This window comes from Microbacterium sp. NPDC060132 (genome assembly GCF_042729675.1).
GTDB lineage: Bacteria > Actinomycetota > Actinomycetes > Actinomycetales > Microbacteriaceae > Microbacterium > Microbacterium sufflavum.
Genome location: NZ_JBHWXU010000001.1, coordinates 54950 through 168421 on the forward strand (window position 1 = coordinate 54950; position 113472 = coordinate 168421).

At 70.9% G+C, this 113472-nt stretch carries 108 protein-coding genes, 4 tRNA genes and 1 other RNA gene (2 of these 113 only partly in view); 31 read left to right on the forward strand and 82 right to left on the reverse strand.

From position 1 onward, the window contains the following. On the reverse strand, positions 1-520 hold the 5' end (the start) of the coding sequence (gene ispD, locus ACFWCH_RS00295) for a 2-C-methyl-D-erythritol 4-phosphate cytidylyltransferase (protein WP_136045552.1). 707 nt of this gene lie to the left of the window's left edge; the window shows 520 of its 1227 coding nt (coding positions 1-520); the start codon lies at positions 518-520; the stop codon falls past the left edge of the window. A gap of 68 nt (positions 521-588) precedes the next feature. Continuing rightward, positions 589-1071: a CarD family transcriptional regulator gene (locus ACFWCH_RS00300; protein WP_136031496.1), complete on the reverse strand. Its 483-nt coding sequence runs from the start codon at positions 1069-1071 to the stop codon at positions 589-591. Between the two features lie 134 nt (positions 1072-1205). Between ACFWCH_RS00300 and ACFWCH_RS00305 the strand changes: the two genes are divergently transcribed. Beyond that, on the forward strand, positions 1206-1679 hold the full coding sequence (locus tag ACFWCH_RS00305) for a DNA modification methylase (protein WP_136031494.1): 474 nt from the start codon (positions 1206-1208) through the stop codon (positions 1677-1679). 60 nt (positions 1680-1739) lie between these two features. Here the strand turns inward: ACFWCH_RS00305 and ACFWCH_RS00310 are convergent, their stop codons facing one another. Both ACFWCH_RS00310 and ACFWCH_RS00315 read right to left on the reverse strand, forming a co-directional pair. Further along, positions 1740-2423: a response regulator transcription factor gene (locus tag ACFWCH_RS00310; protein ID WP_136031492.1), complete on the reverse strand. Its 684-nt coding sequence runs from the start codon at positions 2421-2423 to the stop codon at positions 1740-1742. After that, the gene (locus ACFWCH_RS00315) at positions 2420-3640 is read right to left on the reverse strand and encodes a cell wall metabolism sensor histidine kinase WalK (RefSeq protein WP_136031490.1); all 1221 of its coding nucleotides are present in this window, start codon (positions 3638-3640) and stop codon (positions 2420-2422) included. The genes ACFWCH_RS00310 and ACFWCH_RS00315 overlap by 4 nt, the downstream gene beginning before the upstream one ends. A gap of 211 nt (positions 3641-3851) precedes the next feature. Between ACFWCH_RS00315 and phoU the strand changes: the two genes are divergently transcribed. After that, the gene (gene phoU, locus ACFWCH_RS00320; RefSeq protein WP_136031489.1) at positions 3852-4547 is read left to right on the forward strand and encodes a phosphate signaling complex protein PhoU; all 696 of its coding nucleotides are present in this window, start codon (positions 3852-3854) and stop codon (positions 4545-4547) included. A gap of 75 nt (positions 4548-4622) precedes the next feature. Here the strand turns inward: phoU and ACFWCH_RS00325 are convergent, their stop codons facing one another. Beyond that, a complete protein-coding gene (locus ACFWCH_RS00325) occupies positions 4623-5372 on the reverse strand; it encodes a phosphoglyceromutase (RefSeq protein WP_136045551.1) in 750 nt (249 codons plus the stop codon). Between the two features lie 60 nt (positions 5373-5432). Between ACFWCH_RS00325 and ACFWCH_RS00330 the strand changes: the two genes are divergently transcribed. After that, on the forward strand, positions 5433-6260 hold the full coding sequence (locus ACFWCH_RS00330) for a class I SAM-dependent methyltransferase (protein ID WP_378802656.1): 828 nt from the start codon (positions 5433-5435) through the stop codon (positions 6258-6260). Between the two features lie 15 nt (positions 6261-6275). On the opposite strand, the gene ACFWCH_RS00335 is transcribed toward ACFWCH_RS00330, so the two are convergent. The 3 genes from ACFWCH_RS00335 to ACFWCH_RS00345 all read right to left on the reverse strand — a co-directional run bounded on the left by ACFWCH_RS00335 (position 6276) and on the right by ACFWCH_RS00345 (position 8454). Beyond that, positions 6276-7391 (reverse strand): folate-binding protein YgfZ, encoded by a 1116-nt coding sequence (locus tag ACFWCH_RS00335; RefSeq protein ID WP_136031484.1) that lies wholly within the window; start codon positions 7389-7391, stop codon positions 6276-6278. A 20-nt stretch (positions 7392-7411) separates the two neighbouring features. Beyond that, a complete protein-coding gene (locus ACFWCH_RS00340; protein ID WP_136031483.1) occupies positions 7412-8014 on the reverse strand; it encodes an FABP family protein in 603 nt (200 codons plus the stop codon). A 149-nt stretch (positions 8015-8163) separates the two neighbouring features. Further along, the gene (locus ACFWCH_RS00345) at positions 8164-8454 is read right to left on the reverse strand and encodes a hypothetical protein (RefSeq protein WP_168387152.1); all 291 of its coding nucleotides are present in this window, start codon (positions 8452-8454) and stop codon (positions 8164-8166) included. Positions 8455-8529: 75 nt separating this feature from the next. On the opposite strand from ACFWCH_RS00345, the gene ACFWCH_RS00350 reads away from it, so the two are divergent. The 7 genes from ACFWCH_RS00350 (at position 8530) to pstB (ending at position 16683) form a co-directional block, all read left to right on the forward strand. Continuing rightward, entirely contained in the window at positions 8530-9213 is a 684-nt protein-coding gene (locus tag ACFWCH_RS00350) for a winged-helix domain-containing protein (RefSeq protein WP_378802657.1), read from the forward strand. Positions 9214-9258: 45 nt separating this feature from the next. Further along, positions 9259-11424 (forward strand): RNA degradosome polyphosphate kinase, encoded by a 2166-nt coding sequence (locus ACFWCH_RS00355; protein ID WP_136031477.1) that lies wholly within the window; start codon positions 9259-9261, stop codon positions 11422-11424. Next, entirely contained in the window at positions 11421-12407 is a 987-nt protein-coding gene (locus tag ACFWCH_RS00360; RefSeq protein ID WP_136031474.1) for an NUDIX hydrolase, read from the forward strand. Before ACFWCH_RS00355 ends, ACFWCH_RS00360 begins: the two co-directional genes overlap by 4 nt. Positions 12408-12588: 181 nt before the next feature. Continuing rightward, the gene (locus ACFWCH_RS00365; protein WP_136031472.1) at positions 12589-13692 is read left to right on the forward strand and encodes a phosphate ABC transporter substrate-binding protein PstS; all 1104 of its coding nucleotides are present in this window, start codon (positions 12589-12591) and stop codon (positions 13690-13692) included. Positions 13693-13797: 105 nt separating this feature from the next. Continuing rightward, positions 13798-14781 (forward strand): phosphate ABC transporter permease subunit PstC, encoded by a 984-nt coding sequence (gene pstC, locus ACFWCH_RS00370; RefSeq protein WP_136031470.1) that lies wholly within the window; start codon positions 13798-13800, stop codon positions 14779-14781. 1 nt (position 14782) lies between these two features. Then, a complete protein-coding gene (gene pstA, locus ACFWCH_RS00375) occupies positions 14783-15877 on the forward strand; it encodes a phosphate ABC transporter permease PstA (RefSeq protein ID WP_378802658.1) in 1095 nt (364 codons plus the stop codon). Between the two features lie 26 nt (positions 15878-15903). After that, entirely contained in the window at positions 15904-16683 is a 780-nt protein-coding gene (pstB, locus tag ACFWCH_RS00380) for a phosphate ABC transporter ATP-binding protein PstB (RefSeq protein WP_136031466.1), read from the forward strand. A 60-nt stretch (positions 16684-16743) separates the two neighbouring features. Here the strand turns inward: pstB and ACFWCH_RS00385 are convergent, their stop codons facing one another. The 5 genes from ACFWCH_RS00385 to ACFWCH_RS00405 form a co-directional block, all read right to left on the reverse strand. After that, positions 16744-17628 carry an aminodeoxychorismate lyase gene (locus ACFWCH_RS00385; protein WP_136035811.1) on the reverse strand — a complete coding sequence of 295 codons (885 nt, stop codon included), beginning with the start codon at positions 17626-17628 and terminating at the stop codon, positions 16744-16746. Positions 17629-17794: 166 nt separating this feature from the next. Then, complete coding sequence (locus ACFWCH_RS00390; RefSeq protein ID WP_136031462.1) at positions 17795-18424, reverse strand: DNA-directed RNA polymerase subunit beta; 630 nt, start codon at positions 18422-18424, stop codon at positions 17795-17797. A 28-nt stretch (positions 18425-18452) separates the two neighbouring features. Further along, positions 18453-19256, reverse strand: a complete 804-nt coding sequence (locus ACFWCH_RS00395; RefSeq protein ID WP_378802659.1) for an anti-sigma factor domain-containing protein — start codon at positions 19254-19256, stop codon at positions 18453-18455. Beyond that, positions 19253-19855 (reverse strand): ECF RNA polymerase sigma factor SigK, encoded by a 603-nt coding sequence (gene sigK / locus ACFWCH_RS00400; RefSeq protein ID WP_247982028.1) that lies wholly within the window; start codon positions 19853-19855, stop codon positions 19253-19255. The genes ACFWCH_RS00395 and sigK overlap by 4 nt, the downstream gene beginning before the upstream one ends. A 31-nt stretch (positions 19856-19886) precedes the next feature. Continuing rightward, positions 19887-21599 (reverse strand): cytochrome c biogenesis protein DipZ, encoded by a 1713-nt coding sequence (locus tag ACFWCH_RS00405; protein ID WP_378802661.1) that lies wholly within the window; start codon positions 21597-21599, stop codon positions 19887-19889. A 177-nt stretch (positions 21600-21776) separates the two neighbouring features. Between ACFWCH_RS00405 and ACFWCH_RS00410 the strand changes: the two genes are divergently transcribed. The 3 genes from ACFWCH_RS00410 (at position 21777) to ACFWCH_RS00420 (ending at position 23428) form a co-directional block, all read left to right on the forward strand. Beyond that, a complete protein-coding gene (locus ACFWCH_RS00410; protein WP_136031456.1) occupies positions 21777-22436 on the forward strand; it encodes a fasciclin domain-containing protein in 660 nt (219 codons plus the stop codon). 131 nt (positions 22437-22567) lie between these two features. After that, positions 22568-22640: transfer RNA gene (locus tag ACFWCH_RS00415), tRNA-Lys, on the forward strand. A 242-nt stretch (positions 22641-22882) separates the two neighbouring features. Then, positions 22883-23428, forward strand: coding sequence for a type 1 glutamine amidotransferase domain-containing protein (locus ACFWCH_RS00420; protein WP_136031454.1), 546 nt, complete (start codon positions 22883-22885; stop codon positions 23426-23428). A 3-nt stretch (positions 23429-23431) separates the two neighbouring features. On the opposite strand, the gene ACFWCH_RS00425 is transcribed toward ACFWCH_RS00420, so the two are convergent. Further along, positions 23432-23950 carry a CGNR zinc finger domain-containing protein gene (locus tag ACFWCH_RS00425; RefSeq protein WP_136036245.1) on the reverse strand — a complete coding sequence of 173 codons (519 nt, stop codon included), beginning with the start codon at positions 23948-23950 and terminating at the stop codon, positions 23432-23434. Between the two features lie 25 nt (positions 23951-23975). Between ACFWCH_RS00425 and ACFWCH_RS00430 the strand changes: the two genes are divergently transcribed. Then, positions 23976-24218 carry a hypothetical protein gene (locus ACFWCH_RS00430; protein ID WP_378802662.1) on the forward strand — a complete coding sequence of 81 codons (243 nt, stop codon included), beginning with the start codon at positions 23976-23978 and terminating at the stop codon, positions 24216-24218. 21 nt (positions 24219-24239) lie between these two features. Here ACFWCH_RS00430 and ACFWCH_RS00435 read toward each other — a convergent pair whose 3' ends face one another. Beyond that, on the reverse strand, positions 24240-24773 hold the full coding sequence (locus tag ACFWCH_RS00435) for a DUF1697 domain-containing protein (RefSeq protein WP_136031447.1): 534 nt from the start codon (positions 24771-24773) through the stop codon (positions 24240-24242). Continuing rightward, a complete protein-coding gene (locus ACFWCH_RS00440) occupies positions 24770-25351 on the reverse strand; it encodes an isochorismatase family protein (protein ID WP_136044500.1) in 582 nt (193 codons plus the stop codon). The genes ACFWCH_RS00435 and ACFWCH_RS00440 overlap by 4 nt, the downstream gene beginning before the upstream one ends. Before the next feature lie 91 nt (positions 25352-25442). On the opposite strand from ACFWCH_RS00440, the gene ACFWCH_RS00445 reads away from it, so the two are divergent. Together ACFWCH_RS00445 and ACFWCH_RS00450 are read left to right on the forward strand one after the other, a co-directional pair. Beyond that, positions 25443-26117 (forward strand): HEAT repeat domain-containing protein, encoded by a 675-nt coding sequence (locus ACFWCH_RS00445; protein ID WP_378802663.1) that lies wholly within the window; start codon positions 25443-25445, stop codon positions 26115-26117. 3 nt (positions 26118-26120) lie between these two features. Beyond that, entirely contained in the window at positions 26121-27110 is a 990-nt protein-coding gene (locus ACFWCH_RS00450) for a MerR family DNA-binding transcriptional regulator (protein ID WP_136032183.1), read from the forward strand. 84 nt (positions 27111-27194) lie between these two features. Here ACFWCH_RS00450 and ACFWCH_RS00455 read toward each other — a convergent pair. The 10 genes from ACFWCH_RS00455 to ACFWCH_RS00500 form a co-directional block, all read right to left on the reverse strand. Next, positions 27195-27267 (reverse strand) — tRNA-Thr (locus tag ACFWCH_RS00455). 70 nt (positions 27268-27337) lie between these two features. Next, positions 27338-28891, reverse strand: a complete 1554-nt coding sequence (locus ACFWCH_RS00460; RefSeq protein WP_378802664.1) for an alpha/beta hydrolase — start codon at positions 28889-28891, stop codon at positions 27338-27340. Beyond that, on the reverse strand, positions 28888-30045 hold the full coding sequence (locus tag ACFWCH_RS00465; protein WP_247982038.1) for a DNA polymerase III subunit delta': 1158 nt from the start codon (positions 30043-30045) through the stop codon (positions 28888-28890). The genes ACFWCH_RS00460 and ACFWCH_RS00465 overlap by 4 nt, the downstream gene beginning before the upstream one ends. A gap of 87 nt (positions 30046-30132) precedes the next feature. Further along, complete coding sequence (gene tmk / locus ACFWCH_RS00470; protein ID WP_136032180.1) at positions 30133-30762, reverse strand: dTMP kinase; 630 nt, start codon at positions 30760-30762, stop codon at positions 30133-30135. Then, on the reverse strand, positions 30759-33644 hold the full coding sequence (gene topA / locus ACFWCH_RS00475) for a type I DNA topoisomerase (RefSeq protein ID WP_378802665.1): 2886 nt from the start codon (positions 33642-33644) through the stop codon (positions 30759-30761). Before topA ends, tmk begins: the two co-directional genes overlap by 4 nt. 78 nt (positions 33645-33722) lie before the next feature. Further along, positions 33723-34052 (reverse strand): Rv3654c family TadE-like protein, encoded by a 330-nt coding sequence (locus tag ACFWCH_RS00480; protein WP_136032176.1) that lies wholly within the window; start codon positions 34050-34052, stop codon positions 33723-33725. Beyond that, a complete protein-coding gene (locus ACFWCH_RS00485) occupies positions 34052-34393 on the reverse strand; it encodes a TadE family type IV pilus minor pilin (protein WP_378802666.1) in 342 nt (113 codons plus the stop codon). Before ACFWCH_RS00485 ends, ACFWCH_RS00480 begins: the two co-directional genes overlap by 1 nt. Continuing rightward, positions 34390-34587: a DUF4244 domain-containing protein gene (locus ACFWCH_RS00490; protein WP_136032173.1), complete on the reverse strand. Its 198-nt coding sequence runs from the start codon at positions 34585-34587 to the stop codon at positions 34390-34392. Before ACFWCH_RS00490 ends, ACFWCH_RS00485 begins: the two co-directional genes overlap by 4 nt. A 39-nt stretch (positions 34588-34626) precedes the next feature. Continuing rightward, positions 34627-35502, reverse strand: coding sequence for a type II secretion system F family protein (locus tag ACFWCH_RS00495; RefSeq protein ID WP_378802667.1), 876 nt, complete (start codon positions 35500-35502; stop codon positions 34627-34629). Between the two features lie 17 nt (positions 35503-35519). Continuing rightward, positions 35520-36527 (reverse strand): TadA family conjugal transfer-associated ATPase, encoded by a 1008-nt coding sequence (locus tag ACFWCH_RS00500; protein ID WP_378802668.1) that lies wholly within the window; start codon positions 36525-36527, stop codon positions 35520-35522. 417 nt (positions 36528-36944) lie between these two features. Between ACFWCH_RS00500 and acs the strand changes: the two genes are divergently transcribed. Beyond that, positions 36945-38912, forward strand: a complete 1968-nt coding sequence (gene acs / locus ACFWCH_RS00505; protein WP_136032166.1) for an acetate--CoA ligase — start codon at positions 36945-36947, stop codon at positions 38910-38912. 53 nt (positions 38913-38965) lie between these two features. Here the strand turns inward: acs and ACFWCH_RS00510 are convergent, their stop codons facing one another. Then, positions 38966-39424: a RidA family protein gene (locus tag ACFWCH_RS00510; protein WP_136036890.1), complete on the reverse strand. Its 459-nt coding sequence runs from the start codon at positions 39422-39424 to the stop codon at positions 38966-38968. Continuing rightward, positions 39421-39645, reverse strand: a complete 225-nt coding sequence (locus ACFWCH_RS00515; RefSeq protein ID WP_136032162.1) for a hypothetical protein — start codon at positions 39643-39645, stop codon at positions 39421-39423. The genes ACFWCH_RS00510 and ACFWCH_RS00515 overlap by 4 nt, the downstream gene beginning before the upstream one ends. An 87-nt stretch (positions 39646-39732) precedes the next feature. Here ACFWCH_RS00515 and ACFWCH_RS00520 point away from each other — a divergent pair, with 87 nt between their 5' ends. The 6 genes from ACFWCH_RS00520 (at position 39733) to ACFWCH_RS00545 (ending at position 45573) form a co-directional block, all read left to right on the forward strand. Beyond that, complete coding sequence (locus tag ACFWCH_RS00520; protein ID WP_240744587.1) at positions 39733-42306, forward strand: transglycosylase domain-containing protein; 2574 nt, start codon at positions 39733-39735, stop codon at positions 42304-42306. Then, positions 42297-43238: a metallophosphoesterase gene (locus tag ACFWCH_RS00525; RefSeq protein ID WP_378802669.1), complete on the forward strand. Its 942-nt coding sequence runs from the start codon at positions 42297-42299 to the stop codon at positions 43236-43238. The genes ACFWCH_RS00520 and ACFWCH_RS00525 overlap by 10 nt, the downstream gene beginning before the upstream one ends. 56 nt (positions 43239-43294) lie before the next feature. Beyond that, positions 43295-43371 (forward strand) — tRNA-Pro (locus ACFWCH_RS00530). A gap of 67 nt (positions 43372-43438) precedes the next feature. Then, on the forward strand, positions 43439-43915 hold the full coding sequence (locus ACFWCH_RS00535; protein WP_206252936.1) for a VanZ family protein: 477 nt from the start codon (positions 43439-43441) through the stop codon (positions 43913-43915). Further along, a complete protein-coding gene (locus ACFWCH_RS00540) occupies positions 43912-44679 on the forward strand; it encodes an HAD-IIB family hydrolase (RefSeq protein ID WP_136032156.1) in 768 nt (255 codons plus the stop codon). The genes ACFWCH_RS00535 and ACFWCH_RS00540 overlap by 4 nt, the downstream gene beginning before the upstream one ends. Before the next feature lie 51 nt (positions 44680-44730). Next, entirely contained in the window at positions 44731-45573 is an 843-nt protein-coding gene (locus tag ACFWCH_RS00545; protein WP_206252934.1) for a DUF1295 domain-containing protein, read from the forward strand. Positions 45574-45593: 20 nt separating this feature from the next. Here the strand turns inward: ACFWCH_RS00545 and ACFWCH_RS00550 are convergent, their stop codons facing one another. The 17 genes from ACFWCH_RS00550 to ffs all read right to left on the reverse strand — a co-directional run bounded on the left by ACFWCH_RS00550 (position 45594) and on the right by ffs (position 68081). Next, positions 45594-46853 carry an alpha-hydroxy-acid oxidizing protein gene (locus tag ACFWCH_RS00550; RefSeq protein WP_378802670.1) on the reverse strand — a complete coding sequence of 420 codons (1260 nt, stop codon included), beginning with the start codon at positions 46851-46853 and terminating at the stop codon, positions 45594-45596. A gap of 10 nt (positions 46854-46863) precedes the next feature. Next, positions 46864-47589 (reverse strand): FadR/GntR family transcriptional regulator, encoded by a 726-nt coding sequence (locus ACFWCH_RS00555; protein ID WP_136036894.1) that lies wholly within the window; start codon positions 47587-47589, stop codon positions 46864-46866. Between the two features lie 98 nt (positions 47590-47687). Continuing rightward, positions 47688-48341 carry a thymidine kinase gene (locus tag ACFWCH_RS00560; protein WP_136032149.1) on the reverse strand — a complete coding sequence of 218 codons (654 nt, stop codon included), beginning with the start codon at positions 48339-48341 and terminating at the stop codon, positions 47688-47690. Positions 48342-48350: 9 nt separating this feature from the next. Further along, positions 48351-49781 carry a malate dehydrogenase (quinone) gene (gene mqo, locus ACFWCH_RS00565; protein WP_378803831.1) on the reverse strand — a complete coding sequence of 477 codons (1431 nt, stop codon included), beginning with the start codon at positions 49779-49781 and terminating at the stop codon, positions 48351-48353. A 153-nt stretch (positions 49782-49934) separates the two neighbouring features. Beyond that, positions 49935-52862, reverse strand: coding sequence for a fibrinogen-like YCDxxxxGGGW domain-containing protein (locus ACFWCH_RS00570; protein WP_378802671.1), 2928 nt, complete (start codon positions 52860-52862; stop codon positions 49935-49937). Positions 52863-53181: 319 nt separating this feature from the next. Continuing rightward, positions 53182-54252, reverse strand: coding sequence for an aspartate-semialdehyde dehydrogenase (locus ACFWCH_RS00575; RefSeq protein ID WP_378802672.1), 1071 nt, complete (start codon positions 54250-54252; stop codon positions 53182-53184). Between the two features lie 179 nt (positions 54253-54431). Next, positions 54432-55718 carry an aspartate kinase gene (locus ACFWCH_RS00580; protein WP_136032141.1) on the reverse strand — a complete coding sequence of 429 codons (1287 nt, stop codon included), beginning with the start codon at positions 55716-55718 and terminating at the stop codon, positions 54432-54434. Between the two features lie 126 nt (positions 55719-55844). After that, the gene (locus ACFWCH_RS00585; RefSeq protein ID WP_378802673.1) at positions 55845-56774 is read right to left on the reverse strand and encodes a DMT family transporter; all 930 of its coding nucleotides are present in this window, start codon (positions 56772-56774) and stop codon (positions 55845-55847) included. Further along, positions 56771-57364 carry a recombination mediator RecR gene (recR, locus tag ACFWCH_RS00590; RefSeq protein ID WP_136032137.1) on the reverse strand — a complete coding sequence of 198 codons (594 nt, stop codon included), beginning with the start codon at positions 57362-57364 and terminating at the stop codon, positions 56771-56773. Before recR ends, ACFWCH_RS00585 begins: the two co-directional genes overlap by 4 nt. Continuing rightward, positions 57364-59781 (reverse strand): DNA polymerase III subunit gamma and tau, encoded by a 2418-nt coding sequence (locus ACFWCH_RS00595; protein ID WP_378802674.1) that lies wholly within the window; start codon positions 59779-59781, stop codon positions 57364-57366. Before ACFWCH_RS00595 ends, recR begins: the two co-directional genes overlap by 1 nt. 74 nt (positions 59782-59855) lie before the next feature. Next, positions 59856-62366, reverse strand: a complete 2511-nt coding sequence (locus ACFWCH_RS00600; RefSeq protein ID WP_136034891.1) for a glycoside hydrolase family 65 protein — start codon at positions 62364-62366, stop codon at positions 59856-59858. Further along, positions 62363-63121, reverse strand: coding sequence for a beta-phosphoglucomutase family hydrolase (locus ACFWCH_RS00605; RefSeq protein ID WP_378802675.1), 759 nt, complete (start codon positions 63119-63121; stop codon positions 62363-62365). Before ACFWCH_RS00605 ends, ACFWCH_RS00600 begins: the two co-directional genes overlap by 4 nt. A 100-nt stretch (positions 63122-63221) precedes the next feature. Continuing rightward, a complete protein-coding gene (locus tag ACFWCH_RS00610) occupies positions 63222-64442 on the reverse strand; it encodes an acetate/propionate family kinase (protein ID WP_378802676.1) in 1221 nt (406 codons plus the stop codon). After that, the gene (gene pta / locus ACFWCH_RS00615; protein ID WP_378802677.1) at positions 64439-66565 is read right to left on the reverse strand and encodes a phosphate acetyltransferase; all 2127 of its coding nucleotides are present in this window, start codon (positions 66563-66565) and stop codon (positions 64439-64441) included. Before pta ends, ACFWCH_RS00610 begins: the two co-directional genes overlap by 4 nt. A gap of 61 nt (positions 66566-66626) precedes the next feature. Continuing rightward, entirely contained in the window at positions 66627-67322 is a 696-nt protein-coding gene (locus ACFWCH_RS00620; RefSeq protein ID WP_247982047.1) for a hypothetical protein, read from the reverse strand. After that, positions 67319-67930 (reverse strand): rhomboid family intramembrane serine protease, encoded by a 612-nt coding sequence (locus ACFWCH_RS00625; protein ID WP_378802678.1) that lies wholly within the window; start codon positions 67928-67930, stop codon positions 67319-67321. The genes ACFWCH_RS00620 and ACFWCH_RS00625 overlap by 4 nt, the downstream gene beginning before the upstream one ends. A gap of 54 nt (positions 67931-67984) precedes the next feature. Next, positions 67985-68081, reverse strand: an RNA gene (ffs, locus tag ACFWCH_RS00630) — signal recognition particle sRNA small type. 116 nt (positions 68082-68197) lie between these two features. Here ffs and ACFWCH_RS00635 point away from each other — a divergent pair. Genes ACFWCH_RS00635 through ACFWCH_RS00645 form a run of 3 tightly spaced genes read left to right on the forward strand, consistent with a single transcriptional unit; the run spans position 68198 to position 72642 of the window. Then, entirely contained in the window at positions 68198-69187 is a 990-nt protein-coding gene (locus ACFWCH_RS00635; RefSeq protein ID WP_136028517.1) for a MoxR family ATPase, read from the forward strand. A gap of 10 nt (positions 69188-69197) precedes the next feature. Beyond that, positions 69198-70388, forward strand: coding sequence for a DUF58 domain-containing protein (locus ACFWCH_RS00640; RefSeq protein ID WP_378802679.1), 1191 nt, complete (start codon positions 69198-69200; stop codon positions 70386-70388). Next, on the forward strand, positions 70375-72642 hold the full coding sequence (locus ACFWCH_RS00645; protein WP_378802680.1) for a transglutaminaseTgpA domain-containing protein: 2268 nt from the start codon (positions 70375-70377) through the stop codon (positions 72640-72642). The genes ACFWCH_RS00640 and ACFWCH_RS00645 overlap by 14 nt, the downstream gene beginning before the upstream one ends. Positions 72643-72658: 16 nt before the next feature. Here ACFWCH_RS00645 and ACFWCH_RS00650 read toward each other — a convergent pair whose 3' ends face one another. The 12 genes from ACFWCH_RS00650 to mpaB form a co-directional block, all read right to left on the reverse strand. Beyond that, positions 72659-73564, reverse strand: coding sequence for a rhodanese-related sulfurtransferase (locus tag ACFWCH_RS00650; protein ID WP_136037039.1), 906 nt, complete (start codon positions 73562-73564; stop codon positions 72659-72661). Positions 73565-73612: 48 nt separating this feature from the next. Then, complete coding sequence (locus tag ACFWCH_RS00655) at positions 73613-74347, reverse strand: hypothetical protein (RefSeq protein ID WP_247637621.1); 735 nt, start codon at positions 74345-74347, stop codon at positions 73613-73615. Further along, on the reverse strand, positions 74344-75072 hold the full coding sequence (locus ACFWCH_RS00660) for an ABC transporter permease (protein WP_136037038.1): 729 nt from the start codon (positions 75070-75072) through the stop codon (positions 74344-74346). Before ACFWCH_RS00660 ends, ACFWCH_RS00655 begins: the two co-directional genes overlap by 4 nt. After that, positions 75069-75791: an ATP-binding cassette domain-containing protein gene (locus ACFWCH_RS00665; protein WP_136034221.1), complete on the reverse strand. Its 723-nt coding sequence runs from the start codon at positions 75789-75791 to the stop codon at positions 75069-75071. The genes ACFWCH_RS00660 and ACFWCH_RS00665 overlap by 4 nt, the downstream gene beginning before the upstream one ends. 7 nt (positions 75792-75798) lie before the next feature. Next, positions 75799-77397, reverse strand: coding sequence for a daptide biosynthesis intramembrane metalloprotease (gene mpaP / locus ACFWCH_RS00670; protein WP_378802681.1), 1599 nt, complete (start codon positions 77395-77397; stop codon positions 75799-75801). A 58-nt stretch (positions 77398-77455) separates the two neighbouring features. After that, positions 77456-78283 (reverse strand): daptide-type RiPP biosynthesis methyltransferase, encoded by an 828-nt coding sequence (gene mpaM, locus ACFWCH_RS00675; protein ID WP_136034218.1) that lies wholly within the window; start codon positions 78281-78283, stop codon positions 77456-77458. A 61-nt stretch (positions 78284-78344) separates the two neighbouring features. Next, positions 78345-78464, reverse strand: coding sequence for an MpaA3 family daptide-type RiPP (gene mpaA3 / locus ACFWCH_RS00680; protein ID WP_308194330.1), 120 nt, complete (start codon positions 78462-78464; stop codon positions 78345-78347). Positions 78465-78500: 36 nt separating this feature from the next. Continuing rightward, positions 78501-78626: an MpaA2 family daptide-type RiPP gene (gene mpaA2 / locus ACFWCH_RS00685; RefSeq protein ID WP_275090548.1), complete on the reverse strand. Its 126-nt coding sequence runs from the start codon at positions 78624-78626 to the stop codon at positions 78501-78503. 38 nt (positions 78627-78664) lie between these two features. After that, a complete protein-coding gene (mpaA1, locus tag ACFWCH_RS00690) occupies positions 78665-78799 on the reverse strand; it encodes an MpaA1 family daptide-type RiPP (protein WP_275090549.1) in 135 nt (44 codons plus the stop codon). Beyond that, positions 78783-79985, reverse strand: a complete 1203-nt coding sequence (mpaC, locus tag ACFWCH_RS00695) for a daptide-type RiPP biosynthesis dehydogenase (RefSeq protein WP_378802683.1) — start codon at positions 79983-79985, stop codon at positions 78783-78785. Before mpaC ends, mpaA1 begins: the two co-directional genes overlap by 17 nt. Beyond that, entirely contained in the window at positions 79982-81241 is a 1260-nt protein-coding gene (gene mpaD / locus ACFWCH_RS00700; protein ID WP_136045748.1) for a daptide-type RiPP biosynthesis aminotransferase, read from the reverse strand. Before mpaD ends, mpaC begins: the two co-directional genes overlap by 4 nt. Then, entirely contained in the window at positions 81238-82269 is a 1032-nt protein-coding gene (mpaB, locus tag ACFWCH_RS00705; protein WP_378802684.1) for a daptide biosynthesis RiPP recognition protein, read from the reverse strand. Before mpaB ends, mpaD begins: the two co-directional genes overlap by 4 nt. A gap of 193 nt (positions 82270-82462) precedes the next feature. Between mpaB and ACFWCH_RS00710 the strand changes: the two genes are divergently transcribed. Then, positions 82463-82550, forward strand: a tRNA-Ser gene (locus ACFWCH_RS00710). Positions 82551-82604: 54 nt separating this feature from the next. Here ACFWCH_RS00710 and ACFWCH_RS00715 read toward each other — a convergent pair. From ACFWCH_RS00715 to ACFWCH_RS00735, 5 genes are all read right to left on the reverse strand, one after another. Continuing rightward, positions 82605-83222: a GNAT family N-acetyltransferase gene (locus tag ACFWCH_RS00715; RefSeq protein ID WP_378802685.1), complete on the reverse strand. Its 618-nt coding sequence runs from the start codon at positions 83220-83222 to the stop codon at positions 82605-82607. A 20-nt stretch (positions 83223-83242) separates the two neighbouring features. Then, on the reverse strand, positions 83243-83887 hold the full coding sequence (locus ACFWCH_RS00720; protein WP_206252914.1) for a phosphatase PAP2 family protein: 645 nt from the start codon (positions 83885-83887) through the stop codon (positions 83243-83245). Positions 83888-83917: 30 nt separating this feature from the next. Further along, complete coding sequence (locus tag ACFWCH_RS00725; RefSeq protein WP_378802686.1) at positions 83918-85288, reverse strand: multidrug effflux MFS transporter; 1371 nt, start codon at positions 85286-85288, stop codon at positions 83918-83920. Positions 85289-85444: 156 nt separating this feature from the next. Next, positions 85445-86596 carry a cystathionine gamma-synthase gene (locus ACFWCH_RS00730; RefSeq protein ID WP_206252909.1) on the reverse strand — a complete coding sequence of 384 codons (1152 nt, stop codon included), beginning with the start codon at positions 86594-86596 and terminating at the stop codon, positions 85445-85447. Positions 86597-86650: 54 nt separating this feature from the next. Then, positions 86651-88027, reverse strand: coding sequence for a cystathionine beta-synthase (locus tag ACFWCH_RS00735; RefSeq protein ID WP_378802688.1), 1377 nt, complete (start codon positions 88025-88027; stop codon positions 86651-86653). Between the two features lie 163 nt (positions 88028-88190). On the opposite strand from ACFWCH_RS00735, the gene ACFWCH_RS00740 reads away from it, so the two are divergent. Beyond that, positions 88191-89189, forward strand: a complete 999-nt coding sequence (locus ACFWCH_RS00740) for a glycerophosphodiester phosphodiesterase family protein (RefSeq protein ID WP_378802689.1) — start codon at positions 88191-88193, stop codon at positions 89187-89189. A 127-nt stretch (positions 89190-89316) separates the two neighbouring features. On the opposite strand, the gene ACFWCH_RS00745 is transcribed toward ACFWCH_RS00740, so the two are convergent. The 6 genes from ACFWCH_RS00745 to ACFWCH_RS00770 form a co-directional block, all read right to left on the reverse strand. Then, on the reverse strand, positions 89317-93054 hold the full coding sequence (locus ACFWCH_RS00745) for a fibrinogen-like YCDxxxxGGGW domain-containing protein (protein ID WP_378802690.1): 3738 nt from the start codon (positions 93052-93054) through the stop codon (positions 89317-89319). A 201-nt stretch (positions 93055-93255) separates the two neighbouring features. Continuing rightward, on the reverse strand, positions 93256-93930 hold the full coding sequence (locus tag ACFWCH_RS00750; RefSeq protein ID WP_378802691.1) for a hypothetical protein: 675 nt from the start codon (positions 93928-93930) through the stop codon (positions 93256-93258). Between the two features lie 225 nt (positions 93931-94155). Further along, complete coding sequence (locus ACFWCH_RS00755) at positions 94156-97848, reverse strand: fibrinogen-like YCDxxxxGGGW domain-containing protein (protein WP_378802692.1); 3693 nt, start codon at positions 97846-97848, stop codon at positions 94156-94158. A gap of 345 nt (positions 97849-98193) precedes the next feature. Then, positions 98194-99156 (reverse strand): carbohydrate ABC transporter permease, encoded by a 963-nt coding sequence (locus tag ACFWCH_RS00760; RefSeq protein ID WP_136034362.1) that lies wholly within the window; start codon positions 99154-99156, stop codon positions 98194-98196. After that, the gene (locus ACFWCH_RS00765) at positions 99153-100292 is read right to left on the reverse strand and encodes a carbohydrate ABC transporter permease (RefSeq protein ID WP_136034364.1); all 1140 of its coding nucleotides are present in this window, start codon (positions 100290-100292) and stop codon (positions 99153-99155) included. Before ACFWCH_RS00765 ends, ACFWCH_RS00760 begins: the two co-directional genes overlap by 4 nt. 108 nt (positions 100293-100400) lie before the next feature. Continuing rightward, positions 100401-101717, reverse strand: a complete 1317-nt coding sequence (locus tag ACFWCH_RS00770; protein WP_136036965.1) for an ABC transporter substrate-binding protein — start codon at positions 101715-101717, stop codon at positions 100401-100403. A gap of 286 nt (positions 101718-102003) precedes the next feature. Here ACFWCH_RS00770 and ACFWCH_RS00775 point away from each other — a divergent pair, with 286 nt between their 5' ends. Further along, entirely contained in the window at positions 102004-103008 is a 1005-nt protein-coding gene (locus ACFWCH_RS00775) for a LacI family DNA-binding transcriptional regulator (RefSeq protein WP_136034369.1), read from the forward strand. A gap of 72 nt (positions 103009-103080) precedes the next feature. Here ACFWCH_RS00775 and rplL read toward each other — a convergent pair whose 3' ends face one another. Together rplL and rplJ are read right to left on the reverse strand one after the other, a co-directional pair. Beyond that, positions 103081-103464, reverse strand: a complete 384-nt coding sequence (rplL, locus tag ACFWCH_RS00780; protein ID WP_067194328.1) for a 50S ribosomal protein L7/L12 — start codon at positions 103462-103464, stop codon at positions 103081-103083. Between the two features lie 48 nt (positions 103465-103512). Beyond that, positions 103513-104001 carry a 50S ribosomal protein L10 gene (gene rplJ, locus ACFWCH_RS00785; RefSeq protein WP_136034371.1) on the reverse strand — a complete coding sequence of 163 codons (489 nt, stop codon included), beginning with the start codon at positions 103999-104001 and terminating at the stop codon, positions 103513-103515. A 295-nt stretch (positions 104002-104296) separates the two neighbouring features. Here rplJ and ACFWCH_RS00790 point away from each other — a divergent pair, with 295 nt between their 5' ends. Continuing rightward, positions 104297-104977, forward strand: coding sequence for a YqaJ viral recombinase family protein (locus ACFWCH_RS00790; RefSeq protein ID WP_378802693.1), 681 nt, complete (start codon positions 104297-104299; stop codon positions 104975-104977). A 22-nt stretch (positions 104978-104999) separates the two neighbouring features. Here the strand turns inward: ACFWCH_RS00790 and ACFWCH_RS00795 are convergent, their stop codons facing one another. From ACFWCH_RS00795 to ACFWCH_RS00820, 6 genes are all read right to left on the reverse strand, one after another. Further along, positions 105000-105494, reverse strand: a complete 495-nt coding sequence (locus ACFWCH_RS00795) for a hypothetical protein (protein ID WP_378802694.1) — start codon at positions 105492-105494, stop codon at positions 105000-105002. Continuing rightward, positions 105491-106120 carry a hypothetical protein gene (locus tag ACFWCH_RS00800; RefSeq protein ID WP_378802695.1) on the reverse strand — a complete coding sequence of 210 codons (630 nt, stop codon included), beginning with the start codon at positions 106118-106120 and terminating at the stop codon, positions 105491-105493. The genes ACFWCH_RS00795 and ACFWCH_RS00800 overlap by 4 nt, the downstream gene beginning before the upstream one ends. Continuing rightward, positions 106117-106713: a signal peptidase I gene (locus ACFWCH_RS00805; protein ID WP_378802696.1), complete on the reverse strand. Its 597-nt coding sequence runs from the start codon at positions 106711-106713 to the stop codon at positions 106117-106119. Before ACFWCH_RS00805 ends, ACFWCH_RS00800 begins: the two co-directional genes overlap by 4 nt. 31 nt (positions 106714-106744) lie before the next feature. Beyond that, positions 106745-107362, reverse strand: a complete 618-nt coding sequence (locus tag ACFWCH_RS00810) for a SipW-dependent-type signal peptide-containing protein (RefSeq protein WP_378802697.1) — start codon at positions 107360-107362, stop codon at positions 106745-106747. Between the two features lie 7 nt (positions 107363-107369). Beyond that, positions 107370-107996 (reverse strand): SipW-dependent-type signal peptide-containing protein, encoded by a 627-nt coding sequence (locus ACFWCH_RS00815; protein ID WP_378802698.1) that lies wholly within the window; start codon positions 107994-107996, stop codon positions 107370-107372. A 154-nt stretch (positions 107997-108150) separates the two neighbouring features. Further along, positions 108151-109056, reverse strand: a complete 906-nt coding sequence (locus ACFWCH_RS00820) for a LysR family transcriptional regulator ArgP (protein ID WP_378802699.1) — start codon at positions 109054-109056, stop codon at positions 108151-108153. 70 nt (positions 109057-109126) lie between these two features. On the opposite strand from ACFWCH_RS00820, the gene ACFWCH_RS00825 reads away from it, so the two are divergent. After that, positions 109127-109798: a LysE/ArgO family amino acid transporter gene (locus tag ACFWCH_RS00825; RefSeq protein ID WP_136045145.1), complete on the forward strand. Its 672-nt coding sequence runs from the start codon at positions 109127-109129 to the stop codon at positions 109796-109798. A 6-nt stretch (positions 109799-109804) separates the two neighbouring features. On the opposite strand, the gene ACFWCH_RS00830 is transcribed toward ACFWCH_RS00825, so the two are convergent. From ACFWCH_RS00830 to rplK, 6 genes are all read right to left on the reverse strand, one after another. Next, positions 109805-110161 (reverse strand): iron chaperone, encoded by a 357-nt coding sequence (locus ACFWCH_RS00830; protein ID WP_136034390.1) that lies wholly within the window; start codon positions 110159-110161, stop codon positions 109805-109807. A gap of 45 nt (positions 110162-110206) precedes the next feature. Beyond that, positions 110207-111010: an amino acid ABC transporter ATP-binding protein gene (locus tag ACFWCH_RS00835; protein ID WP_136045146.1), complete on the reverse strand. Its 804-nt coding sequence runs from the start codon at positions 111008-111010 to the stop codon at positions 110207-110209. Next, entirely contained in the window at positions 110997-111662 is a 666-nt protein-coding gene (locus tag ACFWCH_RS00840; RefSeq protein ID WP_136035367.1) for an amino acid ABC transporter permease, read from the reverse strand. Before ACFWCH_RS00840 ends, ACFWCH_RS00835 begins: the two co-directional genes overlap by 14 nt. A 3-nt stretch (positions 111663-111665) precedes the next feature. Then, positions 111666-112484: an amino acid ABC transporter substrate-binding protein gene (locus tag ACFWCH_RS00845; protein ID WP_247637642.1), complete on the reverse strand. Its 819-nt coding sequence runs from the start codon at positions 112482-112484 to the stop codon at positions 111666-111668. Positions 112485-112656: 172 nt separating this feature from the next. After that, on the reverse strand, positions 112657-113346 hold the full coding sequence (gene rplA / locus ACFWCH_RS00850) for a 50S ribosomal protein L1 (RefSeq protein WP_136034399.1): 690 nt from the start codon (positions 113344-113346) through the stop codon (positions 112657-112659). Between the two features lie 11 nt (positions 113347-113357). After that, positions 113358-113472, reverse strand: partial view of a 50S ribosomal protein L11 gene (rplK, locus tag ACFWCH_RS00855; protein WP_025102337.1) — the end only. 317 nt of this gene lie beyond the right edge of the window; 115 of the gene's 432 nt are visible here — the last part of the coding sequence; its start codon lies off the right edge, out of view; its stop codon occupies positions 113358-113360.

The window sequence follows — 113472 nt, forward strand, 5'->3', positions numbered from 1 at the left end:
GCGGGAAGCCCTGCGGCGTCTGCGCCGCGGCGAGCTCGGAGCGGTCGACGGTGCCGGTCACGACGCCACCGTCCACCCGCTTGAGGGTGTCGACGACGGGAAGCACCGGAAGCGCGGCCGCCTGCGCCGTGACGGCCGCGGCGACCGCATCGATGACGGACGGTGGGGTGAGCGCCCGCGCCGCATCGTGGACGAGCACCGTCGTCACGTCTCCCCAGAGGGCCGCCAACCCCGCGGCGACGGATTCCTGTCGGGTGGCGCCTCCCGTGACCACGCGGCCGAGATCGGCGCGGTCGCCCGCGGCGGCGAGAAGCTCGGTCTGCGCATCGCCCTCGTGCCCGGCGGGCGCGACCACGATGACCTGCAGGGGCTGCGCCGCGAACACCCCGTCGAGGGCGTGGCGCAGGATCGTGCGGTTGTCGATGCCGACGAACGCCTTCGGGGCGCGCGCCTCCAGTCGGGTGCCGGAGCCGGCGGCGACGATGATGATCGCGGTGTGCGGGACGGGAACGATGCTCACGCCTTCACGTTACCGGCGGAGACGACGAAAGGCGGGTGCCGCAGCACCCGCCTTTCGTCGTGAAGAAGTCAGGAGGCGAGGACCTCGTCGAGCAGGGTGCCCGCCTTGTCCTCGTCGATCTTCTCTGCCAGCGCCAGCTCCGAGATGAGGATCTGACGAGCCTTCGCCAGCATCCGCTTCTCGCCGGCGGAAAGCCCGCGGTCCTGGTCGCGACGCCACAGGTCGCGCACGACCTCGCTCACCTTGATGACATCGCCGGAGGCGAGCTTCTCCAGGTTCGCCTTGTAGCGACGGGACCAGTTGGTGGGCTCCTCCGTGAAGGGAGCGCGCAGCACCTCGAACACGTGATCGAGGCCCTCCTTGCCGATCACGTCGCGGACGCCGACCAGGTCGACATTCTCGGCCGGGACCTCGATGATGAGATCGCCCTGCGTGACGTTGAGCTTCAGGTACTTCTTCGTCTCGCCCTTGATGACGCGTTCCTTGACCTCGATGATGGTCGCAGCGCCATGGTGCGGATAGACGACGGTCTCGCCAACCTCAAAAAGCATAAAAACATGTCCTTTCGGCAACCTCAAGGATACCACAGGGGATATGCGCTAAGGTTCGCGCTTCCTCGTCCACGCCCCGCTGACACATACCCATAGAATGGGTACGGATATCCCGCCGGACCTCAGGAGGACCCGTGAAATCGCGCCTTGTCGCGTCTGCCGCCATCAGCGCCCTCGTTCTGCTCGGCGCGACCGGGTGCACGTTCATCACGCCGCAGTCGACCAAGATCGAGTACGCGGCCTCCGACGGCGTGAACGTCTCCGACAAGGACGGCCCGATCGACGTGCGGAACGCCCTGGTCATCGCGAACGAAGACGGCTCCGTCGGCAACTTCGTCGGCGCGATCGTCAACCCGACGCAGGACCGCGCCACCCTCACCATCACCCTGGAGGGCGTCGACCCGTTCACGGTCACCGTCTCCGCCGGCCAGACCATCAGCCTCGGCTCCGACGAGGAGCCGCTGCGCATCGTCGGGCTCGACACGAAGCCCGGCGCCACGGTCGACATCCACTTCCAGTCCGGCGACTCGGCCGGCGTCACGACCGCGGTGCCCGTGCTCGACGGCACCCTCCCCTACTACTCGGACCTCGCCCCCGAGGGCGACTGACACCGCACGAACACACGAGGCCGGCACCCACGGGTGCCGGCCTCTTCGCGTCCCCCGTCGTCAGCCCTCGAAGCGGTAGCCGAGACCGCGCACGGTCACGAGCATCACGGGCTCGCTCGGGTTCTCCTCGATGCGGGACCGGATCCGCTTGATGTGCACGTCGAGCGTCTTCGTGTCACCGAAGTAGTCGCTCCCCCACACGCGGTCGATCAGCTGCCCCCGCGTGAGCACGCGCCCGGAGTTGCGCATCAGGACCTCGAGGAGCTCGAACTCCTTCAGCGGCATGTTGATCTGCTCCCCCGCGACCGACACCGTGTGGCGATCGATGTCGAGCGACACGCGTCCGCCCTCGAGCACCCTCTCGTCGAGCTCGCCCTCGGCCTGGACGACCCGACGCAGAACGGCCCGCATCCTGGCCAGCAGCTCCCGCGACGAGTACGGCTTGGTGATGTAGTCGTCGGCGCCCAGTTCGAGCCCCACCACGATGTCGACCTCGGAGTCCTTCGCGGTCAGCATGATGATCGGGATGGCCGACGTCGACCGGATCTGACGACACACCTCGGTGCCGGGCATCCCCGGCAGCATCAGGTCCAGCAGCACGATGTCGGCACCGCGCTCCCGGAACGCCGCCATCGCACCGGGACCGTCCTCGGCGATCTCCACCTCGTACCCCTCGCGGCGCAGCAGATACGCGAGGGGATCGGCGAGGTCGGGCTCGTCTTCGACGAGAAGGATGCGGGTCATGCGGTCTCTCCGTTTCGGACGCGCGAGCCGGCCGACCTGGCCGCTTTCCGCGCACGCTTCTTCTTGTTCTTCTTGTCACGATCGGCGTTCGCCGGCGCGGCGATCTGCGGAAGACGGATCGTGAAGGTGGAGCCACGGCCCGGCCGGGACCACAGGCGCACCTCGCCGCCGTGGCGCTGCGTGGCGTGCTTCACGATCGACAGTCCGAGCCCTGTGCCGCCGGTGCGGCGCGAGCGCGCCTCGTCCGCACGGTAGAAGCGCTCGAAGATCCGCTCCCTGTCGGCCTCCGCGATCCCGATGCCCTGATCGGACACGGCGATCTCGACCACGTCGTCGTCGGCCCGCACCCCTACACCTACGCGCGAGCCGCGCGGGGAGTACACGATCGCGTTGGCGATCAGGTTGCCCACCGCCTCGATGAGGATCTGCGCGTCGCCGCGCACCCACACGCCGCGGTCGCCCCCGCGGGCGAGCTCCACCCCCGCCGAATCGGCCTGCACGACGTGCGCCTCGATGGACGAGGCGATGACCTCATCGATCGAGACGGGTCCGACCTCCGTCAGGCCGTCCTCCGCCTGCAGGCGGGACAGGCTCATGATGCGGCCGGTGAGCTGTCCGAGCCGGTTGGCCTCCGCCGAGATGCGCGACGCGAAGACGCGCACCTGTGCGGGATCGTCGGCGGCGGACTCGATCGCCTCCGCGAGCAGGCTCACCGCCCCCACCGGGGTCTTGAGCTCATGACTCGTGTTCGCCACGAAGTCCCGACGCATCTGGTCCAGGCGCTCCTGCTCGGTGACATCCCGCACGATCAGCAGCACCAGGCGCGCCCCGATCGCACTCGCCCGTGCCGACACCAGGCGCGGATCGAGGCTGAGCCCTCCGCGAGTGATGCGCAGCGACTCCATCGCCGTGTCGCCCGACGCACGGACGCCGCGCACCAGCTGCCGCAGCTCCGGGTTCTCCAGCGTGGAGCCGACCTCGATGCCGAACCGCGCCGCCGCCCGCGAGGTCGCGAGCACGAGTCCCGAGGCGTCGACGACGCAGGCCGCGTCGTCCATGCTGCCGAGCACATCCGTGATCCCCTGCGGGATCGACGTCGACGTCTCCTCCTCCGCACGCGCCCTCGCCCGGTAGGCCCAGACGACCAGAAGCGACATCCCGACGCCGATCACCAGCCCGATGGCAAGGGAGGACAGCGCGAGCTGCGGCAGGGTCATGACTCCAGCGTAGAGCGCGTTCACCGCCCGTCCGGCGGGTTTCCGCGCCGTGACGGGGAGGCGAGACGTACTATTCACTCGCTGGGCACCGTTCGTTAACCTTCGGAGCAGACAATCGCTTCAGGCCTGCGCACAGGCCCGAACTCGTGCGGACGCCCCGCCGCCTCGCGCTGACGACTCAGCAGAGATCCGAACGAAAGGTTGCGCCCCCATGCGCGAAGTCTTCCACCAGTCCCTCGAGGACCTGCAGTCCCGCCTCGTCGAGATCGCCGACCTCGTCACCGTCTCGATCGACAAGGCGACGCGCGCGTTCGCCACCAGCGACGTCGCCCTGGCCGAGGAGGTCATCGCCGACGACGCGAAGATCGACGAGCTGGCCGTCGCGCTCGACGAGCAGGCCATCGAGATCCTCGCCCGCCAGCAGCCGGTCGCGCGCGACCTGCGCATCGTCGTCACCGCGCTGCGCGTGAGCGCCTCCCTGGAGCGCATGGGCGACATGTCCGAGCACATCGCACAGCTCGCCCGGCTGCGCTTCCCCGAGCGCGCCATCCCGAAGGGCCTCAAGGGCACCTTCGTGCGGATGGGCGAGCTCGACGTCGAGATCTCGCGCACGCTCGCCGAGCTGCTGCGCACCCAGGACCTGAAGTTCGCCGACCAGATCCGCAACGCCGACGACGACGTGGACGAGCTGCACGCCAGCGTGTTCGAGAAGGTACTCAGCGACAACTGGAAGGGCGAGGCGGTCGCCACCGTCGACGCCACGCTGGCCAGCCGCTACCACGAGCGCTTCGCCGACCACGCGGTCGCCGTCGCGAAGAAGGTCGTGTACCTGGCGACGGGCGACTGGCACGTCGAGGAGGAGGACATCGCCCTCGCCGTGGAGCAGCAGGAGCTCGGACACGCCTGACGCCCGCTCCGCCGAACGCGAGAGACCCCCTGCGCCGATCGGCGGCAGGGGGTCTCTCGCGTCAGGGCGTGCGCGTTACTTCTTGCCCTGCGCGGCCACGGCGGCGGCACCGGCGGCGGCGGCCTCAGGGTCGAGGTAGCGGCCGGGGCCCGTGGGCGCGTTGTTCTCGTCGAGCTCGTAGACCAGCGGGATGCCGGTGGGGATGTTGAGTCCGGCGATGTCGTCGTCGCTGATGCCCTCGAGGTGCTTCACGAGCCCGCGCAGCGAGTTCCCGTGCGCGGTGACCAGCACCGTCTTGCCAGCCTCGAGGTCGGGCACGATCGCGGTCTCCCAGTACGGCAGCAGACGGTCGATCACGAGCTTGAGTGACTCCGTACGCGGCACCTCACCGTCGATGTGCGCGTACCGGGGGTCGTTCACCTGGCTGAACTCGCTCGCGTCGTCGAGCGGGGGCGGCGGCACGTCGAACGAACGGCGCCACAGCTGGAACTGCTCTGGACCGAACTCCTCCAGCGTCTGCGCCTTGTCCTTGCCCTGCAGCGCGCCGTAGTGCCGCTCGTTGAGTCGCCACGAGCGCGTGACCGGGATCCACAGCCGGTCAGCCGCGTCCAGCGCGATGTCGGCGGTCTGGATCGCTCGGCTCAGCAGCGAGGTGTGCAGCACGTCGGGGAGGATGCCAGACTCGGCGAGCAGCTCACCGCCGCGACGGGCCTCGCCCTTGCCCTGCTCGGTCAGGCGGACGTCCACCCAGCCGGTGAAGAGGTTCAGTTCGTTCCACTCGCTCTGCCCGTGGCGGAGCAGGATCAGGGTGCGCTTCGCAGTCATGCGGCCAGTTTATCCGCGGCCGTGGATCGGACTGCGCCGGGCACGGGAGAGGATGGACGCATGGCGTCATCTCCGCTCGGCCAGCCGACCCGTGGCACGACCGGGACCAACCGGCTGCGCCGCAACGACCGCTGGATCGCCGCGAGCACCGCGTTGCGTCGCGCGGAGGATCCGCTCGTGGTCGACCTCGGCTACGGCGCCAGCGGAGTCACGGCGCTCGAGCTCGCCGCGCGCCTGCGCCGGGTCCGTCCCGACGCGGAGGTGCTCGGCCTGGAGATCGATCCGGCGCGCGTCGCCACGGCCATGCGACAGCTCGCCGAGGTCCGGGCGGGTCGGACGGGATTCCCGCCGGATCTGCGGGTGTCGTTCGCGCGTGGGGGCTTCGAGGTGCCGCTGCCGGGCGACCGCCGCGCCGCCGTGATCCGCGCCATGAACGTGCTCCGGCAGTACGACGAGGCCGAGGTCCCCGCGGCCTGGCGCACGATGGCGGCGCGCCTCGCCCCCGGCGGTCTGCTCGTGGAGGGGACGTGCGACGAGATCGGCCGCATCGCCAGCTGGGTCGACGCGGACCGGGATGGATCGGCGCTGCGCCTCACGATCTCGCTGCGGCTGGAGGGACTCGAGCGTCCGAGCATCGTGGCGGAGCGGCTGCCCAAGGCGCTGATCCATCGCAACGTCCCCGGCGAGCGCATCCACGCGCTTCTCACCGAGCTCGATCGGGAGTGGGACCGCGCGGCTCCCCTGTCGACCTTCGGCGCCACGCAGCGGTTCCTCGCGGCCGTGTCCGCGCTGCGCGACCAGGGGTGGCCCGTGCAGGGCGGCCGCACGCGCTGGCGTCTCGGCGAGCTCACGCTGCCGTGGGACGCGGTCGCCCCGCGCACGACCTGACGCCGGGACGCCCGCTCAGGCGGACGGCGAGGTGCGGCGCGGGTCCGGCGCGGTCGGGCGGCGCGACAGCCGCGTCAGGCGGGGCACCTCCGCCGTGGCGCCCGCGTCTGCGGGGACGATGACCTGCTGCGACGCCGCGATGTCGACGCCCTCGGAGCGCACGACCAGATCCCCGACCGGGGCCCGGCGCGACAGGATCGCGAGCGCGATGGGGCCCTCCTCGTGGTGTCGCGCGACCGAGGTGATGTGCCCCACCTCGTCGTCGCCCGCGAAGACCGGAGCGCCGGGCTCGGGGAGCACTGCGTCGCTGCCGTCGAGGTGCAGCGCGGCGAGCCGCCGAGGCGGATGACCGAGGTTGTGCACCTTCGACACGGTCTCCTGCCCGCGGTAGCAGCCCTTGTCGAGGTGCACCGCGCTGCGCAGCCAGTCGGACTCGTGCGGCAGCGACCGCTCATCGACCTCGGACGCCCACCGCGGTCGCCACGCGGCGATGCGCAGAGCCTCCGCGGCCAGCAGTCCGGCGACCTCGCCGTCGTCGAGGGTCGCGGCGAGCGCGGGCACGCTGCCGCTCGGGACGATGGCGATGCGCCAGGCCAGCTCGGCCCCGGGGTGCTCGGTGGTCGCGGCGTACTGATACCCGCCCGCGCCGACGCGCTGCCAGGGGTCCGCCCACACGAGGGCGCCGTCGACGGCGCGGATCCGCTCGGATGCGGCGCCCCCGTCGACGAAGCCCACCAGCGCCACGTCGTCGCGCACCTCGACCGTGGCCTGGGTGCGGAACTTCATGCGGGTGAGCCAGCCCGCCAGTGCCTCCGCGTCGGCCGCATCGACGATGAGCCAGGTCGCGGAGCCGTCGTCGACGACACCGGCGGCGTGCTCCACCCGCCCCTGGGGATCGAGCACCAGCAGCTCCGTGCTCTCGCCCGGCGCGAGTCGCCCGACGGCCTGCGACGTGATGGAGTCGAGCCAGCCGAGACGCTCGGGGCCCGCCACTTCGATGACGGCGCGGTCGTCCAGCGGGACCAGCGCCTCGCCCGCCGCCAGCCAGCGCTGCTCACGGAAGGGATCGCCGAAGTGCGCCACGCCCCCGTCGCCGAGGACGGCCCCGTTCCGCTCGTCGAACCCGCCCATGCCTGCTCGCCCCTCTCCGTTCACACCCGCGCGAGGCGGGCCGAGGCGTGCGCGCGCAGCGGTGTGCCGAGCGCGGCGATGTCCCAGGCCCACAGCAGGTGGCCGTCGACCAGACCGTACATGCGCGAGGCCGAGCCGTACTCCTTCGTCCCCGCTCCGCGCACGATCGCGTCGGACGCCAGGTCGACGCGCGGGCCGTTGATCTCGCCGAGGTAGAACTCGAGCATGCCGTCGGAGCGGGCGATCGAGACCTCGAGCGGGAACGCGCCGTTCGGTCCGCGGAGCTCCTCCACGTCGTCGACCGTGCGGACGACCGGCGCGACGGTCGGCGGCAGCAGCGCGGGGCCCGCATCGGATGCGGCAGCCGGGCGCGCCAGGCGCCAGAAGCCGGACTCGGCGGTCAGGGGAATCGACGCCGACTGGTCTTCGCCGGTGAAGGTGGCGGTCGCGGCGTAGTTGAGGAAGGGGCCACCGTCATGGCTGAAGCTGACGCGGTGGGTGAACTCGCCCTGCAGACGCTCCTCGCCGACCGGGTACTCGATCACGCCGGTGCCCTCCCAGACCCCGATCAGCCACGAGAGCGGAACGAGATCGGCGGGAAGGTCGGTCGGGAGCTCGATCACGATCTCGTCAGCGCTGACCGCGGAAGAGGTTGCGCAGCACCACGGCCGACACGAAGACGATCGCCAGGCTCGCGAGGCCCAGGAGGCCGATGAAGAAGATTTCGAGCGCCATGATGTCCATGGATCCACCATACCGCGCCGGATCGGCGTCAGGACGGGATGAGCGCCGCCAGCCCGAACCCGACCGAGATGACCCCCATCAGCAGCAGGGCGCCGGTGACGCTGCTCGCCACGCGGAAGATGAACCCCTGCGTGCGGCCGTACCAGAGCTGCACCGCGAAGGAGATCAGGACGACGGCACCGAACCCGACGAGCATCCAGGGGATGCGCCACTCCTCCGCAGCGAAGATGCCGATCAGGATCGTGCCGACGAAGGCCACCGCCCACACCACGATCACGCCGGTGAAGGCGTTGCGCGGAGCGAGGGCGGGTTCTGACATGTCTCCATTCTTGCGCATCCACGGCCGCTATCATGGCGGCACGGCGTCGAACCCCCCCGCCGGTGAGGAGTGCGCGTGGCCCTGGTGCTGGTTCTGACCAACGCTCCCCTCTCGGAGCAGGTGCTTCCCGCGCTGGAGCTGCTCAGCCATCGCACCCGCCAGATCCCGGCCGAAGCGGCGCAGCTCGTGAACGCTCCGGAGTACGACGTGGCGGTGGTCGACGGCCGCCACGACCTGGTCGGAGCGAAGTCGCTGTGCCGGCTGCTGCGCGCCACCGGCCAGCAGGCCCCGCTCCTCCTCGTCGTCACGGAGGGCGGCATGAGCGCGCTCTCCGGCGACTGGGGCATCGACGACGTGCTGCTCGCGACGGCCGGCCCCGCCGAGATCGACGCCCGCGTCCGGCTCGCCATCGCCCGCCGCGACGAGGTGTCCGAGCCCGCGCGCGTGCAGGCCTCCGGCGTCACGATCGACGAGCAGTCGTACTCGGCCAAGCTGCACGGCAAGCCCCTCGACCTCACCTACAAGGAGTTCCAGCTCCTGCACTTCCTGGCCACGCACCCGTCGCGAGTGTTCACGCGCGAGCAGCTGCTCAGCGAGGTATGGGGCTACGACTACTTCGGCGGCACCCGCACGGTCGACGTGCACGTGCGACGGCTCAGGGCGAAGCTCGGCGACCAGGAGCAGATCATCGGCACGGTCCGCAACGTCGGGTACCGCTTCAACGTGTACGACGACGAGAGCCTCGTCGGCACGGGGTGACCGGCGTTCACACGCCCGACACCTCCCGGTGCTTAGATGTACCCCATGATCGATCCCGCACTCGCCGACGCCGGCCTCGGTGACGCCGAAGACGACGACTTCGATGCCGTGGAGTCCCCGGACTCGCAACTGCCCGACCACCGGTACCTGGACCGCGAGCTGAGCTGGCTCGCGTTCAACCAGCGTGTGCTCGAGCTCGCCGAGGATCCGACGCTGCCCGAGCTGGAGCGCGCGAACTTCCTGGCGATCTTCGCGAGCAACCTCGACGAGTTCTTCATGGTGCGCGTCGCCGGCCTCAAGCGCCGCATCATGACCGGCCTCGCGGTGCCGACCAACATCGGCCGCTCCCCCGTCGACGCCCTGGCCGACATCTCGCGCGAAGCACACGCGCTGCAGCTGCGGCACGCGGCCGCGTGGACCAACCTGGTGCGTCCCGCCCTCGCCGACTCCGGCATCGAGATCACCGAGTGGTCCGACCTCACCGACGAGGAGCGCAGCGCGCTGTCCGACTACTTCGGCGCGCAGGTCTTCCCCGTGCTCATGCCGCTGGCGGTCGACCCCGCTCACCCGTTCCCCTACATCTCCGGGCTGTCGCTGAACCTCGCGATCCGCATCCGCAACGCCCGCACGGGCCGTCAGGAGTTCGCCCGTCTCAAGGTGCCGCCGATGCTGCCGCGCTTCGTCGAGGTGCCGTCCACCGGCGAGATCAAGCGCTTCCTGCGCCTGGAAGAGCTGATCGCCAACCACCTCGGTGACCTGTTCCCCGGGATGGAGGTGCTCGACCACCACGCGTTCCGCCTCACCCGCAACGAGGACGTGGAGATCGAGGAGGACGAGAGCGAGAACCTCATCCAGGCGCTGGAGGCGGAGCTGCTGCGCCGCCGGTTCGGCCCGCCCATCCGCCTCGAGATCACCGACGACATGGACGACGTCACGATGGACCTGCTCGTGCGCGAGCTCGACATCACCGATCTGGAGGTCTACCGCCTTCCCGGACCGCTCGACCTGCGGGGCCTGTTCGACCTGTCACGCATCGATCGTCCCGACCTGCGCTACCCGCCGCACCTGCCCACGACCGCGGTGGCGTTCCAGCCGGCGGGATCGAGCAACCGGGCCGACATCTTCAAGGCCATCCGCAAGTCCGACGTGCTCGTGCACCACCCCTACGAGTCGTTCACGACCAGCGTGCAGGCGTTCCTGGAGCAGGCGGCGCGAGACCCGCACGTGCTGGCGATCAAGCAGACGCTGTACCGCACCTCGGGCGACAGCCCCGTCGTGCAGGCACTCATCGACGCCGCCGAGGCCGGCAAGCAGGTGCTCGCCCTGGTCGAGGTGAAGGCACGGTTCGACGAGGCGAACAACATCGTGTGGGCACGCAAGCTGGAGAAGGCCGGCGTGCACGTGGTCTACGGGCTGGTCGGCCTCAAGACGCACTGCAAGCTCGCGCTCGTCATCCGCGAGGAGGACGGCCTGCTGCGGCACTACTCCCACGTCGGCACGGGCAACTACAACCCCAAGACCAGCCGCATCTACGAGGACTTCGGCCTGTTCACCGCCGACGCCCAGGTCGGCAAGGACCTGACCCGGCTGTTCAACGAGCTCAGCGGCTACGCGATCGAGAAGAAGTTCAAGCGCCTCCTGGTCGCACCGCTGCACCTGCGCAAGGGCCTCATCCGCCTGATCGACGCCGAGCGCCGCAACGCCGAGGCGGGCGTGCCCGCACACATCCGCATCAAGGTGAACTCGATGGTGGACGAGGAGATCATCGACGCCCTGTACCGCGCCAGCGCCGCAGGCGTGAAGGTCGACGTGTGGGTGCGGGGCATCTGCAGCCTGCGCACCGACCTCGAGGGCATCAGCGACAACATCACCGTCCGCAGCATCCTCGGCCGCTACCTGGAGCACTCGCGCATCTTCGCGTTCGAGAACGGCGGCGACCCGCAGGTCTACATCGGCAGCGCCGACATGATGCACCGCAACCTCGACCGTCGCGTCGAGGCGCTCGTGCGCGTGACCGACCCCGCGCACCTCAAGGAGCTCACGGCGTTCTTCGACCTCGCGATGGACGATGGCACGTCGTCGTGGCACCTCGGCGCCGACGGCGTCTGGGAGCGCCACGCCGTGAACGCGGACGGCAGGCCGCTGGTCGACCTGCAGGACAAGACTATGGGCATGATCCAGCGGCGCCGGCGGGCGCGGGCGGTCCGATGACGGCGCGGCAGCTCCAGCTCCCCGAGGACATCGCCCGCTCCAAGTGGGCGGACAAGGCCGTGTACGCCGCGGGTGCCGTGGTGTGGCGCCTGGTCGACGGCAAGCTGCGCATCCTGCTGATCCACCGCACGAAGTACCGTGACGTCACGCTCCCCAAGGGCAAGGTCGACCCCGGTGAGATGCTCGCGGAGACGGCCGTGCGCGAGGTGCACGAGGAGACGGGCATCCGCGTCGCCCTCGGCGTCCCCGTGGGGGTGAGCCGCTACCTGCTCGCCTCACGCAAGCAGAAGGTCGTGCACTACTGGGCGGCCGAGGCGACCGACGAGGCCATCCGGGCGTCCACGTTCGTGCCCAACCGGGAGATCGCCGCGCTCGAGTGGGTCAGCGTCAAGAAGGCCCGCGCCGCGCTCAGCTACCCGGTCGACCACGAGATCCTCGACGCGTTCGCGGCCCTCGTCGATGACGGCGTCCTGCGCACCTTCCCGGTGATCGCGCTCCGACACGCGAAGGCCCTCCCCCGCTCGGAGTGGGACGGCGCGGACTCCGCGCGGCCGCTCACCGAACGCGGCCGACGCCAGGCCAAGGCGATCGTGGGTCCGCTCCGCGCGTTCGGCGTGCGCAAGCTCATCACGAGCGACGCGGTGCGCTGCGTGCAGACGGTCGCCCCGCTGGCGAAGGCCCTGGACCGCAAGCCGGTGAAGACGGAGAAGATCAGTCAGGACGCGTGGGAGGACGGCACCGCAGACCTCCGCTCGGTCGTCGGGCGCCGCATCCGCTCCGGCAAGCCCGCCGTGCTGTGCAGCCACGGCCCCGTGCTGCCCGCTCTGCTCGCCGAGATCGCCCTCGCCACCGGCACCGTGCGCGGCTCGTACGTGAGCAGCGCCGCCGATCTGGAGACCGGCGCGTTCTCCGTCGTGCACGTGTCCGCCACGAATCCCGGCTCCGGGATCATCTCGATCGAGACGCACGCTCCGAAGGTCTGACCCGTCGGCGGACCCGCGAACGAGGGGGCTCGAGCCCGCACGGCGCCTGGGATCGCCCCCAGAGCGTCTCCGGTCGTTCACCTGCCGTTCACCTGCGAGGGAGAGTCTCGTTAACCGTCGCCCCTAGCGTCACTGTGTGCCCTGCACCGGGCCCCAACCCTCCACGATCGAAGGATCCACAGTGAAGATCTCCCGAATCGCACGAATCGGCGCCATCGGCGCCGTCGCCGCTCTCGCACTCGCCGGCTGTGCCGCGAACGAAGGCGGCACCGGCGGCTCCACCGACGAGCCCAGCGAGTCCACGCTCTCCGGCACGATCGACGCGACCGGCGCGTCCTCCCAGACCGCCGCCCAGGAGGCCTGGGTCGCCGCGTTCCAGACCGCCAACCCCGACGTGACCGTCAACTACGAGCCCACCGGCTCCGGCACGGGCCGCGAGAACTTCCTCGAGGGTGGCAGCAACTTCATCGGCTCCGACCGCGCGTTCAACGACGAGGAGATCGCCGCCGGCGGCTTCGGCGCCTGCACGACCGACGACATCGTCGAGGTCCCGCTCTACATCTCGCCCGTCGCGGTCGCGTTCAACCTCGAGGGCATCGACACCCTGAACCTCGACGCCGCGACCATCGCGGGCATCTTCGCCGGCACCATCACCAACTGGAACGACGCCGCGATCGCCGCTCTCAACGAGGGCGTCGAGCTGCCCGACCTGGCGATCTCGCCCGTGCACCGCTCCGACCCGTCCGGCACGCAGGAGACCTTCGCGAAGTACCTCAGCGCGACCGCTCCCGACGTGTGGACCTACGAGGTCTCGGACGAGTGGCCGATCCAGGGCGGCGAGGCCGCTCAGGGCACCTCGGGCGTGAAGCAGGCCATCACCGCCGGCAACGGCGCCATCGGCTTCCTCGACGCCTCGCAGGCGGACGGCCTCGGCCAGGTCGCCGTGGGCGTCGGCGAGGAGTTCGTGCCCTACTCGGCCGAGGCCGCGGCGAAGCTCGTCGAGGCCTCGCCGCTCGCCGAGGGCCGCGGCGAGGGCGACCTCGTCTTCGACGTCGACCCGGCCTCCGCCGCGGACGGCGCCTACCCGATCGCCCTGGTCAGCTACCTCATCGGCTGCGAGCAGTACGAGGACAGCAACGTCGCGGAGCTCGTGAAGGCCTACTTCACGTACATCGCGAGCGCCGAGGGCCAGGACGCCGCCGCGGAGAACGCCGGCAGCGCCCCGATCTCGGACGGCCTGCGCGAGCAGGTCCAGGCCGCGATCGACCTGATCCAGGTCGGCTGATCCCGCCGATCCGCTGACACGGTGCCCCCGCGTCCCGACACGGACGCGGGGGCTCCGCCGGGTCAGCACCCGATCCATCTCCACCCGGCCCGAAACAGGGAGATCATGAGCACGACCGCGCAGGAGCCCACCACGGCACCGGCACCGACCCCGGCGCCGCCCGCACCGATCAAGGCCAAGCAGCGACTCGGCGACCGGGTGTTCTCCGGCACCGCACTCGGAGCGGGGATCATCATCCTCGTCGTGCTCGCCCTCGTCGCCGCGTTCCTCATCATCCAGAGCCTCCCGGCCTTCCAGCTCGACACCACCGACAACCACATCCTGCGCGGCGAATCCTTCTGGGCCTATGTCTGGCCGCTCGTCTTCGGCACGCTGTGGGCCTCGTTCATCGCCCTGATCATCGCGGCCCCCATCGCCATCGGCATCGCGCTGTTCATCTCGCACTACGCGCACCGCCGACTCGCGGCCGTACTCGGCTACATCATCGACCTGCTCGCGGCCGTGCCGTCCGTGGTCTTCGGCCTGTGGGGCGGACTCGTGCTCGCCCCGCTGCTCCAGCCGATCTACGTCTGGCTGAACGACAACGCCTCCTGGGTGCCCTTCTTCGGCGGTCAGGTCTCCGCCACGGGCAAGACCATCCTCACCGCGGCCCTCGTCCTCGCCGTGATGTGCATCCCGATCATGACCGCCATCTGCCGCGAGGTCTTCCTGCAGACGCCGAAGCTGCACGAGGAGGCCGCCCTGGCCCTCGGCGCCACCCGCTGGGAGATGGTGCGCATGGCCGTGCTCCCCTTCGCCCGCGGCGGCATGGTCTCCGCCGCGATGCTCGCGCTCGGGCGGGCCCTGGGCGAGACCATGGCCGTGACCATGGTGCTCTCCCCCTCGGCGGTCGTGAGCTTCCTGGTGCTCACCGCCACGAACCCCACGCCGATCCCCGCGAACATCGCCCTCGCCTTCCCCGAGGCGCACGGCACGGGCGTCAACACGCTCATCGCGACCGGCCTCATCCTCTTCGTCGTGACCTTCGCGGTCAACGCCGTGGCGCGCTGGATCGTCGCCCGCCGCGCCGAGTTCTCTGGAGCGAACTGACATGACCGTCCTCACCAGCGCTCCCCCCGCGCCGAGCGCCTCCCTCACCTCCGGCCGCCTCCCGAAGTGGGCGCCGTGGGCCCTGCTCGGCGTCTCGTTCGCGGTCTCCGCGGCCGTGTTCGGCGTCGCCGCGGCGGGGTCGGACACGCCGCTCGCCGACTTCAACATCGCGGGCACCGTGATCGTCGGCATCCTGCTCTACATGGTGATCATCACGGTGATCTCGTCGATCGCCGAGAGCCGCCGCAAGGCCGTGGACCGGCTCATGACGGCCGTCGTCGCCACCGCCTTCCTGATCGCGCTGCTGCCGCTCGTGTCGCTGCTGTGGACCGTGGTGGCGAACGGCATCGAACGCTTCGACGCCGAGTTCTTCAGCTACTCCATGCGCAACGTGGTCGGCGACGGCGGCGGCATCGTGCACGCCATCTGGGGCACCGTGCTGATCACCCTGACGGCCACGATCATCTCGGTCCCGATCGGGCTCATGACCTCGATCTACCTGGTCGAGTACGGGCGCGGGAAGATCGCGAAGGCCATCACGTTCTTCGTCGACGTGATGACGGGCATCCCGTCGATCGTCGCCGGTCTGTTCATCTACGCCGTGTTCGCGCTGCTGCTGCGACCGGGCATCTCGATGGGCTTCATGGGTGCGCTCGCCCTCGCCGTGCTGATGACCCCGGTCGTCGTCCGCGGCAGCGAGGAACTGCTGCGCATCGTCCCGAACGAACTGCGCGAGGCCTCCTACGCGCTGGGCGTGCCGAAGTGGCTGACGATCCTCAAGGTCGTGCTGCCCACCTCCATCGCCGGCATCATGACCTCGGTCATGCTCGCGATCTCCCGCGTGATCGGTGAGACCGCCCCGCTGCTGCTGACCGCCGGCTTCACGCAGAGCCTCAACACGAACATCTTCGACGGTCAGATGATGACCCTGCCGGTGTTCGCCTACAACCAGTACATGAACCAGGGCACCAACCCCGACGCCGCGGTCGCGCGCGCCTGGGCCGCCGCCCTCACCCTCATCCTCATCGTCATGGTGCTGAACCTCCTCGCGCGTCTGATCGCGAAGTGGTTCGCCCCGAAACTCTCCGGCCGCTGAGCCCGAACCTCAGAACAGGAAACCTCGTGTCCAAGAGCATCGAAGTCAACGACCTCAACGTCTACTACGGCAACTTCCTCGCCGTCGAAGGCGTCTCCCTCGACATCCAGCCGCGCAGCGTGACGGCGTTCATCGGCCCCTCCGGCTGTGGCAAGTCCACCTTCCTGCGCACACTCAACCGCATGCACGAGGTCATCCCCGGCGCCCGCGTCGAGGGGGAGGTGCTGCTCGACGGCAAGGACCTGTACGGCGCCGGCGTCGACCCGGTGCTCGTGCGCCGCCAGGTGGGCATGGTGTTCCAGCGCCCCAACCCGTTCCCCACGATGTCGATCAAGGAGAACGTGCTCGCGGGCGTCAAGCTCAACAACAGCCGCATGTCCAAGAGCGACCAGGACGACCTGGTCGAGAAGTCGCTCACCGGCGCGAACCTCTGGAACGAGGTCAAGGACCGGCTCGACCGCCCCGGCTCCGGCCTCTCCGGCGGTCAGCAGCAGCGTCTGTGCATCGCCCGCGCGATCGCGGTGTCGCCCGAGGTGCTGCTGATGGACGAGCCGTGCTCGGCGCTCGACCCCATCTCGACGTACGCGATCGAGGAGCTGATCGGCGAACTCAAGAACGAGTTCACGATCGTGATCGTGACCCACAACATGCAGCAGGCGAGCCGTGTCTCGGACAAGACGGCGTTCTTCAACATCGCCGGCACCGGAAAGCCCGGCAAGCTCATCGAGTACGACGACACGACGTCGATCTTCACCACGCCGTCGGTGCAGGCGACGGAGGACTACGTCTCCGGCCGCTTCGGCTGAACCGCCGGTACGACAAGGGCCCGGGTGCGACGGCACCCGGGCCCTTCCGCGTCTGCGGCCTCAGTCGCGCGGCGAGAGCAGGTACGCGTTGAGCTCGTCCGTGAGCGCGGCATCCACCGGCAGCGGCACACCGTCGACCGCGGTGATGGCCGCCGCGAGACGCACGCTCGACACCAGCCACGCCGCATCGGCCCGGGTGAGGTCGCCCGCGGGGATGCGGTCGTAGCCGACCTCGAACCCGCGCGCGCTCAGGTGGTCGTACACGCTGAGCTGTGTGGTGCCGTGCAGGATCCCGCCGTTCGGCGCCGGGGTCGTGAACCGGTCGCCGAAGCGCAGGAGGAGCGAGGCCGTCGGCGCCTCCAGCACGAAGCCGTCGCTCGAGAGGAACACCGCGTCGTCGGCCCCGCGCCGCTTGGCCTCGCGCAGCGCCGCCATGTTCACCGCGTACGACAGGGTCTTGGCGCCCAGCAGCAGCCACGGCGCCCGCTCGGCGGCACCGAGGTCGTACCCGCGGTCGAGCGTGACCACCTTCACGCCGTCGCGGCGCACAGCGGAGAAGTCCGCGGCGGGAGCGGCCGTGACCCAGGCGGTGGGTGTGGGTCCGTGCTCCACGCCGCGGCTGAGGATCAGCTTGATGACCGACTCCCCCGCGCCGAGCTGCGCCGCGGCCCGCTGCACCGCCTGCCGCCACTGCTCGAGGTTCGGCTCGGGGAGGTCGCACAGTCGCGCGGAGTGTGCCAGTCGCTCCAGGTGCGGCACGACCTCCTGCGCATGACCGTCGACCACGCCGATCGACTCGAACACGCCGTCCCCCCGCTGGGTGCTCAACTCGCCGACGCTCAGGGCCGGAGCCGTGGCGTCGACCTGCGTGAACGTGCCGGTGTAGTCGTCGCGCTGCTCGTCGGCGGCGACGGGGTCGAGCATGAGGGCGAAGCGTCGGGTCATGCCACGAGCCTAGAACGCCGGGAATACCTGTCGCGCGCTCGCGTTACACTGGAGTGGCCGGGCCGCATAACCCCGGGCTCCAATTTTCGCCGCTGCGAGCGGCCTTCCGCCGAGAGGCGTTCTTGCGGCCCGGTCTTTCTCTGTCCGGGCGCCGGCCGCGGCGCTGTCAGGCCAGCGCGCCCATCCGCCACAGCGCCGCCGAGGCCGAGAGGTCCTGCGCGTACGTGCTCAACCGCAGCGCCCGCGTGGTCAGCTCGCTCGCGCGCTCCGGCTCCGTCACCTCGTAGTCGTCCGCGGTGTGCGTCGCGCCCGAGGCCTGCACGCGGCAGAACGCCGCCGCCCGGTCGAGCGCCACCGCGAAGTCGCCCCGGAAGGCGCCGCGCAGGATCGTGTCGATCAGCGCGACTAGCTCGTCCGGGCTCGCCGGCACCGGGGCACCCGCCACCACGGCGTCGGCGGAGGGCAGCTCGACGCGCCCCCGGTCGTACAGGAGCGCGGCGGTGCGCGGGTCGCCGTGGATCGCGAGCTGCAGCACGTACAGGCGCCACAGCGACCCCGGCAGCGTGCGCGACGGCGCGGTGGACCACAGCTCCGCGATCTCGTCGATGCCGTGCTCGCGCGTGAACGCGATCAGCCGTTCCACGCTTGCGCCGGTCTCGTCCTCGCGCACGCGCGTCAGCAGCGCGGAGGCCGTGGCGTGCGCGACCCTGCTCTCCTCCGCGGGGTCGCTCGACCCCACGATGTTGTCGAACGCGTGGGAGGGGCGGCGCACGGGCCGGTGGTGCTGCTCGGGCATCCCTCCAGGGTACGCCCGCCGCCGCGACTCAGGCCGTGGGGATGACGATGACCGGATCCGTGGTGGGCTGCCCGGACGGCGAGCCGCCCTCCTGCTCCACGGTCACCGCGATCGCGTCACCCGCCCGCATCTCGCCCTCGAGCAGCGCGGTCGCCGCACCGTCCTCCGGGTCGAACACACCGGCCGCGATCGGCTCCTCGCCGCGCACGAACCACAGCTCGTACGTCTTGCCGGCGTCGGTCTCGGGCAGACCGTCCGTCACGAGCACGGCCTTGCCGACCGAGCCCGACCAGTGGGCGGTGGCCGTGGCCCCGCCGTCGAGCTCGACCGTGGCCTGCTGCGCATCGCCCGCGGCCTCGATCTCCTGCAGCGCCACGACGCTGGCGGGACGGGTGAGCTGTGCGTTGAGCGCCACCGCTCCGATGCCGACGCCGACCAGCAGCGCCAGGCACGCGGCGAGCGCGAAGGCCAGGCGGGTCCAGCGGCGCGGCCTGCGGACGGCGGGCTCCTCGGGGCCACCGGCGGACGCGACCCCGGGGGTGCTCCCCGCGGTGTCGTGCGCGTCGGTGTCGTGCGCGTCGGTGTCGTGTGGGTCGGTGTCGCCCTGCGGCGTCTGGGCGATCTGGGCGAGCAGAGCCGCACGAACGCCGGGCGGCGGGGCGATCGGCGTCACGCCCTCACCCAGCAGCGCGACGCTGTCCGCGTCGACGTCTGCCACGGCCGCCCACTCCGGATGCTCCACGAGTGCCCGGCGGTACCGGTTCTCGTCGTCGGCGGACAGCGCGTGGAGCGCGGCACCCGCCGCGAGTTCCGCGAAGTCCTTCTCGTTCATGCCGTCACCCCCATCGCCGTGCGGAGACGGGTCAGCCCGTCTCTCATCCGTGTCTTGATCGTCCCCAGCGGCGCCCCCACGAGCGCCGAAATCTCGTTCTGACTGTAACCGCCGTAGTAGGCCAGGACGAGCGCCTCCCGCTGCGCGTCAGGAAGCCCTGACAGCGCCGCGACGACCCGCTCTCCCTCGATGCCCAGCTCCACCCGCTCCGCGACACTGTCGTGCGCGACACCGAGGTCTTTGAAGCCGGCTCGCACATCGCGGTCGGCGCTCGACTGCGATGCCCGCACCCGGTCGACGGCCCGTCGATGGGCGATGGTCATCACCCAGGTTCGTCCCTGTCCTCTGTTCGGAGCGAACCGCGAAGCGGATTGCCAGATCTCCAGGAACACCTCCTGGAGCACCTCCTCGCTCTGCGCGCGGTTGACCAGCACGCGGAGGATGAGGCCGAAGACCCGCGGGGACAGGGAGTCGTACAGCTCGGCGAAGGCAGCCTGATCACCGGACGCGACGCGGACGAGGAGGTCGGCGACGGCATCCTGCGGCGCTGCCCCGTCCTCCGGGACGTCCATCCCGTCGATGACCATCTCCATAAGCATGCCGTATCTCCTCCCCGTTCCCGTGCAGACGTCACCCGAATGTGAAGGAATAGACCTCGACACCGGCCGGGACCTCGAGCGTGAGCGTTCCCTTCGCGATGTCGCCCTGCTCGACCAGGCCGTACGAGCGCGGCGTCCCGTCGATCGCGATGGTCTGCTCCTCACCGTCCTGATCGCGCACCACGACCTCACCCGAGCCCGCCACGACCATCCGCACCTCGCCCGCGCGATACTCCAGGCGGATGCGTCCGTCGTCGCTCGCCGGGGTCACGTACTGCGTCTCGACCGTCCAGTCGCCGTCCAGCGCGAAGCTGTCGTCGGGCTGGTCCTTCGGGAACGAGAAGCTGCCCTCACCGCGGCGGTACTCGTCCCCGCCGCCGTAGTTCACGTCCTTCGACGAGCCGAGGAAGGTCTCCCGTGTCGTCGAGCCGAGCTCCGGCGTCTCGTCCTTCACGTCCGTCGCCGGCGGCAGCTGCACGTCCGGATCCGCGTCCTGCAGCAGCTCCCGGATCATCGACTCGGTCGCCGCGTAGTTGCCCTCGCCGAAGGAGATGTGGCGCACGGTGCCGTCCGCGTCAATCAGGTAGTGCGCCGGCCAGTAACGGTTGCGGTAGTTCGTCCAGGTCGACAGGGTGTTGTCGAGCGCGACGGGATACGCGATGCCGAAGTCGCGCACGCCCGCGGCGACGTTGCCCGGATCCTTCTCGAACGCATACTCCGGCGAGTGGATCCCGATGACCTGCAGTCCGGCGTCGCGGTACGCCTCGTCCCAGGCCACCACGTGCGGGATCGACCGCTGGCAGTTGATGCACGAGTACGCCCAGAAGTCGATCAGCACGACCTGCCCCCGCAGATCCTTCAGGTCGATCGCCTCGCCGTCGGGCGTGTTCAGCCACTGCTGGATGCCCTTGATCGACGGGGCAGTGCCGCACGACTCGAGCTCGGTCGCACCGTTCGTGCACTGGTCGAGGTCCTTGTTCTCGCCGTTGACCAGGCCACCGAGGTCCAGCGCGTCCTGCACCTGCTCGGAGTCGGCGATCTGCTCCTGCAGCGGAGCCGTGTAGTCGGGAAGGAGCCGCTGCAGCGCCTGCGGCACGTTGAACACGAGCCCCACGGCGAGTGCGATCATCGCGATGCCGGCGGCGATGCGCAGTGCGCGCTCCTTCGACCGGAAGGCGCGGATGCGCTCCACCACGCTGCGACCCGCGAGCGCGAACACCAGCAGCGGGACGGCCACGCCGATCGCGAACGACACCGTGAGGAGCACCGTGCCCACGCCGATCTGGCCGGTCGAGCCCGCCACGATGATCGCCGCGAGGACCGGTCCGGCGCACGGCACGAACACCGCGCCGAGGGCCAGTCCGACACCGAAGCCGTTGCCCCGGTTCTTCACCTCGCGCTGCCCGAAGCGCTGGAACGGCCGCTCCAGGAGGTGCTGGAACCGCGGCACGATCAGGCCGACGCCGATCACGACCAGCACCGCGATGCCCACCCAGCGGATGATGTCCTGCGGCAGGTTCAGCAGACCCAGGATCAGCGAACCCACGAGCGTCACCAGCGTGAAGCTGAGCACGAGGCCCGCGATCACGAAGTAAGGGCGGCTTCGCCGGGCGGGCACCGCCTCTCCGTCGTAGGCCGCCGACTGCGCGCCGCCGGTGAGGAAGATCACCGGGAGCACGGGCAGGATGCACGGCGAGATGCCGGTGATGAGCCCGCCGAGCAGGCCGATGATGATCAGGTCCATGAGGTCCTCGCTTCTGTCAGGCTCTGTTCGCTCCGGGCCGCCCAATGGATTGGATCGGACCCCGCGAGGGAGGATTCGCGAACTTTTTCCGAATTCGTCCCATCCGATCCCGAGACGGTTCCGAACACCGGTCAACGCCACGGAGAGGCCGTGGCCGGAGTTTCGAAGGAGCTCGACATGTTCAGCACCAAGAAGAAGGTCACCGCAGCAGTCACCCTGGGTCTGGCGAGCGCATTCCTGCTCTCCGCGTGTTCCATGGGCAGCGGCAGCACGACGGAGGAGTCGTCGGAGCCGAAGGCCCCCGAGACGTCGGAGTCGACGCCGATGGAGATGGACCCCGCCGCGAACCTCGTGGGCCCGGGCTGCGCGGCCTACGCCGAAGAGGTCCCGGACGGCGCCGGTTCCATCCAGGGCATGTCGCAGGACCCGGTCGCGGTCGCCGCGTCGAACAACCCGATGCTGACCACGCTGGTGGCCGCGGTGAGCGGCCAGCTCAACCCCGACGTGAACCTGGTCGACACGCTCAACGGTGACGAGTTCACCGTGTTCGCGCCGGTCGACGACGCGTTCGCGAAGATCGACCCCGCCACGATCGAGGCCCTGAAGACCGACAGCGCGACGCTGACGTCGATCCTCACCTACCACGTGGTGCCCGGCCAGATCGAGCCGGCCGACATCGCCGGCATGCACACGACCGTGCAGGGCGCCGACCTCGAGGTGACCGGCAGCGGTGACCAGTGGATGGTCAACGACGCCAACGTCATCTGCGGCGGCGTGCAGACCGCGAACGCGACCGTGTACCTGATCGACTCGGTCCTGATGCCCCCGGCGCAGTAAGCGCGGGGAGGTGCCGGGCGACCCGACCGGCACACGGCCTTCTCTGATCGGGAGGAGTCAGGGAAGGTGAAGGGGCCGTCGGCGAATTGTGCGCCGACGGCCCTTCGTCGTGCGCCCTAGACTGGGAGCACGGGCCTCTAGCTCAGTTGGCAGAGCATCGGACTTTTAATCCGCGGGTCGTGGGTTCGAGCCCCACGGGGCCCACCGTCATTCCTCCGTCGCCACCCTGCGGGTGCGTGCGGCGTCACGACCGTGGCCGGGTCGATGCGGCGTGCACCGGGGTGGTCGCCATCGCCTGCTCATCCCCCTCCAGCGCGACCTCGCGTGAGCCCGCCCTCGTATCATCCGCGCGGCCTCCTGGCCACCCCCTGTCCGCGCTTCTGGCCGACGAGAGAGGGTGATGGTGCGCCCGGATCCGGGCGACTCCCCCAGCGAAAGGACAGACGATGACTCTCAGCGGAAACCGCGTGGCGTTCCTGGCGACCGACGGCTTCGAGGACAGCGAGCTGACCAGCCCGTGGGAGGCCGTGACCGCGGAGGGCGCGAGTGCGACCATGATCGCCCCCGACGGCGCCGCCATCACGGGCAAGAACGGACACGAGCAGGCGGTCGACCTGACCGCGGCCGATGCCTCCGCCGACCAGTTCGACGCGCTCGTCCTCCCGGGCGGCGTGGTGAACGCCGACCACCTGCGCATGGACGAGGCGTCCATCGCACTCGCCCGCTCCTTCTTCGAGCAGCACAAGCCGGTCGGGGTGATCTGCCACGGCGCCTGGATCCTGATCGAGGCGGGCGTGGTCGACGGCCGCACCCTCACGAGCTACCCCAGCCTGAAGACCGACCTGCGCAACGCGGGCGCGAGCTGGGTAGACGAGGAGGTCGTGGTCGACGAGGGCCTGGTCTCCAGCCGCACCCCCGACGACCTCCCCGCCTTCAACGCGAAGCTGGTCGAGGAGATCGGCGAGGGCAAGCACGCGGGACAGACCGCCTGACCCTCACCCGACGCGCGCCCGATGGCGCCGCACGGCCGCCCGGTTCGCGCACCTCACGGAGCAGAACCGCTGGCGGCCGTTGCGCGTCACATCGGCGACCACGTTGCGGCAAGGTGCGGCCTCGCAGCGTCCGAGCCGGTTCATGCCGCGCGTGACCAGGTGCAGCGCGGTGCCGAGGTTGATGGTCGCGCGCAGCACGAACGGCAGGGACCGCACGTCGTCGCGGTAGTGCAGGTGCCACCCCTCGTCATCGTGGTCGACGAGTCGCGGATAGGCGCCGGCGGCGGCGAGCTGCGCGTTGAGCAGGGCGGCGCGCTCGTCGGGGTCGGGCGCATCGACGATGGCGAGCCAGTCGTCGATCACCGCCCGCACCGCGGCGTGGTCGCCGTCGGCGGGCGGGAAGGTCTGCGTCATCCCGAGGGCGAGCGTGCGCTCCTCGATGCCCTGCCGGTCGGCCGGCCAGTCGTTGGCCAGCGACGCGGCCAGCAGCACGGCATACTCGCCGTAAGGGTTGAGATGCATAAGACCATTACATCACGCTGGTCCCATGACCGCCGCCGACACCCTTCCCGTCCCTCTCCTCCCGCCCGTCGACCGCCACGAGCACGCCTGGCTCGTGGAGTCGCGGCACCCCACCAGCGAGGGCGTCGTGCTCTACGTGCGCTGCCTCGACTGCGGCACGCGCCGGGTCGACGTCGCCGCGCATCCGCACCTCCCGCCGCGCGCGCTGAGCCGCCCCCTCGCCGCAGCTCCCGACGGCTCCGACGCCGCCGACGCCGACCAGCGATGAGGCCCCCGCGCCCCGCCCCGCTCAGGCCGTGAGGTCGATGAGCTTCTGCGTGGTGCGCAGGTTGCGGGCGGTTCCGGCCACCCCCAGGGCACGGTTGAGCACGCTCGTGGTGAGCTTCGTGGAGTGCACGCCGCCCTCGGCGTAATCGATCCACAGGTCCTGACCCACCAGCGCGATCCGCTCCCCTGGCACGAGTCGCTGCTCGAGCGCCGCGACCGCACCCGGCGCGGGCGGCCCCTCCAGGAACATCGCGTGCACGTACCTCGCCTCGCCGTCGGGGAACGGCTGCGCGGCCTCCGTCGCCACGAGCTCCGCGTGCGTGCGGTGGATGACGGGCGTGTCGACGCCGAACTCCTCCGCGATCAGGCGGCGCACCGTCGCGCGGGCCGCCTCGGGGTCGTCGGGCGTCGCGCAGAGGATGTTGCCGCTGGCGATGTAGGTCGACACGGCGGCGAGCTCCGTCCGCTCCTCCAGCACCTCGCGCAGTCGCGCCATCGGCACGCTGTTGCGCCCGCTCACGTTGACCGCGCGCAGCAGCAGGACGCTGCGACTCACGCGTCGCCGCTCTCGGCCAGCACCGCGCCGGCGTGCACGAGCTCGGCCAGCGCAGCCTCGCTCGAGGGCGCGGCCACCCCGGCGATCAGGTCGGTGAGGACGCGGACCCGCACGCCGTGCGCGATGGCATCCAGCGCGGAGGCGCGCACGCAGTGGTCCGTCGCGATGCCGACGACATCGGCCGACACGACTCCGGCGGCCGAGAGCACGGCCCCGGCGGTGTCGCCGTCGTCGGTGATGCCCTCGAACAGCGAATACGCGGGCACACCCTGCCCCTTGCGGACGTGGTGGGTGACCGCGGTCGTGTCGAGCAGCGGGTCGTAGTCCGCGCCCGCCGTGCCCGCGACGCAATGGGCCGGCCACGTGTCGACGAAGTCGGGCGAGCCGGAGAAGTGTCCGCCGTTGTCGCCGTCCGCATCGTGCCAGTCGCGGGAGGCGAGGATCACGTCGTAGTCGGCCGCGTGCACGGCGAGAAAGGCGGAGACGGCCTCGGCGACCGCGTCTCCCCCCTCCACCGCGAGCGCCCCACCCTCCGTGAAGTCGTTCTGGACGTCGACGATGAGGAGTGCTCTGCTCATGCCTCGAGGGTACGCCGTGCGGGCGCCGTCGACCGGGCAGCGCTTGACCCTGTCATCGTGACAAGGTGTGGAATGGACGGCGGAGGCAACCATGACCGAACAGCATCCCCTCGACCCGGCGTCGCGACTGCGCGCTGCCCTGCAGGCGACCGCGTCCTCGGCGCGCCTGCAGGCCGCTCTCACGGCCGGCACCATGCCGAACCCCTGCTACATCGACGTGCTCGTCGAGCAGAGCGCGGTGGAGCCCGACTTCTTCGTGCGCGACATGCTCACGTGGGCACTCACCCGACACGACGCCGAGCCGACCGTGGACCGTCTCCTGCCGGAGCTGCGGTCACCCGTGGCGCAGGCCAGGAGCCAGGCCCTGCACACGCTGTCGAAGATCGGCGACCGTCGTGCCTGGCTCGCGGTGTCGCCCGAGCTGCTGCGCGACGACGACCCCGAGGTCGCACGCGCGGCGTGGCGCGCCGCGGCGGGGCTCGTGCCGGACGAGGAGCGGCCGGCGCTCGCGCGGGAGCTGGCGACCCAGCTCGGGCGCGGCGACCGGGAGCTGCAGCGCAGCCTCAGTCGCGCCATCGCGATGCTCGACGACGCGGGGGCCGCCGTGGCCGCCGCCGCCGCACACGATGCCGACCCCGCCGTGCGCGCGCATGCCCTGGCGACCGCGCGGCTGATCGACGACCCCGACGACGACTTCGGCGCGGCGATCCGAGAGGCGCAGCGGATCGTGGCGCTGCAGGCGTCTCCCGCTCCCGCGGAGGGCTGAGGCGTGCTGATCGGCGAGGTCGCGGCGCGCTCGGGCATCAGCGCGCGCATGCTGCGGCACTACGACCGCATCGGCCTGCTGTCGCCCAGCGAACGCACCGCGGGCGGGTACCGGGACTACTCGGACGCGGATCTTCGCCGGCTGTTCCACATCGAGAACCTGCGCTCGCTCGGCCTCCCGCTCGCGGACATCCCCGCGGCTCTCGCGGACGACGCCCGCGCGCCGTCCGACACGATCGAGCGGCTCCTGCATCGCACGCGCGCGCGGCTCGCGGTGCTCACCGAGCTGGCGGAGCGCCTCGAACAGGTGCGGTCGGGCGAGCCGCGGGACTGGTCCGACGCCCTGCGCATGGTGGAGCTCCTGCGGGGCCTGGAGGCGCCGGACGCGTCCGCGCGGCAGACGCTCGCCCTCACCGCGGACGCCGACCACGCGTCCACGGCCGTCCTCGTCGCGGCGCTGCTACGGGAGGATGACCTCAACACCGCCGGGGCCCTGCTGTGGGCGGTCGCGCGGGCCGGGGACGACGCCGTGCCGACGCTGGAGCGAGGACTGCACGACGCCGAGGCCGCGCGTCGTCACCGCGCGATGCGCGCGCTGGAGAAGCTCGACACACCACGGGCGCGGGCCGCCCTCGGCGCGCCGATCGAGCACCCCGACCGGGAGATCGCGGCCGCGGCCGCCCGAGCGCGGGGCCGCGACGGGGACACGGCTGTGATTCCCCGGCTGGTGGCGGACGTGGCAGCCGGGGTCGACGACGTCGCCGCCGCGGAGGTGCTCGAACGACTCGCGGAGGACCCCGCAGCCGCGCGGACCGTGGCCGAGCACGTGCAGCGTGCCGCCGACGGCGCCTCGGTCGTCGCGCGTCGCCGGCTCGCCGCCGCACTGGCGGGGGTTCGTGGCCTGAGCGCGGACGAGGCCCTGGGCGGATTCGCACGGGATGAGGATCGCGGGGTGGCGCTCACGGCGTCGGCACTCCTGGCACGGCGCACCTAGGCGTCGGTGCCGCGCCACGCCCGATGGCGCAGCTCCGCACACGCAGAAACCCCCGGGATCTCGAGGATCCCGGGGGTTTCACTGAGCCGCTTGTCAGAATCGAACTGACGACCTTTTCATTACGAGTGAAATGCTCTGCCGACTGAGCTAAAGCGGCGTGCGACGCGTGAGCGGCGCGATCACCGATATTACCCTGTCTCGGCCTCGCTCGCGAATCGAGCCCGCCCTCACTCGCAGCGCAGGCCGTCCTCGGGCACCACGTCGTCGAGCAGGAATCCCTCGACCGCGTCGTCGACGCAGGTGTTGCCCTTGTTGTAGCCGGTGTGCCCTTCGCCCACACGGGTGATCAGCACGCCCTCCTCCAGCTGGTCCGCGAGCGACTCGGACCACTCGTACGGCGTCGCCGGGTCATTGGTGGTACCGACGACGACGATGGGACCGGCGCCCTCCGCCGCGATCTCCCCGCGTGTCCCCGTCGGCGGATAGGGCCACACCTCGCAGGGGTCCGGGCCGGTCCAGTAGGGCGCGATCGTGGGTGCCCCCTCCGCGATCTTCGCGGTGATCGCCGCCTCGGCCGCCGGGTCGTCCTCCACCGGATAGTCCATGCAGTTGTACGCGCGGAAGGCCTCGCTGGAGTTGTCGATGTAGGTGCCGTTCTCCCGACCGTTGTAGAAGTCGGCGAGCACGAACGCGGTCGTGGGGTCGCCCTGCAGCGCCTCCTCCAGGGCCTGGGTGAGGTAGTCCCAGCTGTCCTGCGAGTACAGCGCGGCGATGATCGCGGTCATCAGCGCATCGGCGCCCATCAGCCGTCCGTCCCCGTTCTCGAGGGGCGTGCGGTCGGCGCTGGCCAGGAGCGCTCCGAGGTCGGCCATCGCCTCGTCGACCGAGCCGCTGAACGGGCAGTTGCCCGAATCGAGGCAGTTCTGCATGTACGCCCGCAGCGCCGACTCGAATCCCAGCGCCTGCGTGGCCCCGACCTCGAGTCCCGGGACGGCGGGGTCGATCGCCCCGTCGAGCACGAGGCGTCCGGCCTTCTCGGGGTAGAGCTGGGCGTAGGTGGCACCGAGGAACGTGCCGTACGAGTAGCCGAGGTAGTTGAGCTGCTTGTCTCCCAGCACCGCGCGGATCAGGTCCATGTCGCGGGCCGCGTTGACCGTGGTGATGTACGGCAGGATGCCGTCGCTGTTGGCGTCGCACGCCTCAGCGAAGGCGCGATGCCCGTCGAGCAGCTCCTGCTCCCACTCGGCACTCCCCCGCTGGGCCTCGGGGATGCCGTAGAGGTAGTCGTCCATCTCGGCGTCGTCGTAGCAGGTGACGGCCGTCGACCCGCCCACCCCGCGAGGGTCGAAGCCGATCACGTCGTAGTTCTCGACCAGTGCGGGGCCGACCGCATAGCCGAGGCTGCTGAGTACCAGGTCGACCCCGCTCGCGCCGGGCCCGCCGGGGTTCGTGAGGAGCGAGCCGACCGCGGTGCCCTCCGCGCGATGCCGCACCACCGCGAGCTGGATCTCGCCGGAGCCGGGGTTCTCCCAGTCGAGAGGCGCCGTGACGTCGGTGCACTCGAAGCCGGTGCCGCACTCCGTCCAGTCCAGCTTCTGGGAGTAGTAGGGCAGCAGGTCGGCCGCGACACCCTCGGTGTCCGGCTCCTTCTCGCCCGCCGGGCGTGCCGACTGCTCGGGGATCATCGCGTAGAGGCAGCCCGAGAGGGCGACCGAGGCGACGGCCAGTCCGGCGATGAGCGCGGCCGCGCGACGCAGGCGCGACAGGGGGCGAGTGTTCACGGTTTCCTCCCGCTCGTGACCGTCACGAGCAAGCTCTCCAGGGCGAGCAGCGGAGCGACGTTGCGCTCCAGCGACTGCCGGGTCTCGGCAAGGTGGTCGAGGACGACCAGGGTCCGGGCGACGGGCCATGCCGCCGCGAGATCGACGAGTTCGGGGCGCAGTTCGCTGTTGATGAGGTCGTCACTGCGCCCGAACTGGAGCATCACCACATCACGGAACAGCGACTGCATGTCCGTGAGCACGCGGTCGATGCCGTCGCGCAGACTCCGCGTGGCCCGCTTCTTCTGCTCGTCCTCCAGGGCGGACACCTGCGGGCGGAGCGCCGGCGGCACGGCCTGCCCCTCCGCCACGCCCACGGTGCGCAACAGCGCGGCCCGTTCGTTCGCGTCGCGCTCGGACGTGAGCGCCTTGGCGTCTTCGGTCGCCGCCTGGATGATGCGCCCGGCGACATCGACCGCGTCGTTCACACCGCGGACACCGATGACGGCGCGCAGCGTCTCTTCACGACGACGTCGTGCGGCATCATCGGTGGCGAGCCGCTGGGCCATCCCGATGTGCCGCTGCGCGTGACGCGCCGCCTGCTCGGCGACCGCCTCATCGACCCCCGTGCGGAGGCTGATGAGTCGTGCCACGTCGGCGACGTCGGGTTCCCGCAGCCGCAGCGACCGCACGCGCGAACGGATGGTGGGAAGCAGATCCGCCTCACTCGGCGCGCAGAGGATCCAGACCGTCTGCTCCGGGGGCTCCTCCAGAGCCTTGAGCAGAACGTTGGACGTGCGCTCCACCATGCGATCGGCGTCTTCGACGACGATGACGCGGTAGCGCCCGGCGGACGGGGCGAAGTACGAGCGTTCGACCAGGGATCGCGCCTCCGCGATAGTGATGATGACCTTGTCGGTGCGCAGCGCCGTGACGTCGGGATGGGTGCCGGCGAGGACCTGGCGCATGGTGGCCTCGTCATCGGGACCCTCGGCGATCAGCGCCGCGGCGAACGCGTACGCGAGCGTCGACCGCCCCGACCCCGGCGGGCCGGTGATCAGCCAGGCGTGGGACAGGGCCGACGGATCGGCTGCCGCCGCGCGCAGCGTGTCGACCGCCGCGTCCTGGCCCCAGACGTCCGCCCAGGGGAATGCGGGGGCGAGAGTCGGGGGCATGTCCTCAGCCTAATCGGGACCGCCGACGCCGCGGGGACGTCTCCCGTCATCCGTGGTCGCAGCCGTCCTTGTTCGGCCTGTGGAGGATCAGTCCAGGAGCTCAGCGACGCGAGCTCGGATCCGTTCCGCGATCGCCTCGGGCTGCTGTGCGGCATCGAGCACGAGGAAGCGCTCCGGCTCCGCGGCGGCCAGGTCGAGGTAGGCCTCGCGCACCCGCTCGTGGAACTCGGCCTGCTCGGCCTCGAGGCGGTCGAAGGGCTTGTCGGCCGAGTCGAGTCGGGTGCGCGCCGCGGCGGGATCGAGGTCGAGCAGCACCGTGAGATCGGGAAGTGCGCCCTCGGCCGCCCACAGCGACAGGTCCCGCACCTCGGCCGGGTCGAGCACCCGACCGGCACCCTGGTAGGCGACGGACGAGTCGAGGTAGCGGTCCTGCAGCACGACCTCACCGCGCGCGAGCGCCGGGCGCACGACCGTCGCGACGTGATGCGCCCGATCGGCGGCGTACAGGAGGGCCTCGGCGCGCGGCGCGATGTCCCCGCGATGGTGCAACACGATCTCGCGGATCAGCGTGCCGACCTCGGATCCCCCCGGCTCCCTGGTGCGCACCACGGTGCGCCCGCTCTGCTCCAGCCAGTCGGCGAGAACGTTCGCCTGAGTGGTCTTGCCCGAGCCGTCCCCGCCTTCGAGAGTGATCCAGGCGCCGCGGCTCGCGGTCACGAGCCGGCCTTCTCCGCTGCCTTCGCCGCCGCGTTCGCCGCGCGCGTCGCCGCCGCCTTCTTCGCCGCGGTCGAGCGCGCCGCCGACGTGGAGCCCGCGGATTTCCCGGTCTTCTTCGCCGCCGCCGCCTTCGCCGTCGTGGACTTCGCCGTCGTGGCCTTTCCGTCGGCGCTCGCCTTCTTCGCCGGAGCCTTCTTCGCCGGAGCCTTCTTCGCGGCGGTACGCGAGCCGCGCTTGGGCGCAGGGCCCTTCGCGCGCTTGTCGGCCAGCATCTGCACGGCGATCTCGAACGTGATGTCCTCGGGTTTCTGGCCGCGCGGGATCGTGACGTTCGTCTCACCGTCGGTCACGTAGGGACCGAAGCGACCGTCGCGCACGCGGATGGGCTTCCCGCTCACGGGGTCGGCGTCGAACTCGGCCAGCGCGCTCGAGGCGCGACGACCTGCACCGTACTTCGGCTGGGCGTAGATCTCGAGGGCCTGGTCGAGCGTCACGTCGAAGATCTGCGACTCGCTCTCGAGCGACCGCGAATCGGTGCCCTTCTTCAGGTACGGGCCGAATCGGCCGTTCTGCGCGGTGATCTCGTCGCCGGACTCCGGGTCGACGCCGACCACCCGCGGGAGGCTCAGCAACTGGAGCGCCGTGTCGAGGTCGAGCGTGTCCACCGACATCGAGCGGAACAGCGAGGCGGTCCGCGGTTTGGGCGCCGTCTCCTTCTTCGCGCCGCGCTTGGGCTTGGGAGCCTCGACGACCTCACCGGTCGCCTCGTCGACCGCGGCGTCATCCGAGACCGGGTCGTTCTCCTGCACGTACGGCCCGAACCGGCCGTCCTTGACGACGACGATCTTGCCGTTCTCCGGATTCGTGCCGAGCACGCGGTCCCCCGCCACCGGGGCGTCGATCAGCTCCTGCGCCTTCTCCGCCGTCAGCTCGTCGGGCGCCAGGTCCTCCGGCACGTTCACGATTCGCGGCTTCGCGTCCGGGTTCTCCGGGTCCGTGACCTCCAGGTAGGGGCCGTACTTGCCGAAGCGCAGCGTCGCGGTGTCGGTGATGCGCGTGGAGTTCAGGGCCCGCGCGTCGATCTCACCGAGGTTGTCGACGACCTGCCGCAGTCCCACGTGCGACTCCGAGCCGAAGTAGAACGACTTGAGCCATTCCACGCGGTTCTGCTCGCCCCGGGCGATCGTGTCGAGGTCGTCTTCCAGCGCCGCGGTGAAGTCGTAGTCGACCAGCTCGGCGAAGTGCTCCTCGAGCAACCGCACCACGCTGAACGCCAGCCACGTGGGCACGAGCGCCTGTCCGCGCTTGACCGCGTAGCCACGGTCGAGGATGGTCTCCGGGATCGTGGCGAAGGTCGACGGACGACCGATGCCCTTCTCCTCCAGCACCTTGACCAGCGACGCCTCGGTGTAGCGCGGCTTCGGGGTCGTGCGGTGGCCCTTGGCCTCGGCGTGGGAGACGGCGAGCTCATCCCCGACGGCGACGGCCGGGAGCGACTGGTTCTCGGCGGCGTCCGCGTCGCCGCGCTTCTCGTCGCGACCCTCCTCGTAGGCCTCCAGGAAGCCCTTGAAGGTGTAGACGGTGCCGGATGCGGTGAACTCGGCCGTCTGGCCATCGGCATCCACGGCGATCGTGACGGTCGTCGTCTCGTACTTGGCGTCCGCCATCTGGCTCGCGACCGTGCGCTTCCAGATCAGGTCGTAGAGACGCTGCTCCTCGCGGTCGAGCTCGGAGGACAGCGACGACGGCGTGCGGAAGTTCTCGCCGGAGGGACGAATGGCCTCGTGGGCCTCCTGGGCGTTCTTGCTCTTCGACTTGTAGACGCGCGGCTTGAGCGGCACCGCGCTGTCACCGTAGAGAGCGACAGCCTGGCTCCGCGCCGCCTGCACCGCCTGGGTGCTCAGCGCCGTGGAGTCGGTACGCATATAGGTGATGTACCCCTTCTCGTACAGGCGCTGGGCGACGCTCATCGCCTGCTTGGCGCTCATCGAGAGCTTGCGACCCGCCTCCTGCTGCATGGTGGACGTCGTGAAGGGGGCGTACGGGCTCCGGGTGCCGGGCTTCGCCTCGACCTTGGTGACCGTCCCCGCCCCCGTGGCGTCGACGGCTCTGGCCAGTGCGGCAGCGCGTGCCTCGTCGAGCACCACGACGGCCTTCTTGAGCTTTCCGGTGTCATTGAAGTCGGTGCCGCGGGCGAGCTGTCCGCCGTCGACCCGGACGAGACGGATCCGGAAGGAGGTGCCGGTCGCGGCCGCGTCGGCGTCGACGTCCCAGTACTCAGCCGACACGAAGGCCATGCGCTCGCGCTCGCGGTCGACGATCAGACGCGTCGCCGCGGACTGCACCCGTCCGGCGGAGATCCCGGTCTTGACCTTGTACCAGAGGACCGGCGAGACGTCCCACCCGTACAGACGATCGAGGATACGGCGGGTCTCCTGCGCATCGACCAGGGCATGATCCAGCTCGCGCGTGTTCCCCACGGCGGCCTGGATCGCATCCTTGGTGATCTCGTGGAACACCATGCGCTTGACGGGCACCTTGGGCTTGAGGGTCTCGAGCAGGTGCCAGGCGATGGCCTCACCCTCGCGGTCCTCATCGGTGGCGAGCAGGAGTTCGTCGGCGCTCTTCAGCGCACGCTTCAGCTCGGCGACCGTCTTGGTCTTGCGGTCGGAGACGACGTAGTACGGGTCGAACCCGTTGTCGATGTCGATCGAGTACTTCCCGTACGCCTTCTTGTCGTCGGCGGGGATGTCCTTCTTGTCGGCGAGGTCGCGGATGTGGCCGACGGAGCTGAGCACCTCGTAGCCGTCGCCGAGGTATCCCTGAATAGACCGCATCTTCGTCGGGGACTCGACGATGACGAGCTTCTTGCCTTCAGCCAAGGGTGCGTCCTTTCTTCGAAGCACACCATACACACCGCTGTGCGGGGTACTTCACAGCGAGCGAGGGTCGCGCGGCCGTCACGGTTCCTCGGGTTGCCCGGCACGGGCGCGGGAGACGGCTGCGAGTCCAGCGTACGCCGCCGACACCGTCACGGTCGCCACGTCCCCGGCCAGCGAACACGCGATCAGGCGTGCCCCTCCGGCCTGGGCGACGTGCGCGGCCAGGTCGCACGGCGTGCGAGCCGTGGGAATCGCACCGCTGCGCGCATCGGCGGCGGCGAGCGCCGCGGCGTCCGCTGCGTCCGCTGCACGCTGCGCGGTCACGGCCGCCCCGCCGACGGCGGCGAGCCCGACGGAGAGCGTCGCGCCGACGACGAGCACGCCGGCGGCCAGCACCGTCCCCGCCATCACCGACCCCCGTCGAGAGCGCAGCTCGCGGCGCGTAGCGGGAGGCGCATCAGCGGTCCCACGGTGAGGTCGAGCGTCGTCGTCGCACAGACGAGATCGTCGACGGCGCCGAACGTCACCCTGGCGTCGGGAAGCGCCCGCCGCACCACAGCCGCGGCCGCGGCGTCGCCCTCGCCCCGCCCCAACAGACGGGCGGCGTCCGCCGTCGCATCTTGGAGCGCGACCTGTCGTGACGATGCGGCGAGCGCCCCGACGCCGAGAAGAAGCACGAGCACGACGGCCGGCAGGGCGAGCGCCAGTTCCGCCGCCACCGCGCCGCGCTCGCCCAGCGGCCTGCTCATGACACCGTGAGCGCACGCCGCACGAGATCGGTGAGGATGCCGCGCACCTCGTCCGACCTCATGATGACGACGAGCAATCCTGCGAACGCGACCGCGGCCATGGTGGTGATGGCGTACTCGGCCGTCGCCGCTCCCGTGTCGTCGCCGAACAGGGCGGCTGCACGACGGCGGTCGAGTCGGGGAATGGTGTTCATATTCTTCCTTCTTCCTCTTTATTGGGTGGTTCGAGCGACTCACGCAGGAATGGACGTGGAGGCGAGCACGCTGAGCATCAGCGGAGCCACCCCCAGCAGGAGGAACGCCGGCAGAGTGCAGACGCCGAGCGGCACGAGGAGTCGCGTCGAGAGCACTGCCGCGCGGAGGCGCCCCTGCACGCGCGCTGCATGTCGGTCCTGCGCCGCGGAGGCACGCAGCAGCTCGACGGCGGGAACGCCCGCCGTCCGGGACAGCTCCACAACCCGGCGCACGCTCTCCTCCCCTCCCTGGTCCACGACCGCCGCATCTGCCACGAGCCGGAGTGCACGGTCGATCGGGGCACCCCCGCGAAGGGCGACCGCGACGAGCTCGGCGGCGATCCCCGGCGTCCCCGACGCGGGCTGCGCACGGCGGAGCAGCCGTCGCGTCCACACGCGAGCCGCTCCGACCAGCAGCAGCCCGGCGACGGCGCAGGTCGCCCCGGCGGGTGTGCCGAGGAGCACCCCGATCGTGTCGAAGCCGAGGCCGACGCCGAGGAGCAGTCCCGCGAGGGGCATCCACAGCAGCAGTCGCGCCGTTCCGGCGGGCTCAGCCAGCGCAACGCGGACATCGTCGGCGGCGGCGGCCGCGTCGCGCAAGGACCCGGCGATCGTGCGGAGGACCTCCGCGAGGGGCGCGCCCACGACGGTGGCGATCTCCCAGGCCGCGGCCAGCTCCCGCCAGCGACCGCCGGCCGCATCGATCGCAGTGACGAGCGGTGTTCCGTCGTCGACGCGCGCGAGGACCGCGATCGCATTCGGGTCGCCCGTCCCGGCGAGATGGCGCCACGCCACGAGCGGCGCTGCACCTGCCTGCAGCAGCACGGCCAGCGTCTGCACGGAGTGCGCCAGGTCGACCTCGTGCGCGGACTGCATCGCGCCACGCCTCCTGTTCACCATGGTCGGACCTCCTCGATGCCCAGCCGATCGCTCTCCAGCACGAGTCGCCCGACGTGGGCGATGCGCCGCGTTCCGTCGGACCCCCGGTGCAGGTGGAGGACGACGGTGAACGCGCTCACGGCCTGACGAGCGAGCGCCACGGGGTCCATTCCGGCAAGCGCGCCGAGCGCCTCGAGCCGCGCGGGCACGTCCGCCACACCGCTCGCGTGCATCGTGCCGGCGCCACCATCGTGGCCGGTGTTGAGGGCGGTGAGGAGTTCCCGTACCTCCTCGCCGCGGCACTCGCCGACCACCAGCCGATCGGGGCGCATGCGCAACGACTCGCGGACGAGCCGGGCGAGTCCGATGCCGCCCGCGCCCTCGAGGTTCGCCTGACGCACCTCGAGGGCGACATGGTGCGGGTGCCGTGGCCGCAGCTCCGCCACGTCTTCGATCGTCACGATGCGCTCACCCGGCGGTACCGACGACAGCAGCGCCGACAGCAGCGTCGTCTTCCCCGTACCCGTCCCGCCCGTGATCAAGAGGTTCGCCCGTTCCGCGACGAGCTTGTCGAGCCAGACGTGCTGCTGCGCATCGATCGTGCCCAGTGCGGCGAGGGCGTCGAGGTCGGCCGCATGGACCCGCGGGATCCGGATGGACAGCGCCGTGCCGGTCGTGGAGATGGGGGCGAGCACGGCATGCACCCGCACGCCCGATCCGAGGCGCACGTCCACGCACGGCGCCTGGTCGTCGAGGTGCCGGCCGCCGAGCGCGACGAGCGCGACCGCGAGGTCGCGCACCTCCCGCTCGGTCGCTCGCCACGACGGAACGGGCTGCGCGCCGCTGCCGCGGTCGAGGAAGAGTCCGTCTGCCCCGTTGACGAAGACGTCGGTGACGGTGTCGTCCACATGGGGGGCCAGCGGCGCGAATGCGGGTTCCGCGAGGAGCACGGCATGGGGAGGGGCGGTGGCCGCATCCCCCGCTGCCGCGTCTTTCGACCGGATGACGAATCGTTCAGGCATGCGGCGAGAGTAGGCACGGCGGGCGAGGCGTGCCGCCGCAGGGCGACTCCGGCATCGGCGTCTGTGCACAAGGCCTCGGCCCGGCTGCCCGTGGAGAACTCGGGGCCGCGGGCCGGCAACGGAGAGGACCCGGGCAGAGGGAGCGCTCCCAAAGAGATGGGCGGCATCTCACGGGGGGAATGAGATGCCGCCCACGGCGCCGCGCGATCGGGGGAATCGGGCGCGCCAAGGCCGGAATGAGATTTCGGCTGTCGTCGAGTGTACGCAAGGCGACCGTCCTGACAAAACCAGCGCCACTACCGACTTTCGGCAGTACTCGAGGGCGTGGCACGCCGATAGATTCGCCCTGACCTGGTCGCGCCTCCCCCCGTGCGACCACGCCTGCATGACCCGTATGCCGCAAAGGAGCGCCTGCCGATGAGCAGCCAGATCGACCACCTTCTCGACGAGACCCGGAGATTCCCGCCATCGGAGGAGTTCGCGGCGCAGTCCGTCGCGTCACAGGAACTGTACGAGCGCGCCGCGGCGGATCGCGAAGGCTTCTGGGCCGAGCAGTCGCGCGATCTCATCCACTGGCACACGCCGTTCACCCAGGTCCTCGACTGGAACAACCCGCCCTTCGCCAAGTGGTTCGACGACGGCGAGCTCAACGTCGCCTACAACTGCCTGGACCGTCATGTCGAGGCCGGCAACGGCGACCGCGTCGCCCTGCACTGGGAGGGCGAGCCCGGCGACAGTCGTCGCATCACGTACGCCGAGCTGACCGAGGAGGTCAAGCGCGTCGCGAACGTGCTGGAGGGACTCGGCGTCGGTCACGGCGATCGCGTCGCCATCTACCTGCCGATGATCCCCGAGGCGATCGCCGCGATGCTCGCGGTCGCACGTGTCGGCGCCATCCACTCCGTCGTGTTCGGCGGATTCAGTGCCGACAGCCTCCGCTCCCGCATCGACGACGCCGGAGCCAAGCTCGTCATCACGGCCGACGGCGGCTACCGCAAGGGCCGCGTCTCGGCGCTCAAGCCCGCCGTGGACCAGGCTCTGGCCGACCGCGGCGACGGCGAGCAGCAGACGGTCGAGCACGTCCTCGTCGTTCGTCGTGGCGAGAACGAGGTGGACTGGACGGACGGGCGCGACATCTGGTGGCACGACGTCGTCCCGGCGGCCTCCGCCGAGCACACGGCTCAGGCCTTCCCCGCCGAGAACCCGCTCTTCATCCTCTACACCTCCGGCACCACGGGGAAGCCGAAGGGCATCCTGCACACCTCCGGTGGCTACCTCACGCAGGCCGCGTACTCCCACAAGTACGTGTTCGACCTCAAGCCCGAGACCGACGTGTACTGGTGCACCGCCGACATCGGGTGGATCACGGGCCACAGCTATGTGACGTACGGCCCGCTGGCCAACGGTGCCACCCAGGTGCTGTACGAAGGCACGCCCGACACGCCGCACCCCGGACGCTGGTGGGAGATCATCGAGAAGTACAAGGTCTCCATCTTCTACACGGCCCCGACGGCGATCCGGTCGTTCATGAAGGTCGGCCGCAGCGTCCCGCAGAAGTTCGACCTGTCGTCGCTGCGAGTGCTCGGATCGGTCGGCGAGCCCATCAACCCCGAGGCGTGGATGTGGTACCGCGAGGTCATCGGCGCGGGCAAGACCCCGATCGTCGACACGTGGTGGCAGACCGAGACGGGCGCCATCATGGTGTCGGCGCTCCCCGGCGTCACCGCCACGAAGCCCGGCTCGGCGCAGGTCCCCCTCCCCGGGATCACCCTCGACGTGGTGGACGAGCAGGGCGTCGAGGTCGGCAACGGCAACGGCGGACTGCTCGTGATCACCGAGCCGTGGCCGAGCATGCTGCGCGGCATCTGGGGCGACCCGGAACGCTTCCGCGAGACGTACTGGGAGAAGTTCGAGAAGCAGGGCTACTACTTCGCGGGTGACGGTGCACGGCTCGACGAGGACGGCGACCTCTGGCTGCTCGGCCGCGTCGACGACGTCATGAACGTGTCGGGCCACCGGCTGTCGACGGCGGAGATCGAGTCCTCGCTCGTGGCGCACGAGGCCACCGCGGAGGCCGCGGTGGTCGGGGCGTCCGACGAGACCACGGGCCAGGCGGTGGTGGCGTTCGTCATCATCAAGGAGAGCTATCTCGCCGCCCACGACCCGGCGGGGCTCGCGCAGCAGCTCCGGCTCTGGGTCGGCGAACAGATCGGTGCCATCGCGCGCCCTCGAGACGTGTACATCGTCGGGGAGCTGCCCAAGACCCGCTCGGGCAAGATCATGCGGCGTCTGCTGCGCGATGTGGCCGAGGGCCGCGAGGTCGGCGACACGACGACCCTGGCCGACACCGCGGTCATGAGCATCATCTCCGCGCAGGTGAAGTAGCCCGCAGACGACGAACGCCCCCTCCCGCGGGAGGGGGCGTTCGCGTGTCGGGGTCAGGCGAGGCGGAACGTCACCTCGACCTCGACCGGGCTGCCGAGCGGGAGCTCGGCGACGCCGACGGCCGCGCGCGCGTGACGGCCCTCGTCACCGAAGATCTCACCGAGCACCTCGCTCGCGCCGTTGATGACGCCGGGCTGGCCGGTGAAGCCCTCGGCTGAACCGACGAAGCCGCCCACCCGCACGACACCGGCGATGCGGTCGACCCCGCCCGCGACGTCGGCGGCCGCGGCCAGCGCGTTGAGGGCACACGTCCGCGCGAAGGCCTTGGCGTCCTCCGCGGAGACCTCGGCGCCGACCTTGCCCACCGCGGGCAGGGCGCCGTCGACGAACGGGAGCTGGCCGGATGTGTAGATGAGCCCGCCGTGGGCGACCGCCGGGACATAGGCGGCGACGGGAGCGGCGACGGCGGGGAGCTCGATGCCGAGCTCGGCGAGGCGCGTGGAGACGCTCATGCCTGACCCCCCTCGAACTGACGCGCGGCTTCGGCGGCGGCGGCGAGGCCCGCGTTCGCGGAGCCGTCGGTGGTCACCGGGCGCTTGAAGTACGCCACGAGGCCGCCTTCCGGTCCCTGCACCACCTGGACGAGCTCCCAGCCCTGCTTGCCCCAGTTGTTGAGGATCGCGGCGGTGTTGTGGATCAGCAGCGGCGTGGTCAGGTACTCCCACGTGGTCATGGCTCTCCTGTCGATCGGGACGCGAACAGGCCGAGCGGGCGTGTTCGTCAGAGGGTGTATTCAGGGAACTCCCCTACGATCAAGCGTATGCCCCACAAGAATCGCACGGTGAAGGGCGTGCTCGGCGGTCTCGTCGGGCTCGTCGGACTGAGCGCCGTCGCCGGTCTGCTCGTCACCGCCAGCGTCACCCCCGTCCTCGCGATGACGGGAGTCGCCGGCACCACGGCACTGACGCTCTTCGACAAGCTCCCCGAGAACCTCAGCCCTGGCACGCCGATGGAGCAGTCGACGATCTACGCCACCCAGCCCGACGGCACGCCGGTCGCCCTCGCGTCGTTCTATGAGCAGAACCGCGTCCCCGTCACGTACGAGCAGATCAGCCCGGTGCTCTACGACGCGATCCTCTCCAGTGAGGACAAGAGCTTCTACAGCCACGGCGGAGTGAACCTGGGCGCCACCATGAAGGCGCTGATCGACAACGTCCGCGGCACATCCAGCCGCGGCGCCTCGACCATCAGCCAGCAGTTCGTGAAGAACGTGCTGATCCAGCAGTGCGAGCAGGACGTGGACACCACGTCGGACACGTACTCCGAGGAGCTCCAGCAGTGCTGGCTGGACGCGACGAACGCGGTCGGCAGCAAGGGCATCGAGCGCAAGCTGCAGGAGATGCGCTACGCGATCCAGATCGAGAAGGACTTCTCGAAGAACGACATCCTGCTGGGCTACCTGAACATCGCGAACTTCGGTGGCACGGTCTACGGCATCGAGGCCGCCGCCCGGTACTACTTCTCCACGACGGCGATGAACCTGACGGTCGCGCAGGCCGCGACGCTCGCCGGCATCGTGCAGAACCCCAACACGTACCGGATCGACAAGCCGGTGGAGGGCACGTACACCGACGATGCTCAGGTCGGACACAACAACGCCGCCGACGGCTACGCGGACACCCTCAAGCGCCGCGACTACGTGCTCTACCGCATGCTCGACGACGGCAAGATCACCCAGGCCCAGTACGACGAGGCGAAGGCCTCCCCGATCGTTCCTGCGATCAACCCGCCGACGCAGGGCTGTGCGGCTGCCGGCACGAACGCCTACTTCTGCCAGTACGTGCGCTCGATCGTCCTGAACGACGAGGCGTTCGGCGCCACGCCGCAGGAGCGGCGCGACCTGCTGCGCCGCGGCGGTCTGAAGATCTTCACGTCGCTGGACTACCGCATCCAGAACCCGGCGGCGCAGGAGATGGCCGACATCGTCCCGGCCAACTACGACGGCATGCACTTCGGTGCCGCAGGTGTGTCCATCGAGGTGGGCACCGGCCGGATCCTCTCGATGACCCAGAACACGATGTTCACCGAGACCCCGACCACCGATCCCGCCTACACCTCTCTCGTGTTCGCGGGCGACCGCAAGCACGGAGACTCCAACGGCTTCCAGGTGGGCTCGACCTACAAGCTGTTCACGCTGATCGACTGGCTCGAGAAGGGTCATTCGGTGCGCGAGACCCTGAACGGCCGCGTGCAGACCAACATGAAGTTCACCGCGGCCTCGTGCGGTGGGGGCACCATGGTCGCGAACACCAAGGAGATCGGCAACTTCGGCGGCGGCGGCGGCTCGACCGACACCGTGCTGAACTTCACGAAGAACTCGCTCAACAGCGGGTACTTCGCGATGGCCTCCAAGCTCGACCTCTGCGACATCAACAAGGTGGCCGACCGCCTGGGCGTCACGCTGGCCAACGGCGGCAAGACCACCGATGAGAACGTGCCGTACGACGTGCTCGGCGCGAAGAACATCTCGCCCATCGCGATGGCCAACGCCTACGCCACGGTCGCGAGCGGCGGCACCTACTGCACGCCGCGGGCGATCGACCGCGTGATCGGTCCGGACGGCAAGGACCGTGAGCTGCCCGCGTCGTCGTGCACCCCCGGCGTGATCTCTCCCGAGGTCGCAGCCACGGCCGCCTACGCGCTGCAAACCGTCATGGGCGGCGGCGGCACCGGCTCGCGGGCGAACCCGGGCGACGGCACCCCGCTGATCGGCAAGACCGGAACGCACAACACGTGGTCGACCATGATGATCGAGTCGAGCACGAAGGTCGCGACGGCCGTGTGGGCGGGACGCTGGCAGGGCCAGGAGAACATCTACCGGAAGAGCTACGGTCGCTGGAACCTCAACGACATGCGCTACCCGCTGGCCCGCGCCGCGCAGGCGGCCGCGAACGAGGCCTACGGCGGCGACCGCTTCCCCCAGCCGGACAACAACCTGATCCGTCAGGAGCTCAAGGCCGTTCCGAGCGTGGTCGGCATGTCGCAGGACCAGGCGCGCTCGACCCTCGAGAACGCGGGCTTCCAGGTGGCGATCGGCGGAGAGGTGGACAGCGACCTCGCGGCCGGCCTCGTCGCGGCACAGGACCCGACGGGCGAGGCTGCGACGGCTGCCACCGTGACCCTCTCGATCAGCAACGGCCGTGGTGCCGTGGTGCCGTCGAACATCGTCGGGATGTCGCGAGACCAGGCGGACGCCGCACTCAAGGCGGCTCGAGTCGCGTCCTACGAGTTCGACAATTCGTGCAACCCGCCGGGGTCTGCGGTCGCGGTGACCAATCCGGCACCGGGCACTCCTGTCAACAGCAGCACCACCGTGGTCGTGACGTGCCAGTAGGTTCGTCGCGCTCGGCTCATCCGGCCCTCATCGCGCTCGGCGCGGTGGGGGCCGTGGGCGCCGCCGCCGCGGTGTGGGGCGTGGGCATCGAACGTTACCTCTTCACCGTGCGCGAGGTGTCCGCCTCGGCGTTCGCCCCCGGCACCCCTCCCCTGCGCATCCTGCACGTGTCCGATGCGCACATGGCCCCGTGGCAGCACCGCAAGCAGGACTGGCTCGCGTCGCTCGCGCAGCTGCGGCCCGACCTGATCGTGAACACCGGCGACAACCTGGGGCATGAGCGCGGACTCGAGGGGATCCGCCGCGCGTTCGCCCCGTTCGCCGGCATCCCCGGGGTCTTCGTGCACGGCTCGAACGACGTGAACGGCCCCGCGCCGCGCAATCCGCTGCGCTACTTCTCCGGCCCCTCGCGGCGCCACCGCGAGCCGACCGTGCTCGACACGGAGTCGATGGACCGCTTCTTCACGGACGAGCTCGGCTGGACCGACCTCAACAATCGCGCGGCGCGACTGACCCTGCGCGGCACCGCCGTCGACCTGTTCGGCGTGGACGACGCACACCGCGACTGGGACCGCCTCGACGCGCTCCCCTCGGCCATCGAGGACCTGGGCCCGCGCGAGCCCGGAACGGCGGTGCTGGGCGTCACGCACGCGCCGTATCAGCGCGTGCTCAACGGTTTCGTCGACCTCGGCGCCGACGCCATCCTCGGCGGTCACACGCACGGTGGGCAGGTCTGCCTCCCCGGCTACGGCGCGCTCGTGGCGAACTGCGACATCCCGCTGAAGCAGGCCAAGGGACTCAGCACCTGGACGCACGACGGCCGCAGCGTCCCGCTGAACGTGAGCGCCGGCTGCGGGCACTCGATCTACGCGCCCGTGCGTTTCGCGTGCCGCCCGGAGGCGACGCTGCTCACGCTGATCCCCCACGCGTGATCACCGCCCCGATTGGGCGCTCAGGGGATTTCCCTGTAGACTCGGAGGGTTGCAAACGGGGTGTGGCGCAGCTTGGTAGCGCGCTTCGTTCGGGACGAAGAGGTCGCAGGTTCAAATCCTGTCACCCCGACCAGTGACACCGGAAGGCCGCCCCCACGGGCGGCCTTCTCTGTATCGGAGAGCGTGCGAAAGGGGACCGCATGGGGACGCTCCTGCCTCCGCCGCGTCGCGCCACCCGCATCTGGGCGCTCGCCCTCGGCGTCCCGTTCCTCGCGGGGCTCGCCCTGCTCACGCTCACGCCGTCCCGGGTCGAGCATGCGGTCCCGAATCTGCTCGACGTGATCGTGTCGCTCACCCACCGGCTCGGCTGGACCGCACTGACGTTCACGCGGCTGGAAGTTCTGTCGAACATCGCGGTCTTCGTGCCCCTCGGCGTCCTCGCGTTCCTGCTCCTCCCCCGCCGTGTGTGGCTGCTGTCGCTGCTGGTCGGACCGGCACTTTCTCTCGCGATCGAGACCGCGCAGCACCTCGCCCTGCCCCACCGCGATGCGACGATGAACGACGTGCTGGCCAACTCCACCGGGGCCACCCTGGGCGTGGCCCTCGCCCTCCTGTGCACGCTGCTCGCAGCTCCACGCTCTTCACGGCTGCGACCTCCTAGGCTGGAGGCATCATGACCTCGCCCGCACTCGTCGCCTTCGACCTCGATGACACCCTCGCCCCCTCCAAGGGCCCGATCGACCCGCGGATCTCCGGCCTCCTGCGCGAACTTCTCCGCAGCGTCGACGTCGCCATCATCTCCGGGGGCAACGAGCCGCAGTTCCGCACGCAGGTGATCGCCCAGCTCGCCGATGCCGACGCCGCAGCTCTCGCCCGGCTGCACCTGCTGCCGACCTGCGGCACCCGCTACCTGCGCCACGACGGCGCCGACTTCGCGCCGGTGTACGCGCACGACCTGAGCGACGACGAGAAGGCGTCTGCTCTCACGGCCCTCCGCGAGGAGGCGGAGCGGCTCGGCCTGTGGGAGACCGATCCCTGGGGCGACATCCTGGAGGACCGCGGCTCGCAGATCACGTTCTCCGCGCTCGGGCAGCGGGCTCCGCGGGAGGCCAAGCACGCGTGGGATCCGTCCGGCAGCAAGCGCGCGGCCCTGCGCGACGCGGTCGCCGCCCGACTCCCCGGGCTCGAGGTGCGCTCGGGGGGCTCCACCTCGATCGACATCACCCGCGCCGGGATCGACAAGGCGTTCGGCATGAGGCAGCTCTCCGCGCACACGGGCATCCCGTTGGACGCGATGCTGTTCTACGGCGACCGGCTCGACGAGGGCGGCAACGACTACCCGGTCCTCGCGATCGGGGTCCCGTCGATCGCCGTCGAGGGCTGGGAGGACACCGCCACCCGCCTCGAGGCCCTGCTGCCCACCCTCACGTCGCGCGTCTGAGGCGGCGGCCGGTGCCGGACGCCCGGCCTGGCTTGGCTCTAGCATGGCGTCATGGATGCCCTGCAGATCGTCGTCCTCGTCGCAGCGCTGGCCAGCCTCGTGTGCTGGATCCTGTCGCTGATCACCCGTGACACGTCGTGGGTCGACCGCGCGTGGTCGATCGTCCCCGTCGTCTATGTCTGGATCTTCGTGGCCGGCGCCTTCACCGCCGACGCCGGATCAGCGCGCATCGTGCTGATGGGGATCCTGGTGACGGCCTGGGGTGCGCGGCTCACGTTCAACTTCGCCCGCAAGGGCGGCTACACCGGCATGGAGGACTACCGCTGGGCGATCCTGCGGAAGCGGATGCGCCCGTGGCAGTTCCAGGTGTTCAATCTGCTGTTCATCATCGGGTACCAGATGACCCTGCTCGTGTTGATCACCCTTCCGGCATGGCTGGCCGCCCAGCACCCCACCGCGTTGACCGGGTGGGACGCGTTGTTCACGATCGCGTTCCTCGGGTTCCTGGTCGGCGAGACGGTCGCCGACCAGCAGCAGTGGAACTTCCACCAGCGCAAGAAGCAGGCTGGCGGTGACCTCGCGCCCGGCTTCGCGACGACCGGGCTGTTCCGCTACAGCCGACACCCCAACTTCTTCTTCGAACAGGCGCAGTGGTGGGCGTTCTACGCGCTGGGCGCGACCGCGGCCGCCACCGCGGGGGCCGGGGTGCTCGGGGGCGTGCTGAACCCCACGATCGTCGGCGCCGCGCTCCTGACGGTGCTGTTCCTCGGCTCGACCATCTTCACGGAGTCGATCACCGCGTCGAAGTACCCCGCATACGCCGACTACCGGCAGACCACGTCGATGCTCGTGCCGTGGCCACCGCGGCGCCGCGCCGTGGCCCCGCAGTCGTAGCGGAACCCGGCACGGCGACGTCAGCGGACGACGGCCCCCGCGGCGTCGCGCGCGACAGGCACCAGACGCGTCAGCTGCGTGACGTGGGCCGGCTCGAGCTCCGCCAGCGACGCGACGCCGAGGAGACGCATGGTCCGCTCGATCTCACTGCGCAGGATCGCGATCGTCCGGTCGACGCCCTGGCGGCCGCCCGCCATCAGGCCGTAGAGGTACGCGCGGCCGATCAGCGTGAAGTCCGCCCCGAGCGCGACCGAGGCCACGATGTCGGCGCCGTTCATGATGCCGGTGTCGATCATGACGGTGAAGTCGTCGCCCACGGCCCGGCGCACCTGGGGCAGCAGATGGAACGGGATCGGCGCGCGGTCGAGCTGACGACCGCCGTGGTTCGACAGCACGATGCCGTCGACTCCGGCGTCGCGCAGTCGCACAGAGTCCTCGACGTTCTGCACGCCCTTGATCACGATGCGACCGGGCCAGATATCACGGATCACCGCGAGATCGTCATAGCTGATCGTGGGGTCCATCGCGGCGTCGAGCAGCTCGCCGACCGTGCCGCCGGTGGAGCTCAGCGACGCGAACTCCAGCTTGGGCGTGGTCAGGAAGTCGAACCACCACCAGGGTCGCGGGATCGCGTTGATGATCGTGCCGAGCGTGAGCTGCGGCGGGATGCTGAAGCCGTTGCGCTTGTCGCGCAGCCGGGCACCGGCGACCGGGGTGTCCACCGTGAACTGCAGCGTGTCGAAGCCCGCGGCGGCGGCACGGCGTGCCAGCTCGTACGAGATCTCGCGGTCGCGCATGACGTAGAGCTGGAACCAGTTGCGCCCGTGCGGGTTCGCGGCCTTGACCCCCTCGATCGAGGTCGTGCCGAGCGTGGACAGCGTGAACGGGATGCCCGCCGCGGCCGCAGCGCCGGCACCGGCGACCTCCCCCTCGGTCTGCATGAGCCGCGTGAACCCGGTCGGAGCGATGCCGAACGGCAGCGCGGACGGCCCACCGAGGATCTCGACCGTCGTGTCGACATCCGGCGCGGGCTTGAGGATGCCGGGGTGGAACTCCACGTCCTGGAACGCCTGGCGGGCGCGGCTCAGCGACAGCTCGCCCTCCGCCGCGCCATCGGTGTAGTCGAACGCCGCCTTGGGCGTGCGGCGCTTCGCGATCGTACGGAGGTCGTCGATCGTGAGAGCCGCGTCGAGCCGGCGCTTGCGGCCGTCGAGCTCGGGCTTCTTGAACTTCATGAGCTCCAACAGCTCGGCGGGGTTGGGGAGCTGGCGCTGGACCATGGCGTGCCTCTCAGTCGTGGGGGTGGATGTCGCGGGTGAGCCCCGCGGACGTGTAGTAGCCGGTGATGTGGGCGCGGACCAGCGCGCGGGCGGCCTCGGCATCGCCCGCGTCGATCGCGGCGACGAGGGCGTGGTGCTCGGCGCGCAGCCGCGTCGCCATCGTGTCCCAGTCGGGGATCGCGGCGGCTCCGGCGCGCACATACGACTCGATCGACGACCGCAGCCCCGCCATCATCGCGGCGATGACGGTGTTGCCACTGCCCTCGGCGAGCGACAGGTGCAGCTGGGCGTCCAGGGCGAGGAACTCGGACGGGGTCAAGCCCGCGGCGTCCATCGCGTGCAGCAGCTCGTGGGCCTTCGCGGTGTCGCCGCCGCCTCCGGACGCCAGGGCCGCGACGACCGCGTCCTCCAGCACCAGGCGGGTGCGCACCACATCGTCGAGCGGGAAGCCCTGCGCCGCGACCTGCAGCCGCAGCAGCGCGGACATGCCCCCGGTCGGCGTCGCGATCACGATCGCTCCCGCCTGCGGACCCGATCCGGTCGCGGTGCGGATGAGGCCGAGCACCTCGAGCACGCGGAAGGCTTCGCGCACGCTGGAGCGTCCGACACCCAGGTCGCTCGCCAGGTCGCGCTCCGACGGCAGCCGGTCGCCGGGGCCGAGGCGTCCGTCGAGGAGGTCGCGCTCGATGTGCTCGAGCACGAGTCGCCACGCTCGCGCCGGCTGCTCCTCCGCCATCCCGCCTCCTGTGGTCTGACCACAGCGTACCCCGTGTGGTCAGACCACGCAAAGCCGCCCGCCTCGCGAGGAGACGGGCGGCAGCGAGAGCGATCAGGTCACCCCAGGCGCCCGCCCGACTCCTCCAGGTAGCAGGTGCCGCACAGCGACTCGTAGGTGGTGAGCTCGGGCGACGCGGAGCCGTCCGCGCCCTCGTCGATCGCGACCTGATCTCCGTCGAACACGAAGCGGCCGCCGACGACGCGGCCGTTGAACACCGCCTTGCGCCCGCAGCGGCAGATGGTCTTGAGCTCCTCCAGCGAGTGCGCGATCGCCAGCAGCCGCGCGGAGCCGGGGAACGCGTGGGTGAGGAAGTCGTTGCGGATGCCGTAGGCCATCACGGGGATGCCGTCTTCCACCGCGACGCGGAACAGGTCGTCGATCTGGGAGGCCGTGAGGAACTGCGCCTCGTCTACCAGCAGGCACGCCACGTCGATCGGGGCCGTCGGCAGCAGCTCCTCCTCGGTGGAGCGCCGCATGCGCGTACGATGCTCTGCGAACAGCGCCCGCGCGTCGTCCTCCGGCCCGATCAGGAAGTCCACCTGCCGCGTGACGCCGAGGCGGCTCTCGATCTCCGCCGCGCCCTTGGTGTCGATCGCGGGCTTGGCGAGCAGCACGTGCTGGCCCCGCTCCTCATAGTTGTAGGCAGCCTGCAGCAGGGCGGTCGACTTGCCCGAGTTCATCGCGCCGTAGCGGAAGTAGAGCTTCGCCACGGTCCGGTCTCAGGCGTTGATGCCGAGGGCGGCGGCGGTCGCCGCCGTGGACTCCTCCGCGAGCGCCGGATCGGCGTTGAGCTTCTGGCCGAAGGTCGGGATCAGCTCGCGCAGCCGCGGCTCCCACGCGGGGAACTCGCCCGGGAAGCACTTCTTGAGCAGATCGAGCATGATCGGCACGGCCGTGGAAGCCCCCGGAGAGGCGCCGAGCAGCCCCGCGATCGAGCCGTCGCCGGCGGCGACCACCTCGGTGCCGAACTGCAGCACGCCGCCCTTCTTCGCATCCTTCTTCATGACCTGCGCGCGCTGACCGGCGTTGATGAGCGTCCAGTCCTCGTCCTTCGCGGTGGGCATGAACGTGCGCAGGCTGTCGACCTTCTTGCGGTGGTTCTTCATCAGCTCGCTGATCAGGTAGGTGATCAGATCGGGGTTCGCGAACGCCACCCGCAGCATCGGCCACAGGTTGTGCGCGCGCACCTGCGTCACGATGTCGAGCATGGAGCCGTTCTTGAGGAACTTCGGGCTGAAGGTCGCGAACGGGCCGAACATCAGCGACGCCTCGCCGTCGACCACGCGGGTGTCGAGGTGCGGCACCGACATCGGCGGCGCACCGACGGACGCCTGCGAGTACACCTTCGCCTTGTGCTGAGCGACGATCTTCGGGTTCGTGGTCTTGAGGAACTGCCCACCGATCGGGAAGACGCCGTAGCCCTTGATCTCCGGGATGCCCGACCGCTGGAGCAGCTTGAGCGCCCAGCCGCCCGCCCCGACGAACACGAACTTCGCCTTGATCTGGTTGGGCGTGCGCCCCACCGTGGTGCGGTAGTTGAGGAGCCAGGTGCCGTCCTTCTGGCGCTTGAGAGACTTCACCTCGTGGTTCGTGCGCACCGAGACGCCGGACTTGCGGAGGTGATCGAACAGCTGGTGCGTCAGGGCACCGAAGTCGACGTCGGTGCCCGCGGGCACCCGGGTGGCGGCGAAGGGCTCGCCCTTGCGTCGCTTCTGCATCAGCAGCGGCGCCCAGGTGTTGATGACGCGGGAGTCCTCGCTGTACTCGATGCTCGCGAACAGCGGCTGCTCCTTGAGCACCTCGTAGCGGTTCCTGAGGTACGCCACGTCTTTCTCGCCGCGCACGAACGTCATGTGCGGGGTCGCGTTGATGAACGTCGACGGCGCGTCCAGCACACCCTTCTCGACGAGCGACGACCAGAACTGCCGGCTCTGCTGGAACTGCTCGTTGATCGACACAGCCTTCGCGGGGTCGAGCGGAGCATCGCCCTGCTGCGGCATGTAGTTGAGCTCGCAGAGCGCGGCGTGCCCGGTGCCCGCGTTGTTCCAGGGATTGGAGCTCTCCTGCGCCACGTCGGACAGCCGCTCGAAGGCGACGATCTTCCACTCCGGCTGCAGCTCGTGCAGCAGAGTACCCAGGGTGGCGCTCATGATGCCACCACCGATCAGCACGACATCGACGTTTTCAGTCACCCGACCAGTCTAGGGCGTGGCTCGGGGCCGATCGTCCGCCGGGCGACCCCGCTCGGGCACGCCGGAGCCCGCTCCCCCGTGCGGCGGGAGCGGGCTCGGCGTCGTCCGTTCTCAGTTGCGCAGAGCGGTGTACGTCAGGTCGAAGCTCATGGTGGCACTGCCCGGATTGTTCTCGTGCACCTCCGCCGACATGACGTTGACGCCCGGCCGGAGCAGCGACACCGGCACCGTGAAGGACGCGCGACTGGCCGCCGCCTTGCCGGGTGCCACCGAGGACGACGCGAACGTCGTCTGGCGGAGGGTCGCATCGGCCGGAAGATTCGACCGCCCGATCTCCACGCCGTTGAGGTAGACGGCCACCCCGTCATCCGCGATCACCGACACGGTTCCGTCGTGCAGACCCGTCAGGTCGTCGACCGTGAAGGCGGTCCGGAAATGCGCGCTCTGCGGTTTGACCGCGAGGTCGTCCGGGTCGATGTCCGTCGCCGCACCGGCGACCCCGCGCGCCAGCACCGCGGGGCCCGTGTGCCAGGCGGACGCGTCGAACTCCACCGTGTTCCAGTCCGCGGGGAGCGGATCGGCGGAGTACCGCCACGACCACGTCGCACCGTTGGCGATGAACGTGTCCGTCGACGGCTGCCCGGGCTGCACGGCTGCGTCCGGGGTGACGGCCTCGTCGGGCGCGACCGGAGCGGGAGCGGGGGCCGGAGCAGCGGCGTCGGCAGCCGCGGCGACACCCGCCGTGGTCGCGGAGCGGTTGCCCGCCGCATCCCGCGCCCGGACGTAGTACGTCGCAGCCTCCGACGACGCCGGCGCCGTGTAGCTCGCCGCCGTCGTCGACGCGATCACGCGGTTGCCGCGCAGCACCTCGTAGGTGACCGAGCTCGAATCCGAGATGCGGTTCCACGTCAACGTCGTCGCCCCGCCGGCCGGGGTGACCGTGAGGCCCGTCGGCACGGCGGGGGCGACGGAGTCCCTCGGAGCGAACCGCACGAAACCACCGGACCATTGCCGGGAACCACCCGCACGGACCGAGCGGGTGATGTCGCCACCCGCCCACAGCACACCCGTGCTGTCGAAGAACGAGGCCCAGGCGCCGTGCCCCTCGCGCGCCTGAAGATCGGGCGCGAACTCGTAGACGTGTCGACCCGTCACCGCGTCCCAGACGCCGATCAACGACATATCGTCGATCTCCGAGGCAGTCGTCGGCGTCTCCGGGTTCGTGTAGGCGTCTTCATACACCCAATCACCGCAGTGACACCCGGCGGCGATGAGGGTCGAGTCCGCGTTCTGGGCGATCGTCTGGAAGTCGCCGCCCTTCAGCGTGACGTTTCCACTGATCGGGCGGAAGTCGGTGCGGTCGTAGGAGAACAGGGAGTGCTGGGATCCGCCGAGCCACAGTCGACCGCCCGTCTCGGTCACCGCGTTCTGATAGACCCACCCCGTGGGGTTCCCCGCGGCGTCGTACATCGGCCTGCTGAACGTCGGCGTCCAGTGCGGCGTGACACCGGCGGCACCCGCCGTGGTCTGCAGGGCCGCGGCGCTGGTGGTCGTGATCGCCCCCTGCATCGTGAAGTAGCCGGCGAAGTACGCACGATCGCCGGCCGCCGACGCGTCCACGGACATGCTCGTGCCATTGAGGTTGGCATTCCAGGCCGTGTCCGGCCGTCCGGTCGTGAGGTCGATCCGGCCCCCGTCCCACGCGCTCGCGCTGACGGTCGACGAGGCCGCCCGAAGGTGGGTGAACGAACCGGCGACATACAGGTAGTCCCCCTGCACGTCGAAGTCCCGCACGTACGGCACCGCCCCCGCCGCCCGATGCTCGGCGACGACCTGCGGACCGGACAGCTGCCCGGTCGCCGGGTCGAGGAAGGCGATCGCGGCCTGCGGAACGCCGTTCACCGTCGAGAACTGGCCGCCGATGGCGACCCGCCCGTCGGGAAGACCGGCGATCGCCTTCACCTGCCCGTTCAGGACGGGCCTGAACGACGAGACCCACGCGCCCGTGCCGAGGGCGAACGCGGCGAGGTAGGGCTGCGCCACCTGACCGGCGCCCGCCTCCGACTGCTGGACCGTGGCGAAGTTCCCGCCGACGAACACGTTGCCGCCCGCCTCGCCGAAGGACGCCACCTCGGTGTTCGCCTCCCCGGACAGCCCGTTGGCGAGCCCGGCGACACCCCACGTGGTGGTCATGGCGTTGCTGTTGGGAATGGCGGACTGCGTGATGGCCGGAGCACCCTGGGACCCGATCGTGCCGTAGTCGAGGTCTCTGGTCATGAGCTTCGGCTGAAGGAACACCTGGGCGAAGGGGCGCGCCTTGCCCCTCGTGCCCGCCGGAGCCCACAGGTACGACGACGGGTCTTCGTTCCCCGACACCTGCGCCCCGAACGACCAGCCGTTGCGGAAGCGGTACGGCAGATCGCCCTCCTCGAAGCGGACGCGCTTGGTGCCGGTGTCGACGCCGAACACGGCCGACGTCCCGCCGCTGCCGGTGGTCTTCGACCGCTCCCCCGGGTTCTTGAAGGAGAACGACGTGAGGACGTGCCCGCCGCCCATCGTCCACACCCAGCGGTCGCGGTTGGCGAAGGAGAAGCGCACCTCCTGCCACGCCGAACCCGCCGTGTCGAGCGCGCGACGGACACGCACGCCCTCCTGCAGCGCGTCGACGCGACCGCCGTCGAGCAACCCGTCGATCGTCTTCGACGACAGCTGCGCGGGCGCGAACGCCGCAGTGCCCGCCGGGGTGTCGCGGACCTGCTCGGGTGTTCCCACACCGTTGTAGCCCTCCTTCCACCCCTCGCGGCCGCGGCCGATGAGCACCCATCCGCCTCCGCCGGTGGTCTGATCGCAATAGAACTGCTGTGGCGCCACGAGCCGCGGAGTCACCAGCCAGTACACGCCGTCCGGCGCGGTCGGATCGTTCTGCTTCACCTCCCAGCACGACGCTGCGGCCGTCTCCTGCGTCAGGCCATCGGGAGCCGCCGCCGCAGACGCCGGCGCACCCCCGACCACCAGCGAGCCCGCGATGGTCGCCGTCACCGCGGCCGCCGTCGCCAGGGCACGACGGAATCGTGCCCCCCGTGATCTCCGATCGAGACCCATTCGTCCTACCCCCAGAATCCACGCCCCTCCGCGCGCACGCGCCCCGGCGCCTGCGCCCCCGCGGAGGGGCGACCAGGAGCCGCCCCGATCGGGACGGCCCGGCTAGGAGGTCTCCGTCGGGACCCGCGGATGCGCGGAGCGGCGACCTCGGCCGGCTAACACGTTACCTGCCGAGCGGTTCGATCCTTGAGCATGCCGATATGCGATGACGTCAGGTCCCGCTGTCCCCGTGGGCGGGACGGTCCCGCGCCCCGGGTCAGCGCACGGGGGCGAGGCGCTCCGCGAGCACCTCGGCGATCTGCACCGCGTTCAACGCGGCGCCCTTGCGGAGGTTGTCGTTGCTGAGGAACAGCACGAGCCCCTTGCCCTCCGGCGCGGACTGGTCGGCGCGGATGCGACCGACGAAACTCGGGTCCTTGCCCGCGGCCTGCAGGGGCGTCGGCACCTCATCGAGCACGACCCCGGGGGCCGCGCTCAGGACCTCGCGCGCGCGCTCGGGCGTGATGTCCCGCGCGAACTCGACGTTGATCGAGAGGGAGTGACCCGTGAACACCGGCACCCGCACGCACGTCCCCGCCACGCGCAGACCCGGGAGCTCGAGGATCTTGCGGCTCTCGTTGCGGAGCTTCTTCTCCTCGTCGGTCTCGTTGTCACCGTCGTCGACGAGGTTGCCCGCGAACGGGATGACGTCGAACGCGATCGGTGCCACGTACTTCTCAGGCTCCGGGAAGTCGACGGCAGAACCGTCGTGCACCAGCTCCAGGGTGTTGCCCTGAGCCAGCACGCCCTCGACCTGGCCCAGCAGCTCCTGGGCGCCGGCGAGACCGGAGCCGGAGACCGCCTGATACGTCGAGACGATGAGCCGTTCGAGCCCGGCCTCGGCGTCGAGCGCCTTGAGCACCGGCATGGCCGCCATCGTGGTGCAGTTCGGGTTGGCGATGATGCCCTTCGGACGGGCGTCGATCGCGTGCGGGTTGACCTCGCTCACCACGAGCGGGACCTCGGGGTCCATCCGCCACGCGCTCGAGTTGTCGACCACGACCGCGCCCGCCTCGGCGAACCGCGGCGCGTAGGCACGGCTCGCGGTCGCGCCGGCGGAGAACAGGGCGATGTCGATGCCCGCGGGGTCCGTCGTCTCCACGTCTTCCACGATCACGGTCGCGCCGCCGAACTCGATCGCGGTGCCCGCGGATCGCGACGACGAGAACAGGCGCAGCTCGCGGATCGGGAACGACCGCTCCGCGAGAATCTCGCGCATCACGGTGCCCACCTGGCCGGTGGCGCCGACGATGGCGACGGAGAGTCCTGAATCGGAGATGCGGGTCATGAGGTTCCTCGGCTTCGTGCGGTACGGCGTACGAGGCTTCGGGCGCGGCGACGGGATGCGGAGGCCACGCCTGGCGCCGGTGTCAGGGTTTCGGTGAGTCTACCGTGCCGACAGCGGCCGACCGCCCGCGTGACGGCGCCGTGACGACGTCGGCAGGATCCGGACGGCCGATGGCAGGATCAGCGACCGGTGCCCGCGTGGACCGTCGCCTCGGCCTCGCCGTCCAGCCCGTAGGCGGTGTGCACGGTGCGGGCCGCCTCGGCCAGGTCGTCGGCGCGCAGGACCACCGAGATGCGGATCTCCGACGTGGAGATCATCTCGATGTTGATGCCGCCCTCCGACAGCGCCTCGAACAGCGTCGCCGACACACCCGAGTGCGTGCGCATGCCCGCACCGACGACCGAGAGCTTGCCGATCTGGTCGTCGTGCACCAGGTTCAGGAAGCCGACCTCGGCCTGCTCACCCGCGAGGGCCTTCAGGGCTGCGGTGGCATCGGCCTTCGGCACCGTGAACGAGATGTCGGTGCGTCCGGTGGACGCGGCCGACACGTTCTGCACGATCATGTCGACGTTCGCGCCCGACTTCGCGACGATCTTGAAGATGTCGGCCGCCTTGCCAGGAACGTCGGGCACGCCCGCGACCGTGATCTTGGCCTGGCTGAAGTCCGTGGCGACTCCGGCGACGATGGGCTCTTCCATGGCTGCTCCCTCGGCTTCGCGAGGGTTCTTCATGCCCTCGCCCAGAACGTACGTGCCCTCGGCCGACGAGAAGGTCGACCGGGCGTGGATCAGGACACCGTGACGGCGTGCGTACTCGACCGCGCGGATGTAGAGCACCTTCGCACCGTTCGCCGCGAGCTCGAGCATCTCCTCGCTCGACACGTGGTCGAGCTTCTGCGCCCTCGGGATCACCCGCGGGTCCGCGGTGAAGATGCCGTCGACGTCGCTGTAGATCTCGCAGACGTCGGCGTCGAGCGCTGCCGCCAGGGCCACGGCCGTGGTGTCGGAGCCGCCACGGCCGAGCGTGGTGATGTCGCGGGTGTCGCGGTTGAAGCCCTGGAACCCGGCGACGATCACGATCGCGCCCTCGTCGAGCGCCTCACGGAGCCGCACCGGCGTGACGTCGACGATGCGCGCGGCGCCGTGCTGCGAGTCCGTGATCATCCCGGCCTGGCTGCCCGTGAAGGACCGCGCCTCGAAGCCCATCGAGTGGATCGCCATCGCCAGCAGCGCCATCGAGATGCGCTCACCGCTGGACAGCAGCATGTCGAGCTCGCGCGGTGCCGGGATCGGCGCCACCTCATTGGCGAGGTCGAGCAGCTCGTCGGTCGTGTCGCCCATCGCGCTGACCGCGACCACCACGTCGTGGCCCGCACGACGGGTGTCGACGATGCGCTTGGCGACGCGCTTGATGCTCTCTGCGTTCGCGACGGACGAGCCGCCGTACTTCTGCACGATGAGGGCCACGTTCACTCCCGGGGATGACGGGCGGATCCGCCCACGCTCATTCTACGGATCGCGCACATGCCCGACCGCGCATGTGACGGACGCGGACCCTTCACCGGTTGCGCGACTCACCGCAGGGCGCGGGCGCTAGAGGGCGAGGGGCGGGGCCGGGGTGGAGGACGGCGGCGGCACGGGGCGCAGCCGGCCGCCGGTCGCGGCGAACCAGCAGCCGACGATGATCAGCGGGAAGCCGATCAGCAGACCCGGCGTGAGCGGCTCGGACAGGACGATCGCGCCCAGCACGATCGCGACCACCGGGTTGACGTACGTGAACAGCGGAGCGCGCACCGGCCCCACCTCCCGGATGAGGGCGAAGAACGCCAGGAACGCCAGCGCCGTGCAGATCACCGCCAGGGCGAGCAGCGCCCCGAGCGAGGGCAGCGTCGGCACCTCGTGCTGTGTGAGGAGACCGATCGGCAGATAGACGAGGCCGACCATCAGCAGGGACAGCGTGATGGTGCCCAGCGACGGGACGTCGGCCAGCTTTCGCGCCACGATGAAGGGCGCGATCGCGTAGAGCACCGCGACCAGCAGGACCTCACCCGCCGCCAGCAGACTCACGTCGCCGCCGAACAGACCGGGGCCGGCCACCACGATCGCGACGCCGACGAAACCCACGAGCAGACCGATGCCCCGGGCGGGGCGCAGCACGCCGCGGTCGCCGCCTCCGAGCGCGATCAGCGCCGCGAACAGCGGAACCGTCGCGACCAGGAGCCCCGTCATCCCCGACGGCAGCGTCATCTCCGCGTGACCGAGGAGCACGAAGGGCCCGGCCATCTCGACAGCGCCGAACGCGAGCACCCAGGGCCAGTGCCGGAGCGCCGCGCGCAGGGCTCCGCTGCGCAGCGCGAACGGCAGCAGCAGCAGCGCCGCGATCAGCGTGCGGCCCGCGACGATCGCCGGCGGGGAGATCGACTCCACCGCGATGCTGATGAACAGATAGGGCACGCCCCACAGCAGGGCCATGACTCCGAAGAGCAGCCAGCCCCGGCGCGTGAAGCCGGAGTGCGGGGTCACAGCACGCGCCGCCCCTCGAAGGCACGACCGAGCGTGACCTCGTCGGCGTACTCGAGGTCGCCGCCCACGGGCAGCCCCGACGCCAGGCGCGACACCGTGATCTGCATCGTGGTCAGCAGCCGGCTCAGATAGCTCGCGGTCGCCTCGCCCTCCAGGTTGGGGTTCGTGGCGATGATGACCTCCTGCACCGTGCCGTCGGCGAGGCGCGTCATCAACTGTGCGATGCGCAGATCGTCCGGTCCGATGCCCGCGATCGGGCTGATGGCGCCGCCGAGCACGTGGTACAGGCCACGGAACTCACGCGTGCGCTCGATCGCCGCCACGTCTTTCGCATCCTCGACCACGCAGATGAGCGCCTGATTGCGACGGGGATCGCGGCAGATCGCGCACCGCTCCTGCTCCGCGACGTTGCCGCAGATCTCGCAGAAGCGCACGCGCACGCGGATCTCGGTGAGCAGCTCGGCCAGCCGTGCCACGTCGAACGTGGGCGTCTGCAGGATGTGGAACGCGATGCGCTGCGCGGACTTGGGCCCGATGCCGGGAAGCCGGCCGAACTCGTCGATCAGCTCTTGGACGATGCCGTCGTACATCAGGAGAACCTCGTGGGGGGCTCGTAGGGCTCTTCGCGAAGGAACGTCGCTCCGAGCACCTGGCGGATCACGGCCTCACCGTAGCGCTGCACGCCCCCGGCGGCGGGGGTGCGCTCGACCACGACGGGCGGGGTGGCGACCGACGGTGCGGCGGCCCTGGACGGCTGCGCGGTGGGGCGCGCCGCTGGTGGGGCGGACGGGGATCGCGGCTCGTACGCCGGCTCGTACGACGGGTCGTAGGGCGGCTCGTCGTCGAAGGCGGGCGCCTCGTCGTCTCCGGGCAGCGGCGGCTCGTCGCGGTCCACGGCACCGTCGGCCGGTGGAGCGGGCGCGGACGAGGCGGCCTCGACCTCTTCGGGCTCCTCGTCGACCGCGAGCGCCGGGGCGGCGGCGGCCACCGGCTCCGCGGTGGGGATCGCGGCCACGGCCCACTCGGTCACGGGCGCGGCGGAGTCGCTGCGGACCTGCGGGCGGGCTCGCGCCGCTGAGGCAGGCTCCGATGCGGGTGCGGCGTCGGCGGGGGCGCTGGACCCGGAGGATGCGGGCTGGCGCGGCGCTCCCCCCTGCGGCATCGGCGCCGGCAGATACTTCACCCGGACGCCGACCTCCTGCTCGATCGCGGAGCGCAGGTGGTCGGACGGACCGGAGCCGGGCGTGGTGCCCTTGAACTTCGCCACGTCGTGCTGGCTCGTGAACCCGAGCGTGAGCACCTCGGAGTCGGTGTCGTACGCGAGCGGCTGCACCGCGGTGGCGAGCAGCCACGACGTGCGGCTGATGCCCTCGAGCCGGGTGAGCACCGCCGGCCACGCCGCGCGGATGCGGTCGAACGTGACCGGGCCGGCGGGGGGCGGCGAAGACACGGACGGCGCCGACGCGGTGTCGTCGGCGGCGGCCGAGCCTCCGGCGTCGGAGCCCCCGGAGGCGGAGGTGGAGGTGGAGGCGGAGGTGGAGGTGGAGCGATCGGGGCTCGCGGGATCGGAGGCCCGATCGGACGACACCGCCTCATTCGCCGCGGAGGACGCGGGCGCTGCGGGAGCCGACGCGGCCGGTGCCACGGTCGAGGCGGGCGTCGGCACAGCGGGAGCAGCGGACGGCGCCGGGCCCGGTGAGGGTGCAGCGGGAGCCCCGGACGAGGTGGGCGTCGCCGACGTTCCCGGCGCGACAGACGCCTGCGCCATGGCCGGTGCGGGTGGCACGGCAGACGGTGCTGCGGCCGCGGCCGACGCGGGAGCCGCAGCCGGCGCGGGGGCCGATCCCCCGACCGCGGACGACGCGGTGCCGGGAGCAGCGCCAGCGCCCGAGGCCTCCGCCAGCACTCTCGCGACCATGAGCTCGAGGTGGAGGCGGGGCGACGTGGCGCCGGACATGTCGTCGAGGGCCGCGCTCACGACGTCGGCCGTGCGCGAGAGCCGGAGCGCCCCGAACGCCTCGGCCTGGCGGCGCATGCGGTCGAGCTCGTCCTCCGCGATGCCGCGCAGCACCGCGGACGCCCCCGAGCCCACGGCGGCGATCACGATCAGGTCGCGCAGGCGTTCGAGCAGGTCGTCGACGAAGCGCCGCGGATCCTGCCCGGTCTGCACCACGCGGTCGATCGCGGGGAAGGCCGCGGCGGCATCGCCCGCGGCGAGCGCATCGACGATCTCGTCGAGCAGCGCCCCGTGCGTGTAGCCGAGCAGTGCCACGGCGCGCGCGTAGCCCACGGTGACCGTCTCCGACCCGGCCGGGGAGTCGGACCCGGCGATCAGCTGGTCGAGCAGCGACAGCGTGTCGCGGGGACTGCCGCCGCCCGCACGCACGACGAGCGGCAGCACGCCCTGCTCGACGACCACGCCCTCCTCGGCGCACAGCTTCTCGACGTACTCGAGCATCGCGGCGGGCGGCACGAGCCGGAACGGGTAGTGGTGCGTGCGCGAGCGGATGGTGCCGAGGACCTTCTCGGGCTCGGTGGTCGCGAAGATGAACTTCACGTGCTCCGGCGGCTCCTCCACCAGCTTCAGGAGCGCGTTGAACCCCTGCGGCGTGACCATGTGCGCCTCGTCGAGGATGAAGATCTTGTAGCGGTCACGGCTCGGGGCGAAGGTCGCCCGTTCGCGCAGGTCGCGGGCATCGTCGACGCCGTTGTGGCTCGCCGCGTCGATCTCCACCACGTCGAGCGACCCGCCGCCCGCGCGGGACAGCTCCACGCAGCTCGGGCACGTGCCGCACGGGGTGTCGGTCGGACCCTCGGCGCAGTTCAAGCAGCGCGCCAGGATGCGGGCCGACGTGGTCTTGCCGCAGCCGCGGGGACCGGAGAAGAGGTAGGCGTGACCCACGCGGTCTCCGCGCAGCGCCGTCATGAGCGGATCGGTCACCTGCGACTGCCCGATCATCTCGCCGAACGTCTCGGGGCGGTAGCGGCGGTAGAGGGCTGTGGTCACCACCCCAGCCTACGGCGTGCCACCGACGTTCGGCGGGTCGCGCCCCCTCCTCGACGGAGGAGGCGCGGCCCGGCTCAGTCGATCGGCTCGACGACCGGAATCGCGGTCGTGATCACCGGCACCGAGGCCGACAGGCGCGTGCCGTCGTCGCGCCGCGCATCGGCGAACTCCCGCAGCGTCGGCCGCCCGGCGATCACGGGCCCCTGGTCGGCCAGCCGCACCACCGCCGGGTCCTCCAGCGTCGCGAAGTACGCGGTGTCACGCACGCTGAAGGGCACCGGAGGGCCGCTGCGCACCTCGACCCGCAGCTCCTCGCGCGTGACCGTCACGGTGAGCGCCGAGCCCTGCCACTGCAGCGGGAACGACAGCGACGGCCACCCCGCCGGGAGCCGCGGGTCGAAGCTCAGGTCGCCCGCGTAGTCGCGCATGCCGCCGAAGCCGCACACCAGCGCCGTCCACACCCCGCCGGCCGAGGCCACGTGCACGCCGTCCGACGCATTGTGGTGCAGGTCGTGCAGGTCGACGAACAGCGACTGCTCGAAGTACTTCTGCGCCAGATCCTGGTACCCCACCTCCGCGGCCAGGATCGACTGCACCACGGCCGACAGCGTCGAGTCGCCCGTGGTCAGCGGGTCGTAGTAGTCGAAGTCGGCCTTCTTCTCCTCCGGCGTGAAGTGGTTGCCCTGCAGGAACAGCGCCAGCACCACGTCGGCCTGCTTCAGCACCTGGAACCGGTAGATGACCAGCGGGTGGAAGTGCAGCAGCAGCGGCCGCTGATCCGCCGGCGTGTTCGCCAGATCCCACACCTCGCGCTCCAGGAACAGCGAGTCCTGCGGGTGGATGCCCAGGCTCTCGCTGTACGGGATGTACATGGCCTCGGCCGCCCGCTCCCACGACTCCGCCTCGCCCGACCCCAGCCCCGTGCGCTCGACCAGTGCCGCGTAGTCCTCGGGGTAGCTGTCGCGGATCTCGCGCACCACCTTGGCCGCGTAGCGGAGGTTGTAGCGCGCCATGACGTTCGTGTACAGGTTGTCGTTCACGACCGTCGTGTACTCGTCCGGCCCCGTGACGCCGTGGATGTGGAACGTCTGCAGGCCGTCACCCGCGTCCGACTGCTCGACCAGCCGCGCACCGCGCCAGAATCCGAGCGTCGCCCACAGCCGCGCCGTCTCGATCGCGATGTCGGCACCCTCGCGGCGCAGGAACGCCTCGTCGCCCGTCGCGCGCACGTACTTGCCCAGCGCGAAGCTGATGTCGGCGTTGATGTGGTACTGCGCCGTGCCGGCCGCGTAGTACGCCGACGCCTCCTCGCCGTTGATCGTGCGCCACGGGAACAGCGCGCCCGCCTCGTTGAGCTGCGCCGCCCGCCGACGGGCGGCGGGAAGCATCTTCACCCTGGCGCGCAGCGCGTTGTACGCCCACCGCGGGGTCGTGTAGGTCAGGAACGGGAGCACGTAGATCTCGGTGTCCCAGAAGTAGTGGCCGCTGTAGCCCGAGCCCGTGAGGCCCTTCGCCGGGACGCCGGCCCCGTCCGCGCGCGCCGAAGCCTGCGCGAGCTGGAACAGGCACCAGCGGGTGGCCTGCTGCAGGTCGTCACGCCCGCCGATCTGCACGTCGCTGCGCTCCCAGAACGCGTCGAGCCATTCGCGCTGCCGCCGGAACACCGACTCCACGCCCTCATCGGTCGCGCGGTCGAGCGAACGACGGCACCGGTCGACCAGCTCCCGCGTCGGCACGCCCCGCGAGGTGTGGTAGCTGACGAGCTTCGTGATGGTGATCGGCACGCCCGCCTTGGCCTGCACCCGGAACACGTTCTTCGCGATATCCGGCTCGCACAGAGTCCTGGCGTTGTACTGGTTCTCGGTCTCGACGATGTGATCGGCCACCACCGCGACGGTCATGCCCGACGCCGCGACCCGGTACGACAGCGCCGAGCGCAGCCCGTCCTGCCAGTGCTCCGCGGGCTCCAGCACCCGGTCGGCGATGCGCTCCGCCTTGCGCGGGTCGAAGCCCGCGCCGCTCTTGGCTCCGATCGGCGTCCCCGCGTAAACACCGGCGCCGTCCTGGCGGTTCAGCAGCTGGCAGCTGATCGTGACGGGCGCATCCGCGTTCTCCACCACGACCTCGAGGCGCAGCACCGCGAGGTGACGCTCCTCGAAGCTCACCAGCCGCTGATCCCGCATGCGGACCCGCTTGCCCGACGGCGTCTCCCACACCACGCGACGCTCCAGCACGCCCGTGCGCATGTCGAGCGTGCGGGCGTACTCGCGCACGTCGGCGTCGTCGAGCGAGATCGGCTCATCGTCGACGTACAGCCGCATCACCTTGGCGTCCGGCGCGTTCACGATGGTCTGCCCCACCTCGGCGAAGCCGTAGGCCTGCTCGGCGTGGCGGATCGGCCAGGTCTCGTGCAGCCCGTTGATGAAGGTGCCGTGCTCGTGCGCACCGCGGCCCTCGATGTGGTTGCCGCGCAGGCCGAGGTAGCCGTTGCCGACCGAGAACAGCGTCTCGCCGACACCCTCCTCCGAGTAGTGCGTCTCGATCAGACGCCACGGGTCGACGGGGAAGCGGTCGCGGTCGATCATGCGGTCTCCGGGATGTCGGTGCGGGTGTCGGGAAGCAGGGCGGCGAGGTCGTCGACCACGTGCGTGGCGCCGGCGGCGCGCAGCGCGTCGGTACCGGTGCCGCGATCCACGCCGATCACGGTCGCATAGCCGGCGGCGGCGGCGGACGCGGCACCGGACGTGGCGTCCTCGACCGCGACGCTGCGGGCGGGGTCGACGCCCAGGCGGACGGCACCCGCCGCGAACATGTCCGGCGCGGGCTTGGAGGCCAGGCCGTCGTGCTCCGCGACCACGCCATCGACCACGACGCGGAAGAACGAGCGGATGCCGGCGGCGGCGAGCACCTCCTCGGCGTTCTTCGAGCTCGACACGACGCCCATCGGCACACCGGCCGCGTGCAGCCGCTCGACCAGAGCGAGCGAGCCGGGGAACGGGGCGATGCCCTGCCCGCGCAGCGACGCCGCGAAGGCGGCGTTCTTGCGGTTGCCGATCCCGCACACGGTCTCGGCCGAGGGGTCGTCGTCGACCGATCCCCACGGCACCTCGACGTTGCGGCTGCGCAGCAGGCTCGCGACCCCGTCATAGCGCTTCTTGCCGTCGACATACGCGAAGTAGTCCTCGTCGGTGTACGGCGGGGTGATGCCCCAGCGCGCGAACACGTCGTCGAAGACGGCCTTCCACGCCCTCATATGCACCTCGGCGGTCGGCGTGAGCACGCCGTCGAGATCGAACAGCACTCCATCGGCGAGGAGCAGGTCGGGCAGCGCTTCTGGCACAGGGCCTCCAGGAGAAGGGCGAGGGACGGATCGGCACCTCTCCGTGCCACTGTGCCAGCGTAATGCGGGCGGCACGCACGGGGTAACCCCGCAGCCGCGATCAGAGCAGCTCGGCCGTCTGTCTGGCGATCTGGAGCTCCTCGTCGGTCGGCACCACCAGCACCGTCACCCGCGACGCGTCGGTCGAGATCACCCGGATCCCGCGCTCCCTGGCGGTGTTGCGCTCCTGGTCGAGCTCGACGCCCGCGAAGCCCAGGGGCGCCAGGGCCGCCGCCCGCACCGGGGCCGCGTTCTCGCCGACGCCCGCCGTGAAGGAGATCACGTCGACCCCGCCGAGCTGCGCGATGTACGCCCCCGCATAGGCGCGGAGCCGGTGCACGTACACGTCGAAGGCCAGCACCGCCGCCTCGTCGCCCTCCGCGACCCCGGCGAGGATGTCGCGCATGTCGCTGCGCCCCGCCAGCCCCGCGAGTCCGCTGCGGGTGTTCAGCAGCGTGTCGAGGTCGTCGATCGTGTACCCCGCGCGTCGCGACAGATGCACGAGTGCCGCGGGGTCGAGGTCGCCCGACCGCGTGCCCATGACGAGCCCCTCCAGCGGCGTGAGCCCCATCGACGTCTCGACCGAGCGACCGCCGTCGATCGCGGTGACCGAGGCCCCGTTGCCGAGGTGGAACACCAGCTGGCGCAGCTCGCCCAGCGGTCGGTCGAGGAAGCGGGCCGCGGCCTCGCTCACGTACTGGTGGCTCGTGCCGTGGAACCCGTAACGGCGCACCCGGTGCTCGGCGGCGAGCTGCGCGTCGATCGCGTAGGTGTAGGCCGCGGGCGGAAGCGTCTGGTGGAAGGCCGTGTCGAACACCGCCACGTGCGGGACGGCGTCGAACACCGCACGCGCGGCCCGGATCCCGGCGAGGTTCGCGGGGTTGTGCAGCGGGGCGAGGACGGCCAGCTCGCCGATCTGCCGCTCCACGTCGGCGTCGATCAGCGTGGGGGCGTAGAAGCGTGCCCCGCCGTGCACCACCCGATGCCCGACGGCGACCGGCGGGTGCGCGTCGAGGGAGGGCCCGTGCGCCGCGAACTGCTCGCGCATCACCTCGAACGCGGCCGCGTGGTCGGGGATCGGCCGCTCCTCGCGGTACGTCGCATCGAGCATGGTCGGCACCGCGCCGGCGGCCACGACCGGGCGGACGGTGTGGGCCACCGGGCTCGACTCCTGGCCGATGCGCTCGATCAGCCCGCTCGCGAGCTCGTCCTCCCGCTCGACGTCGATCAGGCTGTACTTCAGCGAGGAGGATCCGCTGTTGATCACCAGGATCGCGCTCACGCCCGCTCCCCCTCTGCGCTCTGCGCCTGGATGGCGGTGATCGCGACCGTGTTGACGATGTCGTCCACGAGCGCCCCGCGCGACAGGTCGTTGATCGGCCTGTTGAGACCCTGCAGCACCGGACCGATCGCGACCGCTCCCGCCGACCGCTGCACGGCCTTGTAGGTGTTGTTGCCCGTGTTGAGGTCGGGGAACACGAAGACCGTCGCGCGGCCGGCCACCGCGGAGTCGGGCAGCTTGGCCTTGGCGACCGCGGCGTCGGCGGCGGCGTCGTACTGGATCGGGCCCTCCACGGGCAGCTCCGGCGCGCGCTCCCGCACGAGCGCCGTGGCCTGACGCACCTTGTCGACGTCGGCGCCGCTGCCGGACTCCCCCGTGGAGTACGACAGCATCGCGACGCGCGGGTCGATCCCAAACTGCCGCGCCGTCGTCGCCGACGAGATCGCGATGTCGGCCAGCTGCTCCGCCGTGGGGTCGGGGATCACGGCACAGTCGCCGTACACCAGGACGCGGTCGGCGAGCGCCATCAGGAACACGCTGGACACGACCTCGACCCCCGGCTTGGTCTTGATGATCTCGAACGACGGGCGGATCGTATGGGCTGTCGTGTGCGCGGCCCCCGACACCATGCCGTCGGCGAGACCCAGGTGCACCATCATGGTGCCGAAGTACGACACGTCGGTGACCGTGTCGGCCGCCCGCTCCAGCGTGATGCCCTTGTGCGCGCGCAACCGGGCGTACTCCTCCGCGAACCGCTGCACCAGTTCGGGGTCGGTGGGGCTGAGGATCTGCGCGTCGGCGATGTCGACGCCGAGCTCGGAGGCCCGCGCGCGGATGGCGGCCTCGTCGCCCAGGATCGTGAGGTCGGCCACGTCTCGCGCGAGCAGCGTCGCGGCCGCGCGGAGGATGCGGTCGTCGTCGCCCTCCGGCAGCACGATCCGGCGACGGTCGGCCCGCGCCCGCTCCATCAGGCCGTACTGGAACATCAGCGGCGTGACCACGTGGGCCTCGGCGAGCCCGAGCTGCTCGGTCAGCTCGGCGATGTCGACGTGCGCCTGGAAGAGACCGAGCGCCCGCTCGTAGCGCCCGCGGGCATCGGCCGTGATCCGTCCGCGCGTCCCCATCACGCGCACCGCCGTGTCGTAGGTGCCCAGGTCGGTCGTGATGATCGGCACGGACGACGCGAACCCGTCGAGAAGCTGCAGGATGGGCGCGGGCAGCGGGAACGGCCCGTTGAGCACGATGCCGGCGATGCGCGGGAAGGTCCCGGAGGAATCGGCGAGCAGGGCGGCCAGGAGGACCTCCGTGCGGTCGGCGGGGATCACCACCACGGCCTCCTCCGTGATCCGCGGCAGCACGTTCACCATCGACATGCCGGCGACGACGATCGACAGGGCGACCGCGGTCAGGCGCTCCTCGTCGCCCGCGAGCAGCGTGCCCTCGATCGCGGCGAGGATGCCGCGGATGGACGGTGCCACGAGGGCGCGGTCCTCCGGGATCGCCCACACCGGGGTGCGGTCGACCGGAAGCACGGCGCGAACGGCGGCGACGATCGGCTCCAGCGCCTCAGGGTCGGCGCGGTTGACCGCCACGGCGAACAGCTCCGCCCGTTCCGCGGCGAGCTCGGACAGCGCGAGAGCGGCGATCTGCCCCACGGCGGCCGGCGTGCGGGCGGTGGTGGTGCCCAGCTGCTCGGCCTGACGCTGCTGGTCGCGGCCGCTCAGCACGAGCAGCACGGGCGCGGCGAGGTTCGCGGCGATGCGCGCGTTGAACCCGAGCTCCGCGGGGCTCGCGACGTCGGTGTAGTCGCTGCCGACGATCACGACCGCGTCGCACTGCGCCTCGACCGCCTTGAACCGCGCGACGATGGTCGCCAGCGCGGCGTCGGGGTCGGCGCGCACGTCGTCGTAGGTCACGCCGATGCAGTCGTCGTAGTCGAGCTGCACGCCGTCGTGCGCGAGCAGCAGCTCGAGGATCTCGTCGCGCTCGGCGACCGACCGCGCGATGGGTCGGAAGACGCCGACGCGCGGGGAGACGCGCATCAGGGCGTCGAGCGCCCCGAGGGCGATCGTCGACTTCCCGGTATGGCCTTCGGCCGAGGTGATGTAGATGCTCCGCGCCACGCCCCCAGCTTAGGCGGGGCGCCGTCGGACGCGCCCGGACGGTGCCGTGACTAACGCGCCGTCACTCGCACGGTCCGGACAGAGCGTCGACCACGGCCGTCGCATCCTCCTGGTAGCGGGCGTAGTACTCGCGGTCGGTGTTGATCTGCACGCGGTGGATTGCGTGCGACGCCGGCATCGACTGCCACTCCGGAAGCCGCCCGAGACGCTCGTAGAACAGCGTGGCCGAGGCCGCGGGGTCCATCCGCTGCTCGACGCTGCCCCACCAGTCCTGCTGCTGGAACAGCCCGATGCTCGTGGTGCGCGAGCCGTCGGGGTTGGTCCAGCCGCGGGTCTCCCAGTCGCCGTAGTCGATCGCGCGCAGGCTGCTCTCCCCCATCGCGGTCATCACGCCGAGGATCTGCCCGTCGCGCCCGAAGCCGAGCGCGGAGGCCGTGCGGATGATGGTCGCCGCGTTCTCCAGCTGTTCGCCGCGCCACCCCTGGATGCCCGCCGCGGGGAAGGTCTCCGGGCGGTCGATGCAGACCGGCGCGGGGTCGCGGGCCAGGCCGAGCGGGATGAGCACCAGGAGCCCCGCGACCACGGCCACCACGCCGGCGGACACGAGCAGACGCCGGCCGCGCGTGCGCCAGCGCGCACGGGATGCCGTCCGGCGCCGCGCGGCCGCACGACGCCGAGCCGCCGGAGACCTCTTCGCCGCGGGCCTCCGCCGGGCGGCGGGCTTGCCCGCCCGCGGCCTCGCGCGGGACGCGGTCACGGGCGCACGGCTCCCGCCGCCGGATGGGAGCGCCGCCCGATGAGCGCCGCGACGCCGCCGCCGATCGCGCCGAACAGGTGCCCCTGCCACGAGACGCCGTCGGCCACGCCGATCACGCCCGCGAGCATCGTGCCGCCGTAGACGCCGATCACGACCACGGCGATCACGGCGTAGAGGATGCGATGGGCGACGCGCCCCGGCGCGAACACGCGCATCACGACGTAGCCGAAGTAGCCGAACACCAGGCCCGAGGCGCCCACCGTGAGCGTGCCTGGAGCGTTCACGAGCCAGGTGCCGACCCCGCCGACGACCGCGACGATCACGGTGACGGCCCAGAAGCGTCGCGCCCCCTCGACCGCGACCAGGCAGCCGAGCACGAGGAACGGCACCGAGTTGGCGATGAGGTGCGCCCAGCTCGCGTGCAGCAGCGGGGCGAGGATGATGCCGCTGAGCCCCGACAGGTCCCACGACCGCAGACCGAAGCCCGTGAACGATCCGGGCAGCACGGCATCGGCGAACTGCACGAGCCACATCACCGCCACCAGCAGCACCGGCGAGGCGAAGCGGGCGAGCGGATGCGGCGGCCGCGAAGGAGGGGGGACGGTCACCGCTCGATTGTCGCAGGCCCGTCCGACGAACGCCTGTGTACCGGGCCCGGCAAAAGAAAAGACCCTCCGCGCACCCAGCAGAGCCCGGTTACCCTTGCTGCGTTTCCGCCCTGGGGGAATTGGCCTGGATGCCGCCACGCGGAGAGCCGTCGTCCACTCTACCCGACCAGCGGCGGGGCGACGAACCCACGCGGGCATGGTCCCGCACGCCGCGCGGAGCGTACGATCGATTCACGCGCATCGTTGCGTCGACGCGAGAGGGATCGCATGCCTGAGAACGCCCCCCTGACCCCGGTCACGATCGACGCCGAGCGATTCGCCGCCCAGACGGCGGCGATTCTCGGCTCGATCAGCCAGGTCATCGACGGCAAGCCCGACGCCGTACGCAGCGCGCTCGTGTGCCTGCTCGCCGAGGGCCACCTGCTCATCGAAGACGTGCCGGGCGTCGGCAAGACGATGCTCGCCCGCGCACTGGCCGCGAGCATCGACGCCACGGTCCGCCGCATCCAGTTCACGCCCGACCTGCTGCCCGGCGACGTCACGGGCGTGTCGGTGTACAACCCGGTCGACCGGGAGTTCGAGTTCAAGCGGGGCGCCGTGTTCGCCCACATCGTGATCGCCGACGAGATCAACCGCTCCTCCCCCAAGACGCAGTCCGCGCTTCTGGAGGCCATGGAGGAGGGCCAGGTCACGGTCGACGGCTCCACGCACCGCCTGCCCGACCCGTTCCTCGTGGTGGCGACGCAGAACCCGCTGGAGATGGAGGGCACCTACGCCCTCCCCGAGGCGCAGCGCGACCGCTTCATGATGCGCATCTCGATGGGCTACCCCGACCCGGGCGCGGAAGCCCTCATGCTGCGGCAGCGCGACGTGGTGAACCCGCTCGCCACCGTGACGCCCGTGGCCGACGCCGCGTCCGTCGCGCAGCTCATCGCGTGGGCGCGGGCCGTGCACGTGGCCCCGGCCCTGGAGGAGTACGCGGTCGCACTCGCCCAGGCCACCCGCTCCGACCCGAGCCTGCATCTCGGTGCCAGCCCCCGCGCCACCCTCCAGCTCGTCCGCGCGGCGAAGGTGTGGGCGGCCCTCGACGGCCGCGACTACGTCATCCCCGACGACATCACGTCGCTGCTCCTCCCCGTGTTCGCCCACCGCCTGCTCCCCGCGCGCGGCGCCCATCGCGCCGGAGCCCAGCCCATCGAGGCCGCGCTCACGCAGATCGCCGAGCGCGTGCGCGTCCCGGTCGCCACCCGCTCCTGAGACCCCCGCCATGCGACGACGCCGCCTCCTCACCCGCCGGGGCACCGGCACGCTCGTCGCGGCGTTCGGCTGCCTGGTCGCGGCGAACGTGCTCGGCGCGCGCATCCTCCTCTTCATGGCCGTGTTCCTGGCCGCCCTCACCCTGTTCTCCGCGCTGGCGGTGCGGCTGCCACGGCGCTCAGGGACGGTCGCGCGACAGATCTCGACCGACCTGCTCACGGTGTCGGAGGCCTCGCGGGTCACGGTGCGCTTCACGCTGCGGGCGCGGCGGGTGCCGCACGGCCTGTGGCATGACGTGCTGCCCGACGCGGTCGCCGGAGACTCCAGCGGCGAGTATCCCGCCGAGACCGCGCAGCTGAGCTACCTCATCGCGGGGGTGCGGCGCGGCGTCTGGCCGCTCGGCCCCCTCATGCTCCGTACGGTCGACCCGTTCGGACTCGCACAGCGGGAGCAGGCGTTCGGCGACACCCGGACCATCACGGTGGTGCCGGAGGTGTTCGCGCTCACGCCGCTCGCCGTGCGCATCGGGGCGGCGGGAGGGACGGCCCACACCTCGTCGACCCGCCTCGGACAGGGCAGCGACAACCTGTCCCCGCGCGGCTACGCCCCCGGCGACTCCATGCGCCGGATCCACTGGCGGGCCACGGCTCACCGCGGCGAGCTGATGGTGCGCCAGGAGGAAGAGGAGTCCAGCCCCGACGCGCTGGTCGTCCTCGACCGGAGCGCCGGTCGCTGGGACCCGCAGGGCGACGCCGCCGACCCGGCCTTCGAGTCCGCGGTGTCGCTGTGCGCCTCGGCCGCCCTGCACCTCGCCGCCGAGGGCTACAGCGTCGACGTGATCGACACCGCGGGCACGCTGCTCGGCGCGCTCCGCGGACACGAGGACGACCGCGACGGCCTGCTCGTCGCACTCGCCCTGGTGACCCCGCGCGGCGAGGCCCGGGAGCTCGCGGCCCTCGTCGGCGGCACCCCGCCCGGGCCGCTCGTGTTCATCACCGGACGCGTCGACGAGGAGGACGCGGCGCTGCTGCGTCCCGCGGGAGCCGCGGCCCCGCTGCTGTTCGCCACCGAGCCGCTGCCGGGTGCGGCCGACGCGGCACGACAGCACGGGTGGACCGTCGCCGCCCTCGGCACCGACGTCGCCGAGGCCTGGGACGACGCGCTGGCCGCGCGGAGCGGAGCGGGCGATGTTCCGCGCTGAGCAGCCGCGCGCCGCGACCCCGCCGCCGCGCACCGTGCCGCGGTGGCACCGCGACCGCGACGAACCGGATCGCGTCGTCGCCACGGGCGTGCTCGCCGCGGTCGGAGCGCTCGTTGCCCTGTGGCCGTTCACCTCGGTGATCACGCCGGGGGCCTGGTCGTTCACGGTCGTGCTGATCGTGGTGGCCGTGGTGGGCACCGGGATGCTCGTCCGTCACCTCCTCCGCCGCCGGCGCGCGGGACTGGGCGACCTCGGCGCGCTGCTCGCCCAGGTCGCGGTCGCGGTCGCCGTGCTCACGCTGCTGCTCGCGGGCGACACCGCGATCCTGGGGGTCGTTCCCACCGCGACGACCCTCGCGGTGTTCCAGGGCCTGGGGGCGGCCGCATGGGAGCAGATCGTGTTCGGCTCGGCGCCGCTCGACGCCTCCCCCGCACTGGCGGGTGCCCTCGGTGCGGGCTTCGCCGTGGTGGCGATCCTGCTCGACCACCTGGTCGCCCAGCGCTCGGCCGTGCTCGCCACCGTGCTGATCGGCGTGATCGGCGCCGTGCCGATGATCGTGACCTTCGGCGACCCGAACGTCGCCTGGTTCGTGGCCCTCGCGCTCACGGCGCTGCTGCTGTTCCGGGTCACTGCGCAGCGCGACGGCTCCTCTCCGCGCCGGAGCTCGCTGTCGGTCGCCGTCGGGGTCGGCGCGGCCGCCGTCGTCTCCGCGCTCGTGGTGACGCCCGCGCTGCCCGTCGCCCCCACCATGGCCGGCACCGGCGTCGGCGTGACCGTCGACGCGTCGCTGCGCCTCGGCGACGACCTGCGCCAGCCCAACCCGGTCGAGGTGCTCACCCTCGCCACCGACGCCGCCACCGCGCCCTATCTGCGCCTGACCACGCTGTCCCGCTTCGACGGCCGTGTGTGGCAGCCCGACCGCGGCGACCTGCAGTCGCAGGCGGACGGCTTCGGGGAGCCGGAGTGGAGCGAGGGCGTCGCGACCGAGGACGCCACCACGTCCATCCGCATCCTGCGCATGTCGAGCGCCTGGCTGCCGGTGCCGTACCCCGCCACCGACGTGTCGGGATTGAACGGGTCGTGGCGGGTGGCCCCCGAGAACCGCACGCTGTACTCGCGTCGGTCCGACGCCGCCGGCAACGACTACACCGTGAGCTCCACCCGCGTCACGCCGACGCTCGAGCAGATCCGTGCGGTCGACGCGGCCCCGCCGCTCGCGGATCCCGACATCGAGGACGTCGAGCTGCCCGGGATCATCGGCGAGCTCGCGGCCGAGGTGACAGCCGACGCGGACACCGACTACGACCGGCTCGTGGCGCTGCAGAACTGGTTCCGCGCGCAGTTCGACTACTCGCTGGAGACGCCGGTGGAGGAGGGCTTCGACGGCACCGGCGCCGACGCCGTCGCCCGCTTCCTGGAGGAGCGCTCCGGGTACTGCGTGCACTTCGCCGGCGCGTTCGCCCTGATGGCCGAGAGCCTCGACATGCGGGTGCGGATCGTGGTCGGGTACCTCCCCGGTTCGCTCACCGACGAGAAGCGCGGAGACGAGTCGATCTTCTCCGTGACGAGCGACCAGCTGCACTCCTGGCCCGAAGTGCTGTTCCCGGGCATCGGCTGGGTGTCGTTCGAGCCCACCGCGTCGCTCGGCGTTCCGACGGCGTTCCGCGCGGGCGAGGCCCAGGGCGGTGCGACCGGCGGGATCACGGAGCCCGCGCCGACCACGGCGCCGCAGACGCAGGAGACGCAGGGCCCCGACGTCGACCGGGGTGACGCGGACCCCGGGTCCGCGGGATCCGGAGAGCTGCGCCGCCTCGACCCGACCCCGGTCGCGCTCGTGACGCTCGGGGTGGTCGTGCTGCTCCTGCTCCCCGGGATCGTGCGGCTCATCGAGCGGCGGATGCGGATGCGTCGCGCGGCCCGAGGCGACGCGGCCGCCGCGTGGGCGGAACTGCGCGACACCCTGCTCGACCTGGCGCTGCCGGTGTCGGACGCCGACAGCCCCCGTGCGCGAGCCGCCGCCCTCGCGCGCGGCCGTGGCGCGGACGCCGCAGCCCTGCAGCGCCTCACCACCGCGGTCGAGCGCGCCAACTACGCCCGCCCCGGCGCACAGGAGACCGACGATCTCGCGGAACCCCTGCGTGCGGTGCTGTCGAGCCTGCAGCACAGCGTCGACGGCCCGACCCGGGTGCGCGCGCGACTGCTGCCGCGGTCGCTGTACGCCCCGCGCGGAGCGGATGCGGCGCTGCTGGCCTGAGCGCCCCCGCGGGTGATCAGGACGCGGCGGCCTCGGCGGGGTGCGCGGCACAGCGCACGGTGTCGCAGTCGTCGCACACGACGAACTGCGCACGGCACGAGAGATCGGGGCAGTTCGCGGTGCGCTTGGTCGCGGCGCCGCAGCCCGCGCAACGACCGATCACCCGGGCGTGATCGCTGAAGTCGACGGAACCCCGGCCGTCGAACACGTACAGCGAGCCGTCCCACAGTCCGTCGTCGCCGAACTTCTCGCCGTAACGCACGATGCCGCCCTCGAGCTGGTACACCTCGCCGAACCCGCGGGCCGTCATCAGGCTCGACAGCACCTCGCAGCGGATGCCACCCGTGCAGTACGTCACGACGGGCTTGCCCTTCAGGTCGTCGTAGACCCCGGAGTCGAGCAGGTCCACGAAGTCGCGCGTGGTCTCGGTGGCGGGCACGACCGCGCCGCGGAAGCGCCCGATCTGCGCCTCGAGCGCGTTGCGACCGTCGAAGAACACGACCTCCTCGCCGCGCTCGGCCACGAGCTCGTGCAGCTGTTCCGGGGTGAGTCGCGCTCCGCCGCCGACGACGCCGTGCTCGTCCACGCGCAACTCGCCGGGCGCCCCGAACGACACGATCTCGTCGCGCACCTTCACGCTCAGCTTCGGGAAGTCGAGGCTGCGGCCGTGCTCGTCCAGCCCTGTGCCCTCGCTCCACTTGAGGTCGACGTCGCGGAACGGCGCGTACGACCGGAACGAGCGCGCCCACTTCTTGAGTGCGGGGAGATCGCCACCGAGCGTGCCGTTGATGCCGTCCTTCGAAATCAGCAGTCGTCCCCGCAGTCCCAGCGCCTCGCCGAGGTCGCGCTGCCACACCCGTATCGCCTCGGGATCGGCGAGCGGGGTGAAGGCGTAGAAGAGGACGATCTTGGGGGTTGCCACCCCGGAATCCTACGTCGCCGACCTGACCGCGGCCGGGGTCAGAGGCGGTCACGTGACGTCGCGGCTCAGGAACGCGAGGCTCCCCCCGCCGACGGCCGCGAGCACCCAGGCCGCCGTCAGCCCGGCCGGGAGAAGGCCGTACAGCTGATCGCCCGTGGAGAGCCCGACGGCGGTCACGTCGAACCCGAGGGTCTGGAGGAACGCGAGCAGCGGAAGACTCGCGGCCCCGGCGCTCCAGAACAGCGCGACGAGCGTCGCGACCCCGAGCGACAGGGACGTGACGAAGAGCGCGACGAGGTGGGCCTGGACGATCATCCCGATCCCCACTCCCCACAGGCCGGCGAGGGCACCGAGCGCGAGAGTGGCGCCCACCGCCGCTGCGTCCAGGGGAATGCCGCCCATCGTGGCCCACAGCACGACGTGGCCGCCGAGGAGTGCGACGAGCGCGACGGCCGCTCCCCCGATCGCCGACGTCGGCAGCCGGACCAGAAGGACCGCCCACCGCGGCAACAGCATCAGACGCTGCGCGATGACGCCGTCGCGCCGATCGACCGTGTACCGGAACGAACCGTAGACCGCCGCGAGAACGGCCGCGGAGGTCGCCAGGACGGTGTGGAGCGGCGCGGTGAGGGTGTCACGGACACCGGCAGGGGCATCCGCGAGCTCTGAGGGAATGCTCGCCGCGAGCGGGAGCGAGATCACGAGCGCCGCCACCGCCGCACCGAGCAGCACGAGGTCGCCGCCGACGTCGCGCGCCTGCGCACGCAGAGCCCGACCGATCACGCGACGGCCCGGCGTCCTCGCGCCCACGCGATCCCGACCAGACCGCCCGTCCACACGAGCGCGACGCCCAGCGCCGGAAGGAGGTCGAGCAACCGCCCCTGATACGCGGGGGCTCCGATCGCGGCGAGGACCATGCCGGGCGAGTACCTCGCGACCTCCGGCGCCGTCCGCAGCAGCGCGAACTCCACGGCCAGCGGATAGGCGAGGAGGATCGCCGCCGTCACGTAGTAGTTCCGGGTGATCCAGCCGATCGCACCTCCGAGGAGAGCGCCGAGGACGGCGCCGACGAGCGCGCCTCCGTACATTCCCCAGGCGTCGTCGCCGAGGACGAAGGACTGCCCCTCCCGTGTCAGGAGGATCGCGGCGGCCGCCGTCCAGAGCACGCAGATGACGAGAGAGGTGCCGACGGCGACCAGCGCCCCCGCCACGAGCTTGCCCGCGAAGGCGCGCCGGAACCCCACGGCGACGAGGGTACGGTCCATCGAGCCGTAGTAGTACTCGCGGGTGACGGTGTAGGCGCCCACGAACGCGGCCGAGAGGGCCGTCCAGGCGAGGGGCTGCAGAACCTGGAGTGTCGCGGCGGCGGGCTCGAGGCCCGCGAGGTCGAAGTGCGAGCCATCCGAGCAGAGAACGTACACCGGCAGCAGGACGGCGACCAGGAAGATCGCGAGCACGGAGAAGCCGCTCACCGAACGCAGCAGCTCGCTGCGAATCACCGACGTCACGCCGACACCCCCTCGATCAATTCGAAGTACCTGCTCTCCAGCGACTCGGCGTCGCTCGTGACGAGATCCCGCAGCGGCCCCGCGAACAGGGCGCGACGCTTGAGCACGACCACCTCATCGACCACCTGTTCGAGCTCGGGAAGCTGATGGCTCGCGATAAGCACCGTGCCGGCACGGTCGGCGAAGCTCCGTAAAAAGCCGCGAAGCCAACGAATGCCGTCCGGATCCAGCCCGTTCGCCGGCTCATCCAGGATCAGTGTCCGCGGCGAGCCGACGAGCGCGGTCGCCAAGCCCAGTCGCTGCGCCATCCCCGTCGAGTAGGTCTTGACGCGGCGGCGGGCGTCGGGCGCGAGTCCCACCTCGTCCAGCACCTCATCCACGCGCTGCGACGGAGCCCCCGCCGCCAGCCGGGCGATCTCCAGATGCCGTCGCCCCGTGATGCCCACCTCGAACCCGAACCCGTCCATGTGGACTCCGACGTGCGTCGCGGGGTTCTCCAGCGACGCGAACGGGCGGCCGTCGATGAGGCACTCCCCCTCCGTCGGTCGCAGCAGCCCGACGATCGCTCGGAGGGTGGTCGACTTACCCGCCCCGTTCGGGCCGAGCAGCCCGACGATCGACCCGCGCGGCACCCCGAATGAGAGCCCATCGACCGCCGCCCGATGGCCATACCTCTTGGTGAGCCCTCGGACCTCGATCGCCCGATCCTTCCTGTTCATCCTTCTCCTACCTTTCGTCCATGAGAGTCGACAACGGCTCGGTCACTCCCGCCGTCCAGAGCGCGTGCCACAGATCGGTCGTCCCCAGATGAGCACGCGCCTGCCCGGTGCCCGGCGGGGCTGGGTGGTCTGGGGATAACTCGACGACGCCGATACTCACCGCGGCGACGGAGACGTCGGGGGCGGACACCGGGACCAGCGCGTCCAACGGCACCGTCACCGGGGTCGGGGACCGGTGCACGACCGTCCCGGTGCCGATCACCGCGCTCCCGAGGATCCCGCTGGTCATCAGGTCGACGCGGGTGCCGTCGGGGATTCCGGAAGCGCGTCCTCCTCCGGCCTGCACGAGCGACATCCGGCCGTCATGCGTCCAGAAGCCGAGCGTGACCGTGCGTGGCACGGGGATCAGGGCACCGGCGATGACGACAGCGCCGGTCATCACGGCGAGCACGGTCGCGAATCGGACTCGGGACACTCCGGCCCGGAGCACGCGCACGAGCGCCCGAAGCACGATCGTCAGCCCGGTGATCGCCACGATGACCTCCAGAGCGAGCGTGAGGACGGAGAGCACCGGGCCGCCCGCGGTACCCGCCTTCGCCACCCGTGCAACAGCGAGGAACACCAACACGCACGGCGTGAACAGGCTCGCCAGACCGAACGGCACGCTCCACCACCGCGGCACTCGCTTCTCCGACCGCCCACCCCCGAAGAGGAGCCGGACCAGGCGGTCCGAGGCATCGCGGATCGTGCGTTCGCGCAGATTCGGCTCGTCGAGAGCACTCATGAGCGCGATGTATCCGTCGAAGCGCACGAAGGGGATGAGATTGATCAGGACGATGAGGACGCACGAGACACCCGCCAGCAGCACGGCCTGACGAAGCTCGGACGGCGGGAGCGCGAGAGCGGCGACCAGAGCGACTCCGGCGGCCACCACGTGCACGGCTGGTCCGGCGAGGGCGACCGACACGCGTTGCCCACGGTCGCGGAGACGCCAGCCGTCCGTCACATCGACGAAGAACGCGGGAGCGAGATAGAAGATCATGAAACCGGCCCGACGGGGCGTGCCGCCGAAGCCGGTGAGTGTGAGGCCGTGGGCCGTCTCGTGGAGCAGGGTGAGCAGCCCGAGCACGATGACGGTGCCGAGGAGGGCGGCCAGCGGCACCGGTGTCACGACGACCCGGACGACATCCGCCGCCTGAAGAAGGGCGGCAACAGCCCCGAGCCCGGCCATGACGACGGGGATCAGCATCACCCTCTTGGGAAGCGACGGGAGCAGACGGTGCAACCGTCGGAAGAGCTCGGGCGCACGCAGGGTCGCGACCTGCAGGGTGAGCGGGGCACGATACGACAGCCGCCCCGGCGGGATTCTTCCTGCGCCCTCCAGCAATCCGCTTGCTCGGAAGCGCTCGACGAGTCGAAGGAAGCTCTCCGAGGACTCGGACGGTGCGAAGCGGGTGCGGAGGACGTGGAGCGGTGTCTCGCCGTCCATCGCCTCCAGCAGATCGACGACGGAGCGCGAGACCCGCGACGTCGGTACGCCGTGCACGGACGCGACCCACACCGCGTCCTCCCCGACACGTTCGAAGGAGACGTCTGCGGAGCGCACGGGACGGTCCTCGGCACCCAGCGGGGCGGTCCCGCGAAAGCGCTGCCGGTGGGGCGGCTCAGGCGACGGCATCGTCAGCCGCGATCGTCGTGGAGGAAACCGCGGACGTCGTCACCATCACGATCTCCGCACCCTGCGGAGACCGTACGGGAGAAACGTTCGGTTCCTCGAACCCGGCGTCCGCGATCTCACGGCAGATCTCATCCAGGCCGAGAACCTGCAGGCGGCTCGTGAACACCGTCACCCTTCCCCCCGGTACCAGATCGTCCGCGCGCAGCCAGTTCACGAGTCGGGCGGAGCCGTCGTCCTCGATCTGCTGGCTGAACAGATACCTCTCCGCGCCATCCGGCCCCGGGACCCAGATCTTCTCGGTCCTCGTCACGCGCAGTTCCGCTTCCGCGATGGCCCCCGCCAGCGTGAATGCGAAGAGACCGCCCGGAGCGAGGTGCCGCCGAACGGCGGCGTACAGCGCAGCGCGGTCTTCCCCGTTCAACAGGGTGAGAGAGGTGGCACCGAGGATGACCAGGCGGAAGCGTCGCGCGAGCGTGAAATCGCGCATGTCCGCCACGACGCACTCCACCGCGGATTCCCCCGGGAGGACGTGCCGCACGAGGGCCAGCATGTCGGCCGACAGGTCGAGCGCGATCACGCGCCGGCCCGAGCGCACCAGAGGGATCGTGAGCCGTCCGCTTCCCGCCGCGAGGTCGAGGATCGGACCCTCGGTCTTCCGCGCGAGCGCGAGCACCTCCCGGATCTCGGCACGATCGGAGCCGACGAGCCGTTCGTAGAAGGTACTGCCCGCAGCCGCGTACAGGTCCTCAGGCACGGCGTGCGCGCCGACCGCGCGGAGCCGTGCGGCCACCGCCTCCGTGATCAGATCTGCCATTCGTCTTCGCCTTCCCGGTGTGAGCGGGCGCGGGCCCCCGCCTGCGGCCCGCACCCTTCTGTCAGGTGGCGATCGCCACCGCCCCGCCGATGATGGCGATGATGTAGCTGGCGTGCTCCCACCACTCCATCGGTGTGTCGAGTTGCTCGAGCTCCACGAACTCGATCGATGTCTTCTGCACTGTGCACCTCCTTGGGCACTCGTCCGAGTGCGTCTCCTACGTCAGAGCGAGGATCCCGATGATCACTCCGACGGCGAAACCCCGCATGAAGTCATCGCCGTCGTTGAGCGCGTCCATGGCCTCGAGTTCTGTGAACTCGAGCGTCGGCGTCGCAGCGTGCATGCTCACCTCCCTTCGCTCTCTCCCGCCGTCAAGTCAGATCACGTGGCCATCGCCGCGCCCGCACCGATGAGGATCAGAGCACCGATGACGCCCTTGTAGAAGCTGTCCCAGCTCGGGGCCTCCATGGGATCCAGCTCTTCGAATCGGATGCACGTGTCACTGCGTGGTTCCATCTCGTTCACCTCCTTCCTTCGTCGATCGTCCGGCTTTCGCCGCTGCGTTTCGGAGGCTCCATCTGCCGTCGCCCAGCACAGCGCGGAGGTCTCCCGCGTCGAGCCCGTGGAGCATCGGCCGACGCCCGCCCCACGACTGCTCGGCGGCCTCGACGATGCTGTGCAGGAGCGCTGCGGCCGGCCGGGGCGGACTCGGAATCCGCCACCGCTCGAGCAGCGCGTCGATGCCGTCCGCCGGGTCGAGGGGAAGGGCCACCGCGTGAGCGACACGCGCCCAGAAGTCCGCGAGACTCTCCCGGTCACCCCAGCGAGCGTCGCCCGCTCCGATTCGGCGCCAGACCGCGCCGATGACCGCCGCCGTCGCGACCATCTTGCGCACGCCCAGGTGAGAGGAAACCTCGTTCGCCAGATACCAGTGCCGCGCGCTGAAGGGATCGCCTCCACGCAGCGCCGCGCTGCGCTGCGTGGCTCCGCTCAGACGCGCGAGGCGCTGTCTCCCCGAGGGCGATCCGGCGTCGTGCGCCGCGGTCTCGAGCAGGGCCCTTCCGAGAGCGACGGCGTCGCTGTCGGCCCTCGGGCTTCGTTGGACGCTGGTCGCCGCACCCGCGATGCGCAGGAACGCCTCCAGCGCTCCCTCGCGCACCGCACCCGGGCTGAGGGTGGAGAAGTTCCACGGGTCGACCAGGGCGTGGCGGGGGCGGAGGGCGCGGCCGACGATCAGTCGAGAGCCCCGTTCGTTCGTGAGGATGCCGACGCCGTTCGTCTCCGACGAGGTCCCCAGCGTCGTCGGCACGGCCACGAGGTCGACGGGCGGGAGTGCGTCGGGCAGGACGGTGAGCGCGGACAGCCGCGCGTGCCCGATGGCGTAGTCGAGGAGATGACCCCGGGCCAGCGCGAGCGCGGCGATCTTGCCCGCGTCGAGGATGCTTCCACCTCCGACGGCCACCACCACCTCCGGCGGGCGGTCCATCATCTCGCGAGCGATCGCGACGACCGCTCTGACATCGGCGCGCCCGGTGTCGAGTGTCCGCGTGCGCACCGAGCGTCCGGTGGGAAGCGGGAGCACCGCGGCCGGATCTGCGATGACGAGCGCCTCACGCCCTGCCGTCAGCTGACGCGTCATCCGACGGGCGATCCCCGGTCCGTGCCAGAGAGTCGGAACGCGACCCGCGAATCCGCTGGTCATGAGAGCGCCCCACGTGCCTCGGCGAGGCCGGCGCGGACGGCGGTGTCGACCTCTCGCAGCTCCGGCGCGCCGAAACCGTACGCCGGGATCAGCTCGATCGCACTGGGCCCCGGATGCACGACGACACCGTGATCGGCGATCGCGGAGACGACCCGCAGGACGGCGGCTCCGGAGAGCTCCTGTCCGTGCTCGTCACGAAGGGCAAGCCCGACGAAACACCCGCGACCGGTGCTGTCGGCGATCAGCTGCTCCGTCTTCCACGACCGCACCAGGTTCTGCAGTTCGACGGCCAGCGCCTGTGTCGCCGACTCCACGTCGATACGACGCAGCTCATCGATCACGGCGAGGATCGCTGCCGCGCACATCGGGGTCCCCGCTTGCGTCTCCCCGTGCACGAACGTCCATCCGCCGTCTGTGAATGCGACGGCGATCTCTTGCCCCACCAGGAGTGCGGCGGCCCCCATCGCGCCGTTGGTCAACGCTTTCGACAGGATGAGCACGTCGGGTGCGGCGGGCCAGGTGTCGGTCGCGAACATCGTGCCCGTGCGGCCGAAACCCGTCGCGACCTCGTCGGCGACGACGAGGAAGCCGTACTCCTCGCGCAGGGCGAGAAGGCGATCGACGAACGCGTCGGAGAGCGCGTGCGCGCCGCTGCCCAGGATCGGTTCCACGACGACCGAGGCCACCCGCGAGCCCTCCCGTGCCATCAGGGTCGCCAGCTCCTCACCGTCGTCGTGCGCCGACACGTGCCGCACGGAGCGGCGGTCGACGGCGTACACGGACTGCAGGAGATCGTCACCGCTCAGGGCGTGACTGCCGTACATCGTGCCGTGATAGCTGCCGCGGAGGCCGACGCTGATCGTCCGGTCCCGGCGCCCCTTCTGCGCCCAGTACTGGCGGACGAGTTTCATGGCTGCGTCGTTCGCCGCCCCGCCGGAGGTGGAGAAGATCACGCGGCGGTAGCGGAGCGAGCCGGCGAGGTCGATGAGAGCGTCCGCAGCGTGTTCGGCGTAGCGATGCGGAGCCCGGAAGAGGGAGAGATACGAGGCGTCGCGGCTCGCCCGACTCACGGCTTCGGCCACGGCAGGGTTGCCGAAGCCCAGCGGGACGTTCCACAGCCCGCTCGTCGCACAGAGCCGCGTCGAGCCGTCCGCGAAGGCAATCCGATGACCCGCGGCTCCGACCGCGACCCGGTCCGGCGCGAAGGTCGTGTCCGCCGGCAGCATCGAGGTCCAGAGGGCGTGCGGCGCGCTCACCGCACGGCTCCTGTCGTCGAGGACGAGTCGACGGCTCGCCGCCCGCAGTGCACGCCGAGCGCATCGATCGCTTCGAGGCAGAGCGAGAGCGCCTGGGACTTCGGCACCTCGAGCTGTCGCGCCACGCGCGCGGCCGCACTCTCCGTATCGCTGGACGTCTGCGTGACCGCCACGACCCTGGCCGTGTCGGGGGACAGCAGCTGCCGGCGCCGCGTCGTGAGATCCGCGAGCAGAAACCCGTCCCCCGTCTCGAGGAGAAGCGGATCGGCGGTCCGGGGTTCGGCATCGCAGAGCCCGTCGTCGAAGGGCGTCCAGCCGAAGCCCGCGATCGCCGCGTCGGTGCTCGCGAGGGAGAGGGTTCTCATCAGCTCCAGTGCCGTGAGGTATCGCCCGACCCAGCCCCGCGTGCGGAGGTCGTCGAGCACCCTGTCTCGGGGCATGACTCCGCCCACCAGGGCGGCCCCCGGCAGCGCTGCAGCGAGAAGAGACGGCAGCTCGGTGACCGCACCGACCACCTCGCCCTGCATGCCCGCCGAGACCCGCCCGTCGCTGCGGACGCGGACGGCACTCGGACGCATCAGCGCTACGGGAGAAGCGAGCGCGACGCGGTCCGCGAGGAGCACGCGGGCATCGAGCAGGGCGGCGGGAAACACGCCGGTGCGTCGAGCGAGCTCCGCATCGTCGAGGAATGCCCGCCAGCTCGTCTCATCGGAGAATCCGACGACGATCGGTCCCACCATCTGTACGAAGGCCGCCGCGATGTAGTCCTGGCGCTCGACGCCGTGCGGGCCGAGGAACAGCTCATCGCCGACGTCGTCCCACCCACCCCCGTAGCGGATGACCTCGGCGTGGGTCTCGCACGGCTCGCTCCCATCCGGCAGGAAGACCGCGTCGCGGCCTTCGGCGGCCGCCAGGACCTGGTGGGCGGGGGCGTTCCGATCCACGAAGAACACCCGCGAGTAATGATGGCGCTCACCGGTTATCCACTCGCGCAGAGCGCGCGCACCGATGATCTCATCGCCCGACATCAGGGCGTCCCTCTTTCTTGCGCTCGCATGATTCCCCCGGAGTGCGACCTCCCCAGTGTCGGTCGCGTCCTCACTTGAGGTTATACAGCACCCTAGTGAGGTGCAATATTACACATCTGCCTCTTCGGATGACGTCCCCGGGCCCGGTCACGCGCATCACATCGCATCGGATAGGATGGACAGGTTGTTCCCTGGTGACGTGTCCGAGCGGCCGAAGGAGCACGCTTGGAAAGCGTGTGTTGTGCAAGCAACCGCGGGTTCGAATCCCGCCGTCACCGCCAGAAACGAGAAGGCCCCCGCCGTTGCGGGGGCCTTCGTCGTCGGATGGGGAGGCGTCAGCGCGCCCCGGCCTCGTCATCGAAGCGCACGCCGTAGGTGATGCCGCCGGGGGTCTCCGCGAGACGGGTCATGCCGAGCCGGTCGTAGAACGCCGCCGCACCCGCGTTGGCCGGATCCATGCCCAGGTGCAGGGCGGGCACACCGCGGCGGCGGAGCTCGTCGAACAGCGTCTCCACCAGGCGCCGCCCCATCCCCTGCCCCTGCGTCTCGGGCAGCAGGTCGATGTGCAGGTGGGCCGGGTACTCGGCGGCGTGCGGCTCGGCGCCGGGCTCGCGCGTGTAGGCGTAGTCGATCAGGCGGCTCTCGCGTCCGTCCACGGTGTCGGGGCGCGGGTAGCGCTCGTGGAACGGAGGCCACCACACGTCGCGGAACCAGGCGTAGAACGCGTCGGTGTCGTCGGTCGCGACGAGGTAGCCGATCGCCCGGCCGTCGTCTCCCTCCACGACCCACGCGAGGTCGGGGTGGCGCTCCACGTACGGCACGGCGAACAGCGCGCCCCACAGGTCGTCGTCCGACAGGATGCCGGTGGCGTCACCGCCGGCATCGGCGGTCTTGAGACAGATCTCGTACATCGCGGCACGGTCGGTGGGCCGGTAGGGGCGGATACGCGCCACGGAGCACTCCTCGGGTCGGGTCAGGTCTGGCTCAGCCTATCGGCGCGGGCCGCACGGTCCGCCACGTCGGCGCGCACCCACGGCAGCAGCCAGGCGGCGAGCGCCAGCACCACACCCGCACCGACGAGAGCGCCGCCGAGCGTGTCCGTCGCCCAGTGCACCGACAGGAACGTGCGCGACAGCGCCATCGCCAGCACCCAGACCGCTCCGGCGATCGCCGTCCAGACGCGGGGGAAGAGGACCCAGACGACCACCGCGATGGTCGCGGCGTTCGCGGTGTGCCCGGACGGGAAGGAGCCGTAGTCGCTCACCACGAGCATGTCGTCGGGACGAGCGCGCCCGAAGATGTTCTTCAGCAGCTGCACCGCTCCGGCACTCGCGAGGAAGCAGATCGCTGCGAACAGCGCCCCTCGCCAGCGCCGCAGCAGCAGGAGGATCAGGATCGCCAGGAGCGGGACCCCGAGGATGGCGACCCAGCCGCCACCGATCCAGTTCAGCACCAGGGCGAAGTCGAGCATCCAGTCGGCACGGATGCGCACGATCGTCTCGTTCCACCACCGGTCGAACCCGAAGGTCTGCGGGGAGGTGAGCACGACGACCGCGCCCAGTGCGGTGGCCAGGAGCAGGCAGGCGACGCCCCACCAGAGCAGCATCCGTCGATTCATCGTCCTATTCTGACCGATGCTCGGGCGACCTCAGGGCGTCAGCATGCCGACGGTGCGCGGGCGCACCACGAACCACAGGGCGAGGATGCCCACTGCGGCGCAGCCCACCATGACCGAGGCCATGGTGGTCGCGGTGATCCCCGCGTCCTGCGAGATCCAGCCCACCAGCGGGGAGATGAGCCCCGCGACGCCGAAGTTCGTCGCGCCGATGATCGACGCGGCGGTGCCTGCGGCCTTGCCGTGACGGTCGAGCGCGAGCACCTGCACGTTCGGGAACGTGAAGCCGCAGGCGGTCATGAACACGAACAGCGGGATCACGGTCCCCCACAGGCCGAGGCCGAGCTGGTCGGTGATGACGATGGCGGAGGCGGCGAGCAGCAGCACCGCGGTGGAGTACGCCATGACCCACTGCGGCCCGAAGCGCGCGGCGAGGCGCGACGCGGTCTGCACGCCGATCACGACGCCGAGGGAGTTCACCGCGAACAGCAGCCCGTACTGCTGCGGGTCGAGCCCGTGCGTCACCTGGAACAGGAACGGCGACGCCGACAGGTACGAGAACAGGCCAGAGAACGTCATGCCGCCGATCACGAGCACCCCGAGGAACACCCGGTCGGTCAGCACGGACCGGTACCGCTCGCGCATGGTCGCGCCACCGGGGTCCTTGCGTCGCGCGACCGGGAGGGTCTCCCGGATGAACAGCACCGTCGACACGAGCATCACCACGCCGTAGGCCGCGAGCACGCCGAAAATGCCGCGCCAGGGCATGAGCGTCAGCAGCCACGAGCCGATCAGCGGGGCGATCACGGGTGCCACGCCGGACACGAGCGCGAGCCGCGAGAGCATCACCACCAGGCGTCGCCCGCCGAACAGGTCGCGCACCACGGCCATCGCGACCACACCGCCCGCCGCGGCGCCGATGCCCATCAGCACCCGGGCAGCACCGAGCAGCGGCAGGTCGGGGGCGAACGCGGCACCGAGGCTGGCCAGCACGTGCAGCGCGGTCACGGCGATGAGCGGAGTGCGGCGGCCGATCTTGTCGCTGAGCGGTCCGACGATGAGCTGACCCAGCGCGAAGCCGATCATGGTGCCGGTCAGGGTGAGCTGGATCGCGGCGGCCGTGGTCTGGAAGTCCTCCTCCAGCACGGGGAACGCGGGCAGGTAGAGGTCGATCGTGAACGGCCCGAGGGCCGTGAGGGCTCCGAGCAGGATGATCGTGAGCGTGCGACGTCCGAGCGGGATCGCGTCGCCCGGGTGCAGCATGATCGGCGCGGTGGCCGGGTTCGATCCGAGCGTGCGGATGGCGCCGGTGGGCGACGAGGTGCGGATGCTGCCGGTCGCGGTGCGTTCGGGCGCGGGCCCGGGGGTGGTCGGAGTGCTGTCGGTGCGAGGGGCGTCGGACACGAGGTCCTTCCAGAATCGGCGGAGCGTGGTCGAATCGATTCGGCCAGGGGAACCCTTCATGCTACCGTCGCCGCCTCGTCCAGCGGGACGGCAAACGCACCCCCGGAGCGCTCCGGGGGTGCGTCGTCGATCCCGTACGGGGAGTGCTGAGGCCGGTCAGCCGAGGCGCGCGAGGCCCTCCTCGAGATCCGCGATCAGGTCCGCGACGTCCTCGATGCCGACCGACAGCCGCACCACGTTCTCGGGCACCGCGAGCTCGGTCCCGCGCACCGAGGCGTGCGTCATCTCCGGCGGGTAGCCGATCAGCGACTCGACCCCGCCGAGCGACTCGGCCAGCTGGAACACGCTCGTGCTCTCCGCGAACGACCGCGCCGCCTCGGCACCGGCCGCGAGCCCGAGCGACAGCATGCCGCCGAAGCCGCTCATCTGCCGCGCCGCCACCGCGTGACCCGGGTGCGACGACAGGCCCGGGTAGTACACCTCGGCGAACTCCGGTCGCGCGGCCGCCCACTCCGCGATCGCCTGGGCGTTCTCGGAGTGCTGCCGCATGCGCACCGCGAGGGTCTTGATGCCGCGGGTGGTGAGCCAGGCGTCCAGCGGCGCCGAGACCGCACCCACCGCGAACTGCTGGAACTTGACCGGCTCCACGAAGCGGTCGTCGCCGAACACCACGGCCCCGCCGAGCACATCGGAGTGCCCGCCGAGGTACTTCGTGGTGGAGTGCACGACCAGGTCGGCGCCGAGCGCCAGCGGCTGCTGCAGCGCGGGCGACGCGAACGTGTTGTCCACCACCACGAGCACCCCGGCCGCGTGGGCGATCTCGACGATCAGCGCGATGTCGACCACCTTCAGCAGCGGGTTGCTCGGCGTCTCCAGCCAGACGATCCGCGTCTCAGGGCGGATCGCCGCCCGGAGAGCATCCGGGTCGGACAGCTCGGCGGTCGTGGTGTCGATGCCCCACGGCGCCAGCACCTTCGTCAGCAGACGGTAGGTCCCGCCGTAGACGTCGTTGCCGAGCAGCACGTGGTCCCCCGGCTTCAGGATGCCGCGCAGCAGCGCATCCTCCGCGGCGAGCCCCGACGCGAACGACAGCGCGCTCACGCCGCCCTCCAGAGCCGCGAGCTGCGTCTCCAGCGACGACCGCGTGGGGTTGCCCGCGCGGTTGTACTCGTAGCCGTCGCGGAAGCCGCCGATGCCGTCCTGCACGTGGGTCGAGGACTGATAGATCGGCGGGATGATCGCCCCGGTGGTCGGGTCGGGCGCTTGGCCCGCGTGGATGGCTCGGGTGGCGAAGGCGTGCTCGGACATGTCCTCAGCCTACGACCGGGCTTCGCGCGCCGACGGCCCCTGTTACGCCCCGCGTCAGCGCGACAGGTACGCCAGCAGGTCCTGCCGGGTGAGCACCGTGTGCGGCTTGCCGTCTTCCGTCACCAGCAGCGCGTCGGCCTCGGCGAGGGCCGCCCTGGCCTGCGCGACCGGCGCGTGGATGCCGACCAGCGGCAGCCGCTCCCCCACGTGCGCACCGACCGCATCGCTGGGCTCGGCGTCGCCGCGGAACAGCAGGTCGAGCAGGCCCTTCTCGTTGACGGTGCCCACGACCTCACCCATCATCACAGGCGGCTCGGCGCTCAGCACGACGAGCTGCGACACGTCGTACTCCGTCATCATGCGGATCGCCTCCAGCACGGTGTCGGTGGGATGCGCGTGGACGAGGTCGGGCAGCCCGTGTCCCGTCCGCGACGGGCGGGCGGCCAGCACGTCCGCGACGGTCTCGCCCTCCTCCACCTCGCTGAAGCCGTACGAGCGCATCCAGCCGTCGTTGAAGATCTTTCCGAGGTAGCCGCGCCCCCCGTCGGGCAGCAGCACGACCATCACCGCCTCCGCGGGCAGGTCGCGGGCCACCCGCAGGGCGCCGACCACGGCCATGCCGCTCGACCCGCCGACGAGGATGCCCTCCTCGCGCGCCAGCCGTCGAGTCATCGCGAAGGCCTCGGCGTCGCTCACGGCCACGATCTCGTGCGGCACGGAGGGGTCGTAGGCGCCGGGCCAGATGTCCTCCCCCACGCCTTCGACCAGGTACGGCCGCCCGGTGCCTCCGCTGTAGACGCTGCCCTCGGGGTCGACGCCGACGATGCGCACGCGGCCGTCCGACACCTCGCGCAGGTAGCGGCCCGTGCCCGTGATGGTGCCGCCCGTGCCCACTCCGGCGACGAAGTGCGTGACCGCGCCCTCGGTGTCGCGCCAGATCTCCGGCCCGGTCGTCTCGTAGTGGCTGCGCGGACCGTTCGGGTTCTCGTACTGGTTCGGCTTGAACGCCCCGGGGATCTCCCGCGCCAGCCGGTCACTGACGCTGTAGTACGACTCGGGGCTGTCGGCGGCGACCGAGGTGGGCGTGACCACGACCTCGGCCCCGTACGCGCGGAGCACGTCGATCTTGTCCTCGCCGACCTTTTCCGGCACGACGAACACGCACCGGTAGCCGCGCTGCTGGGCGACCAGGGCGAGGCCCACCCCGGTGTTGCCGCTGGTGGGCTCGACGATCGTGCCGCCGGGGGCGAGGTCGCCGTTGGCCTCGGCCGCATCGATGATCCGGGTCGCGATGCGGTCCTTCGCCGACCCGCCGGGGTTGAGGTACTCGAGCTTGACGAGCACCGTGCACGCGATGCCCTCCGTGACGCGCTGGAGCTTCACGAGGGGCGTGTCGCCGACCAGGTCGACGATCGATTCTGCGTAGGCCATGAGCCCAGAATACGGCGGCACCACGGCGCCCACGCGGGTGTGACGGCGCCGACGAGCCGCCCGTCGTGGCGGGTATACCGGGTGATCGCCGCTGCGATGCTAGCCTGCCCGCGCGGCGGGGAGACCATCGGAAGCGGCGGGGACCCCGTGAAGGAGCACCACCATGTCCATCCGACCATCGAGCCCCTGGATCCGCGCCGCCGCCGCCCTGGCCCTCGGCTGCCTCCTGCCGCTCGCCGCGGCCACCGGCGAACAGGCTCTCGCCGCGAGCGGGTCCCCCGCGCGACCGGCCACCCGCGACGCCGGCGCCTCCCCCGACCGTCAACGCCACGAGCCGCTCATCATCGCCCATCGCGCGGGCACGGCCGACTACCCCGAGAACACCCTGGAGGGCATCCGCGGCTCGCTCGACGACGGCGCCGACGGACTCTGGCTCACGGTGCAGCTGTCGAAGGACGGCGTCCCGGTGCTGTACCGCCCGGTCGACCTCGCCGCGAACACCGACGGCACCGGCACGGTCGCGGAGCACACCGCCGACGAGCTGACCGGGTTGAACGCCGGCTGGAACTTCCACCCCCGCGGCAGCACCGACACGCCCTACCGCTCGGGTGCGGCACTGCTGCCCACCCTCCGCCGGGCGCTGGCCGAGGTGCCGGCGGATCGACTGCTGTTCCTCGACCTCAAGCAGGCGAACCCGGAGCCGCTCGTGCAGGCCGTGCTCGCCGTGCTGCGCGAGACCCGTCGCACGGCGAACACGGTCGTGTACTCCACCGACGCGGTAGCGAGCGGCGCGACCAGGGCGGCCGGAGACGTGCAGGTCGCCGAGGACCGCGACCTCACGCGCGAGCGGCTGCTCGAGATCGCCCTGGCCCACCACTGCGACGCGCCTCCGGCCGCGGGGACGTGGATGGCGTTCGAGGACCGGCGGACGGTCGCCGTGAGCGAGACGTTCACCTCAGGCACCGCGACGACCGAGGTGGAGGTGACGCCGTGGGACCGCGAGTCGGTCGCGTGTCTCGACCCGAAGGACCGCGTGAACCTGATGGTGATCGGCGTGACGGACGCGGAGCGGTACCGCGAGCTCGGTCGCCTGGGCATCGACGCCGTGCTGGTCGACTCTCCCCGCGACGCGGTGGCGTGGCGAGACGGCCGCTCCCGCTGAACCGGCACGGGTATGACCGAAGGGGCCGGGCACCTGGTGGTGTCCGGCCCCTCCGTGTGCCCCCTCGGCTTCGGCTTCTGTTCCTCCTCACGACCGCGGCGGGTGCCGCGGCGCGTGTCCGTGGCGGTTATCGCGGCATGGTGAGTGCGGCGTCGAAGGTGAGGTCGGGTGTGCCGCGGTAGTTGGCGTGGACCGACGCGGCCAGCACGTTGGTCCCCTCCTTCACCAGCGTCGCCGGAACCTGGAACGTCACCCGCGCCCCCGCCGCGGTCGTCGCCCGCGGCGCCGCCGTCGCATACGTGTTCTGCGTGATCGACCCGGCGGGCAGATTCGCCCGCCCCAGCTCCACCCCGTTCAGATACAGCACCACCCCGTCATCGGCGATCACCGACACCGTCCCGTCCTTCACCGACGCCGCATCCGACACGGTGAACGACGTCCGGAACTGCGCACTCAACGGCTTCGTGGCCAGGTTCGACGGATCGATGTTCGTCGCCACCGTCGCCCCCCGCCCCAGCACGCCCTTGCCGACCGCCCACGACGACGCATCGAACCCTGCCGTGTTCCAGTCCGCCGGCAACGCATCCGCCGAGTACCGCCACGACCAGGCAGACCCGCTCGGCACCGACACCGCCGGGCCCACCGGAGCCGCAGCCGTCGTCGTCGCCTGCACCGTCGCCGGAGTCGACGCCACCCCCGCAGCCGACACCGCCACCACCGTGTACGTATACGCCGTCCCCGCCGTCAGCCCGGTATCCGTGAACGAGGTCGCCGGGGCCGTCACCGTCCCCACCTTCACCCCGTTCCGCGACACCACATACGACGCCGCCGCCGTGGTCCCGGACGGAGCCGTCCACCCCAACGCCACCGACGTCTGCGCCGGCGTCGCCACCAGACCCGCCACCGGGCCCGGTGCGGGAGCCGGAGCCGTGCCCCGCTCCGCCGTGAACGCCAGGTCGAAACTGAGATCGGTCGTGGCACGGTAGTTCGCGTGCACCGACGCAGTGATCACGTTCGTGCCCGCCACCAGCGCACCGGCCGGGACATCGAAGACGACCCGGTTACTGACGGCGGTCGCGTTCGAGACCACGCCGTTCGCCAACGTGTTCTGCGTGATCGCCCCCGCGGGCATCCGCACCCGACCGAGCTCCACCCCGTTCAGGTACACGACCACACCATCATTCGCGATCACCGAGACCTTCCCGTTCACTACCGTCGTCGGGTCGTCCACCGTGAACGTCTTGCGGAACTGCGCGCTCAGCGGCTTGGTCGCCAGGTTCGAGGGATCGATGTTCGTCGCCGCCCCCGACACGCCCCGCGCGAACAGGCCCTTTCCGACCGCCCACGACGACGCGTCGAAGGTCGCCGCGTTCCAGTCCGCCGGCAGCGCATCCGACGAGTACCGCCACGACCACGAGTCCCCGTTCGTCACGAAGGTCAACGCGTTCGGGGACGCCGGCTGCAGAGTGAACACCGCGGTGGACGCCGAGCGGTTGCCCGTGACATCCCGCGCCCGCACGACGTAGGTCGTCGCCTCGGCAGGAACCGGGACCGTCAGGTTCGTCGCCGTCGTCGACGCGATCACCCGGTTGCCACGCAGCACCTCGTACGTCACACCGGAACCCGCATCGGAGGATGCCCCCCACGCGAGCGTCGCGGTCGCCCCATCCGCGTTCGGCGTCGACGAGATCGCGCCCGGCGTCGACGGAGCCACGGAATCCCGCGGCGCGAACCGGATGAAACCGCCGGACCACTGGTTGACCTGCCCCGCCCGCATGGAGTCGGTCAGATCACCACCGATCCAGAGCGCGCCGGTGCTGTCGAAGAACGAGCCCCACACGCCCTGCCCCGCGCGCGACTGCACGACCGGGGACCAGTCGGGGATGTACTTGCCCGTCGCCGCATCCCAGGCACCGGCGTAGTTGATCTTGTCGACCTCGGTCCACGGGTCCGTGATCTCCTTCTTCAGGTACTTGTCCTGGTAGGCGTGGTCGCCGCAGTGGCACCCCGCCACCACGATGGATCCGTTGTCGTCCACGGTCTGGATGTCGCCACCGTTGTGGGTGATGGATCCGCTGACGCGCTGGAAGGTGTTGCGGTCGTAGCCGAACAGCGAGTGCTGCGACCCGCCGAGGTACACCCGGTCTCCGATCTCCGCGACACCGTTCTGCCACAGGTACCCCTGATAGTGCCCCTGGGCGTCGACGGTCGACTCGCTGAACGACGGCACCCACACCGGACTCGTCAGCGGAGCCCCGGCACCCGTCTGAATCGCCGTTCCGTCCGGCGTGTACGTGCCACCCTTGGAGTCGAAGTACCCCGCGAAGTAGGCACGATCGCCCCGCGCGGATGCGTCCACGGCGACCGTGGTGCCGTTGAGGTTCGCGTTCCAGTTGGTGTCCGGAAGGCCCGTCGCGAGATTGATGCGACCCCCGTTCCAGGCGCTCGCACTCGTCGTCGTCCCCACTGCGGTGAGGTGCGTCATCGAGCCGGCGACGTAGAGGTAACCGCCCTGGATATCCAGATCGTGGATGTAGGGAACCGCACCGACCGTGCGGTGCTCCGCCTTGACCTGCTGCCCGGAGAGCTGCCCCGTCACCGGATCCAGGAAGGCCAGGGCTGGCTGAGCGACACCGTTGACCGTCGTGAACTGCCCGCCGATCGCGAGACGCCCATCGGGCAGCGTCGCGATCGCCTTGACCTGGCCGTTCAGGACGGGCCGGAAGGACGACACCCACTGACCGGTGTTCACGTCGAATCCCGCAAGGTAGGGTTGCTCCACCTTGCCGGCACCATCGCGCGTCTGCTGCACGTACTGGAAGTTGCCGCCCGCGAACACCGTGTTACCGGCCTGACCGAATTCGGCCACCTCGACGTTGAGTTCCCCGGCCTGGCCGTTCGCCAGACCGGAGACCCCCCATACGGTCTTCATCGCGTCGCTGTTCGGGATGGAGGGCAGCGTCGATGCCGGCGTGCCCGTCGATGGCACCGTCCCGAAGTCCAGGTCGGCGAGTTTCAGCTGTGGTCTGACGAACATCTGGGCGAACGGGATGGCGTACCCCTGTCCGGCCGGGGCCCACATGTAGGAGGTGGGAGTGTCGGCGCCGGTGACCTGTGCACCGTAGGACCAGCCCTCGAGGTACTTGTGCGTCGCTCGTTGAGCAACCCCGGTCATGTTCCACCCGGTGCCGTCGTCGTTACCGAAACCATAACCCTGGGGCATGGTGGGGCCACCCCACCCGACGGAACCTGTCCACCCGCCGGACCCGGTGTAGCCGCCGAACACCCAGCTGCCCACCGGGTTGCCGCCGCTCAGGGTCCAGTTCCAGCGGTCGCGCCGGGTCAGGCTGAAGCGGACCTCCTGCCAGCGGGTGCCGTCCAGCGCCGAGGCGCGGTTGACGCGAATGCTGTTCGGCGGAAGCTGATCGGGTCGTCCGCCGTTGAGCAGTCCGTCCACCGTCTTGGCGGGAAGCTGCGCGGGCTTGAATGCCGCCGTACCGCTGGGCGTGGAGAAGATCTGCTCGGGGGTACCGAGGCCGTTGTAGTTCTCCTTCCATCCCTCGCGCCCGCGGCCGATCATCACCCAGCCGCCGCCGAGACTCACCTGGTCGCAGTAGAACTGCTGCGGGTAGACGAGCTTCGGCGTCAGGAGCCAGTAGACACCGCTCGGCTGGGACGGATAGTTCTGCTTGATCTCCCAGCACGACGCCGCGGCCGTCTCCTGGGTCTTGCCGTCGGGGAGCGCGGTCGCGGCCGACGCCGCGGCCGGGACGACCAGCGACCCCGCTACCGCGGCGGCGGCCAAAGCCGCGCCGACGAGAGCGCGGGCACCCCAGCCCCGCACCCTGTTCTGCATGCGATTCATCGAATCCTTCTTCTCTGTCATCGGCTCAGGCCGATCTCTGGCTTCTTGCACGACGAACCCACCCCACGAGCTCGCCGCGGTCGCGCGTGCGCGCAGACGTCACAGACGCTGCACACTCATGAGACGCAGGGACACCGGGTTCATTACGCAGTGACACGTAGAATGTTGGGCTGTCGCAAGGTGTGCCTGCGTCCTGCGATGTCAGCGGGGCATCTGGAGCGTGAGGTCGTAGCTGAGATCCCGCGTGGTCGGCGTGTTCGCGTGCACGGAGGCGGCGATCACGTTCGTGCCCTCGACGAGCAGCCTCGCCGGCACGACGAAGCTGAACGTCTTCCGTGCGGCCGCGTCCGCCCGCGGGGCAGCCGTGGCGAGCGTGTCCTGGTCGAGTGGTCCCGCCGGCAGGTTCGCCCGGCCGAGCTCGACCCCGTTGAGGTACACGACGACTCCGTCATCGGCGATCACCGTGACCGTGCCGTCATGCACGCGCCCGGCCCCGGTGACCGTGAACGCCTTGCGGAACTGGGCGCTGACCGGCTTCGCGGACAGGCTCGTGGGGTCGATGTTCGTGGTCTCCCCCGTGACGCCGCGGCCGAGGAGACCCGGCCCGCTGTTCCACCCGGCGGCGTCGTAGTCCACGCCGTTCCAGTCGTCGGGCAGGGCCTGGGTCGAGTACCGCCACGCCCACGTCGACCCGCTGTGGATCGTGACCATCTTCGCCCCCTTCGCCGCCGGCGCATGCGCGGTCATCATCTCGAACACCGCTCCACCCGCCGAGGCGGCGGTCACCAGCGAGGCCGTGAATGCGGTGGCGGCGATCGTCGCTCCCACCAGAGCACGCATCCCCCAGGTGCGTGCTCGAGTTCCCTTCAGGTACATCGGATTCCTTCGTGTCCGTCGTTGCGTATCGGCGCACTGCACCCACGACCGAATCCGGGCGCGGGTGAGGCGGCAGGCAGATGCCTCCGGCTCAGCTCACCCCCGCTGCGAACGTCCCCATACCATGAGACGTTTCGACGCCCGATTCATTACGCCGGAATCCCGGATCGATTTGCGATGCGGACGGGGCCGGGCACCCGGAGGCGCCCGACCCCGCCCCTCCGGTCACCGCGGCATGGTGAGTGCGGCGTCGAAGGTGAGGTCGGGTGTGCCGCGGTAGTTGGCGTGGACCGACGCGGCCAGCACGTTGGTCCCCTCCTTCACCAGCGTCGCCGGAACCTGGAACGTCACCCGCGCCCCCGCCGCGGTCGTCGCCCGCGGCGCCGCCGTCGCATACGTGTTCTGCGTGATCGACCCGGCGGGCAGATTCGCCCGCCCCAGCTCCACCCCGTTCAGATACAGCACCACCCCGTCATCGGCGATCACCGACACCGTCCCGTCCTTCACCGACGCCGCATCCGACACGGTGAACGACGTCCGGAACTGCGCACTCAACGGCTTCGTGGCCAGGTTCGACGGATCGATGTTCGTCGCCACCGTCGCCCCCCGCCCCAGCACGCCCTTGCCGACCGCCCACGACGACGCATCGAACCCTGCCGTGTTCCAGTCCGCCGGCAACGCATCCGCCGAGTACCGCCACGACCAGGCAGACCCGCTCGGCACCGACACCGCCGGGCCCACCGGAGCCGCAGCCGTCGTCGTCGCCTGCACCGTCGCCGGAGTCGACGCCACCCCCGCAGCCGACACCGCCACCACCGTGTACGTATACGCCGTCCCCGCCGTCAGCCCGGTATCCGTGAACGAGGTCGCCGGGGCCGTCACCGTCCCCACCTTCACCCCGTTCCGCGACACCACATACGACGCCGCCGCCGTGGTCCCGGACGGAGCCGTCCACCCCAACGCCACCGACGTCTGCGCCGGCGTCGCCACCAGACCCGTCACCGGGCCAGGAGGCGCCGCCCGCTCGCCCGTGAACGCCAGGTCGAACCCGAGGTCCGCGGTCGTGCGGAAGTTCGCGTGCACCGATACCGCCAGCACGTTGGTGCCCTCCGTCAGCACACCGGCCGGAACGCTGAACACCGCGCGCGTGCCCGCCGCCGACGACTGCGCCACCGCCGCCGTCGCGTAGGTGTTCTGCGTGACCGCGCCGGCCGGCATCCGCACCCGCCCCAGCTCACGGCCGTTCAGGTACACCACGGCGCCGTCGTTCGCGATGAGAGAGACCTTCGCATTCGTCACGCTCGCCGCACTGGTCACCGTGAACGTCTTGCGGAACTGCGCGCTCAACGGCTTGGTCGCCAGGTTCGACGGATCAATATTCGTCGCCGCCCCCGACACGCCCCGCCCGAACAGCGCCTTCCCGACCGGCCACGACGACGCGTCGAACGTGGTCGCGTTCCACGTGGCCGGCAGCGCGTCCGACGAGTACCGCCACGACCACGAGTCCCCGTTGCCCACGAACGTCAGCGCGTTCGCCGGGGCCGGAGCGACCGTGAACGCCGCCGTCGACGCCGACCGGTTGCCCACCGCATCCCGCGCCCGCACGAAGTAGTTCGCGGCGGTCGAGGTCACCGGCACGGTGTACGAGGCCGAGGTCGTGGAGGCGATCACTCGGTTGCCCTGCAGCACCTCGTATGTCACACCCGAACCCGCATCCGTCGACGCGCCCCACGTCAGCGTCGCCGTCTTCCCGTCTGCCGATGGGGTCGACGACACCGCCCCCGGGGCCGTCGGCGCCACCGCATCCCGCGGCGCGAAGCGGATGAACCCGCCCGACCACTGCTCCGCACCACCCGGAAGCTGCGACCGGTTGAAGTCGCCACCCACCCACAGGGTGCCGGTGCTGTCGAAGAACGTCCCCCACGCGCCGTACCCCGCACGCGCCTCCACCATCGGCGACCAGTCCGGGATGTAGGTGCCGGACTTCGCGTCCCACGCCCCCACCAGATTGATCTTGTCCGCCCGGCTGAATCCGCCGACGAGCGTCTGGCTGTAGGCGTCGTCGTAGACGTAGTCCCCGCAGTGGCAGCCGCCGATCACCACGGAGCCGTTGGTCTCGACCGTCTGCATGTCGCCGCCCACCTGCGTGATCCAACCGCCCACGCGCTGGAGCGTGTTCCGGTCGTACGAGAACATCGAGTGCTGCGAGCCGCCCATCCACACACGCCCGCCGACCTCGATGATGCCGAGCTGCCACACCGCGTTGACGTACGCGCCGTTCTCGTCCTTGCGGTCGTCGCTGAACTCCGGCGTCCAGGTGGTCGCCAGCGGTGCGCCCGCCGTCGTCTGCAGCACCGCGGCCGACGGCGCCGGGGTCGACGACTTCATCAGGAAGTAGCCGGAGAAGTACGCGCGGTCGCCCTGGGCGTTCGCGTCGACCGAGGCCGCCGTCCCGTTGAGGTTCGCGTTCCACGCGGTGTCGGGCTTGCCGGTGGCCAGCACGATACGGCCGCCGTTCCACGCGCCGCCCGTCGTCGGTGTCGTACCGACGGAGGTCAGGTGCGTGAACGAACCGGCGACGTACAGGTAGCCGCCCTGCACGTCCAGGTCGCGGACGAAGGGGACCGCACCGGTCGCGCGGTGCTCGACCTTGACCTGCCAGCCCGAGAGCTGCCCGGTCGCAGGATCGAGGATCGCCAGTCCCGGCTGCGCCACCCCGTTCACGGTCGAGAACTGCCCGCCGATCGCCAGCCGGCCGTCCGGCAGCGCCTGCACCGACTTCACCTGTCCGTCGAGCTTCGGCCGGAAGGTCGGGACCCACGCGCCGGTGTGCACGTCGAACGCCGCCAGGTACGGCTGCGACGTCTGCCCCGCGCCGTCCTTGGTCTGCTGCACGTTCAGGAAGTTGCCGCCGACGAAGACCTTCCCGGCGACCTCACCGAAGTCCGAGACCTCGACGTTCGTCTCTCCGGACTGGCCGTTGGCGAGCCCCGAGACCCCCCACGACGTCTTCACGGCGTACGAGCTCGGGATCGACGGGAGCGTGCTCGCGGGCGTGCCCGTGGTCGGGACGGCACCGAAGTCGAGCGTCGACAGGGTGAGCTGCGGCCGCAGGAACACCTGGGCGAACGGCGTCGCGTACCCCTGCCCCGCCGGAGCCCACAGGTAGGAGGACGCGTCCGTCGTGCCGGTCACCGCCGAGCCGTACGCCCAGCCCATCCGGTAGCCGTGCGTGGCCCGCTGCGAGAACACGACGTTGTTCATGCCCGCGTCGTCGTTGAAGGCGGCGGTCACGCCGCCGGTTCCCGTGGTGTCGATGCCGCCGCTGATGCCGAAGCCCCAGTCGGCGAGGTCGTGCTTGGCGCCGAAGGTCCACTCCCAGCGGTCGCTCTTCGCGAGCGAGAACCGCACCTCCTGCCAGGCACTGCCGGCGGCGTTGGTCGCGCGCCGCACGCGGATCCCGTCGGGCAGAGCATCGGGGCGGCCGTTGTTCAGCAGGCCGTCGACGGTCTTGGCGGGCAGCTCGGCCGGAGCGAACGCGGCCGTTCCCGTGGGCGTGTTCGCCACCTGATCCGGCGTGCCGAGACCGTTGTAGCTCTCCTTCCACGCCTCCCGACCCCGACCGACGAGCACCCACCCGCCGCCGTCGGTCGTCTGGTCGCAGTAGAACTGCTGCGGGTAGACCAGGGCCGGCGTCACCAGCCAGTACACGCCGTCCGCCGCCGCCGGGTTGTTCTGCTTGATCTCCCAGCACGACGCCGCCGCCGTCTCCTGCGTGCGCCCGTCCGGGCCCGAGGCGACCACCGCCGACGCCGCGCCCGGCGTGAGCAGGGCGCCCACCACTGCGAGGGCTGCGATGGCAGCCCCCATGACCGCGCGGCCTCCCCAGGCGCGCGCGCGATTCCCCACGATGTTCATCTGTTGTTGTGTCTTTCTGGCTTCCGACATCAGCTCTCGCTGCGGACGCGCCGCCGCGGCACACTCCTGCCACGGCGAAACGCAGACACGACACTGCAGACTGCCGGACCGGATGCCCCAAACATCCGGACCGGATCGCTCCACCCCCGAGCGGACGTCCCCAGATCGTCCCTATGCCATGAGACGGGATCGGGAGCGTTCCATTACGCAGAGACACCCGTTCCGATCATGTGAAGTTCCTGCATGCCGCCGCCGGGACGCACCGCCGAGCCCGTCCGCGACACACGGAAGGGGCCGGCCACCGCGACGGTGACCGGCCCCTTCCGGCGAGCGCTCCTGTCTCGACTACCCCTTGGTAGACCCGGCGAGCAGGCCGCGCACGAAGTAGCGCTGCAGCGCGAAGAACACGATCAGCGGGATGATGATCGACACGAACGCACCCGCCGTGAGCAGGTACCAGTCGTTGCCGCGCGTCCCGGTGATCTCGGCCAGCAGCTTCGTGATCGGCGCGGCCGCTCCGTCGGCGAACACCAGCGCCACGAGCAGGTCGTTCCACACCCACAGGAACTGGAAGATCGCGACCGAGGCGATCGCCGGCATCGTCAGCGGCAGCACGACGCGGAAGAAGATCTGTCCGCGCGAGGCGCCGTCCACGCGGGCCGCCTCGATGATCTCACCGGGGATCTCCGACATGAAGTTGTGCAGCAGGTAGATCGCCAGCGGCAGCGCGAACATCGAGTGCGCGATCCACACCTGCGCGTAGCCGTCCGATGCTCCGAGCGGCAGGGTCACCTGCAGACCGAACAGGTTGAGGCCGCGCGAGAACGAGCTGAGCAGCGGCACCAGCGCCATCTGGATCGGCACGATCTGGAGCGCGAACACGAAGATGAACAGGGCGTTGCGGCCCTTGAAGTCGATCCACGCGAACGCATACGCCGCCATGGCCGCGATCATCAGCGGCACCACGGTCGCCGGGATCGTGATGGCGATCGAGTTGATGAACGACTCGAGGATGGTCAGCTGCGTCGTGCCGGACTGCAGCACATCGACGTAGTTCTCCAGCGTGACCTGCGGGTTCGTGAAGAACGTCCACCATCCGGTCGACTGGATCTCGTCGCGCGGACGGAACGACGAGATGAACAGCCCGAGCGTCGGGATGGTCCACAGGACCGCGATGACGATCGACGCGGCGGATGCCCACGGACGGGACAGCTTCTTCCTGGCGCGTCCGGCGGCGCCGTCGAGGCCACCCCCGGTCGTGACGGCGCGCGTGCTGGCCGGGGTCTCGGTGCCTACGGTGTCGGTCATCGGATCTCCCGCTGCTTCTTGATCTGGCGCGCGTTGTAGATGACGATCGGCAGCACCAGGATGAACAGGATGACGGAGAGCGCGGCGCTGCGCCCCGCCTCGAACTTCGAGAACTGCGTGTACATCTCGTTCGCGAGCACCGACGTGCCGTAGTTGCCGGCGGTCATGGTGCGGACGATGTCGAACACCTTCAGCGAGGCGATCGAGATCGTAGTGAGCACGACGATGAGTGCCGGGCGGATCGCCGGTACGGTCACCGAGATGAACCGCTGCCACGCGTTCGCGCCGTCGAGCTCGGCGGCCTCGAGCAGCTCGGCCGGGACACCCTTGATGGAGGCCGACAGCACGACCATCGCGAAACCGGTCTGGACCCAGATGAGCACGACGATGAGGAACAGGTTGTTCCACGGCTGGTTCAGCAGCCACTGCTGCGGCGTCCCGCCGAACCACACCAGGATCTGGTTCAGCAGACCGATCTGCTCGAATTCCGGTCCGCGGTACTCGTACATGAACCGCCAGATGATGCTCGCGCCGACGAACGAGATCGCCATCGGCATGAACACCAGCACCTTGTAGATCTTCTCGCCGCGGGTCCTGTCGATGAAGACCGCGTACGCGAGACCGACGATCGTCGACACCGTCGGCACCAGCAGCACCCAGATGATGGTGTTGACGACCGAGGTGATGCCGTCCGACTGCGTGAAGATCCACACGTAGTTGGCGAACCCGACGAACGTGTTGCCCGAGGAGTTCCAGAACGAGGTGTACATGGTCTGGATCGACGGGAGGATGAGGCCGACGAGCAGGAGCAGCATCGCCGGAGCCATGAAGGCGACGAGCTGGATCAGGTAGCCCGCTCCATCGCGGGACCGGTAGTCCAGGAAGAAGAACACGGCGCCGACGAGGACCGCGACCCCCATCGCCCAGTAGTAGGAGTTGAAGAACCACATCACGGCGAGCGGGATGAGCAGGCACATCGCCAGCCGGATGATGGTGTACTGCGTGCCCCGGCGTGGAGCGATGTCCACGAGCAGCAGGATGATCGCCACGACCACCGCGAAGGCGATGACCACGGCGACGGCCTGCAGGATCGGCGGGAGCGAGCCGATCCATTGGAAAAAGACTGTCGCGTTCACGGATTCCCCTTACGTCACGCGGATCGGATCACGGCGCCCACGTCGATGTGGGCGCCGAGGGAGCAGAGGGGCCGCCCCTGGTGCGGGGCGGCCCCTCTTCCCCCGGGATTAGCTGGAGGGCCAGCCGGTCTCGATCTGCGTGAGCACCTCGTCCGTCGAGGTGCCGTTGACCCACGCGACCATGCCCTTCCAGAAGGTGCCGGCACCGACGGCACCGGGCATCAGGTCGGAGGCGTCGAAGCGGAACGTGGTCTCCGGGTCCTGCAGGATCTTGATGGTCTCCTGGAGGATCGGGTCCTTGGCGTTCGCCGGGTCGAGCCCGTTGTTGGCCGAGGTGACGCCGCCGAGGCTCACGCGGCTGTTGGCCCACTCGGGGCTGGACAGGTACGCGAGCACCTTCTGCGTGGCCTCGGACTCGCTGAACGCGCCGACGATCTCACCGGCGCCCGTGACGGCCGTGTCGCCCTCGGACTCGCCGGGGAGCATGAACGCCCACACGTCGCCGTCCTCGGCGATGTTCGTGCCCTCGGGGAAGAAGCCCGACAGGAACGAGGCCTGGTGCGTGAGCGCGCACTCGCCGGCGGCGAGCTTGGGTGCCACGTCGCCGAACGCGGTCGAGTTGATCGAGCGCACGTCGCCGAAGCCCGCGTTGACGTTGGCCGGGTTGAGCAGGATCTGTCCGACCGAGTCGAACGCCTGCTTGATCTGCGGGTCGGTGAACTTCACGTCGTTGGTGACCCACTGGTCGTAGACGTCGGGTCCGGACTGGCGCAGCACGTAGTCCTCGATCCAGTCGGTTCCCGGCCAGCCGGTCGCGGTGCCGGACTCGAAGCCTGCGCACCAGGCGGGCGTGCCCGTGGCGGCCTGGATCTTCTCGGTCAGCGCCGTCATCTCGTCGAGGGTCTTGGGGACCTCGACGCCCCACTCCGCGAACTTGGCGGGCGAGTACCAGATCCAGCCCTTGACGTTCGCCATGAGCGGGGCACCGTAGAAGGTGTCTCCGACCGTGCCGTAGTTCACCCAGTCTTCGGTCCAGTACTCGTTGGCGTTCTTCTCGACCTCCTCCGGGGCGGGCTTCAGGAAGCCGCGGTCGGCGAAGTCGGCGAACAGACCCGGCTGCGGGAAGATCGCGATGTCCGGCGGGTTGCCGCCCTGGGCGCGCGTGCCCAGCTGCGTCTCGAAGTCCTGGCTGCCCTCGTACTTGATGGTGATGCCGTTCTCGTCGGCCCAGTCCTTCCAGGACTCCTGGAGGAGTTCCGCCTCCGAGTCGACGATCGTGCCGTAGATCGTGACGGTGGCGTCGTCGCCTCCGCCGCCTCCGGTGCTCGGCGCACCTCCCGGAGCCCCGCAGCCGGCGAGGGCGATGCCCGCGACGCCCATCAGGGCCAGCGGCACGACCAGCCGGGAACGCTGTGACAGAGCCATGTGAATTCTCCTCTTCGAGTACAGGGTCCCGCTGTCCGTCGCCAGCACCGGCGTCGATTAGGGAACCGATTCCAGGCCAACATACTGGCGGCCCGCTCCCCGCACAACACGCAAGGGTCACAAGCTCGCAACCATTCCGATGCGCCGCCGCGTCGCGGATGGGAGCGCTCCCTCCGGATCAGTGTGGAACCGGTTCCTTTTCCACGGTCGAGCCGCTACGCTGACACCCGGCGAGCCCGGGCGTCGCCGTCCCCACATCGAAGTGGACCCTGGTCGAGGAGGACCGATGAGCACGATCGCGGACGTCGCGTCGCGTGCCGGGGTGTCCAAGGCCACCGCGAGCCGGGCGCTGAGCGGACGCGGCTACGTGTCCGACGAGACACGGCAGCGGGTCATGGACGCCGCAGACGACCTCGCCTACGTCGCCCACTCGTCCGCCACGAGCCTCGCGACCGGACGCACGCAGACCGTCGGCCTCGTGATGCCGCCCATCGACCGCTGGTTCTTCGCCGAGCTGCTCGCCGGGGTGCAGGAGTCGCTCCTCTCCGTGGACTACGACCTGTCGCTGTACGGCGTTCCCGAGGGGACGCAGACCAGGGAACGGCTGTTCGAGACCGTGCTGCCGGGTCGGAGGTTCGACGGCATCATCGCGGTGGGCATCCAGCCGAGCGCGCGCGAGCTCGAGCGCCTGCACCGCACGGGTCGCCCGCTGGTCAGCGTCGGGCCGTACAGCGAGGGATCGAGCGCGGTCTCGATCGACGACACCGCCGCCGCCCGCATCGCCACCGAGCACCTGATCGAGCTCGGCCACGAGGACATCGCGTTCGTGGGGGGCGCGACCGACGCCGCCGCACTGAGCTACGGCGATGCGCAGCGACTCGAGGGGTACCACGGCGCGCTCCGCGCGGCGGGCCTGCTCGCCCACGCCCGCGTCGTCGGCGCGGCACCGACCATGCCCGGGGGCTATGCCGCGACCGCCGGGCTCCTCGGAGACCGGCGGAACCGGCCCACCGCGATCGTCGGAGTCTGCGACGAGGCGGCGATCGGGGCGATCATCGCCGCTCGACGCCTGGGCATCGCCGTGCCCACCGAGCTCAGCGTGGTCGGCATCGACGACCACGCCCATGCGGACATGTTCGCCCTCACCACGATCGGGCAGTCTCCCCGCGACCAGGGTCACGAGGCCGTGCGGCTGCTGATCCGACGGATGGCGGAGCCGGAGGCCCCCATCGAGCGGGTGACCGCCCCCTCGTCGCTCGTCGTGCGCAGCTCCACCGCACCACCCCGCTGAGCACCCCTCCCCGGACGCACGAAGGCCCCGGGCGGAACCCGGGGCCTTCGCAGAAGCGCTGGTGCGCTGGAATTACTTGAGGGTGACGGTCGCGCCGGCCTCTTCCAGAGCAGCCTTGGCCTTCTCGGCGGTCTCCTTGTTGGCGCCCTCGAGGACGGCCTTCGGAGCACCGTCGACGACGGCCTTGGCCTCGCCGAGGCCGAGCGAGGTGAGCTCGCGGACAGCCTTGATGACCTGGATCTTCTTGTCGCCGGCAGCCTCGAGGATGACGTCGAACGAGTCCTTCTCCTCCTCGGCAGCGGCCTCGCCTGCGCCACCGGCGGCACCGGCAACGGCGACGGGGGCAGCAGCGGTGACCTCGAACTTCTCCTCGAACGCCTTCACGAAGTCGTTCAGCTCGATGAGGGTGAGGCCGGCAAACTGCTCGAGCAGCTCCTCGGTGGTGAGCTTCGCCATGATGTATCTCCTAATAGATGGGGTGGTGGTGACGAGATCGCCGGTCGCTTACGCGGCCTCTGCGGTCTCCAGCTTTTCGCGAAGCGCGTCGATGGTGGCGGCAGCCTTGCCCATCGTCGCCTTCATCATTCCCGCGGCCTTCGCCAGCAGAACCTCACGGCTCTCGAGCGAGGCGTACGTGTTGACCTCGTCGGCAGAGAGGGCCTTGCCCTCGAAGATGCCGGACTTGATCACCAGAAGCGGGTTGGCCTTGGCGAAGTCACGCAGAGCCTTGGCAGTGGCGACGAAGTCACCGTGCACGAACGCGACGGCCGACGGACCCTTGAGGTCGTCGTCCAGCGAGGAGATGCCGGCCTTGTTGGCGGCGATCTTGGTCAGCGTGTTCTTCACCACGGCGTACTCGGCGTCCTGACGGATGCTGTTGCGCAGCTGCTTGAGCTGGGCAACCGTCAGACCGCGGTACTCGGTCAGCAGGACGGCGTTCGAGTTCTCGAATGACTTCGTGAGCTCGGCGACCGATGCATCCTTCTGCGCCATGGTCACTCCTTGATGTGTACGAGGCGCCGCACGGTGGTGGGGCGCCGGCCTCCGACCCCCTGCAAAGAGAAGAGCTCCGGCGCAAGCGCACGGAGCTCGGAAGTTCGTGACACCTGCGCGGGCCCCTGCGATGCAGAGCTTCGATCTTGCGTGCTTGCGCACACACGATGACCAGCGGTCTTCGGTTGCCACCCACTCTACCTCAGCGCGCGCCCCTCCCCAAATCCCCGGCGGCCGTGCGGGGACGCGGCGTGTGCGGGGAGGGAGCGTCGGCGGACGGGGTTAGGGTTTTCAGGTGACCCCCGAACTCCACGCCCGTATCGTCGCGGACTCTCGCGACCGGGTGGCGTGGATGCGGGCGCGGTCCCGCGGCATCACCGCGACCGACGTCGCCGGGCTCACGAGCGAGCGCTCCATCGCCCGTGCCGCCGACTCCAAGCTGGGCGGCGGGCCCCGCTTCGGCGGCAACGCGTACACCGACCACGGCCGACGGCGCGAGCCGGAGATCGCGGCCTGGGTCGCAGCCACGCACGGGATCCTCCCCTCCTCCGCGCTGTTCCGCGCCGAGGTGGAGCACCGCCACCTCGCCACGCCCGACGGGATCGCGGTCGACGCCGACGGGCGCATCCGCCTCGCCGAGATCAAGACCACGAACAAGGCGTTCCGCGGCATCCCGCGCACCTACCTGCGACAGGTCTGGTGGCAGCAGCACGTGCTCGGTGCCGAGCGCACGCTGTTCGTGTGGGAGGAGCACGTCGACTTCGCTCCGGTGCACGACGAGCCTCGCTGCGTGTGGATCGACCGCGACGACCGCGAGATCGCCAAGCTGGTCGACCTGGCCACCGCCCTGATCGACGAGCTGTACCGGCGCACCACGGGCCGCGACGTTCCCGCCCCCACGCAGGACGATTCCGCGAGCCGCCGCGAGCAGCTGCGCGAGCGCGACCTCTTCCGCGCCCTCGCCCTCGCCGACTGAACGCCGCACCGCCGGCACGACCTCACGTGCAGGTGTTGTTGCCCCCGAGCCCCAGCAGTCCGCCCACCGACAGCGTGCGGGTCGCCGCGGGCGACACCCAGGCCGTGCCGGGCAGGACGGCCTCGACCCGCACCGTGTTCGACGAGCCGAGCAGACTCCCCAGCAGCGTGCTGAGCAGACCGGAGCTGATCGTCGCGGAGTAGGAGTAGGGGCCGCTGCCGCTCTGCGTCACGTTCGCGTTGTCGACCGCGACGTTGTTGATCGACAGTCGCTGCTGCGGCTTGAGGTATCCGGAGCTCCACGTGATCGTGAAGCCCGTGAACGTGCCGAGCAGGTTGGTCACGCTGCACGAGGTGATCGTGGGCGTCGTCAGCTGCGACGCGGTGAACGACCCCGCCGCGTACTCCGGATCGGTGAACCGCGCCTCGGTCGGCTGCACCGCGGGCAGGAGCGCCACGCCGACCAGGACCCCGCCCCCGAGGACACCGGCGATCGTGCGCCGCCACGGCCGTGTCATCCTCGCCCCTCCCCGCGCTCTCCTCCGCGACGCCCCCGCGCCACGAGAGCCCCGGTCAGCAGCAGTCCGCCGCCCACCGCCGCCAGCGGCAGCCACGGCGACGGACCCGTGACCGCGAGCGCGCCGTCGGAGCCCACCGCCGCGCTCTCGCCCGCGCCATGAGCCAGCACGCGCACCTCGGTGCTGCCGGAGCCGTCGGCCGGGTCGAGCGCGATCGTCAGCCGCAGATGCGCGGTCTCGGTGTCACGCATGGCAGTGAGCGGCACCTCGGCGCCGTCGCGCGGGACGCTCCAGTCCGTCCGCAAGACCGTCGCCCCCGCCGCGCACACCGCGTCCTGCCACGGCTCCGCGCACAGGGCGATGTCGAGCCGCAACCGCGCCGACCCGGACGCGCTCACGCCAAGCCGCACGACCCCGGGATCCGGCGCGTCGGCGCTCACCTGCACGTCCCACTGCACCGGCCGGTCGGGTCGCAGGTCGCGGGCGGCGTCCCAGTCCGCGACCGAGACCAGGCGCAGCACCTGGCCCTGCACCACCTCGGTGGAGGGGGCAGCGACCGCCGCCGCCGGTGCCGCGAGGGCCAGGCAGACGGGCGCCAGGACCGCGAGCGCGACGCGGGGCCTCACGGCGGACCGCCCTCGGTGCGAGCGCGTCGCGGCGACCGCGGCCAGAAGGCCCACACCACCAGCGCGGTCGCGGCCACGGTCATGCCGCCGAGCACGACGGGATGCCCGAGTGCGGCGATCACGGTCGCCAGGCCCGGCACCGCGAGCAGCACGGTGCGCACGGAGGTCACGGTGTACGGAAACGGGTCGTCGACCGCGTTCGCATCGCCCCGCAACGTCAGCACGCGCTCCCCCGCCGCGGCGCCCGGTTGCACCGCGGTCACGCGGTGGGTCACGGGCAGGTCGCCGGGGCGGTCGACCGTCACGACGTCGCCCACCTCCACCGCCGCGGCAGGGACCCGCTGCACCACGGCGACCGATCCGGCCGGGATGGTCGGCGACATCGAGCCCGTGCGGAACAGGATGAGCGTGATCTGCGCCGTGGCCGCCAGCAGCACCAGCACGATGCACACGACGCCCGCGGCGGCGGCGAGCCACAGCAGCGCATCGCCCAACGCGCGCGCGAACCCGGGGCGCCGGGTGGGGTGCTGCGCCCGCGCCCCCGCTTCCCCGCTCTGCTGCGCGCGCGCCTCGCGGCGGGTGAGTGCCGTCACGACCCCTCCTCTCGCTCCTGCCCCGCCGCGGCTACGACGACGTGCCCTGGATCTGCCATGTCTGGGTCATCGTCAGGCCCTGCGCGGTGTTCGGCGCCGTCGTCGGCAGCGTCACCGCGAAGCAGTAGTTCACGACCGACGCGCCGTTCGCGGACACCGCCTGCGTCGAGGCGCCGCCGGCCGTGAGCGCGGAGCCGTCCGCGACCACGGCGGTGCCGCCGGGGTAGGTCGCCGCCGAGCACGTGGTCCCCGCGATCGCACGCACACCGTAGGTGAGCGACGACGCGAGACCCGTGCCGCCCGGCGTCCCGGCCGTGAGCTGGAGCACGCCGGCGACCGAGGGCGACGCGGTCTTGACGCTGAACAGCGCATACGTCGTGGTGCCGGGCGCCATGGCCGTGGGCGGGAGCTGGAAGTTCAGAGCGGCCGCCGCCCCCGTGGTCGCGTGGCTGGAGAACGTGACGCCGTCGGTCGCCCCGACGAGGTCGAACCGGCCGGCCGTGAACGTAGCCGAGCCGAACTCCGAGTCGTTCCAGGCGGCGAGCGTCGCGGTCGTCCCGATGCCGAGCACCAGACCGCCCGCCAGGAGGGCTCGGAGGCGGCGGGAGCGGAGCCGGATCCTCTCCCGCCGCTGCCTGCGGGTACCCATGGCCCGCTCAGCTCGTCGACGTGGCCGTGAACTCCCAGGTCGCGTTCGTGACCAGGCCGGGTTCGAGCGCGGCGGCGGCCGTGACCGCGACGCACAGCTGCACGGCGGTGCCCGGGGTGGCGGCGGAGGCTCCTTCGGTGAGCGTCACGGCGGTCACGCCCGTCTGTGCGTCGAGCGTGGCCCCGGAGGCGACGGCGGTTCCGGTCGCGCTGGCCGCGTTGCAGGTCGCGCCGGGAGCGAGCGGGTAGATCGCGTAGGACAGATGATCGGTGTTGGAGCTCGCCGCGGGATCCGCGGTCGTGCCCGCCGCGACGAGGCTGGCCCCGGTGGTCGTGCCGGCCGCGAGACGCACCCAGAAACCCGCGTAGACGGTGTCGCCGGGCGACATGTTGCCGACGACGCCGGAGGGGAGCGTGAACGCGAGGGTGGCGGCCGTGTCGCCGTCGTCGACGTTGTGGTCGGTGAAGGCCGTGCCGTCGGTCGAGCCCTCCAGGTTGAACGAGCCCGCGGTGAACGTGCCGGTCGCGAACTCGGAGTCGTTCCACGCGGCGAGCGTGACCGCCGCTCCCACTCCGAGGACGAGTCCTCCTGCCAGGACCGCGCGGACCTTTCGCCGGGTCGTGGTCGTCGCCATGTCGTTCCCCCTCCGTCGTCGATCTCGGGGAACGCCGGCGAGCGGAACTCGGAGGATTCTCCCGCGTCCTCGCATCCTCTCCGAGCCCCTCGGACCAGACAAGGCGGATCCGCGCGCAGCCGTGGCACAATCCGCGCAGCCGGGGATCGTCGTGTCAGCGGCGCGACCGGCGGGCGGGCGCGACCGGGGCGAGCACCCGCCGCGCCTCGTCGGCCACCGCGGCGGCGATGGTGTCGAGCAGCGTCGACCGCAGGTTCCACTGCTGCCAGTACAGCGCGACCTTCAGCGTCGGACCCCCGAGCGTGACCAGTCCGGGCGTCTCCTGCAGCCGCGGGACCATCCCCCAGCCGAGGCCGAGCGACACCGCGATCGCGTAGTCGTGGGACGCGGGGACGTAGTGCCGCGGCACGCCCTGCTGCGTGACGGACATAGCCGCGAGCCACTCGTGCTGCAGCGTGTCGCGACGGTCGAAGTCGACGAAGGGCGCGCGGGCGAGAGCGGCGGCGCTCACCCCCTCGGCGAACCACCGGTCCGCGAAGCCCTGCTCCGCCATGGCGCGATACTCGAGCACCCCGAGAGGTGCGACCGAGCATCCGGCCACCGGGGTCTCCTCGCTCGTCACCGCGGCCATCACCGTGCCGGATTCCAGCAGCCGGGCGGTGAAATTCTGATCGTCCCGGTGCAGGTCGACGTCGATGTCGTGCGTGGCGGAGAGTCGTGCCATCGGCGCGAGGAACCACGTCGCCATCGAGTCGGCGTTCACGGCGAGCGGAACGACGATGCGCCGCTCGGAGCCGTCGTCGCCGATGCCCACCCCGGCGAGCGCGTCGTGCTCCAACAGCGCCACCTGCCTGGCCAGTCGCACCACCGCCTCACCGGCCTCGGTGAGCCGCGCGGGCTTGCTGCGCACGAGCAGGATGCGCCCCAGCTGTTCCTCCAGGCTCTTGAGCCGCTGGCTGACCGCGGACGGCGTGATCCGGAGTCGGCGCGATGCCGCGTCGAGAGTGCCTTCGTCGGCGACGGCGGCCAGGGTCGCGGCGAGCTCCGGATCGATCCTCACATCAGTGATGCTAATGGTTCGGAAGGAATCTTCGCTTTCTCTGATGACAGTCGCTTCCTAGGCTGGTGCCATGCTCACCGTCCTCGCCGGTCTCGGACTCGGCCTCTCCCTCATCGTGGCCATCGGCGCCCAGAACGTCTTCGTCCTGCGCCAGGGCATCCGGCGGGAGCATGTGCTGGCGGTCGTGATCGTGTGCGCCGTCTCCGACGCCGTGCTGATCGCCGCCGGTGTCGCCGGGCTGGGCTTCCTGCTCCAGGCTGCGCCGTGGCTCGTGGTCGTCGCCCGGGTTGCCGGGGCGCTGTTCCTGTTCGGCTACGGGCTGCTCGCGGCACGGCGCGCCTGGCGCGGCGGTGAGGTGCTGGCGGTCGATGCGTCCTCCCCCGCCGACGGAACGGGGACCGGTCGATCGGCCGGCGGCACCGCGACCGCCACCCGGAGCGGAACACGTCTGGCCCCCGTGCTCCTCACCGTCCTCGCGCTCACCTGGCTCAACCCGCACGTGTACCTCGACACCGTCCTGATGCTCGGGTCGATCGCCGCGACGCACGGCGAGCAGCGCTGGCTGTTCGCCGCCGGGGCCATCCTCGCCAGTGTCCTGTGGTTCACGGCCCTCGGTTTCGGGGCACGCTACCTCGGGCGCTGGCTGCGCACCGAGCGGTCGTGGCGCGTTCTCGACGCGGTGATCGCCGTGATCATGGTCGCGCTCGCCGTGAGCCTGATCCTCCCCGTGTTCGGCGGCTGATCCGGCTCAGGCTCCGTCGATCTGCGCCAGCCGCGCCCGCACCAGCGCGCGCAGCGTCTGCTCCGGGATCGGATGCTCCGGCTGGAAGCGGATCGTCCCCTTGTCCACGCTGGCGCCGGGATGATCGGCCAGCGCCGCCGCCACGGCCGCGACCGCGTCGGGGCTGAAGGGATACACGCCGATGTGCTTCTTGGCGCGCATCACCGACAGCAGCGGTCTGCCCCCGTGGACGAGGGCGGGCATGCCGTAGCCGGTGCCCTGCTCGGCATCCGGCTCCTCCTCCCGCGCGATCGCGTACACGCGGTCGATCGCCGCGCGGTCCGCGGGGGCGAGCCCGGTCAGGTAGTCGTCGATGGTTCCCACGACCGCATCCTGTCACCGATCGGCGGCGCGCACGAGCCCCGGGTCTCAGGCGCCGTCGAGCGGGCGGAGGATGCGCGTGAGGAACCGCTGCGTGCGCTCGTGTCGCGGGGCGCGGAAGATCTCGGCCGGCGGCCCCTCCTCAACCACCACCCCGCCGTCCAGGAACAGGACGTGGTCGGCGACCTCGCGCGCGAAGCTCAGCTCGTGCGTGACGACCGCCATGGTCCACCCCTCGTCGGCGAGCTCCTTGACCACCAGCAGCACCTCCCCGACGAGTTCGGGGTCGAGCGCACTCGTCGGCTCGTCGAACAGCAGCAGGTCGGGCTTGAGAGCGAGAGCACGCACGATCCCCACGCGCTGCTGCTGCCCTCCGGACAGCTGATGCGGACGGGCGTCCGCCTTGTCCGCCAGGCCCACCCGGTCGAGCAGGGCCAGGGCCTCGGCCACGACCTCCGCCCTGGGCCGCCGCTGCACGCGCCAGGGCCCCTCGATCACGTTCTGCAGCACCGTCAGATGCGGGAACAGGTTGTGGTGCTGGAACACCATCGCGGAGCGATCGCGGAGGGCGAGCCGCTGCTGCTTCTGCGCGCGAGGCCGCGGCCGCTCGGCGGGGGCGAAGTCGAGCTCGGGCCCGCCGTCGACCGTGATGGTGCCGGCGTCCGGCGTCTCGAGGCCGTTGAGCGCGCGCAGCACGGTGGTCTTCCCCGAGCCGCTCGGGCCGATGAGCACCAGCACCTCTCCGCGGTGCAGCGTCAGGTCGATCCCGCGCAGCACCTCGGTGTCGCCGAAGCTCTTGCGCAGTCCGCGGGCGGACAGCAGCGGGACGGGCGTCTGGTCAGTGGGCGACACGGCTGTCGAGCCTCCTCTCCAGGGCGCTCTGGCCGAACGACAGCACCAGGCAGAACACCCAGTACACCAGCGCCGCGGCGAGGTAGATCACCATGAACTCGAGGGTCGTCGCCGCGATCTGCTGCGCGACCTTGAACAGCTCCGTCACCAGGATCAGCGACGTGAGCGAGGTGTCCTTCACGAGTGAGATGAACGTGTTCGACAGCGGGGGCACGGAGACCCGCGCCGCCTGCGGCAGGATGATCCGCGTGAGCGTGCGGGTGCGGTTCATCCCGACCGTGTACGCCGCCTCCCACTGCCCCTTCGGCACCGACAGGATCGCGGCCCGCACGACCTCGGCTCCGTAGCCGCCCACGTTGAGCGACAGCGCGATGATCGCACTCGGCCACGGGTCGAGCGTGATGCCGATCGACGGCATCCCGTAGAAGATCACGAACAGCTGCACCAGCATGGGCGTGCCGCGGATCACGGAGATGTAGAAGCGCGCGACGCCCGCCACCACCGGATGCACCGAGATCCGCATCAGCGCGACCCCGACCGCGATCAGCAGCCCCAGCGCGAACGACACCAGCGCGAGCGGCACCGTCGCCGTCAGGCCCGCCCAGGCGATCGGCCAGAGCGAGTCGAGGAACAGCTGCCAGGGGTTCGCCATCGGTTACTGCGAGACGTCCTCGCCGAAGTACTTCTCGCTGATCTCCGCCAGGGTGCCGTCGGCGCGCAGCTCCTCGAGAGCGCCGTCCACGGCCTCGACGAGCGAGGTCTTGTCCTTCGTGAACACGAACGCCTGCTCGCCGGCGTCCTCGGTCTCCGCCGCGATCTTCAGCCCCGTCGGGCTGTTCGTGGTCTCGTAGTCGAGGAACGTCAGCTTGTCGTTCACGGTCGCGTCCACACGGCCCTGACGCAGCAGCTCCACGGCCTGCGCCCAGCCCTCGACGGCCTCGACCTTGGCGCCGGAGTCGGTCGCCAGCTCGTACCAGTTGCTGGTGAGCGACTGGGCCGTGGTCTTGCCGGCCAGGTCGTCGAACGAGCTGATCGAGTCGTCGTCCTCGGCCACCACGATGACGCCGGGCGACACGGTGTAGGGCGCGCTGAAGAGGTACTTCGCCTCGCGCTCGTCGTTGATCGAGACCTGGTTCGCGATCACGTCGAAGCGGCCGGCGTCGAGACCGGCGAAGATCGCGTCCCACTGCGTCTCCTGGAACTCCACCTCGAGGCCCAGCTTGTCGGCGACGGCCTGGATGATCTCGACGTCGTAGCCGGTCAGGTCGCCCGAGCCGCCGTCGTCGTGGAAGCTGAACGGGCGGTAGGTGCCCTCGGTCGCGACCGTGAGCGTGCCGTCCTTCACCAGGCCGAAGTCGGAGCCCGCGGTGCTCTCCGCACCGGACGTGTTCGCGGGCGTGGTGGAGCCGCTGCAGGCGGTGAGCGCCGCGGCGGCGACGACGAGTGCGGTGACGGCGATGAGACGACGGGACATGGACCCTCCTGGGGTGAGAGGCGCGGTGCGAGTTTACGCGACCGGCGCGGGACCTCCCCACAGTACGTGCCGTCGCGGGATCCCCCGCATCCGATGACGCTCCGTGTCGACGCGGGGCGGAGGACGCGAAACGCCCCCGGGCGGAACCCGGGGGCGTTTCGGTGAGTCAGGCTCAGATGGCGTTGACGTCCAGCGGGATGCCAGGGCCGAACGTGGTCGACACCGCACCCTTCTGGATGTAGCGGCCCTTCGCGCTCGACGGCTTGAGGCGGACGATCTCCTCGAGCGCTGCGCCGATGTTCTCGTTCAGCTGCTCGGCGGTGAAGGACGCCTTGCCGACGACGAAGTGCACGTTGGCGTGCTTGTCGACGCGGAACTCGATCTTTCCGCCCTTGATCTCCTCGACGGCCTTGGCCGGGTTCGGGGTCACGGTGCCGGTCTTCGGGTTCGGCATCAGGCCACGCGGACCCAGCACCTTGCCGAGACGACCGACCTGGCCCATGAGCTCCGGGGTGGAGACGGCCGAGTCGAACGCGGTCCAGCCGCCGGCGACCTTCTCGATGAGCTCGGCGCCGCCGACCTCATCGGCACCTGCGGCGATCGCGGCCTCGGCCGCGGGGCCCGTGGCGAAGACGATGACGCGGGCGGTCTTACCGGTGCCGTGGGGCAGGATGACGGTGCCGCGCACCATCTGGTCGGCCTTGCGGGGGTCGACGGCGAGCTTCAGCGCGACCTCGACGGTCGAGTCGAACTTCGCCGAACCGGTCTCCTTCGCGAGCGCGACGGCCTCGGCGGGCGTGTAGAAACGGTCTGCCTCGATCTTCTCGGCGGCAGCCTTGTAAGCCTTGGACTTGGTAGCCATGATTATTCTCCTCAGCCCTCGACCGTGATGCCCATGGAACGGGCGGTGCCGGCGATGATCTTCGAGGCGGCCTCGATGTCGTTCGCGTTCAGGTCGGCCTGCTTCTGCTCGGCGATCTGACGGACC

Excerpts from the sequence above, each read along its gene's own strand:
- ACFWCH_RS00300 (WP_136031496.1), bottom strand. The coding sequence starts at position 1,071 with ATGCTTTTTGAGGTTGGCGAGACCGTCGTCTATCCGCACCATGGCGCT.
- ACFWCH_RS00310 (WP_136031492.1), bottom strand. The coding sequence starts at position 2,423 with ATGACCCGCATCCTTCTCGTCGAAGACGAGCCCGACCTCGCCGATCCC.
- ACFWCH_RS00315 (WP_136031490.1), bottom strand. The coding sequence starts at position 3,640 with ATGACCCTGCCGCAGCTCGCGCTGTCCTCCCTTGCCATCGGGCTGGTG.
- phoU (WP_136031489.1), top strand. The coding sequence starts at position 3,852 with ATGCGCGAAGTCTTCCACCAGTCCCTCGAGGACCTGCAGTCCCGCCTC.
- ACFWCH_RS00325 (WP_136045551.1), bottom strand. The coding sequence starts at position 5,372 with ATGACTGCGAAGCGCACCCTGATCCTGCTCCGCCACGGGCAGAGCGAG.
- ACFWCH_RS00330 (WP_378802656.1), top strand. The coding sequence starts at position 5,433 with ATGGCGTCATCTCCGCTCGGCCAGCCGACCCGTGGCACGACCGGGACC.
- ACFWCH_RS00335 (WP_136031484.1), bottom strand. The coding sequence starts at position 7,391 with ATGGGCGGGTTCGACGAGCGGAACGGGGCCGTCCTCGGCGACGGGGGC.
- ACFWCH_RS00345 (WP_168387152.1), bottom strand. The coding sequence starts at position 8,454 with ATGTCAGAACCCGCCCTCGCTCCGCGCAACGCCTTCACCGGCGTGATC.
- ACFWCH_RS00355 (WP_136031477.1), top strand. The coding sequence starts at position 9,259 with ATGATCGATCCCGCACTCGCCGACGCCGGCCTCGGTGACGCCGAAGAC.
- ACFWCH_RS00360 (WP_136031474.1), top strand. The coding sequence starts at position 11,421 with ATGACGGCGCGGCAGCTCCAGCTCCCCGAGGACATCGCCCGCTCCAAG.
- pstC (WP_136031470.1), top strand. The coding sequence starts at position 13,798 with ATGAGCACGACCGCGCAGGAGCCCACCACGGCACCGGCACCGACCCCG.
- pstA (WP_378802658.1), top strand. The coding sequence starts at position 14,783 with ATGACCGTCCTCACCAGCGCTCCCCCCGCGCCGAGCGCCTCCCTCACC.
- ACFWCH_RS00385 (WP_136035811.1), bottom strand. The coding sequence starts at position 17,628 with ATGACCCGACGCTTCGCCCTCATGCTCGACCCCGTCGCCGCCGACGAG.
- ACFWCH_RS00390 (WP_136031462.1), bottom strand. The coding sequence starts at position 18,424 with ATGCCCGAGCAGCACCACCGGCCCGTGCGCCGCCCCTCCCACGCGTTC.
- ACFWCH_RS00395 (WP_378802659.1), bottom strand. The coding sequence starts at position 19,256 with ATGAACGAGAAGGACTTCGCGGAACTCGCGGCGGGTGCCGCGCTCCAC.
- sigK (WP_247982028.1), bottom strand. The coding sequence starts at position 19,855 with ATGCTTATGGAGATGGTCATCGACGGGATGGACGTCCCGGAGGACGGG.
- ACFWCH_RS00405 (WP_378802661.1), bottom strand. The coding sequence starts at position 21,599 with ATGGACCTGATCATCATCGGCCTGCTCGGCGGGCTCATCACCGGCATC.
- ACFWCH_RS00410 (WP_136031456.1), top strand. The coding sequence starts at position 21,777 with ATGTTCAGCACCAAGAAGAAGGTCACCGCAGCAGTCACCCTGGGTCTG.
- ACFWCH_RS00420 (WP_136031454.1), top strand. The coding sequence starts at position 22,883 with ATGACTCTCAGCGGAAACCGCGTGGCGTTCCTGGCGACCGACGGCTTC.
- ACFWCH_RS00425 (WP_136036245.1), bottom strand. The coding sequence starts at position 23,950 with ATGCATCTCAACCCTTACGGCGAGTATGCCGTGCTGCTGGCCGCGTCG.
- ACFWCH_RS00430 (WP_378802662.1), top strand. The coding sequence starts at position 23,976 with ATGACCGCCGCCGACACCCTTCCCGTCCCTCTCCTCCCGCCCGTCGAC.
- ACFWCH_RS00440 (WP_136044500.1), bottom strand. The coding sequence starts at position 25,351 with ATGAGCAGAGCACTCCTCATCGTCGACGTCCAGAACGACTTCACGGAG.
- ACFWCH_RS00445 (WP_378802663.1), top strand. The coding sequence starts at position 25,443 with ATGACCGAACAGCATCCCCTCGACCCGGCGTCGCGACTGCGCGCTGCC.
- ACFWCH_RS00465 (WP_247982038.1), bottom strand. The coding sequence starts at position 30,045 with ATGCCCCCGACTCTCGCCCCCGCATTCCCCTGGGCGGACGTCTGGGGC.
- ACFWCH_RS00480 (WP_136032176.1), bottom strand. The coding sequence starts at position 34,052 with ATGGCGGGGACGGTGCTGGCCGCCGGCGTGCTCGTCGTCGGCGCGACG.
- ACFWCH_RS00485 (WP_378802666.1), bottom strand. The coding sequence starts at position 34,393 with ATGAGCAGGCCGCTGGGCGAGCGCGGCGCGGTGGCGGCGGAACTGGCG.
- ACFWCH_RS00490 (WP_136032173.1), bottom strand. The coding sequence starts at position 34,587 with ATGAACACCATTCCCCGACTCGACCGCCGTCGTGCAGCCGCCCTGTTC.
- ACFWCH_RS00495 (WP_378802667.1), bottom strand. The coding sequence starts at position 35,502 with ATGCAGTCCGCGCACGAGGTCGACCTGGCGCACTCCGTGCAGACGCTG.
- ACFWCH_RS00500 (WP_378802668.1), bottom strand. The coding sequence starts at position 36,527 with ATGCCTGAACGATTCGTCATCCGGTCGAAAGACGCGGCAGCGGGGGAT.
- acs (WP_136032166.1), top strand. The coding sequence starts at position 36,945 with ATGAGCAGCCAGATCGACCACCTTCTCGACGAGACCCGGAGATTCCCG.
- ACFWCH_RS00510 (WP_136036890.1), bottom strand. The coding sequence starts at position 39,424 with ATGAGCGTCTCCACGCGCCTCGCCGAGCTCGGCATCGAGCTCCCCGCC.
- ACFWCH_RS00515 (WP_136032162.1), bottom strand. The coding sequence starts at position 39,645 with ATGACCACGTGGGAGTACCTGACCACGCCGCTGCTGATCCACAACACC.
- ACFWCH_RS00520 (WP_240744587.1), top strand. The coding sequence starts at position 39,733 with ATGCCCCACAAGAATCGCACGGTGAAGGGCGTGCTCGGCGGTCTCGTC.
- ACFWCH_RS00535 (WP_206252936.1), top strand. The coding sequence starts at position 43,439 with ATGGGGACGCTCCTGCCTCCGCCGCGTCGCGCCACCCGCATCTGGGCG.
- ACFWCH_RS00540 (WP_136032156.1), top strand. The coding sequence starts at position 43,912 with ATGACCTCGCCCGCACTCGTCGCCTTCGACCTCGATGACACCCTCGCC.
- ACFWCH_RS00545 (WP_206252934.1), top strand. The coding sequence starts at position 44,731 with ATGGATGCCCTGCAGATCGTCGTCCTCGTCGCAGCGCTGGCCAGCCTC.
- ACFWCH_RS00550 (WP_378802670.1), bottom strand. The coding sequence starts at position 46,853 with ATGGTCCAGCGCCAGCTCCCCAACCCCGCCGAGCTGTTGGAGCTCATG.
- ACFWCH_RS00555 (WP_136036894.1), bottom strand. The coding sequence starts at position 47,589 with ATGGCGGAGGAGCAGCCGGCGCGAGCGTGGCGACTCGTGCTCGAGCAC.
- mqo (WP_378803831.1), bottom strand. The coding sequence starts at position 49,781 with ATGAGCGCCACCCTGGGTACTCTGCTGCACGAGCTGCAGCCGGAGTGG.
- ACFWCH_RS00575 (WP_378802672.1), bottom strand. The coding sequence starts at position 54,252 with ATGACCCGCATCTCCGATTCAGGACTCTCCGTCGCCATCGTCGGCGCC.
- recR (WP_136032137.1), bottom strand. The coding sequence starts at position 57,364 with ATGTACGACGGCATCGTCCAAGAGCTGATCGACGAGTTCGGCCGGCTT.
- ACFWCH_RS00600 (WP_136034891.1), bottom strand. The coding sequence starts at position 62,366 with ATGATCGACCGCGACCGCTTCCCCGTCGACCCGTGGCGTCTGATCGAG.
- ACFWCH_RS00635 (WP_136028517.1), top strand. The coding sequence starts at position 68,198 with ATGCCTGAGAACGCCCCCCTGACCCCGGTCACGATCGACGCCGAGCGA.
- ACFWCH_RS00640 (WP_378802679.1), top strand. The coding sequence starts at position 69,198 with ATGCGACGACGCCGCCTCCTCACCCGCCGGGGCACCGGCACGCTCGTC.
- ACFWCH_RS00645 (WP_378802680.1), top strand. The coding sequence starts at position 70,375 with ATGTTCCGCGCTGAGCAGCCGCGCGCCGCGACCCCGCCGCCGCGCACC.
- ACFWCH_RS00665 (WP_136034221.1), bottom strand. The coding sequence starts at position 75,791 with ATGAACAGGAAGGATCGGGCGATCGAGGTCCGAGGGCTCACCAAGAGG.
- mpaM (WP_136034218.1), bottom strand. The coding sequence starts at position 78,283 with ATGGCAGATCTGATCACGGAGGCGGTGGCCGCACGGCTCCGCGCGGTC.
- mpaA2 (WP_275090548.1), bottom strand. The coding sequence starts at position 78,626 with ATGCACGCTGCGACGCCGACGCTCGAGTTCACAGAACTCGAGGCCATG.
- mpaA1 (WP_275090549.1), bottom strand. The coding sequence starts at position 78,799 with ATGGAACCACGCAGTGACACGTGCATCCGATTCGAAGAGCTGGATCCC.
- mpaC (WP_378802683.1), bottom strand. The coding sequence starts at position 79,985 with ATGACCAGCGGATTCGCGGGTCGCGTTCCGACTCTCTGGCACGGACCG.
- mpaB (WP_378802684.1), bottom strand. The coding sequence starts at position 82,269 with ATGTCGGGCGATGAGATCATCGGTGCGCGCGCTCTGCGCGAGTGGATA.
- ACFWCH_RS00720 (WP_206252914.1), bottom strand. The coding sequence starts at position 83,887 with ATGAATCGACGGATGCTGCTCTGGTGGGGCGTCGCCTGCCTGCTCCTG.
- ACFWCH_RS00730 (WP_206252909.1), bottom strand. The coding sequence starts at position 86,596 with ATGTCCGAGCACGCCTTCGCCACCCGAGCCATCCACGCGGGCCAAGCG.
- ACFWCH_RS00735 (WP_378802688.1), bottom strand. The coding sequence starts at position 88,027 with ATGGCCTACGCAGAATCGATCGTCGACCTGGTCGGCGACACGCCCCTC.
- ACFWCH_RS00740 (WP_378802689.1), top strand. The coding sequence starts at position 88,191 with ATGTCCATCCGACCATCGAGCCCCTGGATCCGCGCCGCCGCCGCCCTG.
- ACFWCH_RS00745 (WP_378802690.1), bottom strand. The coding sequence starts at position 93,054 with ATGAATCGCATGCAGAACAGGGTGCGGGGCTGGGGTGCCCGCGCTCTC.
- ACFWCH_RS00750 (WP_378802691.1), bottom strand. The coding sequence starts at position 93,930 with ATGTACCTGAAGGGAACTCGAGCACGCACCTGGGGGATGCGTGCTCTG.
- ACFWCH_RS00755 (WP_378802692.1), bottom strand. The coding sequence starts at position 97,848 with ATGAACATCGTGGGGAATCGCGCGCGCGCCTGGGGAGGCCGCGCGGTC.
- ACFWCH_RS00760 (WP_136034362.1), bottom strand. The coding sequence starts at position 99,156 with ATGACCGACACCGTAGGCACCGAGACCCCGGCCAGCACGCGCGCCGTC.
- ACFWCH_RS00770 (WP_136036965.1), bottom strand. The coding sequence starts at position 101,717 with ATGGCTCTGTCACAGCGTTCCCGGCTGGTCGTGCCGCTGGCCCTGATG.
- ACFWCH_RS00775 (WP_136034369.1), top strand. The coding sequence starts at position 102,004 with ATGAGCACGATCGCGGACGTCGCGTCGCGTGCCGGGGTGTCCAAGGCC.
- rplL (WP_067194328.1), bottom strand. The coding sequence starts at position 103,464 with ATGGCGAAGCTCACCACCGAGGAGCTGCTCGAGCAGTTTGCCGGCCTC.
- rplJ (WP_136034371.1), bottom strand. The coding sequence starts at position 104,001 with ATGGCGCAGAAGGATGCATCGGTCGCCGAGCTCACGAAGTCATTCGAG.
- ACFWCH_RS00795 (WP_378802694.1), bottom strand. The coding sequence starts at position 105,494 with ATGACACGGCCGTGGCGGCGCACGATCGCCGGTGTCCTCGGGGGCGGG.
- ACFWCH_RS00810 (WP_378802697.1), bottom strand. The coding sequence starts at position 107,362 with ATGGGTACCCGCAGGCAGCGGCGGGAGAGGATCCGGCTCCGCTCCCGC.
- ACFWCH_RS00815 (WP_378802698.1), bottom strand. The coding sequence starts at position 107,996 with ATGGCGACGACCACGACCCGGCGAAAGGTCCGCGCGGTCCTGGCAGGA.
- ACFWCH_RS00825 (WP_136045145.1), top strand. The coding sequence starts at position 109,127 with ATGCTCACCGTCCTCGCCGGTCTCGGACTCGGCCTCTCCCTCATCGTG.
- ACFWCH_RS00840 (WP_136035367.1), bottom strand. The coding sequence starts at position 111,662 with ATGGCGAACCCCTGGCAGCTGTTCCTCGACTCGCTCTGGCCGATCGCC.
- ACFWCH_RS00845 (WP_247637642.1), bottom strand. The coding sequence starts at position 112,484 with ATGTCCCGTCGTCTCATCGCCGTCACCGCACTCGTCGTCGCCGCCGCG.
- rplA (WP_136034399.1), bottom strand. The coding sequence starts at position 113,346 with ATGGCTACCAAGTCCAAGGCTTACAAGGCTGCCGCCGAGAAGATCGAG.